The following is a 115,343-nucleotide window of genomic DNA, read 5'->3' on the forward strand; positions in this document are numbered from 1 at the left end:
CAAGACCTGTTCCGGTGGGGTACTGACTGTCGTTGCGACCGGATCAAACGTAAATTCATCAAATATCTTGTTCGTAAAAGCCATTGCAGCCTGTAGAACCGGGACATCATCAGAAAAAATTTCCCGCGCATAAGCAGCCAGCACATTCGAACGTTGAATGAGTGTTGAGTCGAGTACGTACTCTTTGACCATGCGCAGTTCTGGGATTTGCGGATCTGCTAACCACAGACGTAATTCCCCGCATGTCATGGAATACAGATTGTCGGGCTCGGCCCGATCTTTCACGTCGATTTCAAAATCACTTTCCACATCAATCGTCAGTTTTTCGTGTGGTTCTTGAATCGAGAAATAAAACGTCAGATTACCGAAATAATCGACGCCTTCATTTTGATAAACAGGCGTAGGCATGACATGAATTCGACGGCTAAGACAACGCTGATGTTGCGTATCTCGGGGCAACAAGTGCGTCATGTTGTAACACAGGCTGACCGGTTTATTGTATTTATATTCCGTGAGATGACGTACTCGGTATTTCATAAATCCGTCTTCCATTTGGTATTGATTAACGGTTGCGGGCCTGCGGTATGGTCGAAGTATTTATCACTCAGCAGCGCCGTAAATTGTTCAAGCTGATTGATGATTTGCGTCATTAACGTTTCCAGATTTTTACGTTGCTGGGTCTCATCATCCACCAGTGATAACTGCTCCAGATCTGACAGCAAAATATCATTCAGGGATTTAATCAGCAGACGACTTTCCGGTACAACGCCTAAAGTCAGCTGATCTCGCTGAGGCAGTTCGCCGAGATATTTCTGCAGCAGTTCAATCTGATAAATCAGTGAACGCGGATTAGTGCTGTCGAACATTAGCAAGTCGAGACCAAATGCAATATCCATGCGCCCACGGTAGCGACGGCGGAATGAAATCAGTGCTTCAACGCTGAGCAGTACCGATTCCAGGATCTGTTGCTGTTGCATGCTGGCCAATGGTTGTGTGAGCGTATATTTCAGCAATGTAGCGGTCAGACGCGCTCGTTCCGCCCGACGGCCGATTTCCTGAAACATCCAGTCCATGCCGCGTAACATACTTTCATGGTTCAGCCCGGATAATGCCAATAATGAAGTGACCAGACTGTCGAGCGACTCTTCAGGTACAGCAGGTAGGCCCTCTTTATAGGCTTGTTCGACAGCCAGCAGATGATCCCGCAATTCATTGAGAATGATGCGGGTATCGGCAGACAGCATTTCTTTTACCTGTTCGCCACACGACAGCATGCTGTGTAGGTTAAATTTGATCGAGCCAATCCGCTGACTATCATTTACCAGCGCCGCGAGTTCCTGATTCGGGTTTTCTCGTAATTTCTCATTGTCACTGAAACCGGGCAGAGCTCCTGTGAGATAAGACATCGCACTCAGCAGAACTTCACGACTTTCTGGTGGAAAATACTCAACACCGTTGAGTTGTTTAAACAGCGTTCGCATCAGACGCAGGCTCATTTCCGCCCGTTCTGCATAGCGACCAAACCAGAACAGATTTTCAATAACCCGGCTGGGTAAATTGGTACCGAGGGCTTCGTCTCTGGGAATCGCATCGCTGCGTGAGACGTGAGTGGTATCAGGCTGATGATTTAAGACCCATGTGTCTTTGCTGCGAGCCCCTGATAAGTCAGTAACGATCGCTTCTTCTGTCGATTCGGCAACACGGGAAAGACCGCCGGGCATGACGCAATAACCATCCTGACTGGCAACCGTAAACGCTCTAAAAATACAGGGGCGACGCGCCAGATGATCACGCTCCCAGATCGGGACTAATGAACCCGGTATATATTGTTGTGCAACATAAGCGTGCGGATTGGCTGCAATGAGGCGGATTGTTTTTTCCCGCGCAACGCTGTCCAGATTATGACCATAGATGCTTTTGCTGTTAAAACTACGATACGCGGGCTTGATGATAAGATTTTCAATATTATCAAAAACATATTGACGATCAGCCTTGTACCCACACCACCAGGTTTTTACTGTCGGCAAACTCAGTGATTCGCCCATCAGAAATTGACTGATCTCAGGAAGAAACGAGAGCAGTGCAGGAGCTTCCAATACTGCCGAACCTAAGGGATTGGCCAAAACTACATTGCCGTTACGGGCGACTTCGAGCAAGCCGGGAATGCCAAGGCGGGAGTCTGAACGCAACTCAGTCTGATCACAGTAGGCATCATCCATGCGTCGCAGGATCACATCGACCTCGGACAAACCATTCAACGATTTCATCCAGACTCGGCCATTTCGGACGGTTAAATCGCCACCCTGAACCAAAGGGAAACCGAGATAATTGGCAAGATACGCATGTTCAAAATAGGTGCTGCTGTATGCCCCGGGAGTCAGTACCACGATTCTGGGCGTGTCAGTCTTGTGGCTGGCCAGATTGGCCAGCGTATTGCGCAAGGTATGGAAAAATCCAGACAGTCGCCGTACATTGCTTTTGTGGAACAGGGAGGGCAAGACGCGGGAAACAGCAGTCCGGTTTTCCAGCGCATAGCCTGTACCACTGGGGGCCTGCGTCCGATCGCCAATCACAATGAATTGGCCATTCGCCTCCCGAACCATATCGGAGGCATGAAAAATCAGTTGGCGGATACCAGGCAGCTTCATGCCATGACATTGGCGGAGAAAACCGGGGTGCGCGAAAATGATTTCAGAAGGAATGATCCCTTCTTTTAGCAAGCGTTGCGCACCGTAGAGATCTTTGTAAATCAGATCAAACAGCGCGGAACGCTGTGCCAAACCCTGTTCAATAGAAGTCCATTCTGAACCGTCGATCAGACAGGGCACAATATCCAGTGACCAGACGTTTGGGGAGAGTGGATCACTGTTCAAGTTATAGGTTGCACCATCATCTCGCAGTATACGCTGCGCCTGATGATGGCGTTTTTGCATGCCTTCTGTTCCTAAGCCGGCCAGATTGTCGATGACTGGTTGCCAATGCGGACGCGGTGAGTGCGTTAAGTCAAACGCCTCATCATAAGTGTTTTCTGATGGCGAAGAGGCCGTCAGTGGCATCGCCTCAAGCGACGATGCCATCATGTTAGAAACATTAGTCGTCATGTTTTACCAATAACTCAGGTTAAAACTACAGCCTAGTATACTTTCTTCTGAGATCTAAAGTATGCGGGTATTCGGCGCTTGGCTCTTCCACAGGCGGTGCCATGGGGCGTGGCACATTGCCATGTTCATAGAACGTACGCAGTGCACTGAACGCCGGCGGCGGTATCAATATACCCTGTGTAAAACCATGCCCCCAGAACCGGTTAACACGACGGGCTTCCGCTTCATTACTATTTACGGGCAGTGTGGCGTAGTTTCTGCCGCCGGGATGACTGACATGATAGGTACAGCCGCCAATGGAGAGACCATTCCAGGTATCGATCAGATCAAATACCAATGGAGTATCCACGCCGATGGTCGGGTGTAATGCTGATGGTGGAGCCCATGCCCGGTAGCGAACCGAACCAACCATTTCGCCATGACGTCCTGTCGGGGTTAAGGGTACCCGGCGGCCATTGCAAGAGAGAACATGACGTCCGTCGGTCATGCCGGACAGACGGATCTGCAAACGCTCCACGGAAGAGTCAACATACCGGGCCGTACCAGAATGGGTGATTTCCTCACCCAGAACATGCCAGGGTTCGATCGCCCAGCGCAGTTCCAGTTCAATGCCATCAATTTGCTGGCGCCCATAATGTGGAAAGCGGAACTCTTCAAACGGCAGTAACCATTCCAGTTTGAATGGATAGCCATGGCTTTGCAGATCATCAACCACTTCTTTGATGTCTTGCCAGACATAATGCGGCATCATGAATTTATCGTGCAGCAGTGTTCCCCAGCGGATCAGTGGTTTTTTGTAAGGTTCAGCCCAAAAACGAGCCACCAGACAGCGTAGTAACAGCATTTGTACCAGTGACATGCGGGCATGAGGCGGCATTTCAAACCCACGAAACTCCAGCAATCCCTGACGGCCACTACTAGAACCGGCGGCATAGAGCTTATCAATACAGAATTCGGAACGGTGTGTATTCCCAGTGATATCGACCAGCAGATTTCGCATCAACCGATCGACCAGCCAGGGTTGTTCGACAAACCCATCAGGCATGTTGTTGAATGCAATTTCCATTTCATACAACATTTCGTCACGGCCTTCATCGGGGCGCGGTGCCTGACTGGTCGGGCCGACAAACATGCCGGAAAACAGATAGGAAAGCCCCGGATGGTGCTGCCAGTACGTGACCAGACTTCGTAACAAATCAGGACGCCGGAGCAGGGGGCTGTCAGACGGCGTGATACCACCCAGCGTGACATGATTGCCACCACCAGTACCGGTATGTCGGCCATCCAGCATGAATTTTTCTGCACTTAGCCGTGATAAATAGGCCTGCTCATAAAGGGTTTCCGTGTTGAAAACCAGTTCATCCCAGTTTTTTGACGGATGAATATTTACTTCAATGACCCCCGGATCGGGCGTGATGAGAAATTTTTGCAGACGATAGTCTTTCGGCGGCTCATACCCTTCGATCACGACCGGAAGGTTCAGGCTTGCAGCCACACGTTCAATGGCATGAATTAATGCGACATAATTTTCCAGATAGGAAACAGGCGGTAAGAATAAATGCAGTTTGCCATCACGAGGTTCGAGACACAGCGCGGTACGTACTACATTTTTAACGATTTTCAGTGTTGGTTGTTTTTGTGACTGACGAGCTTGCTGCGTGGCCATAGTTGGCGCTTCGGTTGCTATTGAAAACAATGGCAGTGGGTCGCGAGGTTCAAAAGGATCACGATCTACCTCGATTTCTTCCTGTGTGACCGCAGGGAGTGAATTCAGGGGTAAACGATATCCCATCGGGCTATCCCCTGGAACCAAGGTGATCACATCGGCGCGCATTTGCCACAGACTGCTTTGCCATTCCACGCCATTAAATTCAATCGGTAGAATGTAACCAGTGGGCTTATCCAACCCTCTGGTGAGCAATTTCGCCAGTCGTCGACGCTCCAGATCATCTTTCAGATTGGCTTTACGTGGATCAACGTTTTCCGGTAAGGCACGTTCCTGCCACAAATAATACAGCGTATCTTCATAGGCAGGCTGGAGATAATGCTCTGCTAAGCCAAACTGCTGACATAATGCGAGGCCAAATGCTTGGGCCTGCGAAGTTGTCATGCCGTAATCTTTATCCACCCGTGCCAGCAAAGCCGGGTTATGCCAGAGGGGTTCGCCATCGGTCCGCCAGAAACAGCCAAGTGCCCAGCGGGGAACTTCTTCTCCCGGATACCATTTCCCCTGACCATAATGCAGCAGGCCATTACCACCAAATTTCTCTTTCATTCGCAGTAACAGATCTTTGGCCAATCTGAGTTTATCGGCACCCAGTGCTTCCGTATTCCATTGGGCAGAATCCATATCATCGATGGAAACAAATGTTGGCTCGCCGCCCATGGTTAACCGGACATCGCCTTTTTGTAATTCGGCATCGACAGCCCGGCCCAGTGCCTTGATGTTTTGCCATTCATCATCACTGTAAGGCTTGGTGACACGCGGGTCTTCATGAATGCGGGTGACCACATTTGAATAACTGAACTTGCATTCACATTTGTCGGTAAATCCGCTAATTGGTGCAGCAGATATGGGCTCCGCAGTACAAGCCAGAGGGATATGTCCTTCACCAGCAAACAGGCCACTGGTTGGATCAAGCCCAACCCAGCCAGCCCCCGGTAAATAGACTTCACACCAGGCATGTAGATCGGTGAAATCCTGTTCTGGCCCGGACGGGCCATCCAGCGCTTTGACATCTGAACTGAGTTGCACCAGATAACCCGATGCAAACCTTGCCGCCAGCCCCAGATGACGGAAAATCTGCACCATTAACCAGGCGGTATCACGACAGGAACCCTTTTTCAGATTCAGTGTTTCCTGACACGTCTGTATGCCGGGTTCTAGTCGAATGCCGTAACCAATTTCATTGGCCAGACGGCTGTTTAATTGCACCAGAAAGCTGACGATTGGCATTGTGCTGCGATCAATGTCAGACAGCCACTGTGTCAGTTCCGGACAATCTTCCGATATTTTCAAATACGGCGTCAGCTCTTCTTTTAAGGTGCTGTCATAGTCAAATGGAAAAGTTTCGGCATATTTTTCAATGAAGAAATCGAAGGGATTGATGACAGTCATGTCTGCAATGACTTCCACCGCAAATTCGAGCTTCTTCATTTTTTCCGGAAAAACCAGTCGGGCCTGATAGTTACCGTAAGGATCTTGTTGCCAGTTAATAAAATGGTTTTCAGGTGTTACGTTCAGTGAATAAGCATGAATATGCGTACGTGAATGCGGTGCCGGACGCAGACGTAAAATATGCGGTGACACATTGATAAAACGGTCAAATTCATAGGTTGTCTTATGCTGTATTGCAACACGGATCGTCATGCGGCATCTCCCTGCATATACTGAAACCAGTTATCCGTAATTTGATGATGTAACGCGATAATGCTTAATTGAATGTCATTCAGATAACGACTGAATTCCTGATTCAAATCTTCAGAACGCTCGACGCCATGGGTGTTCTGCAACAACATATTGACCTGATGCGCAATCACTTCCGAACGCGGCAACGCACTGGCGGCCAGCTTGATCTGTTCCAGACAAAAAAGTTGTGAGCGAGGGAAGTGCGGATCGGTCAGCAAAAAGGTGGCGGCCATTGCTCCCTTAATGGAACTACGCATGGTGCGACGAAAGCTCAGATAAGCACTTTGTGATTTCAGCACTTTAGACCAGATCACCTGACCTAGTTTCACGCTCTCTTCTTCTCGAGATTGCATCAGCACTGAATTGGCGGCATCCAGAATGCGTGTATTCATATCTGCCCGTTCAAGATAACGTCCGATATTCAGAAAACACCAGCCGGCGCCTCTGTCCATCGAGCCGCTCAGCAGACCTATAATTTTCTGGCAGCCGCCAATGATCGTATTGAGATAAGTGTGTCGTTCGGAGCGATTGATCCCTTGTTTGATATGCTGTTTGGCATACAGATCCAGCTCGTTGATTAGCTCCCACATCTCTCCGGGAACGACATCACGGGTCGTACGTAGATTTTCACGAACCATCTTGAGCGACGATAAAAGAGAACCGGGATTGGTATCATCGGCCAGTAAAAATTTCAGCACATTGCGTTCGTCTTTGACCTTATAGCGTTGTTCAAACAACTCGACACCGCTGTTGATTTCAATCAGGTTGTACCAGGAGATAGCAATTTCACGCGGTAAATCGTAAAGCAAGTCATCATACACGCTGACTAAACGTGCGGTATTTTCAACGCGTTCAAGATAACGGGCACACCAGTAAAGGCGTTCTGCAACTCGTGATAGCATGGCTAAACTCCTTTTGTCTCAACGATCCATGTGTCTTTACTACCGCCACCTTGTGACGAATTGACGACCAGAGATCCTTTTTTCATGGCTACGCGAGTTAATCCGCCTGTCGTAACATAGGTATCTTTACTCTGCAAAATGAAAGGCCGTAAATCCAGATGGCGTGGCTCAAGTGTACCTTTGCCAACCAGTGTCGGGGCCGTGGAGAGTTTTAAAGTTGGTTGTGCGATATAATTCCGAGGGTTGGCCTGAATCAGCTCTGCAAATAACTGCTGATCTTTTTTACTGGAATGCGGGCCAACCAACATGCCATAGCCACCAGATTCATTGGCGGGTTTCACCACCAGTTTATCGAGATTTTGCAGCACATATTCGCGATGGTCATCGCGCTCACACAGATATGTGGTCACATTCGGGAGGATAGGTTCTTCGTCTAAATAGTAGCGAATTAAATCGGGCACATACGCATACACCACTTTATCATCAGCAACTCCGGCGCCGGGTGCATTGGCCAATGCGACATTTCCTGCTTTCCAAGCGCGCATTAAGCCCGGTACACCTAATACTGAATCCGGCTCAAACACTTCCGGATCAAGGTATAAATCGTCAATTCGACGATAAATCACATCAACCCGTTCCGGCCCGTAAATGGTCTTGGTATAGACACAATCATCATTACCGATAAACAGATCGCTGCCTTCCACCAGTTCCACACCCATCTGTTGCGCCAGAAAAGCATGTTCAAAATAAGCCGAATTGTAGATGCCGGGCGTCAGCACCACGATCTCCGGGCGTTCAATTTTTCGCGGAGACAATGCCGCCAGCGTTTCAAATAATTGAGAAGGGTAATCGGCGATGGGTTTGATATCGTCGTTTTCAAACAGTTCTGGTAATACGCGTTTGGTAATGGCCCGGTTTTCCAGCATATACGACACACCGGAAGGAACACGCAGGTTATCTTCTAACACATAAAATTGACCGGTTTCATCACGCACCAAGTCGGTGCCACAAATATGCGCCCACACACCATACGCAGGGGAGACGCCCACACATTCAGGACGGAAATTCTTGGATTTGGTAATGATATATTCAGGGATAATGCCGTCTTTGATGCAATTCTGGTCGTGGTAGAGATCATCGATAAAACGGTTTAATGCTGTGAGGCGTTGTTTCAATCCAGCCTCTGTTACAGCCCACTCTTTGGCTTCAATCGTACGAGGAATAATGTCAAACGGCCAGGTTCTGTCGATATTTCCTTCTTCCGTATAGACGGTAAAACTGATGCCCATTTCCTGTACGGTCGCTTCTGCCGTCAGTCGGCGTTTTTCTAATTCGTCAGCAGAGAGTGAATTGAGATATTTGAGTAGTCGTTGCGCTGGTGGGCGAGGGTTTCCGGATTGATCTATCAACTCATCGTAATACGCATCGGGATCGTAATTTTTTGTTAGTTTATTCATAGGTGTAGCATCCTTTTCAACAACCTAAGTGCCATGCCTTGTTTTTTCTCATGATGCAGTTTTTGGCAATGCAGCACTCTGTTTAGATAAACAAGCAAATCTTATACCTCAAATGGAAAACACTGGAATCGTAAAAAAAATGTCATTTTGAACCGAGAATATGTCGTTTTTAAGTCTGGCAGAGAGCCTCAACTTATTAATACTAGATTGAAAAATCAGATTTTTATAAATACATGCTACATATAAGTGACTCAAAATGGTGCAAAAAGAACAAAGAGACTCGAACTATATTCGCCAGCATAAGTATTATGTTAAAAGGTGTATGTTTATATAATCCCCCGAATATTCACTTTCGGAGAGTATTTCCAAACAGCTCAGCAATGCATACTCATTGGCTGATATAATCCGCTCCCATATTTTCTTTATATTAATGATCAATCAATGAACGATGCTGCCGGTTATAAAAACAACCCGTTACACGGGCTAAGTTTAAAGAATTTACTCACCGAGATAGTGGAGTATTATGGATTTGAAATCCTTTTTGCTTACTTGAATATCAATTGTTTCAAGAATAATCCCAGCGTGGATTCCAGTGTCAAATTCCTCAAAAAAACAGACTGGGCTCGTGAAAAGGTAGAAGCGTTTTACCTATACCAGTTCAAAAGTCTACCCAAGGCTTCTGAAGCGCAATTTCAATTGCCACCCCGAGAACGCATCATCCCTGCCGGAGATGTTCCTGGCTTACCGGCTGAACTCAGTCTGGAAGACGCGATCCGTTTACGTGAAAAACGGGCCCAAAAAGCTGCGTTGCGCAATCAGAATCGCGGAGGCTTTAAACGCGACAATCGCTCATATTCTTACTCAAACAGCTCTGCAGGTGATGATGCAGACCCTTGGGCTAAGTGGCGTAAATAGACGCGATTAAAAAGAGTTTTTGCTACATTGGCGCTTATATTACACGTGCACTATGCTGTATTCATAATACCGCTTTAGCCGGTAGTTCATAGCCTTTAAAGGGTAAAGGTGAATATGATGAAACATTTGCATGTAATAATGTTATTCCTGGCAGGAATGCTGGGATCTGCTGCGCTTAATGCAGAAACGACTCCAACCAATGATGCCAACACTCAAACTGCCGTCATCGTAAATGGTGTCCAACAGGTAAATATGTTGGCTGGTAGTTTTTACTATAAACCGAATCAAGTGACGGTTAAAGTCAACGTCCCCGTTGAGCTCATGATTAAGAAAGAAAGCGGGATGATCCCTCATAATTTCGTCATCGAATCACCAGATGCTGGCGTTGTGGTGAAAGAAGAGCTATCCAGTGATGTCAAAACCATCCGCTTTACACCAACTGCGATTGGCAAAATTCCATTTTATTGCACCCATGGCACACATCGCGACCGGGGAATGGAAGGGGTCATTGATGTCGTGAAATAAAAATGTTGTTAGCACTTTCTTTTGCGGCCGCCATTAGTGGCGTTGCCGCAGATGAATTGTCTTGGGCAATGAATAATTACCGCAAAGTTCAATCTTATGTTGTAACAATTCATTCTTCGGGCAGGAGTGATCGTCAAGACATTCGCTACTCCTTCAAAAAACCCGGCTTCGTACGGATGGATTTTATATATCCCCATAATGGGACGGTGCTTATTTATAACCCCGTTACTGGTCGTGTCAGCGTATGGCCTTTTGGCATACATCATTTTCCTAAATTAAATTTAAGTCCTAATAATTCACTGATCCAGGGATCTGGTGGCCAGCGTATAGATCATTCAGATATTGGTGCTTTATTTGACAATATTCATACTATGGCGCTAAACGGAACAATCGAAAACAGGGCCATTGATTTGGGAAATCTGCATCTCGTTATCACGGGGGCTGATAAAGTGGCTATTGGAACCATTCATCGTTATGAATTGTGGCTTGATCCTGAAAGTGGATTTCCCAGAAAAGTAATTAGCTTTGATCTCCAAAATAGAATTATTGAAACAGTAATGATGGATGTTCCGACTGTGAACATTCTATTACCTGAGGTGTTATTTACCCCATAGTCAGGTACACGATGAAATACCATATTGTGACTATTTGGCTCCTTGAAGCGCCTATTGAAGTTGTCTATGAGACCATTTCTCAATCTATGAATTGGCCACAGTGGTGGGGTAACGTTAAACAAGTTGAGAACCTTGAATCTGGCGATGCCAATGGCATAGGAAACATTCGGCGATATACATGGCAAGGCTTCTTACCTTATCAACTGCGTTTTGATATATGCGTTACTCGTCTTGAACCACTGATCTTTATTGAAGGAATAGCAAGCGGAGACCTGGAAGGCATCGGTTGCTGGTCTTTCAGCTATGATAAAAACATAACTGTTGTCAATTATACCTGGCATGTACATACAACATCTTTCTGGATGAATTTGTTAGAGCTGTTTGCTTATCCTCTTATTAAATGGAATCACAATCTTGTTATGCGCAAAGGTGGAGAAGCACTTGCCCAGAAACTTAATGCACGCCTAGTCTGTGTTACTCATCGCACATAAAAGGAAAGGGATAAATATGAAAATTGATTTAGCTGATTTCCGAGTTAAAGAAGGTGAAAAGGTCAAACTCGACAAGTGGCCTACGTTCGTTAAACCCATTTATCATTCAAAAGAACAATATCACGAGCTGCTCGGTGAACAAGTTACTGAGCTGAGTGCTCAACAACAACTGCTCTACGCCTCTAATCGTCATGCCATCCTGCTTATTTTTCAAGCCATGGATGCTGCCGGAAAAGACGGTGTCATCCGCCATGTGATGTCTGGTATCAATCCGCAGGGGTGTCAGGTATTCAGCTTTAAACATCCCAGTGCGACCGAATTGGAGCATGATTTTCTGTGGCGCACGACGCAGTGTTTACCTGAGCGCGGCCGGATCGGGATCTTTAACCGATCCTATTATGAAGAGGTCTTGATCGTTCGCGTTCACCCCGAGATCCTGCAAAGTCAGGGGGTGCCTGACGGACTCCTAGATGATGAATCCATTTGGCAGCACCGCTACCATTCCATCGTAGAGCAGGAAAAACATCTGTATCGCAACGGGACAAGGGTGATCAAATTTTTCCTGCATCTGTCAAAAGAAGAGCAGCGCAAGCGCTTTCTTGAGCGTATTGATGAACCTGAAAAAAATTGGAAATTCAGTATTTCCGACATTGAAGAAAGACAATTTTGGGATCAATACATGGATGCTTATGAGAAATGTCTGAGTGCAACGAGTACGGAAACGGCCCCCTGGTATGTGGTACCCGCAGATGATAAAGAAAATGCGCGTCTGATCATTTCCCGCGTCATTCTCGAAACATTGAAGAAGCTCGACATGCACTATCCGGAAACTGACGCTGAACGTCATCAGGAATTGCAGGCTATCCGGCAACGCCTGATCAATGAAGATCCTCTCGCCGATTGAGCATTCAAATCCGGTTTCACCTCAATAGTAAAGCGACTGCGCTAATATTGTGTGAAACCGGGAGCTTATTTGAAGCCAGTGAATCGAATTTGTGGCAGCGTTTTGCTAGAGTAAGAAAAAGTTTCTTATATTCCGGGGTGTTATGTTTAACCGTTTGGATTACCTGAAGATATTTTGCGTTGCAGCCCAACACCGCACATTTAAAGAGGCTGCAATCAAATTAAATGTATCCCCCCAACTGGTAACGCGTTGTGTGAAGGAACTGGAAACCGAACTCGGGGAGATTCTGTTCGTCCGCAGCACCCGTAATATCAAAATCACCACATTTGGTGAACAATTTCTTCAAAAAGCACAACAAGCATTGGCCGTCATGGACAATATTTTTGGGAAAAGCGTTGCGGAAAATCTGCCGGTCAAAATCACAGCGCCGCCATCTTTTGCAAAACCACTGCTTATTCCAGTTCTGGCCCGGGTTTCTAAAGAACATCCGGAAATTCAATTTGATTTAAAGTTGTCAAACCAGTTTGCCGATGTGGTAGAAGACAAAATTGACATCGGGATCCGAGCCGGAAATCCGATTACCGATCACCGGTTTATTGCAAGAGCGGTGAATAAACTCAATCATGTTGTGGTTGCTACGCCAGAGTTAATATCCCGTGTTGGTACACCCCAGACGATTGATGATTTGTATCATCTGCCAGTCACAACCATGTTTGATAACAATCGCAATCAACCGTGGGAGTGGTTTTTCAAAGACAAGCTCATTTTCAAACCGGAAACTCCTGTTCTAGTTTCGGATGATGCAGATGCGGAATTTGAAGCCATCCTGAATGGGATCGGCTTCGGTCAAGTCTCTATTTTTATGGCCGCACCTCATATCATGAGCGGTCGGCTGGTACCTGTACTTCAGGACTATGAAGCACGTGATCAATGGGATGTATTTATTTATCGCCCGCAGCGAGGGCCTGTTCCACCGCGTGTTCGTATTGTCTATGACGCGCTGGTCGAGCAGATGCAAGATCCTCACTTTTTCCCAAACGCCGTTCCGGATGTGGTGCATCAGTAGTCGGAATATTGCAGGGTAATTCTTCGAACGGCCTTTTCAGGGCCGTTCCCAGCTGATTTTTTTACCAAAACCCAGACTGTTATTGGTAAATTTCATTTCCTGAATTTCAATCTTCCAGAGTGGTAGAGATTTAATTTTGGCAACTGGAAATCGTTGCGTATAAGTCTGATAGGCTAACTGTCTTTCTACACCATCAGCGAGAAGTGCCATAACACCTTTGTATTGCAATCCTTTTATGGAGAGTATGTTGCTCGGTTGCTCATTGATTGTGCCGGCAACCACAGGGTTTGCTATGGCCAATCGCCCGTGGCGAGTATCGGGATCAGACATCAAATAAAAGCAGACGTCGTCTTTATTAAAGATATAAAAGCTATTGGCAGCCCAGATATCATCTTCTGCAAAACAACAAAACGAAATGACATGATTTTCACTGATGTATTCAGAGATCATATCAAGGTCTGTTTTTTTCATATCTTTAACTGACTCAAATTCTGCTGCAGCCACTGCTGAAACTGGCTTTTTGGCAAGGCGCCAGATAATCGGGTTATTTCCCTCCCTTGATAAAAGATGGCAAGAGTGGGAATGGAACGGATCTGGTAACGCGCCGCCGTTTGCTGATGTTCCTGCGTATCTAATTTGATGAAATAGGCTTGTGTGCCCATTTCTGCAGCCACTTGGTTATAAACCGGTGCAAATTGCTGGCAAGGGCCACACCACGGTGCCCAAAAATCAACCACTACCGGTAATTCATTTTTCTCGATAAATCGCTGGAAATTATTGTCATGGGCAATAATGGGTTTGCCAGCAATGACCGGGCTCCGACATTTTCCACAGAGTGGATGTTCCGCCAGTTTTTGCATCGGAACCCGATTGATAACACCACAGTGGGGGCAGACAAGCTGCAATGAAGTTAACGTCGTCATCTGTCATTCTCTCTATATGAGTCATGATGAATATATGGACATAATTATGATGTTTTTCAAGAATGCTATAATCAATGCATCTTAAATTTTGTATCTCATTAATCTTGGCTACTGCTTCACGCTAGATCAAATGAACATGCATAAGCTACCACGTTACATCTTCCAACTATCTGATAGTAAAGAGTTACTGTAGTTCATAATGCAACATTGGAGAACAAAATGGATAAGAATAAAGATGCATCCACCGGAAAATGTCCATTTGCGCATGGTGGTGCCACATCAGCCAGCATGTCTAATACAGATTGGTGGCCCAAATCACTCAACCTCGATATTTTGCATCAACACGACACTAAGACCAACCCGATGGGCAACGCCTTCAACTATCGGGAAGAAGTCAAAAAACTGGATGTGGCCGCGCTCAAGGCAGATCTCAAAGCATTAATGACCGACAGTCAGACCTGGTGGCCTGCAGATTGGGGGCACTATGGCGGTCTGATGATCCGGATGGCCTGGCACTCTGCAGGAACCTATCGTATTGCAGATGGACGAGGCGGGGCCGGAACAGGAAATCAACGATTTGCCCCTCTGAATTCGTGGCCGGATAACGCCAATCTGGATAAGGCTCGCCGTCTGTTGTGGCCAATTAAGAAAAAATACGGCAATAAACTGAGCTGGGCTGATCTCATCATTTTGGCTGGTAACATGGCTTATGAATCAATGGGGTTGAAGACGTTTGGTTTTGCCTTTGGCCGCGAAGATATTTGGCATCCTGAAAAAGATATTTACTGGGGATCAGAAAAAGAGTGGCTGGCACCCAGTGGCGGCGCCGGAAGCCGCTATTCCGGCGAGCGGGATCTGGAAAACCCGTTGGCTGCCGTGATGATGGGGCTGATTTATGTCAATCCAGAAGGGGTAGATGGTAAACCTGACCCACTCAAAACAGCGAAAGACATGCGGGTCACATTCTCCCGCATGGCCATGAATGACGAGGAAACCGTGGCACTCACAGCCGGAGGGCATACCGTCGGTAAAGCTCACGGCAATGGTAATGCCGCCAATCTGGGACCGGCACCGGAAGGCGCCGGATTGGAAGAACAAGGGCTGGGTTGGAATAACCATGTGACCCGGGGAGTAGGGCGCGATACGGTAACAAGTGGTATCGAAGGGGCTTGGACAACACACCCGACACAATGGGACAACGGTTATTTTGAAATGCTGTTCGGCAATGACTGGTGGTTGCAGAAATCGCCGGCAGGTGCCTGGCAATGGGAGCCGGTCAATATCAAAGAAGAGAATATGCCGGCCGATGTTGAAGACACATCCTTTCATCATAAACCCATCATGACCGATGCCGACATGGCATTGCGACTCGACCCGGAATTTAGAAAATACGCAGAGCGTTTCCGCAACGATCCCGCCTATTTCTCTGAAACCTTCGCGCGGGCCTGGTTCAAACTGACTCATCGCGACATGGGCCCGAAATCTCGCTACATCGGCCCTGACGTGCCGAAAGAAGATCTGATCTGGCAAGATCCGATTCCAGTCTGCTGTAAAGACTACGATATTGCCGCTGTTAAGGAAAAAATCGCCGCCAGCGGGCTCAGTATCAGCGACATGGTCACGACCGCTTGGGATAGCGCCCGCACATTCCGAGGCTCAGATAAACGTGGCGGCGCCAATGGTGCTCGAATCCGCATGATGCCGCAAAAGGCTTGGGAAGGTAACGAACCAACGCGATTATCCCGCGTGCTGACGGTGCTGGAAAATATCGCCATAGACTGCGATGCCAGTGTGGCCGATGTGATTGTGTTAGCCGGTAATGTGGGGGTTGAACAAGCGGCCAAGGCTGCAGGTTTTGATATCACGGTGCCGTTCATGCCGGGTCGTGGTGATGCCACACAGGAACAAACCGACATCGCATCATTCGATGTACTTGAACCATTGGCTGACGGTTTCCGCAACTGGCAAAAGAAAGATTATGTTGTCAGTGCGGAAGAGATGTTGCTGGATCGCGCGCAGTTGATGCGTTTGACTGCCAATGAGATGACGGTGCTGATTGGCGGTATGCGTGTCATGGGTACCAACTATGGTAATACACTGCATGGTGTATTCACCAATAGAGTGGGCGCGCTGACGAATGATTTCTTCGTCAATTTGACTGACATGGCTTACGTCTGGAAACCCGCCGGTAAAAACCTGTATGAGATCTGCGATCGTCAATCTGGCGTAGTGAAATGGACCGCCACCCGTGTCGATCTCGTCTTTGGCTCCAACTCCATTCTGCGTGCCTATGCCGAAGTTTACGCACAGGATGATAATGTCGAGAAATTTGTGCAGGATTTTGTGGCTGCCTGGACAAAAGTGATGAATGCCGATCGGTTTGATTTGGTTTAAATTAATAATAAGTGCCGGTCCGAACAGTCTGTCAGGCTGTTCGGATTTTTTATGCCGTTTTGCGAGGAGAACAGATTGGAACGACTGGAATGTGACCGGATGTTTGTTGCTGTCATGGAAGCAGGAAGTTTCGCGGGAGCGGCCCAGCGACTCACAACAAGCAACGGTCAGGCGTCAAAACTGATTTCCCGTCTGGAACAGGAATTGGGCGTACAGTTATTTAAGCGCAGCACCCGGGCACTGGTCGCCACAGAAATCGGCCGAGCTTATTACGAGCGGGTCAAAAAACTGCTCGATGGCTATGACTCCCTGAATGATGATATCCGCAATACGTCGGATTCCCCATCCGGTAAAGTCCGGATTTCAGCGCCGGTCACTTTTGGTTCGATGCAACTGGCAACCCATTTGATCGCTTTTGCGCAACGCTACCCTCAGATTGAGCTGGATGTCAGCTTTTCTGATCGACTGGTGAATGTGGTCGATGACGGATTTGATCTCGCACTTCGCATTGGTAATCTGACCGACAGTAGCCTGCTTGCCCGAAAATTATGCGATATTCAGGTCATTCATGTTGCCTCCCCAGGCTATTTACAGACCCATGGCGCTCCGATGCATTGGCATGAATTGTCGCAACACGAATGTATTCTCGATACCAACTTTCGTGATCCGTATTGCTGGCCATTTCTTGATCAGAATAACGACATTGATGAGTATCCCGTCAATGGCCGTCTGAAATTTTCCAATGCGGAAGTCTGTCTTAAAGCTGCTTGTGCTGGATTGGGGATCGCACGATTACCGACATTTGTCGCTGCCGATGCGATAAGAACAAAAGACGTCGTTCCTGTATTGGCGACATTTGCTCTGCCCACATTAGGGCTCTACGCCCTGTATCCGCCAGCCAAGCATCTCGCCAGAAAATCACGTGTGGTGATCGATTTTCTTGTGGACGCATTATCAGGCAAACCAACATGGGATCAGGGCTGGTGATTATTTCCAAAATGGAAATAAATATCCGCATTTTGAGGGGATAATTCTTCTTACAGAGTTGAGCTACATTTACTCTCGTCAACACTTACTTGTTTGCGAGGGAAACATCATGAATGAAGACCGTAACACTGCTTATGCAGCACTGCTTCTGCGTCTTGTACTGGGCGGCCTGTTTTTAGCCCATTTTAGTCTGAAATTTTTTGTATTTACGCCTGCCGGCACTGCCCATTTTTTCACATCACTCGGCTTACCCGGCTGGATGGCCTATCTGACCATGACTGCTGAGTTCTTTGGCGGCATCGCACTGATCCTGGGGGTTTATGCCCGCTTAGTTGCCGTTGCTTTGACCCCAATTTTGCTGGGTGCCATTGTGACCGTGCATGCTCACGCCGGTTTCTTTTTCACCAATCCGAATGGTGGCTGGGAATTTCCTGCACTCTGGATCGTAGGGTTGCTGGTTCTGGCACTGATTGGTGATGGTAAATTTGCGCTGAAACCAACATTACAGAACAAATAGGCAGGCCTGCTATGTTAGTGAATGGAACATGGACTGCAGATTGGCATCCGGTGCAGGCATCGGATGCCAAAGGGGGATTTGTCCGTCAAATTTCAGGATTCCGTCACTGGATAACACCGGACGGTTCCGCAGGTGTAACCGGTGAGGGTGGCTTTAAAGCTGAAGCCGATCGTTATCATCTGTACGTTGCGTTGATTTGTCCGTGGGCATCGCGAACATTGATCGCCAGAAAATTAAAAGGGCTGGAATCGGTGATCAGCGTCTCTGTTGTTGAGCCGTGGTTGTTAGAGCAAGGCTGGCATTTTGGCGATTATCCCGGTGCAGATCATGATGACATCAATGAGGTTGAATGGCTGCATCAACTCTATACGCTCGCTGACACACACTATACTGGGCGGGCAACAGTGCCAGTATTGTGGGATAAAAAGCTGAAAACCATCGTGAATAATGAATCAGCAGATATCATCCGCATGTTAAACAGTGGTTTCGGTTCTTTAGCTTCAGCGGCAATGGATCTTTATCCGCCAGAGTTCAGCAAAGAAATCGATCAGCTCAATGAAGAAATATATCCAACACTCAACAACGGTGTTTATCGGGCGGGCTTTGCCACAACACAAATCAGCTATGAAGAAGCCTATCACGATGTATTCACCATGTTGCAGGCTTTGGAAACCCGTCTCAGTGATGGTCGTCCGTTTCTGGTTGGTGCTCAATTTACCGAAGTCGATATCCGGTTGTTTGTCACGCTGATTCGGTTTGATACCGCTTACCATGGTTTGTTTAAGTGTAATTTTCGTCAGTTAAGAGACTATTCGCAGCTGAATCGTTATGTAAAACGCATTCTGGATATTCCCGGAATACGGGATACCGTAAATCTTGATCATATCAAGCAGGGTTACTATTCAATTAAAGCATTGAATCCGAATGGGATTGCGCCTGTTGGCCCAGATATGAGCGATTATGGATTTTAGGAGAGCCGCCATGCCCAAAAAAGCAGTCATCTTATTACACGGTGTGGGAAGCAACGACGCTGATTTGCAGCCCTTGGCCCAATTCTGGCGCCAAAATAATCCGGATATCACCTTTATTACCACCAATGCTCCGTTCCCGTTTGATCAAGGGATCGGCTATCAATGGTTTAGCATTGCCGGTGTAACAGAACAATCTCGTCCGGCCCGCATTGTTGCCGCCAGAGTGCAATTTGACCGTACAATCAACGATCTGTTGAATCAACAAGGTATGAGTTTGCAATCTGACAGCATCATGCTGGCAGGATTTTCACAGGGCGCGATCATGGCTCTGGATGCATTGGTAACACAACGATTTCCCTTAGCGGGAGTTATTTCGTTCTCTGGCCGATTGGCGTCACCGGAACCTTTTGTTCAGGGGCATGGCTTGAAAGCTTTGTTGATCCATGGAAAAAGTGATCCCGTGATTCCCTATACTGAAAGTGAAAATGCCGCTACTAAACTCCGTTCTGCTGGTTTCAATATCCAAAGCCTTTATGAAACGGGGAGTGGCCATACGATCACAACCGCAGGTGCAATCGCCGCTGCAGAATTCATTACTGCGTGTATGAATTAGTTGAAGCATGATTTAGTTATCAGCGAACCATGAGCCCGAATCGTTATCTTGCCGATTTTTCAGGTAAAATAGCCGAATACTGACATCAATGATGTTAAGACCGGGAGCTGTGAGTGAGCGAACCAACTAATCGTAAACGTTCTTATGCCACTATTCGGGATGTTGCTGCCAGAGCAAAAGCGGGAAAAACCAGTATTTCACGTTATCTGAACGGTGAGTTTCATCTTTTATCTGATGATTTGCGTCAGCGTATTGAAAGTGCCATACAAGAGCTGGAATACCGCCCCAACCAAATGGCCCGCAGCCTGAAATATGGCCGCACGCGACTGATTGGTTTAATCATCGCCGATATCAGTAACCCGTTTTCCGTTGAAGTATTAAAAGGCGTCGAAGCCGAGTCGATCAAACAAGGCTTCATGACGGTGGTCTGTAACGCGCGCAACAGCATTGAGTTGGAATGCGAGTTTCTGAATTTACTGAATGGCTACCGCGTCGACGGGCTCATCATCAATTCAGCCGGCATCAACGAACATTTTCTGCAGTCGCTGAAAGCCACCACACTACCGTTTGTGTTGCTCGATCGAAAAATCGACGACTTCCCCTGCGACATGGTTGGGTTGGACAATTCTCAAGCAGCCACACTGGCAACACATCATCTGATCGAACAAGGCTTTGAAGCTTTGCTGTTTCTGACTGAACCGGTGCGCTATATCAGTGCTCGACAAGAGCGTTTACAGACGTTCCGGCAGGTGTTGACGCAGCATCCACATATCAAGGGTGAAAATCATGAAATTGTGTTACCCGCACCGGATGAGATTGATCGCCTGATTACAGCATTCTGCGCAAATCATCGGGGAATGCGCAAGGCAGTGATTGCAGCCAACGGCGTGCTGACATTACAGATAGCACAGGCGTTGAATCGCCTGGGGTTGAACTGGGGTTCTGACATCGGCTTTTTAAGCTTTGACAATCTGGAATGGGCCGCTCTGGCAGGTAAGGGGATCACGTCGGTTTCGCAACCCACCGCCGATATGGGGCGCAAAGCCGTTACATGCTTGCTGGATAAACTGGATAAGCCGGATCACCCGCCGGCGCAATATCTGTTTAACGGTGACCTGATTATTCGCGGTTCAACCACGTTGTAACGTGGTTGATGATCTCCGACAAATTTAAAGGATTGCCGGAGATCAATCTGACATATACCGGAGTATTTAACCTCGTAGCGATTTCACCAGCGCAACCGCCTCCTGCGATAATTTTGTCACGCGCTGCCAGTCACCGGCTTTCAAGGCATCCCCCGGTAACATCCATGACCCGCCAACCGTAGCAACACAAGGTAATGCCAGATAGTCATGCACATTTTTCGGACTGATGCCACCTGTTGGACAAAACTGGATCTGCGGCAACGGTGCCGAAATAGCTTTCAGTGCCGGAGCACCACCATTGGCTTCTGCCGGGAAAAATTTCAGATGATCATAGCCCAGACTGTAAGCGGTCATGATTTCACTGGGGGTAGCGACACCCGGAATAAGCGGAACAGCTCTCTGGCAAGCATGTGTTAATAATTCAGTGGTAAACCCCGGTGAAATAACAAACTGCGCACCGGCTTCAACCGCAGCATCATATTGCTGCGGATTCAATACTGTACCTGCACCAACCAAAGCATCTGGCAAGGCTTCGCGGATCGCCGCAATGGCCTGTAATGCCGCCGGTGTGCGCAGCGTCACCTCATAAACGGTAATCCCGCCAGCAGCCAGAGCTTGGGTCATCGGCACAGCCTGCTCTAAATCCTCAATGACCATAACCGGCACTAATGGCGAGGCAGCAAATATCGCCGCCGGAGATAATGTCCAATTCATTTTATTTCCTCTTAATTAATCGGTGGCATCAGTGAACAAGACACAGGCACCCTGTTCGGCACTGGAAACGTTCTGACGGAAAAGCGAAAAATATTCGCGGCCCATACCGCAGTGCTGGCTTTGTAAATCAGGCTTTGCTGTGGCGCGCGAACTGATATCGGTTAAGACGTTTAGCAGACCTTCAACAGCATCCAGCCGAATGCGATCACCTGTTTTCAGATGCGCCAGCGGTCCGCCTTTGGCGGCTTCCGGGGTGACGTGAATGGCGGCTGGAATTTTCCCGGAAGCGCCGGATAAACGACCATCGGTGACAAGCGCAACCTGATAGCCAGCTTTCTGAATATTGCCAAGGATCGGCATTAACTTGTGCAATTCCGGCATCCCATTCGCGGCGGGGCCACTGAAACGCACGACAATGATGGCATCACGATTCAGTTGACCCGCTTTATAGGCGATTTCAACATCATGTTGAGAATCAAAAATCAGCGCATCGGCTTCCACCACCTGATGTTCTGGGGCGACCGCACTAACTTTAATGACCGCGCGCCCCAAATTGCCGGAGAGCAGTTTCAGTCCACCGGAAACATGAAATACCTGAGGGGAAGCGGCGATGACATCCGGTAATTTTGATTCGCCCACTTCCTGCCAGTAGAGCTTGCCGTTGTCCAAAAACGGCTGATGGAAATGAGCACTGAAATCACCGCTGAATGTTTGTGCATCGGTATTCAGCAATCCGCGCGCCGCCAGTTTCTTCAGCAGTAACGGCACGCCGCCAGCTTGATGGAAGGCGTTGATATCTGCCGGGCCATTCGGATAAACCCGCGCCAGCAGCGGCACCACGTCAGAAAGATCACTGAAGTCATCCCATGTCAGCAACAAACCGGCCGCACGGGCTACCGCAACCATATGCAGAGTGTGATTGGTGCTGCCCCCGGAGGCCAGTAGTGCGACCAAACCGTTCACCAGCGATTTTTCATCCACGAGTTGCCACAATGGACGGTATTGCGTACTGCCAGTGGTTTGCGAGGTAATCAGCGTTGCCGCTTTTCCTGTCAATGCCTGCCGCAGCGGATCATCCGGATGCACAAATGCCGAACCAGGCAACATCAGCCCCATGGCTTCAAACACCAACTGATTCGTATTGGCTGTACCGTAAAACGTGCAAGTACCGTGACTGTGATAAGCCTGATTTTCCATCTGCAGCAAGGCATCACGTCCCAGTTGTCCGGCCGCGTATTGCTGTCGGATCAGCACTTTTTCATCGTTGTTGATACCGGTGCTCATCGGGCCAGCCGGAATAAATGCCGTCGGCAGATGACCAAAGGCGAGGGCGCCCATCAGTTGCCCGGGGGCAATTTTATCGCAGATCCCCAGTAACAATGTGGCATCGAACGCATTGTGACTGAGTGACACGGCAGTCGCCTGAGCGATGACGTCGCGGGAAAACAGAGACAGATCCATCCCGGCTTGCCCTTGTGTGACACCATCGCACATGGCCGGAACACCGCCGGCAACCTGAGCGGAATGCCCCAGCGCGCTGACCACCGTTTTGATCTGTGCCGGATAATCAGCATAAGGCTGGTGCGCACTCAGCATGTCGTTATAGGCGGTCACAATTGCGACATTACACCGCGTCATATCCAGCAGGGATAATTTTTGTGCCTGCGGACAAGCCGCCACCACATGAGCCAGATTACCGCAGGCCAGTTGTGCCCGCGGTCTGCCCTGAGCGGCTTGTTGCTGCATGAGTTCAAGATATTGCTGACGGGTTACTTCACTGCGCTGACGAATACGTTCAGTGACTTGCCGAACTACAGAATGCATATTGCTGATCCTTCTTCTCATCAACGACGTCGAGCCATCGGATTCACACAATTCACCGAAACATCGTTACTGAGTGCGGCGATCAAATTATCGACCGCACAGCGCACCATCGCATAACGGGTTTCGTGCGTGGCAGAACCGATATGCGGCAAAGCCACGACATTCGGTAGTGACAACAGTGGTGAATCTGCCGGTAACGGTTCATTCTCAAACACATCAAGACCGGCACCACGGATCACACCTTGCTGTAAAACTTCGATCAGTGCGATCTCGTCGACAATCTTGCCGCGGGAACCATTGATTAAAAAAGCGCTGGGTTTCATTTTTTGCAGTTGAGCTTTACCGATAAATTTTTCCGTTTCCGGCAGTAACGGCAGCACAACACAGACAAAATCAGCCTGAGTCAGTACTTCATCCAGCTCACAACGGCGGGCTTTGAAATCCTGTTCGGCCATTGGATTGGCCACATCGTTGTAATACAGCACGGACATACCAAAACCGGCATACGCGCGTTTGGCTACGGCATAACCAATGCGGCCCATGCCAAGAATACCGATGGTTTTACCGTTAACGTCAGAACCATAACAGTCGACACCAATACTGCGGGTCCAGCGGCCTTGTTTCACCATCTCGGCCATTTCAACCACCCGGCGGGCACTATTCAGGATCAATGTAAAAATCGTGTCGGCGGTCGTTTCAGTCAGAACACTTGGTGTGTGCATCAGGTGAATACCTCTAGCGGTGAGTTCCGGCACATTGAATTGATCCACCCCGACAGAAATGGTCGATACTGCACGCAGTATCGGAGCAGCTTCAAGATAATCAGCTGTGATGGGGCAACTTGCCCCAATCAAGCCTTCTGCATTTTGCAACGCACCGAAAAAATCAGCGCGGTTGGCATCCGTAATGCCGTCGAAGAAAGCCACATTGAAGTGGCTTTGCAAACGTTCCAATTGATCAGCAGGAATGTTTTTATACAGAACTACATTTGGTTTCATAACTATTCCCTGTTAGGCCGCTTGCGGCAGAGATTGAGCGCTTTCTTTATCGGCATTGGGTTTAACAACGATGGTTAACACGACGGAAACAACCAGAGCACTACCCATGAAGATGTAAGATGCACCTGGGCCACCGGTTGTGCCATTCAGATAACCGACAACCCAGGAGCCGATGAACGAACCCAATGCGCCCATGCTGTTAATCAGCGCCATAGCGCCACCGGAAACATTTTTTGGCAACATTTCAGGAATGATGGCAAAGAATGGACCATAAGGGGCATACATGGCGGCAGCAGCAATGACCAGCAACGTGTAAGACAACCAGAAATTACTTGTACCCAGCAGGAAAGAGCCGAGGAAGCAAATTGCACCGAGTAATAACATTGGCCAGACGAACAGTTTGCGGTTCTGTAGACGATCTGACAGCCAGGAGACGGTGATCATGGCAATCGTGGCTGCCAGATAAGGCACAGAAGACAACCAGCCGGTCTGAACCATACCCATATTGGATGCACCACGGATGATGGATGGCAACCACAATACGAAACCATAGACCCCAATGCTCCAGCAGAAGTATTGTGCACACAGCAGGATCACATTCTTGGATTTGAACGCTTCAGCATAATTACGAACGGGTTTGATGTGCTTCTGTTCATTAGCCAGAATTTCGTTCAGGTCATCTTTTTCCTGCTGAGTCAACCAGTTAACCTGTTGTGGTTTGTCACGCGCAATTTTCCACCAGTAGAAGGCCCACACTACGGCAGGAATCCCTTCCAGAATGAACATTTCGCGCCAGCCCAATGCCTGGATCAGGTAACCGGAAAGCACCGACATCCACAAGACCGTAACGGGATTCCCCAGAATCAGAAACGTATTGGCGCGAGAGCGTTCCGATTTGGTAAACCAGTTACTGATATAAATCAGCATGGCAGGCATGACCGCGGCCTCCACCATACCGAGCGTAAACCGGATGATGATCAGCATCGGGATGTTACTGACCAAGCCAGTTAACGCTGCACAGGCACCCCATAACAACACACACAGAAAAATCAGTTTACGGACACTGCGTTTTTCAGCGTAAATTGCACCAGGGATCTGGAAGAAAAAATAACCCAGGAAAAACAACGAGCCCAGCAGGGATGACATCCCCTTTGTGATGCCCAAATCCTGATTGATCCCGGCCGCTGCTGCAAAGCTGTAATTAGCCCGGTCGAGATAAGCCAGACTGTAGGTAATAAATACAATCGGCATGATATGCCACCATCTGGATGGGGCAGGGAGTTTGGTATTCATATTGGATCCTCATATCGTTGTTATACAGAAACCTTGCAGGTTTCATTTGTCATCGCCATCTCTGCATCAAGAGCAGCTCTTGTCGGAAGACCTTCACTATCACCAATTACCTGAATGGCCCGGGCACCGATAAAGTTACCGCGAGCAACCGCATTTTTTATTGTTTTTCCTTCCAGTAGTGCACTGATAACCCCAACTGCAAAGCCATCACCCGCACCTACGGTATCTACTACGTTTTTCACTAACACAGCCGGAATGACTCCTTTTTCACCCGCTGCGGTTTTTAAAAAGGCACCTTCTTCACCGGTCTTAATGACGACTGTTTTTACTCCACCAGCCAGATAAAAATCGGCGACTGCTTCGGGAGTCGTAAATCCAGTCAGAATGCGACCCTCTTTGATTCCGGGCAGCACCCAGTCAGCCGCAAAGGCCAGTTTGTTCAACTGAGAGATCATTTCCTGTTCTGAACGCCATAAGACCGGACGCAAATTCGGATCAAATGAAACCGTTTTGCCGTGCGCCCGCATCCACTGCGCTGCATAGGCAGAGAGTTCATAAGATGTCGGGGACAATGCAGCCGCAACACCGCTCAGATGCACATGACGTGCACTCCCAAAATAGGCTTCGTTAAAATCAGCCAGAGAGAGGTGACTGGCCGCAGAACCTTTGCGAAAATACTCTACGATGGGATCGGTCCCATTTTCAGCTTTAGATTTGAGCTGAAAACCGGTAGGGTAGGCACGATCAATAGTAACGGCCTGTCGGTCAACATTTTCTTTATCCAGCGTGTCCAGAATAAAACGCCCAAAAGAGTCATTACCCAGTCGGCTGACCCAGCCACATTTCAGACCAAGACGGGCCAGGCCAATGGCGACATTCAGTTCTGCCCCGGCGGCACGACGGACAAACTGTTCCACACGATGCAAATTCCCCGTTTGTGTAGCAACGAACATCATCATGGCCTCACCAAAGGTGACGACGTCCAGTTCTGCACAATTAGTCTGTACTTGAGTTGTCATTGTTCATTACACCTCTTTCAATTTAGCCACGTAATAACGGGTCACCGCTGTCAGATCGTCACCTTGCAGTGGGAACTCAATACCGCGGGGAACATCGGTTGGCAGCATTGCCAACAAGTCTTTCCAGCTACCATCGCTGTTATCCAATGCGACCGCGTTTATTTTGCCTTGCACAACATGGCTGGCTTTGACATGTATATAAGCCACTTGAGATGCAAGTGCTCTGGCTGCAATGAATGCGTCTTCGCCTTGCCAGTTCCAGTTCGCCATATCAAATGTCATGGATACAGGGACATGCTGTGAAAGCACCATGCCGAAAAAAGTGACCATAGGGCTGATTCGACCACCTTCCTGAGTCTGGTCATTTTCAATAACCAATCTGACTTGAGATGACTGCAGTTTTGGAATGACGCTGGTCAGATCGGTTGCATTGGTAATAGAGCCTAAGGGTAATTTCAGGGTGCGAGCCTTCATTCGTTCGGCATTTTTCATGTGAACAGCCAGGCGGTCTAATTCCGGTTGCCCATCATCGTTCAGTAGGGGCTCAGGTACCGAGTACACACAAAACAGCCCGCGTTTCGTTATGTCACTGGCTAATTCGTCAGCATCATCCTCGGCAGATATCAGCTCATGGCGGATCTCAACACCATCGGCGCCACTGGCTTCAATAAGTGGTAGCAACGCACGCTGACCACCCAGTCGTCTGACCATGTCCGCCCCATAGGCTGATGTGACAACAACAATTTTCTTGCTCATATAAATCCTTATTAATCAGATATATGAATCAAATATTTTCTGTAGCTACCGCTATCAGGCGATATTTGAATGAATAAATTCGATTTGGTGAATTTATTATGGGACCGGTCCCATTAAGGATTCCATGATGAGAAGACAAAAACATGAGGCAGGTCACTATTCCCTGGAAAAATGCCGTATTTTTGTGATGCAGATATTAGTTACGGGTAACAAATTTTCTGGTTATTTACCCAAATTTGCTACCAGAAAATCGACCAGCAACCTGACCTTAGGGGATATAGGAATCAAAAATATGTTCAGAACATTTCTATTACTTAGTACTTTCATTTGCAGTTTTCGGTCAGCGCAAAAGAATGGCTGATTGACGTCAGAACGCCTGCTGAATTCGCTATTGAGCATGCCGAAAGAACAACGAACATCGAGTATTAACAAATTGTCGAAGGAGCTCAGCGGAATGGTTATCAGAGAGTAGAAAATCTGGGTTCATTACAAGATGCAAAAAAGTGGACTAAAACCGCTCGATAAGGTTTATGACATGGAGGAGTGGCGTTGTCGCTCCAAATTCATAACACATAGAAAGAAAACCCAGATGAGTTACAAGTCCTAACATATTGCAAAAATCAACACAATATTATCCTAATATCTATTAGATATGTAGTACATAACAATTGTCACCCCTCTAAATGCCTGCTGTACATAGGGTTAACTACAAATTTTTATCAATTTATGTAAGTAACACTTCATGTACCACATCGATTTTCCACAATTTGCACTTTATTAACACCTATCATTACATGTACTTTGAATTGCCTCTGATTTGTTAGACACCTTGCCAGCAGAGGTGATGATAGAAAGTAATTTTCTTAAGAATGCGGTAAATTACATGGGATTTTTCTAATGCAAAAGGTGCGAAAAAAAACTCTTATAGTTTTAGCAAAGTTCTATGCTACCAATTTGGTAGGGTCAAACTTCATGTTGTCTAACAGCAACATGCAAGGAGACTTAAATGATGTCGCTAACGATTTTAGGGTATTGTCCAAACAGAATCATATCTAAAGCAAAACATCTTATTCGATCATTTCAAGATGGGCACACGAGGTACAAAAAACTTTCCGGGTTACGGCAATATTCATCAATCAAGTTAAACAACAATTATCGATTGCTTTTAGCGCCTTCTGGGTCTGTCTTCATCGGTTCTCATGAGGAATACGAGCGTAAAATAAAGCAATTGAAGAAGACAGGTGGCCAATAGTGGAAGCTGTTTATAATTGGCATGTTACGGAGCGATGTCAGTACTCATGCAAATATTGTTTTGCAAAATGGGGGAACACCAAGGAGATTTGGCAAAATGTGAAGCTGACTTCTGCGCTATTAGACCAGATCCGCATTCATGGTCGCGAACCCTTTGGTGAGGGATACAAAACAGCCCCAATCAGATTAAATTTTGCAGGTGGTGAACCGCTATTGCTCAAGCAGCGTCTCATTGATATTGCCAAGGAGTCAAAATCTCTGGGTTTGAAGACATCATTAATCACTAATGGAGAAAGGCTTGGTCAATCACTTGAACTAGTTTCGAAGCTAGACATGATTGGTCTTTCTATTGATTCTTTTGATGAAGCAACTAATCGTGCAATCGGGCGGATAAGATCCTCTGGCAAAGCTTTGTCATTCCAGGATGTTTACGATTTAGTGACAAAAATTCGTACTATCAACCCAGAAATATTGCTCAAGTTCAATGTGGTTGTAAATAAATACAACTATCGTGAGAATCTCATACCAAAGCTTTTGAGTTTGTCCCCACAAAAAATAAAAGTACTTCAAGAATTGTCAGCTGGCGGGAACGTATCTTCAACAAATGATGAGATGTTTAGTCATTTTATATCAAACAATCAATGTGATTGCTCAAATGTTTATATTGAAGACAGAAATTCAATGATCCAATCATATCTGATGATCAATCCTTCGGGTCGATTCTATCAAAACGGGAACCAAAACGATTATTTTTATAGTGCCCCAATTCATGAAGTCGGTTTATTACGCGCAATGAAATCTATCTCATTTAATCAACAACAATTTTCAAATAGATACAACGGAGCTAAAAAATGAAAAATAAGTCAGTAGCTCTAACTGATATGGTGATAAGTCTGGGATATAAAAATAGTAGCCAAATATCAAATAGAATCAGGGATATTTTAAAAGAAAAGGAAGATTTCAAAAAAAGATATGTTGTTGATGAAAAAAAAGGTTCTTATGGTCGTAGTGAAAAATTTTTGGTATCGGAAGATGCTAAAACTCTCGTAGACAATATTGCCATCATTCAACAATATGAATCGTTATTTTCAAGGGCCTCGACTGGTGAAACAAACATGTTGCGTTACTATCGAGAACTAAGAGCTGGTATTGATAAAGAAACTTTCAAGGAAAATGTTTTCACACAAACTACCAAATTTAATCAATATATTAGCCGATCAAAAGAAAGTTTAGAAAACTTGCCAATATTCGCCAAAGTGATACTCGAAACATCCAAACTGGATATCTGTGATACAAGTATTAGAACGCTCATGGAGAATGCTGATTCCCGCAATTTGATTAATTTTGGGAAAACGTATGAATTAGCAGCATGGAATGAATTGATTGAACTACAAAATAAGGTCTCTTTAGGTGAGAATACATCCTTAAACCATCAGTTAATTGGTGATCTCTTCTTATCTATCGGCGATGTAGAGCAGGCTCTGATAGCATTTGAAGAATCCGTAGAATTAGATCCTAAAAATGGGGTTGCCTGGGCGTTAATGGCATTAGCTAATTATAAGAGGCTAACAAAGCAACATAAGGAAGTACATACAGCGCTTGCGCGAACAGATTTTAATGGTTTTATTGAAAATCCAATCGATGCTGAGGAATATTGGATTAATGAGCAGATTGATGAGACGTTAAATGATGTGACTAACTCGGAGAAACGTTTCGTTGATGCAGCTATTCAGGGGCTTCAACATTGGCCTGAATGGGATAATGAGCCAAGAACTCTCAGTGATGGGAGAAAAAAGCCGAATTATTATTATCATTTGAACCAATCTAGAAATACATCCATTGAATTAACAAGAAAAAAACTATTTCTGTTACTGCTTTGCCATATTAAACATGAAAATTTCATTCAACACCGTGATGTATGCGTGGAGATATTACGCTCTTTCCAGCATTGGGATCCCCAAAATAATCCACTTACTAGTATCATGTTGATGCCATTAGATGCGTGTGGCTCGCTACTCCAGCTAATTAGCTGGATTGATAAAGATGAATTCATAATAGCTCTTAGAGAGCTTGCAAAAAATATTGCAAACAATCACTATTCTCCAAGCAAGTCTATTCAATTCCTTAAATCCCCCCAAATTAGTGAAATGTTTTGGAAATACATGGGGCGAGAGAGCTACTTAAATCTATTTGTCTCTTTAGAGAAGAAAGAGCAAAAGAAATTGACAAACTCTCGAATTGAGCTATTAGCTGAGCTACAAATAAAAGATGTGCTTTTATGTTTCACAGATTTATTGATACAACTACAAGAAGAATGGCTTCATAATTGGTTGCCAATGCCTGATGAACCAAAAAATGTAAATAAGCCTGTGTGGAGCCAAAATGCTATGATTCAACTTGAGAATTCATGTCGTTGCAGCTTAGATGTTTTAGATGGTTGGGAAAGCCTTATTAGTGTCGTTACTTCTGATTCAAAGGATTCACCTTCATCAGCGCAAGTACTTATATTTTTATCAGCCTTTGTAGAGATATCCAATCGTCTTCATATCGATTCGAATACAGAAATTTTGATCTTTTTTGCCAGCAACGAATCGAGTTTTTCGACAATCAGACGTCATATAAATAGACATCTGCGATCACTTTTTTTTGAGTCAATATTGCACTCAAAAAATTATGAAGGTACGAGGCTACGGGAGATTGTTCTAAAGCTAGTTGAGTTAGACTATGCTTTAGAATCGGATGAAGATGATTTCTTCGACTGTAATTTATTATAAGAAGTCTTTGTGTTTGTACGTTTTGAAAAACTCAAAATAGGTCAATAATATGCCTTGCACTAAACTTCACATTAGAACACTTAATGAGAATGAGCTAAGTAACTTATCAGAACATCAAATGCATGAACATGGTCGTCATAAATGTTGCCTGTGCGCATACAACCAAGGATATGAACAAGGTTTTCAGCTAAGTGAAAATCCTCGTTTAGTTATAGATGATTTGGGTGATAGCCAGGCTCATCTCGATGGGCGTCATAAAAGTGTCCATCAAGCATTTGCATTGGGTTACAGTCACGGTATTCGTGATTTTATAAATCAATAAATTCATATTTTCATCTGAATTTGGAGAGCTATTTTGAGATTCAAAGATAAATCCCGTTACAGCCTCATGTGATCTCTCGAAGGAGGGATCTTCTATTACTATTCGGGAGAATCATTGTGATCAAATCATCTGCACGAGCTATTCGCCGTCATCATCGATATCGTCTTATGAAAAAACGATCGGATTATTGAGGTAACACCGCGAAATCAGCAGATATAAAGCAAGGGATCTGTATTCATACGCCTTGTTTATGTTTATGTTTTTAGGTAACTACCTTCATCCGGTGAAGGGATTTGCTCTCATCACCCTGATAGAGCAGTCTTGAATAGACTTAAAGCAATGACCTTCAACAGGAGATTGAGCTACCCAGTCATTTCCTAAACACAGGTTGTTATGGAGGCAATAGGTTGTTTACCATTACTAACAACGTTCGCCTTTTACCAAGGAGTTAGGTAAACGCTCTCTTTTTGTACGCTATTAAAGGTTCGGACCGACTCTGAGCATCGAACTTTGCTAAACAAATGGATATTTTCCTATCTACTTTCCTAAGATGTCTCGTAGTTTAGCTTTAACCTGATCCATGACTGTAGGTTGAGAACACTCCAGAGAGTCAAATCCGCATTCGGGGCAAGACTCGAACCAATTATGGTTACGCACCAACACATCATTTTTCGGCATAACAGTCTTGTGCCAATTACATTGAGGACAGCGATAGGATTTTGGATATGGAGGAATAGGCATGTAGTTCCACAGCGAAGAGCGATTCTATTTACCTATTATGATAGACAATCCGCACTCGGTTGGCCTTCATTTTCCAGATGTAAATCATTTTTTTAAATCAGAGGCTTCTCCGTGTCTTCTATGGTGGCTCTCGCCCCCTTATTTTTCAGGAGAGATGATACAAGTCAACTTTGAGGTCGATGATATCAATTAGCAAGTAAGCCATCGGGTCTTTGCTGGGGAGGTGATACTTGATGCTGATGATCATTGTGCAGATAGTTCCCCAATTTGATCAACAAGGCTGATTGGAGGCAAAATAGCATGCGTTCTTGCATAAATGCTAAGGCTGTCAATAGATTAGTCTTGAACAAGGTTATTGCTATGGCTAGCATCTAATGTAGATAGTGTAATTTTTCTCGGTAGCAAGACAAGGATGGAGACAAATGCCTATTAGCAACGAAGATGAGCTGGTTGAAAAGCTAAAAGCCAAAGAAAATTATATCGAAATTGAAGGAGACCTAGCTGCGAAGGTCATTAAGATAAAGGTTGTTGGGCCCGTGGCCTGGGGGGTTGTTTTGGGTTCCGTCGCTGTTGGAGCGGGGGCTGTGTATATGGCTCTTACGCCATCTCCAGATCCTGTAACAAAAGGATTTATGCCAGTGGCAGGCGCTGGGGCTACAGGTACCGTAGCGACTATATTGGGGATAGGTGGGGCTGCAAGTGTGGCTAAAATGGTGAAGTCAGCAGGCAGCATTTCGATTTTAAATGACTTGCGTTCTTATAAAGTAGTTAGCAAAAGTGAAGGAAAGGTTGTGCTCAGTCGTGAGTAATACTACTTTGTGGTCAGTACGAACTTTAGTCGTACCGATAGTACGGAATGGGGCAGTTCTAAGCTAACGCGCCGATGGACAATTTCGTGTTACGAACGACTCTGTCTGTATTCAGATAAGATGAGAAAATCTTATAGTGAATACTCATTTTAACAAGCCAATATTTATGCCGCTCAACAAATAGGGGCGGCACATAAATTGTTTTGCTCAATTTTACTAGAGATAGATCCCAACTATCTAAATATCTTTAACTAAGCATCCCTGCACTTAGTTTATTAGTAGCATTAATTGCTGAGTAAACTTGACCTTTTAGCAAAAAATCCCAAATATCTAGGCATTGGTTTATCACCTCATCTGGCATAGTTGCCGGAAAATCGCTTCATTGGCCACGCTCTCAGCGAAGTTGAAACCATTCACATCACGATAGGCCGGAAACTTAGCGGCTTTTAAGTGATTGGCTACCGAACGAACTTCCCGCTCTGCCAATTCCGCTTTCAGTAAATGGTCTAATACAGTGATGCTGGCCAGAAATGCCGGTGAGTCTTGTTCCGCAAGATCCGCCAGTGCGTGAGCCATGCGATATAACTTCAGTGATTTAAGTACAGGGAGCATGGCATATTAGTGAGGGCGGATTCAATTACGAAGTGCGACAACTTTAAACATAAAAACAGCGAGATGTGATACTCAGGATTTTTACTCCCGCCAAGAAGTGAAAAGCCAATGAAATACACACATCTCACTGAGAATGAAAGATATATGTTGTCAGCCTTGAGAAAGCAAGGACTGACTGTCGCATCCATCGCCAAAGCCTTAGGTCGTCACCGAAGTACGGTCTACCGGGAAGTGGAACGAAACTCCCGATGGTGCAATTATGACCAGCTTTATAGTTACCAACCAGCGCGAGCCCAGCAAAAAGTCAGGGTAAGAACAAAGAAAGCCCGAAGGAACAAACGGTATGATCACATGGACTTTCTGCTGGTTGATGCCTTACTGAAATTGCATTGGAGTCCAGAACAGATCGTTGGCTATTTTCGTTACAAAGGCTATCCGGTGATGAGCCATGAAACGATTTACCAGCATGTCTGGGCTGATAAAAATGAAGGCGGCAATCTTTGGCAATACCTGAGACAGTCGCCGAAAATTAGACGTAAACGCTATCGAAGCAAAGACAGCCGAGGGCGAGTAGCAGCCAAACGGCATATCAGCGAACGCCCTACACTAGTGAACGAACGAGAAGAGTTCGGACACTGGGAAATCGATACAGTCATTGGACACGGCAGTAAACATTGCCTAGTCACGATGGTAGAAAGACAAAGCCGCTATACCCTCATAGGCCAACTGGATGATCGGACAACAGAAAGCCTGAACAGACGAGTCGGTTGGCTGATCAAAGAAACGGGCCTACCATTTAAAACCATCACAGCCGACAACGGCACTGAATTTAACCAATATCAGCAGTTAGAACGTAGCCACGGTTGTGACTTTTACTTTGCGACGCCGTATCATTCGTGGGAGCGAGGAACCAACGAAAACACCAATGGTCTGATCAGACAATACATCCCCAAAAAGCAAAGCATGGCGTTGTTAGGTCAACGGCATTGCAGCGACATAGCCAGAAGATTAAACACGAGACCAAGGAAAGTGCTTGGATTTAAAACCCCGGAGGAATTTATCCGTGAGTATCGTTAAGCTATGTCGCACTTCAAACTTGAAGCTACGGAGCATGGTGATCTCCACGCGATGCGGGTCACGTTAGCCAACGGCTCGATCCTCGAAGCAATTCATTATCATGTATGATGACCGTTTACCGCTGTAATCACTAAACAGCCACTTACACAGAAAATTTTACAAACTCGGTTCTGGACATTCTCTGTTTACAGTAGATGCTCAATAATTTGATCTACACGCTCTTGGTTAAACTCTTCAAAATCAACCATTTCACCCATAGCGACAAGTTGTTCTCTTGTCGGGTAACGTAATGTTCTAAGATCAGTGGCATTGACTTGAGTATGACCATTCATTTGGCGGAAATACTTATCTACTAAGGTGCTGTTCAAGAACACCCATAGACCTTTGGCAAGGCTATCATCTAACGGTTCACCCATTGCGTGAAAGTAGTTCGTTTTGTTCTCAAAACCCACTACTTCTACATCAGCAATATCAGACGTGTAAATTGAAGCAACAATTCTACGCTTTTCTTCTTTGGCGGTAAGTCTGCGAGTTAAGACGTAAGTTCCGTTTTGAACCATAAGATTAGCGGTGCTTTCATTGTTCAATAGTGCGTTTGGTTTTTTCGCATTTTCAACTGGCCATTTAATAGCACATTTTTGTAAATGTTGAGGAAAAATCAAAGGCACTGAACCTTCAACATAGTTTGTGCTTAAATTTTCCCTAGTGCGAAAATCAACGACTTTACCTGTGCTTGCCTGAATACCAAGATCTTCGAGTGAACACGGTAAACCACCGGCTCTAGTCGCTACATTCTGTTCTTCTTCATCGGTGATGATATGAATAAATCGATCTGGATTGCTCTCACTCACGACCCTGTCAAAAGGCACTTCATAGACAAATGGGTTTGGATCTTCTGCACAAGAGCTAGAAGTTACAATAACCGTATCTCTTTGCGGTTCACCTTTCGTTAAGTGGTATACAACGTTTTCTTGCAGCACTTTGTCAGTCTTAAACGCTGAATTACGGCTATTAAAAACGTGAATTTTGTTTATAGAACAAGAATCTAACAGTAGTCTACGAAAATCGTTGAAGTATGGACCGTTACAAAATGAACGTGGAGTGATTGCGACAAGTTCACCACCCTCTTCTAAAAGCTTTATAGCCAAACCTACAAACGCTGAGTAAAGATTACCCGTTTCAAAACTAACCTTTCTAAGAGTATCCCTTTCTGTGCCTTTAGCCGCGATTTTTAAGTAAGGAGGATTAAGGATGGCTTTGTTATATGTAGGTCTGTATGTATCACTTAGAAGTAATTCTACTGAGTGTTGAATAAAATCTTCTTCAATTACGGTTTGTTCCCACTGCACACCACTAACATCACATGTATTTGAACAATGCTTTAATGTGTCAGATAGGTAATATCTCATTACGCTCGATAATTCAAAGCAAGTTGAATCAATGCTTTTTGCATCGTTTTTAACTCGCTCAACAAAAGCAGCCGTTAAAGATCCTACGCCTGCTCCTGCATCTAGTAGGCGCTGTTCACCCTCGACATTTTCAAACATATCAGCAAGAAGCTTAGATACAGCAGAAGATGACATAAACTGGCCTAACTTCCCTCTAAGCTTTTCATCGAGTTTTCCATTTGCCTCTACTCGGTTCACATCTGCAATGTAATTTAAGTTAATGGGTAAATTTTGAGCCAACTCAGCCATATATGTTTATTTACACAGTAATCAATTGAGAGGAAAGTATCACAAAAAACCTGCACAAAGGGAAGAAAAAAACCTGCACATAGATTATATTATTGGACTTGATACTTTAATGACTGAAAATTAAAGAAAATGAGAGAAAAAAAACTAGAGCAAGCAAAGAAAATTCTCAAAGCTTTGGGATTACCTAAGCAACAATACAACGATAGATCGGCATGGGTATTTTTAGCACTTGCTAATATTAAACCAAATGATGATTGGATTGTTGCAACTGCGCCACTACTACCAACCGTTGATATTATGGATTTTATCCGCTCTGAGTATGGTAAGGACTACAAACCAAACTCTCGTGAAACGATTAGAAGACAAACTTTGCACCAATTTGATCAAGCCCAAATCGTTGATAGAAACCGTGATAACCCTTCTAGAGCTACAAATAGCAAGGACAATAACTACTCTTTGAATCAACCAATTATCGAGATTCTACACGCTTACCCTAATGGCAATTGGGAAACATTGGTTGAGAAATTTCTTAATGATGTACCTACTCTTCAAGCAATGTATCAACGAGCTATCAATAAAGAAAAGATTCCTGTTCTCTTACCTGATGGGAATGAAATAAAACTTTCCCCAGGTGCTCACAACCAACTTCACGCTGATATTGTTCACGAATTCTGCCCTCGTTTCGTTGGTGCGGGTGGTAAAGTTCTTTATATCGGTGATACGGCAAGTAGCCGTGATGAAGGTGGTAAACATATGGTTCTAGAAACTGAGTACCTAAAATCGCTGAATGTTCCACCCATGTCGCACGACAAACTACCTGACGTTGTTGTTTATGATGAAAAACGCCAATGGCTGTTTTTGATTGAAGCTGTAACAAGCCACGGACCAGTTAGCCCTAAGCGATGGCTGGAACTTGAAGAAGCTTTGAAAAGTTGTTCTGTTGGTCGTGTTTACGTAACCGCTTTTCCTCATAGAGCTGAATTTAGAAAAAATGCTGCTGATATTGCTTGGGAAACTGAAGTTTGGATTGCTGACAATCCAGACCATATGATTCACTTCAACGGAGATCGATTCCTTGGTCCACATGACAATACAAAGAGTTAAATAATGTCGAGTGAAATAAATCCGCTAGGGTGGATTATTCTTGATGTTCCTGTATCAGCTGAAAATAAAGCTATCAGGCTCAGAAAGAGTCGAGATGAGCAATATGGAAACATCTACACAGAAGAAAAAACTGATAAGCGGTGGGTCGGAGACCTTGGAGAGTTTGTATTCAAATCATTTCTGACTAGCAGAGGAATAAGTAAAAAAGACTATGAGTGGGTTTTATACGATGCTGCTGGTAAAGCCGACTTTATAATGATGGATAGTTCAAAGCTTGATGTAAAAACAGTAAAACGGAAATGGCCTGTCCAACCTAATTACACGGCACAAATTACAGCTCAACATATTAATGAAGATGTACAACATTACTTTTTTATGTCATACCAAATTAATGCGAGAAAAATGACTCTATTAGGTGGTATATCTAAAAGTGAATTTAAAAAGCATGCGGTCTACTATAGGGAAGGAGATGAAGTTCATAGTGACTACATAATTAGAAAAGGGCATGAAATATATAATATTGATGTAACCAAATTAACTCCACCGGATCAATGGTTAGCGCAGTTTATAAACTATCTTACATGAGACCTATTGGACACAAAGTGTACCAGTCAACTAATACCGGATAATAAATTAAGCTGATTTTCTGCTTTCGCTGACGTAACACCTTGAATTTACAGAATCGAAACCTTTACTGGGGCGGGGAGTTATCTCGGCTCATAAAGTTAGAGTGAGGCACGAGGATTTTCGAATTAGAAACAGATAGTAATTGATCCGCAAATTATAATACCAAACAGAGTTGTGATTTCATCTAATTAAGGGTGTGAAACACATGAAAAAAGTTACTGATGCTAGTTTTATTGAAATAACTCACATAGCAGCAATTGCTGGACGAGATGCTGTGGCAAAATCAAAAGCCAGCAAACGAAATAAAACTATCGGCTATTACAATGAAAATGCAGAGACCTTTTATAATTCGACGGTAAACGTTGATATGGCATCTTTATATCAAGAATTTCTACCTTTAGTGAAACCGGCAGGACATATTCTGGATGCAGGCTGCGGCTCTGGACGCGATTCAAAGGCATTCATTGCATATGGTTTTAAAGTCACTGCGATTGATGCAAGTGCTGAGCTCGCAGATTATGCAACACAATTAATCAAGCAGCCTGTTATTGTTACTGACTTCCAATCATTCAAATCTGACGATATGTTCGATGGGATATGGGCATGTGCCTCATTGTTGCATGTACCGATTTTTGACTTAAAAAATACTTTTTTCCATCTTGGAACAAGCTTAAAAACACAGGGGGTTTTTTACTGCTCTTTCAAGTATGGTTCTGATTCGATCGTAAGAAATGGACGTTTTTTCACTGATTTAAACGAAACATATTTAGACGAGTTGTTACTCGATACTGAACTTCAAATTGAGAAGTATTGGATCACATCAGATTTACGGCCTGGTCGTTCCGATGAAAAATGGCTGAATGCAATTCTAAGGAAAATTTAATATGTCGCAGCAATTTACCAATGAAGATTACCTAAAAGGAATCATACTGTTTGGTCTGAATGCTGCGACTTACAAAATGGGACTAGCTAAGGTATTACTTGCCGCAGCAAAAGAACAAAAAAACCAACTTTTTTGGGATGAATTATCTTCAGAATTTTTTTTGCTATACAAAGATCGCATAGCTACGAATCAGATGCCTCAGCAAGGTATTGCACATCGACAGACAGCAATGGAACGAATTGTTCAACAACATAGTTCCGGTAAGTTATCTGCGTCTGATGCAATCGAACAAGTTGGCGTAAAAGGCTTCATTGATGTGATACCACGTTTTCAAACCATCGGCACCAATAAAGAAATTGTTAAAGAATACTTTTACGAATTTGATTATGGAAAGAAGCTAACACTGAAGGATTCGCTGCTGAACTTCACGAAAGGACAATTGGCCGAATTAGAGGCCGAAATTGATGCTAGATGGGGGTTGTTAGAGGGTGCTTTTGCTATCAATCAAAAACAGTTTCAATTAGCAAATGATATCCGAGAGATTTATCTGTATTCAGGTTATGAAAGAAAGCCTCTGACCAACAACATCCCATTCCTTAGCGGTTATCAGGGGAATGTTTGTTTCTATTGTGGCGAGCCACTTGAGGAGGATATTCATGTTGACCATGTGTTGCCGAGACAAGTGCTACATCATGATGAGATCTGGAATCTGGTTCTCAGTCATTCAGACTGCAATTTATTAAAGTCTGACCGTCTTGTTGGTAAACATTTCATAGAAAAACTGATCGCACGCAATGAAAACATTATGGGCAGCAATCATCCCTGGAAAGCAAAAATTGCCGCTGCACTTGGTTCGACACTAAAGCAAAGATCTACCAGCCTATTGAAGCATTATCAGAATGTCTCGACTGTTATAGGAACGAATTATTGGGGTGGAAGTGCTTCTTATAACCCAGCGACAGATCCGTTTTATAAGAAACTCATTACAGCATTAAATAATTGAAGCGGGGAAGGTGATCATAACCCTGCAATCATCTTGTTAATAGCCCTAATTTTACCATTCAATTTATGCATCCGGAGCGTGGCCAATTCTTGTAAATCCTTAATTTGGATTAATTTATGAGGGAATACTTTTCTCATCTCATCGTATGCGTCAAATTCGTAACGAGTAATAGATAACTCTTCTTCAAGCAAAGATTTTTCAGCGTCAAGGTATTCATTTGAATTAACAAAATGCTCACCTTGTATCTGTTTGAGTAGCTTAAGAGAAAAGATATAGTTGCGAGCTTTACTCCCACCCTCGGCATAAACCAAATCATGCTTTTTCAATAAAAAGATACCTCGATTAATCAGTCCAGCTGCTTGCTCAATCGACAAAGAAAATTCAATTTTTGCCATTTTAATCAGATCGTTACGGCCAATATTTGGCTGTTCAATTTTTGATAAAATCCGAATGAATTTATTATTTAATTTCATATTTAATGTTTGATTCATCTGTTTAAGTAACATGAAACTTAGGATTGCTAAGTATACAAAAGTAGAGGAAACTTAGACAATCTAAGCATATGAGAATTTTATGATGAATGACCGTTGCGAAACAATCCGATCCCAGAGCGGCTTAAACAGGCACGACAAAAAGCAGGAATATCCCAAAAGGATCTTGGTGTGAAAGCTGGTATGGATGAAAGTTCAGCTAGCGGTCGAATGAATCACTATGAAAAAGGCCGTCATATTCCCGACATCGATATGCTGCATAAATTGGCAGCTGTACTTGATGTCCCAATCAGTTACTTTTTCTGCGAAGATGAATTGAGTGCAGAACTTGTTTGTCTCTTCGAAAAACTAAATGAGGAAGAGAAAAAGAAACTGATTTATTTAATCAAAACCCAGTATGAAAGCCCATAATATCGATAGACTATTCAATATAGGTAAGATGTTTTTTACTAAATACCACTATCAATGCGAATTATTGATATATTTTCATTTTAGTTTTGCTCTTTATCTTCGCGTTGTCTGAGCTCTCTGATTAGAAAAGGGCTTAAGAATCGTTCAATATTCCTATGAAGCCCTTCACTCTTGATTGCTTGAATAACATCAATGAGCACTGCTGTGTTTTGGTTAACCATATTTTTAGCTTCTTCTACTTGAACCCTCAGTGCTGCATTGGTTTTAATTAATTCAGCTCGGCTTTTAGTCGCTCCAGAACGAGCACTTTCCCCGAATGTTCCTCCAACTTCATCAAGTTGCATTTTTTTATAATGTTCAATAATGTTCTTTCGACTTGTTAGTGTGCTGATAGACCCTGAAACAATCCCTTTTTCTTTTAGCCTGATGTGCAGGTTTTTATTGGTAATAGGCGAGACGTTATAGCCCTCTCGTACCATCGCGCGTAATTCAGCCTCTATAGCTTCGTCAAGCTCTTCACCTGATAGTTTGATCTGCATTACATAATCTCCAATTTCTTATGCTCAATGGCAAAAATCGTAGCTAGTGTTTTGGGTTTCTTTTGTACATCAAATCCAATCAAACTGACTTTTTTCTTCGCAGATTCAATCATGCCGGACTGTTGCTTAAACCACTGTAAATTTTCTTTTCGATAATGAAAATCAACTATAATTTCATCGTATTCATTTTGTGTTAATTCACCTATATGCAAGAGCCGTTTAATTTCTTGTATGTTTTGCTGGAGCATCGATATTCTTTGCTCTAATTTTTGAGTATCGTCTGCTCTTCCAATTATGGTGAAATATGGGCATAACGTACCATCCTGGCATTTCATCGAGTAAGGGCATGACCACGCTTGTAATTTCCTCATGCAACTCCCAAAATCCAGCGGGTGTAGATCTGCATGTCTTTCCAATAATGCATTCCTTTCTGATTCAGACCCTTCCAGAGCACATGCTTCACTGAGACCCGCCATTAAATCAAATGAGCAGCTTCCAAATGCGTCCTCAATAAAGGATATTTTATCTTCCTTAGTCGTAAAAGAATGCGTATTTTGTGTTATTGAATTGCGAAGATTGAGATTGGGATTAATGTATATTTCGGCAGTTTCCTTGATGATATTGAGTGCATTCGATGCAGCAATACCTTTGGGTGCTGGTGCTCGTTCATCAGTAAATAAATCCAACTGATTGCAAGCTGATACAACTTCACTAGCTAATGCTCTTTGTTCTATCGCAAGATGTTGATATGCATCATTTTGAGTAATGTCTACACGCCCCATCATAACAGCCTGCAGGTGATCGGTTATTCCTGCGATGGCAAGAAATGTATTAATAGTATGACGCGGCATATGTGTGGTTAATACTGGAAATTCGCCATTCTCATCAACTAAGTTGTATTTTTTGAATAACGAAACACCATGTCCGCTCTTTGATCCAACGAAAGTCAGCATATTTACCATTGATACTGGTACTGGTAATGGTTTTATCACGGATGCGTGAGCTAAAGAAAATGAACCTTCTGGGGCAATGAAAAGCAAGTCTTCAATTCTGTATGTAATTTGATTTCCTGTACGAGAATCTACAAATCTATATATAAAATCCTGGTTAAGTCCCTTGGTTACAAATATTTTTTCTTTCAAAAATTTTTCAATGCTATCTCTGGAATAATAAAAGTTTTTTTGCCGTCCATTGACTCGCTCTACGCGTGAGGGTTCAACACCAAGTTGTGAAAGTGATTTTTTGGCATAATCTCTTTGTGAAGCAGTCCCTCTCGCTTTAGCAGTTTTTGCGAATGACTCAGAAATATAAAGTACAATTTCGTTTAAAGAGATTTCAGGTTTACCAAGAAGTTCAAGCGGTAACAGCGAAATGAAATTATTCTCTCGACATCGTGCAATATGAGCTCTTACTGACTTAGTGATCTTTATAGTGTCTTCAAATATAGATTCGACTAGATCTATTGCGAGTGGCTCAACCCAATGTGTACGATGACCTGCTTTTTTCTCACCTATGTATACAATGCCAAGATAATAATGTTTCAATCCCTTTTTTTTAAGGATAGCCAACGCGTCAACATCTTCAACTTCTAACTTTTTCAGACAATCTATTTTTAGACGCTCTAATTCTCCGAATCGGAATCCAGTTACCATTAGCAGTAACAACATGTTTAAAAGTAATTTTTCTCCATCAGTTTTCACCATGCTGCGCACAGCCACAATATTTAAAAATGTTTGTATAGTAATAATTTTTTTACTTTCATCTTCATCGGTTTGTTCTGCAAACTCAGAACCATGATATGCTTTTATTTTGGCTTGTTTTGCTGCGCTGGTAGATTTTGAGGAAGGGCATCTTTGGGTTATTTTAAATACGATTGGATTGAATGTAATTCCTATCCTAGTTATATATTCACAGATTCGCTTTACAGCTGTTTGACTATCAGCAATATTGTTGATATTTGACATTACTGAACAATGAGCTCGCATGGCCTGCGATATGATTTCATCGCTAATTGTATAAACATTTGGAGATCGATCTCCATTAATTAGCATGCGGATATAAATCCGCTTTAATAATAAATTGTCACGATGCAAGGCGGATATTGAGATCTTGTGATTATTTAATTTAATTAGAAAGATAATGAAAGACTTCATGAAATTTCGATATTCAATATTAATTTCATGACTTGTATCTATTGGCGTGTCACCATTAAGATAAATCCCTTTTTTTAACTGACTTATTTTCTTGAATTCCAAATGACCTGAAACACGACCAGAAAACACTCCCTTGTGAGAGGTTGCGACCCCCCAGCTATCATCTTCCCAGTTAAAATCTACATCTGATGCAATTTTGGCTTTAAAATAAGCTTTATGCTCTGCAACGAAGAGTTTTAAATTTTCGATCCTATCTCTCATTATTTAAAACCTCCTTCGATGCGATTAATAACCATCTGCACTTCACCTTTTAGATTGGCAAGTATTTCTATAGCTGGATTTCTAACATTGCCTGACATCTCACTTACTTCTAAAGTATCAATCAGCTCCTTATTTACAGCACGAAGAACGGAGTAGTGTTTATTTAGATCAGTAAAGGGCCTAAAGTAGAAGCAACCATAACAGGAACGCACCTTAGCTAGATGACATTGTTCATCAGGTCTTTCACACCCACCGATTTTAATGTGAAGTTCTCCACCTAATGAGCCTGAAACTGTTCTTTTCGACCAAGCAGTATTTTCAACTGAATAACCAGTGAGTAATAAATTTACCATATTTTTCCAAACTGGATTATCTCCAAGAGCTTTGCTTTTGAGCATTGCCAATTCTGGAGTGGCAGAAATATAGTAGGTAGCAGCGATTAATGAACTATGCCCAAGCATATAAGCAATTTCATCGGCGCTAGCGCCAGCAAGCGCTAATGAATGACCAACATTATGGCGAAAATCATAAGTGGTTAGTTTTGGTAAAATTATCTCATCTTTAGCAACTTTCTCTTGCACTTCTTTCGGCTGAATTATAAGTAGCACTCTTTGTAATATATTATTTAAAAAATTAACAAGGTTTTCATCTACCGGTATAAATCTATCTTCCGGTTTTAATTTCCCCCGTTTAATATATTCGTCAACAAGCAATCCAAGTTCAGCTGGCAATGCAACTTTAACTTTATTGTTGGTGATCTTGGTTTGTTTTGCGTATGGCATATTTAGACAGTAACGATAAAGCCCTGACTTATCGTTACTTGTATCTTGTTTAAAATCTCCAGCTGTTATCTTGGCGAACTGAATTGATCGCATTCCTGTGTAGTATGACAAACCAAATAGCGTAAAGTCTGTAATTTCATTACTGGACAATATCATTCTATTTTTGCTGGCAGAAACAATAGAACGAGCAATTAAACATTTAAGAGAGGAGGGCAATGCATTTTCTAAATCTTGATACTTAATGAACGGATTATCTGAATTCGGAGTTGGAATGAGCAAAAAATCATCCAGATTTTCTACAGAAAACCTAGGGAAATTAAGCCTACATAATACCCTTAGCACGCCTTTAACAGCAAAGTACATTTCAGGCTTTCCTAACAACTCGGTCGAACAGAGTGCATCCTTGAACCCTTTATAGGAAAAATCATTAAAACTGAATGCATGTTTTATCAGATTAAAGTTTGTCCCTCTGAGAGCTCGGCCACTATTAATGAGTGAAACGATGCAAAACTTGATTAGTTTTTTCATCGAAAGATCAAAAATATCAGTGAAGTTAAAAACTTCTTTTTCTGCGCCAATAATAAATCGCCACTTATCTTCAGCTGTGTCAGAGATCACTGAATCGAATCTTGAATCAGTTTGGATTATAACATGCTTAGGAAGTTTTAATTCCTCAATAAATACGACTTGTTCATGAGATAATATAGACTCATTAATAACTGATGAATAACTCTCTGTAGACATCATGTGCTCTTAAATATCAGGGAATTCGTTACTATAGAGTATTTCAAATGTGCCGTGTTTAAACATACTCATGTTGACTTCATTAGCATGCTCGGCGATAAATCGCTTGGCATAATTGTTTGGCATCAAGGAGCCATCAGCCCATCCACCTAATTGGCGTAAACTATCCTTTGCTGACTCCATGATGCCTTTCGCATTTGCAGCTCCTGCCTTAACAAATTGTTCTTCAAAGTGGTGATACAAATTTCTTAGTTGTATATAAGCCCATGTGTGTCGAAGCATATGGGGATGAACATTATCCAAATATTCTGCCTTGACGGGGGAAAAGTGCTCTGGAAATTTTTCTTTCATCGCATCACTAGCATCACTAATGATTTTGTAAGCTGCCTTGTAGGATAGGGGATCACAATCACCAATTGATGAAGTGATTAAAAAATTGTGCGACGATCGCAGTTCCACTTGTGACATAAACATTTTTATAATTTTGTAGTCCTGCGATGTGATCTTTAGCTCCCTAATACTTTGTTGAGTTTTTATTTGAGGTTTTTGCTTTCGTGGATCTACGCCATCATTTAGATTAGCAACATACATATAGAATGCATTACCAGACATATTGGATTTGAACGATGTTCCCCGGAGCAGAAGAGCCTCACCGATCCTTAGACCATACTGTGTCAGAAGTTTAATAAGAATGAGGTTTCTGAAACTGACATAGACAGATAGCGCTAGCTTACCATCGTCATCTTTTTCAATCTGCTTTGGCAATGAAAACAGCGATACAAAATCTCTGAGTTGCTCATGAGTCAGACTTTTATAAAAGTTTGTGTTGTGTGATTTATTAGAGCTGTACTTAGAGTATTTTTTTGCTTCGACGTTCAAAAAGGAATGTAACGCTCTTTTATAAGCATCAATATCCTTAATACTCTCAGTTATAAAATGTGGCGTAATATATGAATCGATGAGCCAAGAGATGAAACGGCAGACTGCTTGATATCTTGATGTTTTTGTTTGTATCTTTTGTATTGAATCTTTTTGGGGGTTGAAGGGAAGAGCAGTAACATTATCCACATAGTTCCTTGAATGACCTAAATACAGCCAGAAACAATCCAATTCTGAGATCATTTTTGATATCAGCGAGCCAGAAAACTCGCTTTTATACATTGAATAGTCCAGCGTAAAACCGAATTTGGCTAGCCAATACTCATGGAAATACATAATGTTGGTCAACGTGCTGATCTGGTAGTTAACTGACTTCAGGTGAAGTTGCTCAATGCAAAGCTTCAATGACAAGAATGTTGGTTGCATGGCTTCGCTGTCAAAAAGGCAAGCTCTCTCATCATCAATTTTAATCACCTTATACATGTACGTATTCCATGGTAGATATTATCGGTGATGTACAAATTAAAGTGTAGACATTATGAGAGTCAACCAAAACAAAGCAAATGATGACTACTCGATCAAACTATCTGATCTTATAGGATTTATTGATGATATGACCAACAGACATGTAGTAGATCATATATAGATTGGATTTAACATAATATACATTATGCGAAATACTAGATTATGGTGATTTGTGTCGTCTGGCATGAAATCGTCGGATACTGATGTGTCATCGCTGAGCACGCTGCAACGCCCGCAAAATCTGGAGCTGTAGAACCTGGTCGCAACCCGCGGATATATCCAGTAACGAAATTGGTGTTTTGCCACCGAGCGCCAGAATCGAGCATTTCAGGTGTGGTGGCCGAATTCAGCGTATCAGGTGGTAACCGACTGTTTTTACTCATGAAATCCCATTATGCCGATAAATTGCGTTATCGGCATAAGCGTAAAATACGATTATTTCAGTGACTACAGTGTTACGCATCTATAATTAACTGCAGATATTCCAAATGAATATGTAGGTATATATGCAATTCCGGATACCACTCTATGTGCATATAGCTACGCTATTTTTCTTACTTTTTTTGGTATTGGGGTTTGCGCTGGTTTCGCAGGCATACCGACAAACCCTTTCCGGCAACATAACGCACGAACAACAAAGTTTTAAACAGCAAGGATTTGCTGTTGAACAGTCATTGCAACTAACAATTACCCCTGTCAAAGCATCATTAACATTACTCTCCTATTCGCCAATTACTTCAGCTACGACACTTCCCCAGCGGTTATCCGCGCTACCACAACTGACATCGGTTTTAACATCTCAAAACTCGATTTCTGCAATTTATATAGGCTATGCGAATGGTGATTTTTTTCTGGTGCGTAAATTCACAAATGAGGTTCAAGCAGCGCTTCATAAAAAAGCCCCTGAAAACACCGAATTTCTGGTGCAGAGCATTACCAGCACTGGAAATAAACGAGAAGGAAACTATCTATTTTTTGATGCCAATTTAAAACAGTTAGAGTCTCTATTCATGCCTGATTATCAATATGATCCCCGAACCAGGATCTGGTATCAGGAAGCACAAAGCAGCACTAATGTTGTTATATCTCGTTCCTATATCTTTTTTACGACTCAAGAGCCAGGTTCAACACTTGCTATTAAAACTCCTGCAGGAAACGCTGTTATTGGTGCTGATTTTAGCATGAAGAATCTGTCACAATTCTTGGAAAAAATGCAAAGACCACAAGGAAGTGAGGTCGTTTTATTTGATGATCAAGGGCAATTAATCGCCTCAGCCCGAGAAATGTACACCACTCAAAATACTATGCATACCCTACCCTTATTGAATTCGTTAAAAATACCCGTGTTGGATATATTGCAAGAAGATATAACCAAACAAGCGATTACTGTGGGTAAACACAAGGAGTTAAATTTAAAAACTGCGAATAATGAATCCTGGGTTGCCTATGTCATCTCCATGTCATCCGGCAGTAAATATCCGCTTTATCTCAGCTTACTATTACCTTTAGATACGCTGTATTTACCTGCCCGCAATAATGCATTAACGGGGGCAATAGTTACGGTTTTTTTCTTGCTGCTCATGCTTCCCTTTGTGTGGTATGTCGCCAAACAGACAGCAAAACCATTATTAACTTTAAAGAAAGATATTGAATCCATCCGTAATTTTGATTTTGAAAAAAAATTCCCCACTCATTCCCATATTTCAGAAATAAAAGAATTAACCGAAGCCATGAACAGCATGCGCTTTACGATTCACAATTTTATTTCTATTGATAACGCACTCACGGCAGAACATAAATTTGACTCTTTGTTGACGCTTATTTTGAACGAAACATTAAAAGCTGTAGCGGCAAATGGCGGCATTATCTATTTACGGCAAGATTCAACCCTTAAAATGGAACCTGTCCGGGCCTTTTGGCAACAACAGGAAGTTAAGGGGCTGACAGGCATTCCTCTCCGAGATAAAAAAGAACATGCTCTTCGATTGGCCATTCATGGGCTGAAAGTGGTTGAAACGCTAGATCCCACGGTCTGGCAACGCGATTTTCAACAATTAGCGCCATTTGATAAAGCCCATTTATTAGTGGCCGAACCTTTAATCAGCCACCGTAAAGAAGTGATTGGCCTGCTCGTCGTCGTGTTGCCGCAGGATCATCATGCCTCTCACGATATCAAAGCCAGGGTCAGTCTGATTGACGCCTTATCCGGCACAGCGGCAGTAGCGATAGAAACACAACGTCTGATTGATGAACAAAAACATCTGCTAGAGTCTTTTATTGAGCTGGTCGCAGGTGCTATTGATGCGAAAAGTGCATATACCGGCGGCCATTGTCAGAGAGTTCCCGTCTTAACGCAGATGCTTACTCAAGCTGCATGCGATCAGAAACAAGGGGTTTTTGCTGATTTCAAATTGGATGATGATCAATGGGAAGCGGTTCATATTGCCAGTTGGTTACACGATTGCGGCAAAGTAACGACGCCGGAATATATTGTCGATAAAGCCACTAAACTGGAGGGGTTATATGATCGTATCCACGAGATACGCATGCGATTTGAGGTCATCAAGCGAGATGTGCACATTGCAACACTGAAATCTTATCTCGATAACGAACAACAAAAAGAAATTGAGAATTCCGTATCGGCATTATGGAAGGTGCTGGATGACGAATTTGCCTTTGTGGCCGAATGCAATCTTGGCTGCGAAAACATGGCAGCCGTACACCAAGAACGACTACAGGAAATAGCAAAACGAACATGGCAAAGAACATTAGATGACAGATTGGGAATATCTCACGATGAGCTTGAGCGTAAATCGCAAAACCCTAAACAAACATTGCCGGTATGGGAACATTTACTGGCCGATAAACCCGAACATTTAATTCCTCGTCCCGATTCAGAACAAATTAAAAATGATAACCCTTGGGGCTTTAAAGTAACTGTACCGGAATATCTTTATAATCGGGGGGAAATGTATAGCCTAACCGTGCCATACGGCACGCTGACAAATGAAGAGCGTTTCAAAATTAATCAACATATTATCCAAACCATTATCATGTTGAATAAATTACCTTTCCCACAGCATTTACAAAATGTGCCAGAAATAGCCGGAGGTCATCATGAAAAAATGGATGGTAGCGGTTATCCAAAAGGTCTTCATCAAAAAGATTTAAGTATCCCAGCTCGAATTATGGCTATTGCTGATATTTTTGAGGCCCTCACCGCCCGAGATCGTCCTTATAAGTCGGGGAAAACCATCACGGAAGCCCTCCAGCTCATGAAAGAAATGACTAAGAAAAACCATATTGATCGAGACTTATATATTCTTTTTGTTACCAGTGAAATATGGCGTGAATATGCAAAGCAATATTTACTCCCCGAGCAACTGACTGAGGTTGATAAAGCTGCTTTGCTGGATGGGCTTGAACGATTAAATTTCCCTCAGTAAAGCCGCATCAATTTATCCCTTTCAGCCGATTAATTTGTTTGGCAGCAGCGGTTTCATGTCGTTCAATTTTCGTGGTATGTAAATACTGTGATGTGGTATCAATACTGTCATGTCCCGCATCAGCCTGCACATGCGATAACGGTCTTCCATTTAAATTAATATCGTGTGTAATCCCCGTATGGCGGATGCTATGAGGAGTCATTTGCCGCATCTCCTGTGCGTCCTGTTCAAACCCATCTTCCTGTGCCAAATCGGCGGCAGTTTGGATCAAGAAGTTGATATCATCGCGTAATTGCCGAACCCCCAGGTTTGCATTGCGTAAACCAGCATCTCGCCCTCTCCCTGCGGCTTTATGTCGCAAAAATAGCGGCGTACTTTCATTCGGTGTCGGTAAAGCTGATAACCCTAGATATTCTCTATAACGTTTCAATGCGACAAGCAACTGATTGGATACTGCGACTGTTCTGCGTTTTCCGCCTTTACTGACCGGAATAAAAAATCCCCAGACACCGCTGTGACTGTCTCGTCGAAATTGCCCCATTACAGGTGAAAAACCAGGCCGGGCAGCCACTTCAGAAATGCGTAAATAACAGCTATACATCAAACTCACCAAAAATAGCGTTCTTTCGTGCAAATCTGGCTGTTTACTGGCCAATGCTTCTGCTGCAGAGATGACATAAGACCACTGTAACTCACTGAATGATTTTATGTTTTCCTCATCATCGAGCATATTACCCCGTAATGGTGATACAGAAAATCGGCTTTGTTTCATCCACATCATGGCCGGATTTCTTTCTGTGTATTCCTCATTAATCAAGTAACCATAATATGCTGATAAAATAGCCATTTTTGTTTTTAATGCTTTATCACTCAGACGGTAGGCTAATGGCTGGTTATTGTCTTTTTTCCCTAGAAATGGCCGCCATAAAGGATTAGGTACCCGCTCCCCCCACTCTTTCACAGTGACAAACTGCGCCACATTTCGATAAGCAATCAGTTCCTTGGGTGGATCCATGCAATAGTTAACATACGCGTTCATCATGCGGCGATTCACTTCCGCCGGAGAGATCCCTTCCACGTCAAAACACCAATGCAAATAAGTCGTGAGCTCACTTCGATATGTTTTGTAGTTATTTTCATTGAAACGATGCTCACTCAACCAATCAACGGCATGTTCATAGACCAGCGCAGCATCATATACATGATGGATCGTGATATCCGCGACATGCTGATTGACGGTCGGATTACCTTCATCCAAATATTGTGGTGAATCAAAAAGCGGAATAACAGGAGGGTTATCTTGCATTGCTTGCTCTTGGCTATTTCACATAATTCCATTATATATCAATAAGCTAATATCACATCGCCGATTTTTATCGACTCGCAATAGTGCTAATCAGATATCTGCAGAGATCCACAAGACAGATGCGGCTGAAAATACAAATATGGTGTTATGATATCAACAACCAGTCATGTATCACTTAGCGGAGCTTTCCCTGCATGTTTCAACACGTAGACATCTACCCAGGAGACCCAATCCTTTCACTGGTAGATACTTTCAAAAAAGACACCCGTTCCCACAAAGTTAATTTAGGTATCGGTATTTATTACGATGAAGCCGGTAATATTCCTGTTTTAGGATCTGTTCAAAAAGCAGAAGCCGCAATCGCGCAAACCATTACTCCACGCTCATATTTACCCATGGAAGGCGCACCTGATTACCGTAAGGCGGTCCAGGAGTTATTGTGGGGCAATGATAATCCAGCGTTAAAATCAGGTCGAATTGCCACGATCCAGACACTGGGTGGCTCTGGCGCTTTAAAAGTAGGTGCGGATTTTTTACATCGTTATTTTCCGCAAAGTGAAGTCTGGGTCAGTGATCCAACCTGGGATAATCACCATGCCATTTTTCAAGGTGCAGGCATCAGCACACATACCTACCCGTATTATGACGAAACAACCGGTGGTGTTCGTTTCACTGAAATGCTGGAAACACTCCGTGCACTGCCACTGAAAAGCATCGTACTTTTGCACCCATGCTGTCACAACCCAACCGGGGTAGATCTTTCCCCAACACAATGGGAAACACTGCTGCCGGTTATTAAAGAACGCGAATTGATCCCCTTCCTGGATATTGCTTATCAAGGATTCGGCGACAGCATTATTGAAGATACCTTTGCCGTCAGGATGCTGACCGATGCCAATATCAGTTTCTTTGTCAGCAATTCATTCTCTAAAAATCTGTCTCTTTACAGCGAACGCTGTGGTGGCCTTTCTGTCATTTGTCCGAATGCAGAAGAAGCTGATCGGGTGTTAGGACAATTAAAACTGACGGTTCGTAAAATTTATTCCAGCCCGCCAAGCCATGGTGCACAGGTCGTTGCTTCTGTACTGACTCAATCTGAGTTGCGAGCCGCATGGGAACAGGAAGTGGCAGAAATGCGTGACCGTATCAAAGCCATGCGCCAAAAACTCTACGACACCTTAACGGCCAAAGTGCCCGGAAAAGATTTCAGCTACATGATCACGCAACGGGGCATGTTCAGCTATACCGGCTTAACGCCCGAACAGGTTGATCGTCTGCGTGAAGAATTTGCGGTGTATCTGGTGAGAACCGGACGTATGTGTGTCGCAGGTTTGAATACACGCAATGTTGAATATGTGGCTAATTCGATTGCAGCAGTATTACAACATTAATATGCAACTCAGAAGGCTGCTGGTGATATAGCAGCCTTTTTCCCGCAAGTTATCACAATCTTATTCCAATGTTATGCACAAAAACTGTGGATAAACTACGGATGCAATGATGTCTGAAATACACTCCCTAATATCCTTCCGCGACAACCTTTCTAAAAAATAGAAAGATAGCACCTATTTTTTGCCATTTTTTCCTTAAAAATAGAATGTATTGTATCTATCAAGGCGATATGCCAACACTGAGGAATAAATAATGAGCAATGTTTTAGTCATTCAATCAAGTATTCTTGGCCCTTATTCTCAATCAACCAAATTGCTGGACAATTTTGCTGTTGAGTGGAAACAAAAACACCCAACCGACAATATTGTTGTTCGTGACCTAGCTGGCGAACCATTGCCTGTGCTGGATGGTGAAATTATTGCCGCCTTAGGTGGAAATGGTGAACTGAATGATCGTCAAAAAGCGGCTGCTGAGCTTTCTATGACGTTGATTGAAGAAGTCAAAACAGCCGACTACGTTGCAATTGCAGTCCCCATGTATAACTTTGGTATCCCGGTACAACTGAAAACCTGGATTGACCTGATTTGCCGTGCCGGTATCACCTTTTCTTACACTGAAACAGGCCCACAAGGCTTACTGACCGGCAAGAAAGTATTGATCGTCACGACCACTGGTGGTGCACATCGTAATACCGCGACTGATCTGGCGCTGGCTCATGCTCAAACAGTATTGAGTTTTGTCGGTCTGAAAGACATCTCTGTTGCGTATGCGGAAGCACTGGCTATGGGCCCAGAATCTCAAGAACGTGGTTTGGCTGAAGCGACTAAAGCAATACAAGCATTTATTGCACAGCATTAATTAATGTTATGCTGAGGGAAGTTATTCTTTCTTCAGCATTTTTATGGACACAAGACCTGTTCCCGCTTTCCGTTCGGAAATCGAAGCCTATATTCAGCAGCACGCACTTCCTGTCGATAAATTCAGTCACCAGCCTCGGCTTTATGCATTAGCTCGTTCTCTGGCTGAATCTGAAAAGATGGTATTTGATGATGACATACTTCATGCAGCAATATGGTTACACGATATTGGTGTCTTTGAAGGTCATCGCCCTTCCAACCCTGAACTGCTGGCAAAATGGGACAATGTCGCCTATGCCTGCAACGCGTTACCTGCTTTATTAGACTGCTGGCAATTTCCGGCAGAGAAAATTCCAGTCGTCATTGATGCCATAAGACAACATGCCGCACCCAACACGCCATCTTCACATGAAGCTATTTTATTGCACGATGCCGATCTGCTTGAGTTGCTTGGTGCCGTTGGCATCATGAGAGCACTCAGTAAAGTAGGACGTGATACCCGTTATCCGACGCATGGTAAAGCCGTAGCTGTACTGGAAACCCTGTTAACACTTCCCCAATTTCTACTGCTTCCCACAGCAAAAAAACTGGCCGAACCGCGAGTCATACTCATGCAACAATTTTTGTCTTCAATTGCGGATGAAACACTCGGCGTTTCATATTGAAGCTTTTATAAGCATCTGCAAAGCCGATCACAAGAGAGGGGGAATTTATTTGACCAATCTCTACCTTTGTAAAATCAATAAATGATTAGATATGTGCGTGTCGATGTAGTTACAAAACTCCAGATACAAGCAGTGGATGTCAGCATAATCAATTACATAAATATACTGTCATTCGTATCATCAACACATTTAGTGGCGAGAAACGTTTTATGCACCCAAGACACTCGGTTATTTTAGAACTGGTAAATAGTGCAGGACGGGTCAGTGTGGTTGATTTATCCACACAACTTGGCGTTTCAGAAGTGACAATCCGTCAAGATTTGACACAACTGGAAAACCAAGGTTTCCTGAAACGAGTACATGGTGCTGCAACCGTGCTCGACAGCGAAGATCCGGAGCATCGCTTATGGGCAAATAGCAAAGTCAAACAAGACATTGCTAACTATGCCTATTCCCTCATTAATCGTGATGATTGCATCTTGATCGAAGGCGGTAGCGTCAACGTTATGTTGGCTAAATTGCTTGCTGAACGAGCTGATATCACCATTATTACTTCCAGTTCTTATATTGCTCACCAGCTTCGTGCGAGCAAGGCAGAAATTATTCTGCTGGGTGGACAATATCAAACCAGTAGTGAAAGTCTTGTCGGACCGTTAACTCGCTTGTGCATCGACCATGTGCATTTCAGTAAAGCATTCATCGGCGTAGACGGTTTTGATGTTCAGACCGGATTTACTAACCGGAATATGATGCGAGCTGATATTGCTAATGCCATTTTGAACAAGCATCAGGAGGTCTTTGTACTGACTGATTCGAGCAAGTTCGGACGAATTCATCCTGCAGCTATCGGGCCTACTTCGCTGATCAAGCATGTAGTAACCGATAAGAATGCGCCGAACAGTTCATTGCAATGGCTGAGTCACCAAGGTGTACAAGTTCATATCATCTGACGTCTAAATGAAAAAAGCCCCTTACGGGGCTTTTGTCTAATCCTGATCTATCCTGCTGGCAACCGCACCCTGCTGACTCTTGTATTTCGCATTGGTACGTTTGTTATATGGCCGCACGGCTGAGCCTGACATCGTTTCGAAGTTCAGTGCGCCAATCACCATACCGGGACGCAATGCCAGTGGCAAACGTCCACCATTATAGAATTCAAGTACGATACGGCCAGACCAACCCGGATCAATACGATGCGCGGTAACGTGCACCATTAACCCTAAACGCGCCAGTGATGAACGACCATCCAGCCAGCCGACGATGTTATCTGGTAACGTAACTGATTCATGAGTCACCGCCAGCGCCAGCTCTCCCGGATGCAGTACAAATACATCTTCATTCTTGATGTAAATTTCGTCGCTCATGACGCGGTCGATAGCTGCCGAAACCTCTTCCTTTGGGCCGCTCAGATCAATGTAAGGTGCAGTATGTGCCTGAAACACACGAAATTCATTACCAAGCAACACATCCACACTGACGCCGCTGATGCGCGAGCTATCAGGACGCGGCTCAATCACGATTTTACCTTCTTCAAGGTGCTGCTCTATGTCGCGATCACAAAGACGCATGTTTTCTCCAGAATAAGTAATCAGCTTAGTAATAAATGACGAATTCGCGATTTCAACATCTCAATCGCGATGCGGTTACGACCGCCACGAGGAATAATAATATCGGCGTATTGCTTGGATGGCTCGATAAATTGCAAAAACATCGGACGCACTGTTTTCTGATATTGTTCCAGCACCGAATCCATGGTTCTGCCACGTTCCTGAACATCTCGAGCTAAACGGCGGACCAGACAGATATCCAGCGGGGTATCCATGAATATGCTGACGTTCAGCAATTTTCGCAATGTAGAATCATTCAGTAACAGAATGCCTTCCAGAATGATAATCCGCTTGGGCGTGAAATGAATGGTCCGTTCCGTCCGGGTATGTTCTGCATAAGAATAAGTAGGGATATCGACTGCCTGCCCTTCTATCAGCTGTTTCAGATGCGTGGCCAGCAGGGCATGATCGAATGCAGCAGGATGATCGTAATTCGTTTTAACTCGTTCCGTCATCGGTAAATGACTTTGATCTTTGTAATAGCAATCTTCCGTGATCACACCGATCTGATCTTCACCTAATTCGGCGGTTAATTCATTGAATATTGTTCTTGCAATCAGACTTTTACCTGACGCTGAGGCTCCTGCAATACCTATAATGACGCAGTCAGGATGTTTATCAGACATGAAGAGATCTCTTTTCGCTATTTCAAGCGGCGCATTATATATAAATCGTCGCCTGAAATAACGTGTCATTCCTTAGCTATTCACAGTAAATATCGTGCTTGGCTCGGTTTTTCCTGAAAAATAGAGTGATGAGGCAATTTTTCGGGCAATTCGTTTGTAAATTGCCGCTAATTTGCCATTAGGATCAGCCACCACTATCGGCGTGCCGTCATCTGATTGTTCACGAATATGAATATGAAGCGGAATTTGCCCTAACAATTCGGTTCCGTATTGCTCAGCAACCTTCACGCCACCGCCCTCCCCAAAGATTTTCTCCTTATGACCACACTTACTGCAAATGTGATAGCTCATGTTTTCAATGACACCTAATACCGGAATATTCACTTTCTCAAACATGGCGATGCCTTTACGTGCATCAATCAACGCCAAGTCTTGCGGTGTGGTGATCACGACAGCCGCCGTCGTCGGCACTTGCTGGGCAATCGTTAACTGAATATCCCCTGTACCTGGCGGCAAATCGACAACCAGATAGTCCAGATCTCCCCAACGGGTATCGTATAAAATTTGTGAAAGTGCCTTACTGGCCATCGGGCCACGCCAGATGGCGGCTTCATGTTCAGGGACTAGAAAACCGATGCTATTACAGACAATAGAATGCGCTTTGACAGGACGCATATGCTTTTCATCAATAATTTCAGGATGAGCATCGGCTTTACCCAGCAATACAGGAATGGAGGGGCCGTATATATCCGCATCCAACAAGCCGACCTTGGCGCCTTCCTGATGTAATGCCAATGCCAGATTAACTGCCGTTGTCGATTTCCCAACCCCGCCTTTACCCGAGCTGACGGCAATGATATTCCGAACACCCGGAATGGACGGCACCGCATTCTTGCGTGCGATTGTTTCTACCTGAATATCAAAATGCCACCAGACACGGCTAATATCGGCGACCTGACGAATTCGTTCATCCAGAACTTCCTGGATCTCGTTTTCCCAAGACAATCCAGCAAACGGCAGTTGAATATAGATATGTAACTTCCGGTCAATCAATTCTGTCTTTTTCAGAAAACCTGCTGCGACCAAATCCTTATCCCACGATGCAGGTTTAAATTCACTTAACAACTGATGTACTGTTTCAATCACAAAGACCCCCTCGAACAGCGCAAATCATCGATTAATACATGAGATAAAAGGCATTGAGCCTAGGCAGTTGGAGCTTAATTCAGGTAACATTGCCATTATTTCCATTCAAAACAAAGTCCGAACACTATGTCTAGCGCATCAAGAAATATTCTGGTTACCTGTGCATTACCTTACGCCAACGGTTCTATTCATCTCGGTCATATGCTGGAACACATCCAGGCAGATATCTGGGTTCGTTTTCAACGCATGCGCGGGCATAACATTCATTTCATCTGCGCTGATGATGCTCACGGCACGCCAATCATGCTTAAAGCGCAACAACTGGGTATCACGCCGGAAGAGATGATCGCTGCAGTATCGCAGGAACATCAAACCGATTTTGCCGGTTTCAAAATCAGTTTCGACAACTATCACTCCACCCATAGCGATGAAAATCGCCAGTTTGCTGAATCTATTTATACGAAGCTAAAAGAAAACGGGTTCATTAAGAGCAAAACTATTTCCCAGCTCTATGATCCTGAAAAAAATATGTTCCTGCCAGACCGCTTCGTGAAAGGGACCTGTCCTAAGTGTAAAGCTCCGGATCAATATGGTGATAACTGTGAAGTCTGTGGCGCAACTTACAGCCCAACAGAACTGATCAACCCTAAATCAGCCGTGTCTGGCGCTACGCCGGTAATGAAAGAAACTGAACATTATTTCTTCGATCTGCCTCAGTTTGCTGACATGCTGAAAGCATGGACAACATCCGGCGCACTGCAAGATGAAATCGCCAACAAACTGAACGAATGGTTTACTTCCGGCTTGCAACAATGGGATATCACCCGTGATGCACCTTATTTCGGTTTTGAAATCCCTGGTGCGCCTGGCAAATATTTCTATGTGTGGCTGGATGCACCTATCGGTTACATGGGGTCATTCAAAAACCTGTGTAACAAACGGGGTGATATCGATTTTGATGCTTTCTGGGGCGAGAACAGTGAAGCTGAACTGTATCACTTCATCGGCAAAGACATCGTTTATTTCCATAGTCTGTTCTGGCCTGCGATGTTGCACGGTTCTGGCTACCGTAAACCAAGCAACGTATTCGTACATGGTTATGTCACAGTAAATGGCGCGAAGATGTCGAAATCCCGCGGTACCTTTATCAAGGCATCAACCTATTTACAGCATCTGGATCCAGAATGTTTGCGTTATTACTACGCAGCTAAACTAAACAACCGCATCGACGATCTGGATCTGAATCTGGACGATTTCGTCGCACGAGTGAACAGTGATGTCGTCAACAAACTGGTTAATCTGGCATCCCGTACCGCCAGCTTTATCTGCAAACGCTTTGACGGCAAACTCGCCGATACACTGTCTGAACCCGTATTGTATAAAACCTTCACCGATGCCAGTGAACGCATTGCCGATGCCTTTGAAAAACGTGAATACAGCCGTGCTATCCGCGACATCATGGCGTTAGCTGATGAAGCCAACCGCTATGTGGATGAGAAAGCTCCATGGGTTATTGCAAAACAAGAAGGTCAGGAGGCTGAACTGTCTGCTGTTTGTTCAACGACAATTAACCTGTTCCGCGTTCTGATGACATACTTAAAGCCAGTGATGCCTGAACTTGCGACCCGTGCTGAAGCCTTCCTGAATGTGACGCTCAACTGGAGTGATATTGAACAGCCATTGCTGGCTCACACTGTTGCACCATTCAAGGCTTTGTTTACCCGTGTTGACCCGGCGAAAGTGAATGCCATGATTGAAGCATCGAAAGAAGAACAGCAAACTGCAGCGCCAAAAGTGACAGGCCCATTGGCTGATGAACCTATTGCTCCAGAAATCACTTATGATGATTTTGCTAAATTAGACTTACGTGTTGCGTTGATAAAAAAAGCTGAAACAGTGCCCGAAGCCGACAAACTGCTTCGTTTACAACTCGATCTCGGTGGCGAAGTACGTCAGGTATTTGCAGGTATCAAGTCTGCCTATTCCCCAGAACAGCTGGAAGGAAAACTGACTGTCATGGTTGCTAATCTGGCACCACGCAAAATGCGTTTTGGTATGTCAGAAGGAATGGTTTTAGCTGCTGGTCCCGGTGGCAAAGATCTGTTTGTTCTCGAACCACATGACGGCGCACAGCCCGGCATGCGAGTGAAATAAAGGACATCACACATGAAATTAAAAACACTGGCTACTGCTCTATTGTGCGGCATGCTCTCTTTTAGCACAGTTGCCGCTGAAATGACCAAAGCCGAAGTTGAAAAAATTGTACGTGAATATTTGGTTTCAAACCCAGAAATTCTGATTGAAATGTCAAATGCGCTACGCGCTAAACAGGAGATGCAGCAGTCTGAAACAGACAAGGCATTACTGAAAAAACATGCCAATCAGCTTTTTCAGCAAGCGGATGACCCGGTAACCGGCAACCCTAAAGGCAGCCTCACGATCGTAGAATTTGTCGACTATAACTGTGGCTATTGCAAACGCTCTGCACCGCTGGTGCAGGAATTACTGAAGAAAGATCAGGATATTCGTTATATTTATAAAGAATTTCCAATCTTGACAGAAACTTCAGTCATTGCTTCAAAAGCAGCCTTGGCCGTGAATGCATTGTTCCCTGCAAAATATGCCGCATTTCACGATGCATTGATGGCGCATGAAGGTGCACTGAAATCAACCGACGATATTGCCTCCATTGCTCAAGGATTAGGGCTGGACTGGAATAAAATCTCAGAAAAAGCCAAAGATCCGGCCATTGAACGAAAAATTGCAATTAATCACGCAATGGCTCAAACGCTGAATATTACGGGCACCCCCGCATTTATTATTGGCGATCAGCTGTTACGTGGTGCACCACAGACATTGGACATGCTGGAGCAAAGCGTCCATCAGGCCCGTGGCAAATAATTGATCTCATCTATGGGCGAGACTCTCTGTCTCGCTCTTCTTTACCCTTAATGCAAGGTGTTCTGTGAATCAGCTTAATATCGATCTAGCCGCATTTATGCGGGAATTTTGGCAAAAGAAACCAACCGTTCTACGCGGTGCATATGCACCTTTTAGTGATCCCATCACACCCGACGAACTGGCCGGATTAGCGACCGAAGAACAGGTCGAAAGTCGTCTGGTCACATTCGTTGATGGCAAATGGAAAGCTGAACATGGGCCGTTTGATGACTATAGTCAATTGGGCGAAAGTCACTGGGCATTATTAGTTCAAGCCACTGACCACTGGATAAAATCTGTCGCGGATTTGATTACCCCATTCCGCGGTTTACCGAATTGGCGCATTGACGATGTCATGATTTCATATTCCGCACCGGGTGGTGGTGTTGGTCCGCATATCGACCAATATGATGTGTTTATCATTCAAGGCGCAGGCCGCCGCCGCTGGCGTGTAGGTGCTAACACCCCCGCAGAGCAATTTGTGGCAACACCTGGGCTATTACATGTTAACCCGTTTGAACCCATCATTGATGCCGAACTTGAGGCCGGGGATATTCTCTATATTCCGCCAGGATTCCCGCATGATGGTTATGCAATCACCGAAGCCATGAGTTATTCCATTGGCTATCGTGCACCCAATCAACAAGATCTATTTTCATCGTTCGCTGATTTCTTATTGCAGGAAGATGCCGGTCAATTGCGTTATGCCGATCCGGATCGTGAACTGACAACTGAACCCGGTTTAGTGCCAGCCAAAGATGTGAATGATATTCGCACGTTGATGCAATCGCTGTTGCAAGATGAGCAACTTTTTTCAGCATGGCTGGGAACACAATTAAGCCAAGCCAAACACGAACTTAATATTCTGACATCCGATGAATGGGATTTGATTCCTGATGAGCTGATCCCTGCGCTCGAAGCGGAAGATGAGCTTTATCGTTTGGGTGGACTGCGTTGTCTCTATTTCCGTGCACTGCCTGATGTTTGTTTCGTCAATGGCGAAAAAATGCAGATCCCAGAGGGCGGGCAAGAATTAGCGCATTTGATGTGTAACAGCACCGTATTGACCTTGGAGAACCTGCAGCCTTATCTGGACAACTCTGTCTTGGTTGAATGGATTTGCCACTGGTTCAATCAAGGCTACTGGTATCTGGCCTCAGACGCTGAAGAGTAAGTATTGTCTCACTCCAGCGTCTAAAGCCTGCAGCACTCAAGATTAATTCAGCAAATAACGAACAGCGGTGCGCATATTTGATGCGCGCCCTTTAATACTACCTAAGCAATCACTCGCCAGAAACTCACCACCGTTAGACTCAATTTTCACTTCGCCCACACGACATGGCCAGCCTTTCGCGTCCTGAATGCGGATCATCCATTGTTGCCCTACACGCTCTTCTGCAAACACGCCTGGGTACACTTCATGTCCTACATAAAAACCATTCACAAAAACACTCATAATGCGCTCCTGCTGACCGATGTCTGTTGATAAAGTTGATGCTTAAATAAGCATTCCTGACGACAGAGATAATTTACTGTATTTATATACAGTATTGCAAGATTATTTTTTGATCTCTTATTCCTGAGTAATGACTGTTTTTTAGCAAATGATAAAACACCGTGTAGTCGCACAGATACTATGCACGGGTCGATTACAACGTTCAGGAATTGAGAACTAGCAACAAGATGCCACACAGCTATATGTGTGGCCCTTTGATTGGGAATAGACTAACTATTTCGCCATTGGCGTGGGCTGATATTAAACCAGCGGCGGAATGCACGAGAAAATGCACTCACTTCGGAATACCCCAGCAATAATGCCATATCGGATATTGATAGCTGATTTTGTTGCATATAACGCGTAGCCATTTCACATCGGAGTTTATCCACCAATGTTGAAAAGCTGATGCCTTCTCTTTTCAAATTGCGCTGTAGAGACCACGGTGATAACCCCATTTTGGCCGCAACCTCATCTAAATTGGGCTCACCGTGCATCATCTGTAAACGTACTTGAGTGCGAGTTTGATCAATGAGATCTTGATTGTCCGACATCCGATTTAACTGTCGAATGGTCTGTCGTAACACCATCAACAATGCAGTATCACTTTCCGGCATTGAGCAGCGCACCAAATCAGCTTTAGGAATAATTAATGAGTTGTAAGGCTGTTCAAACCAAACCGGCGCATCAAAGACTTTACTATGTTCATGCCATTGTTCAGGGCGTGGGTGTTCAAAATGCACAGCACGCGGTGCCCAATTTTTTCCTAAGGCATAACGAATGACGTTTAAGAACATGCCTAGGGTTAATTCTGCATCCTGTCGACGACACAAGATCGCGCCATGACGAACTTGATAATCGAGACGCCAGCAATCACCAATATCGACCATTTGAGTCAATGTATGGTGCTGATGCCATTGGAAGTCGGTAGCCATATTGTGCAGGGCATCAGTTAATGTCGGCGAGCTGAGACCAATATAACCAATCAAACCAAGGGATTGTGGTTTAAATTGTTTACCGTAATAAAGACCAAAGTTATCTACGCCAGAGTAACGAGCCGCCTCCTCCATTACTCGACAGTAATTGACCAAGTCAAGACTCAATGTTGGATTGGCGAGCAATTCTGGGTCAATACCGCTGACACCGAAAATACGATCGACATCACCACCATTGGAGCTGATAAAATCACTTAAACCAGTTGCGGCAGCAGCCAATACACCTCGGTTACTGTCAAATGCGTCTGAGATCATGCCAGTCAGCGCAGATTGACGTGCAGAAATGATCATAATTGCCTCTCTCAACGCATGAACGAAATAATTAGTTAGAGATAAGCAATAAATGATCCAATTATTTAATCAATAAATATCAATTAGTTATAAAAACCATGGTGCCTTCGCGATACAATTTGGTGCGTAATGCCCATATTTGTTTCAACGCATGGATATTGCGTTTATCGCCCATACCCGACCACTTCTGTTTGCCTCTGAAATACATCTAGTTGACTTTAGAGAACAAAAATCACCGTTCTCAAGTCAAGTTTTCTGATTTTGCTGGGCGCAATATCACACTACGCAAAGGGGTATACCTTTTGCTTTAGTGATTACGACTCCCAGCTCTGTCGAAGAAAGACAGATGGATCAATTAAACAGAGGTACACATCTATGCAGAAGGACATTGCTGCTCCGAGCTTAAAACGGACACTGGGCAAATTTCATCTTTGGGGAATTGCCGTTGGTTTGGTTATCTCAGGGGAATACTTTGGTTGGAGCTATGGCTGGGCACAAGCTGGCACATTAGGCTTCATGGTAACGGCGCTGCTAATTGCCGCTATGTATACCGCGTTCATCTTCAGCTTTACTGAATTAACCACGTCGATTCCACATGCCGGCGGTCCATTTGCTTATGCATATCGCGCATTCGGCCCTGTGGGTGGTTATGTTGCCGGCTTTGCCACTTTAGTTGAATTTGTCTTTGCACCGCCAGCCATTGCGATGGCTATTGGTGCCTATCTGAATGTTCAGTTCCCATCTATTGACCCCAAAATGATCGCTGTAGGCTCTTATCTGGTCTTTATGGCGCTCAACGTTGTTGGTGTCAGTATCGCCGCCACATTTGAACTGTGTGTCACCATTCTCGCTATCATTGAATTGTTGGTATTCATGGGTGTGGTATCGCCAGGTTTCTCGGTCGCCAACTTTGTTGCCAATGGTTGGGCGGGTAGTAGCCATTTCTCTGGCTCAGCCATATCCGGTATTTTCGCAGCCATTCCTTTTGCCATCTGGTTCTTTCTGGCTATTGAAGGCGCTGCAATGGCTGCTGAAGAAGCGAAAGATCCGAAGAAAACCATTCCTGTCGCGTTTATCGCTGGCATTCTGACACTGGTAGTCTTGGCTATTGGTGTGATGGTCTTTGCCGGTGGTGCCGGTGACTGGAGCAAACTGGCTAATATCAACGATCCACTGCCTCAGGCTATGAAAATGATCGTGGGTAATTCCAGTGGCTGGTTGCACATGCTGGTATGGTTGGGTTTGTTCGGTCTGATCGCGTCTTTCCATGGCATTATCATGGGTTATTCCCGTCAGATTTTTGCACTGGCTCGTGCAGGCTTTCTACCAAAACCGCTGGCTGCCATTAACAGTCGCTATCAGACACCACACTGGGCAATTCTGGCGGGCGGAATTATCGGGATCGCTGCAATTTTCTCTGACAACCTGATTGTCATTGGTGGTCAGCCTTTAACGGCCAATATCGTGACCATGTCTGTGTTTGGGGCTATCGTGATGTACATCATTTCTATGGCCGCGCTCTTCAAACTGCGTCGTACTGAACCAGGTCTGGAACGTCCATTCTCAGCCCCTATGTATCCCTTTGCACCGGCTTTGGCATTAGGTTTGTCCGTAGTTAGCCTAATTGCGATGGTGTATTACAACTTCTTGTTGGCCGTCATTTTTGCCGGATTGTTCGTCGTCGGTTTCATTTACTTCAAAGCCACGCATAGCACCGACAAAATGCAGGAAGGTAACGAGCTGCTGCAGGCACAAGGTTAACTGAATTTCTTCACTCCACGGATTTTGCCACCGTTCGCGCGGTGGCTTTTTTAAAAACATAAGAAAGGAATCAGTATGTATCGGACGACCATAGGCCAACGCAATTATCAATTCCCGGATCTGAAAAGCCTGATGGCAAAAGCCAGCCCGGCCCGATCTGGGGATTATCTGGCTGGCGTGGCGGCAGCTACAGCTGAAGAGCGCATGGCAGCAAAGATCTGTCTGGCAGATCTCCCTTTAAAAGTCTTTCTGAATCACGCCCTGATCCCCTATGAAAGCGATGAAATAACCCGACTCATTTTTGACGAGCATGATCTGCAGGCATTCGGAATAATCAGCCACCTGACCGTGGGTGATTTCCGAGACTGGCTGCTCAGTGAACAGGCAGATAGCATTACTCTCTCTCGATTAGCGCGTGGCCTGACACCAGAAATGGTCGCGGCCGTGAGTAAATTGATGCGAAATCAGGATCTGATCCTGGTCGCTAAAAAATGTCAGGTTATCACCAAGTTCCGTAATACGATCGGATTACCCGGACACTTAAGTGTTCGCTTACAGCCAAACCACCCGACCGATGCCCTCTCCGGGATCGCGGCGGTGATGTTAGATGGGTTGTTATACGGTAGCGGAGATGCAGTGGTTGGCATTAATCCGGCGACAGACAGTTTACCAGGATTAGCAAAACTGAATCACATGCTGGATGACGTGATTCAACGCTTTGAAATTCCAACCCAATCGTGTGTGCTCACCCACGTCACGAACACCATTGAATTGATCAATCGCGGTGTGCCGGTTGATCTGGTCTTTCAATCTATTGCCGGCACAGAAAAAGCCAACGCGGGATTCGGTGTCACCCTCTCGATTCTGGCGGAAGCCGAAGCGGCTGCACAAAGTCTGAACAGAGGCACCATTGGCAAGAACGTGATGTATTTTGAAACGGGTCAGGGAAGTTGTTTGTCAGCCAATGCGCATTTTGGTGTCGATCAGCAAACCTGTGAAGCCCGAGCTTATGCCGTGGCCAGAAAATTCAAACCGCTGCTGACCAACACCGTAGTCGGATTCATTGGACCGGAATATCTCTACGACGGTAAACAGATTATTCGGGCAGGATTGGAAGATCATTTCTGCGGAAAATTACTCGGTGTACCGCTGGGTTGTGATGTCTGCTACACCAATCATGCTGAAGCAGATCAGGATGATATGGATACCCTGCTGACCTTGTTGGCCACAGCAGGGCTGACGTTCCTGATTGGGGTTCCCGGTGCCGATGACATCATGCTGAACTACCAAAGTACCTCATTTCATGACGCACTTTATATCCGTGATTTACTGGGGCTGAAACGTGCGCCGGAGTTCGACCACTGGCTGGAAAAAATGCGCCTGATCGATACACAAGGTCATCTTCTGGATCCGTCCCGACAACATCCGTTGTTGACCCAACTACCCTCTCTGGGGAGTGCTGCATGAACAAACAATTAATCCATCAGAATCCCTGGGATGAACTGAAACAATTTACGGCCGCCAGAATTGCGTTAGGACGGACAGGCAGTAGCTTGCCAACCGAAGAATTGCTGAAATTTGGTCTGGCACATGCACAAGCCCGGGATGCCGTACACCAGCCCTTTGGTATAGACGCATTGGCAGAAGAATTGCATCAACAAGGATTTTCCACACTACAGGCCTATAGTGCGGCCGCTGATCGTGAAACCTATTTGCGTCGTCCCGATTTAGGTCGCGAATTGGCGAATGAATCACGTGAGTGGCTGAAACAACAGGCTGTTGAGCCGATAGAACTGGTGATCGTAGTGGGTGATGGCCTATCTTCTACTGCCATCCATCGCAATACCGTACCTTTTTTATTGGAGTTACGCCCGCGCCTTGAAGCACTCGGCATTGCAATCGGCCCCATTGTTCTAACCCGACAAGCTCGCGTCGCGATTGGCGATGACATTGCTGAGAGCCTGAAAGCAAAGGCAGTAGCGGTACTGATCGGTGAACGCCCGGGTTTATCCTCGCCTGACAGCATGGGAATTTATCTCACCTGGTCACCCCAGGTCGGTTTATTAGATTCCGAACGCAATTGCATATCAAACGTGCGTCCAGAAGGTCTCAACTACCCTGAGGCCGCACATAAACTTAGCTGGCTGCTGGGAGAAGCATTTCGCCGCCAGATTAGCGGTATTAACCTCAAAGATGAAAGTGATAATTTTCCAGATATTTTGTTGCAATATAAAACATCAGCTACACTCATATAAGTCCATCGTCATCCATCATCTGTTGTTTTATATACTCCCCCGTTGTTCGATGTTATTTAAGGAGCCTCTGGCTCCTTTCTTTTTGGGCATTTTAGAACTGAACAACAGATTTGTACGTATATCTTGATATGCATCATAATTTATTGACGATACCGCAAATAATGATGTAATTTTACTACATCTTTTAGGTGGAGACGTACCTATGAAAATCGCATTATTTAGTGCCAAAGCATACGACCGCGACTATTTTGAACAAGCCAATCAGCCATTTGGTTATGAACTGGACTATTTCGATGTTCGCTTAGAACAAAAGACGCTACGTCTGGCTCATGGCTACCCAGTGGTCTGTGCTTTCGTCAATGACGACTTATCACGTCCTGTATTAACTGATTTGGCCAACAATGGAACTCGGTTATTGGCCATGCGTTGCGCCGGATACAACAATGTTGATTTGATTGCAGCCAAAGAACTTGGTATCACCGTGGTACGTGTTCCAGCCTACTCACCAGAAGCGGTTGCAGAGCATAGTGTCGGGCTGATGATGACATTAAATCGCCGTATTCATAAAGCCTACCAGCGGACACGCGATGCCAACTTTGCTCTGGATGGTTTGGTTGGGTTCAATATGTTTGGCAAAACAGCGGGCATCATCGGAACCGGTAAAATTGGTATTGCAACACTCAGAATTTTAAAAGGTTTTGGGATGCGTCTATTGGTGAATGATCCCTATCCGAGTCAGGCTGCGCTCGAACTGGGTGCTGAGTATGTCGATCTGGATACGTTATTCCGAGAATCGGATGTGATCAGCCTGCACTGCCCTCTGTTTAAAGAAAACTACCATCTTCTCAATGCTGAATCATTCGCCAAAATGAAAAAAGGGGTGATGATCATCAATACCAGTCGAGGCGCTTTGTTAAGTGCTCAAGATGCAATCGAAGCATTGAAACAAGGCAAGATTGGCGCTCTTGGTTTAGATGTTTATGAAGAAGAGAGTGAACTGTTCTTTGAAGATAAATCGAATGAAGTGATCACCGATGACACCTTCCGTCGGTTATCCGCCTGTCATAATGTTTTGTTTACCGGACATCAGGCATTTCTGACTCGGGAAGCATTGCTATCGATTGCCAGCACTACATTGAACAATACTAAAATCTTCATTGAAAACGGAAAAAGCGGCAACGAAGTGGAGTAAATTTACAACACATTAATACTTTTATCAGGGGAAGCATTGCTTCCCCTTTGTATATATAGAATTTGTTTATTTACTACATAAAAACTTCTTTGATCTAACTCTCAAATTCACTTGCACACGGCTGATCTGATCTCTAGAATCGCGCGGATTTTTACATAAATCTAACGTTCATCAGGATGATGAACCCTTTGTGTGAGTTATTAACCGGAGAATTTCTTGTGAGCGAAAAATTGGCTAATCCCGCACCATTAGGTCTGATGGGTTTTGGTATGACCACTGTGTTGCTGAACATCCATAATGCAGGCTTCTTCCCTCTCAGTGCGATGATTCTGGCAATGGGTCTGGCATATGGCGGTATGGCTCAAGTGATCGCAGGTATCCTTGAATTTAAAAAGGGCAATACCTTCGGCGTCACAGCATTTACCTCTTACGGTTTCTTTTGGATCAGCCTGGTATTCCTGATCCTGATGCCTAAATGGGGTTGGGCTGATGCAGCAAATGAAACATCGATGGGCTGCTATCTGCTGATGTGGGGTATTTTCACTCTGTTCATGTTCTTCGGTACCCTGAAGGGCCCTAAAGCACTGCAAGTGGTATTTGGTTCTCTGGTCGTATTGTTCTTCTTGCTGGCCGCCAAAGATTTCACTGGTAACGCAGCATTAGGTACATTCGCCGGTTTTGAAGGTATCTTCTGTGGTGCATCTGCCATTTATCTGGCAATGGCGGAAGTGCTGAACGAAAAATTCGGTCGTTCCGTACTGCCTGTTGGCGAAGCGTAATCCGCTAACAATTTAATAATAAAAAAACGCCGCATATTGCGGCGTTTTTTTATTGCTATCAACATGAAATCAATGCAGTTTCAGGCGTGGACGCAGAATTCGGTTTAACTGACCAACCAACATGATCAAACCCGTTTTCACATAACCATAAAGCGCAACCTGGTGCATACGATACAGAGAAATATACATCACTCGAGCGATACGACCTTCGATCATCATCGAACCCCGCATCAGGTTCCCCATCAGGCTACCTACCGTAGAGAAGTTACTCAGGGAAACCAGAGAACCATAATCCACATATTGGTAAGGTTTCAGTTCACCACCGTTGATCTGGGCAAGAATATTTTTCATGCACTGTGTGGCCATCTGGTGAGCAGATTGCGCGCGTGGCGGAACCAATTTCCCGTCTTCCATCGCGCAGGCAGCACAATCACCTATCGCATAGATATGGTCATCCAGTGTTGTTTGCAATGTGCCCTTAACAACCAGTTGGTTACCACGGTTGGTTTCCAAACCACCAATTTCTTTCATGAAATCAGGCGCTTTAACGCCAGCCGCCCAGACCATCAAGTCAGCTTCAATCAGTTCACCATCTTTAGTCATCAACCCTTTATCAGTTGCTTCACTGACGAAGGTAGCAGTACGGATATCGACACCCAACTCGACTAATTCATGATGAGCCGCAGAAGAAATACGCTCTGGCAATGCCGGCAAAATACGTGGCCCAGCTTCAACGACAGTAACCTTGAGGCTACGGCGTGACAGATTTTTATAGCCATAGGCCGTCAATTCTTCTACTGCATTATACAATTCAGCAGACAGTTCAATACCGGTTGCACCGGCACCAACAATCGCGATCTTGATATTGCCATCCTGAGGAATATCTGTGTTGCTGGTGGTGCGGGAACCCGCAAAGCGCAGGAACTTGTCCATCAGAATATTATGGAAACGGAACGCCTGATCCGGGCTATCCAGGAAGATACAATTATCGCGAACACCTGGCGTGTTGAAATCATTAGAAACAGAGCCTAACGCAACGACCAGATAGTCATACTCGATCTCACGTTCGCCTAACACCTCTTCGCCTTTTTCACCGAAGATAGGTGCTAATACAATACGTTTTTCTTCGCGTTTGATGTTGGTCAACGTGCCTAACTGGAATTCAAAAGCATTGTGGCGAGCCTGAGATTGATAGCTCAGCGCATCAACCCCTGCATCCAGTGAACCAGCAGCAACTTCATGCAACAACGGTTTCCATAAATGGGTGCGATTACGATCGACCAGCGTGATCTGCGCTTTACCTTTTTTACCCAATTTACGTCCCAGACGTGTGGCTAATTCCAAGCCACCTGCTCCACCACCAACAATGACAATTTTGGTCATACCAGAAACACCTTTTTCATAACTTATGTTAAGGATGCGTTACACACCCTCAATGACCACTTACATCAACTCGCATTTTTAAATGCTTTAATTCGTTGCAAGTGAGACGACAGATCTTTGAATTTATGGGTTTGTTGCTCATCCCATACAATGTCGTAATAATCTTTCAATGCATCCACTGTTTGGCTATTATCCATGACTTCATCGTTAACAGAAAGGATACAAATACACTTTCCTGCATTTTTTTTACGAAATTCAGTTACACATTTTGATGCGATGTCGGTGTATTCTTCCGGCCGTTCAATTTTTCCCTGCATATTCTCTTCAGGAAAAAGATTAGGATTTATAATTACCTGTCGAATTCCGCATAAAAAGCCAATCCGTTCGCTCCAATATCCACCTAAACCCACACCACAAATCAGCGGATTGGGATCTTCTGTCGCGGTAATTTCACGATGGACTTCTTTTAACAAGTGACTCATATCCTGCCGGGGATGAACAGTGCTGTAGCTAATCATGCGCACATCAGGATCGATAAATCGGAGTTGCATGACCTTTTCATAGTTACCAGGGCTGGTAGCATCAAAACCGTGCAGATAAATAATCATGGTGGATTCCTCAATCAACAACCTTGTCAGAAACCACCATAGCAGGTCTTATACCTTGAGGTCATGGTCAAGCCATGAAAGGCTGCTTAAGATCAAAATATACAGTTAATTAACAAACTCTTCGCTAAATCGACGCACTTTGTCTTGCGTGTTTTTCCAGCGGCTTGTTTCCGTTAAACGCCGCCAATCACCAGCATGATGGCTCAGTAAGGTGTTGGCCCGGCTTTCAGGTGGATTTTTTAAGCCATCCAGAATAGCAATAGCGCCTGCCCTATTGTTACAAGCAAGCAACATATCACAACCTGCCGCCAATGCCGCTTGTGCTCTCTCGGGATACCCGCCGGCAACAGCAGCGCCTTCCATGGTTAAATCATCACTGAAGATCACCCCTTGGAAACCATATTTTTGACGCAATATTTCTTGTAACCAAAACTGGGAAAATCCGGCTGGCTTGTCATCTAATTCGGTATAGATCACATGGGCTGGCATCAGTGCATCTAATTTTCCGGTTGGAATGAGCTTTCGGAATGGCAACAAATCATAGGCTTCTATTTCTTCCCAACTGCGATTATCACGAGGGCTTTCCAGATGAGAATCCGCGCGGACACTGCCATGGCCGGGAAAATGTTTACCTGTCGCCTTCATTCCCGCTTCATGCATACCGTCAATGAATGCTTCTGCCAGTTGAATCACCTGCTCCGGATCACTACTGAAACTTCGGTTGCCGATCACATTGCTGCCTCGATCCAGATCCAAGACAGGTGCAAAACTGAGGTCAATATCCAAAGCCAGCAATTCTGCAGCCATGAGCCATCCACAGTCTTGAGCCAGGTTGGCCACTTGATTACCAGCATGATGCAAAAGGCCCATGGGCGGAATACGGGAAAAGCCATCCCGAAAACGTTGTACCCGCCCACCTTCATGATCAACCGCAATCAACAGTGGTTTAGAGGCGGCCTGTCGGATTGCACTGACTAATGCAGATAATTGTGATCGGTCATGGTAATTGCGCGAGAATAAAATGACACCGCCAACCGTGGGATGAGCCAGGATTTCCCGCTCTTCCGAATCCAGTTCACAGGCTTGAACATCTAACATCAAAGGACCCATACATCCCCGCAAAAAATTAAGAAATGAATTATTGTGACTATTCTATATATAGGCAGACAGGAAGTGTTACCATTTGCTGCATCAGAATGATTTACATCTGGTCATGTTTTCTTTAGTTTTCATATGCGTAATGATTATCGAATTTAATACAAGGAGAGTAAGCCATGGTTACACTGGATGAGATCCGCCAGTCCATTAATGAGATTGACACCCAGTTGCTCACTCTTTTTGCCAAACGCCGTGCAATTAGCATTGAAGTAGCGAAAAACAAACTAAGCAGCCAGCGACCTATCCGTGATCAGCACAGAGAACAGGAATTATTGGCATATCTGACTCAGATCGGACGCCCAATGGGGTTATCCGCCCATTTTATTCAACGCGTATTCCAACTGATAATTGAAGACTCTGTTTTAATTCAACAGGATTTTATTCAACAACAGAAAAACCCTAATATCGCGCAAACTGATAGCAGTGTAGCTTATTTGGGACCGCTGGGTTCCTATTCCAGTCTGGCCGCCCGTAAATTCCTAGGGCGGGAAGTTTCAGAAATTAAGGAAGTGAGCTGTAATAGTTTTAATCAGGTTTTTCAGGAAGTAGAAAGCGGTGCCTGTCATTATGGCGTATTGCCAATTGAAAATATGACATCAGGTTCAATCAATGAAGTCTATGACCTGATGCAACAAACCAGTTTATCCATCGTTGCAGAACTGACTTACCCGATTGACCATTGCCTATTAACGGCAGTTGAAACCGATATTGCCGATATTGAAGTCATTTATGGCCATCCTCAGCCGATTACGCAATCTTCTTACTATCTCGATAAGCACCCGCATATCAAAAAAATATTCTGTGATTCGTCGTCAGCGGCCATGCTGAAAGTGAAAGAGCTGGCATCGCCGAATGCGGCAGCTATTGGCAGTGCGGATGGTGGCGATATTTACGGGTTGATCAAACTGGCAAACGGGTTGGCTAACCAGCCAGATAACTGTACTCGTTTCTGGGTTGTCGCTCGTGAACCCGTGCGCGTGTCTCCGTTAGTACCGGCCAAAACGACATTCATTATGTCGACGACACAAAAAACCGGTTCATTGGTGGAAGCTTTGCTTGTTTTACGGAATCACAACATCAACATGACCAAACTGGAATCACGTCCTATTCCCGGCAACCCATGGGAAGAAATGTTTTATGTGGATGTGGCCGCTAATCTTGAAAGCGATGAAATGCAGACTGCCATTAATGAACTGCAATCTTCCATACGCTATATCAAGATCCTTGGTTGCTATCCCAGTGAAGATGTACATCCTGTGAATAGCCCAACCGCGGAATAGAAAATAAAAAAGCCAGATAGCAAACACTATCTGGCTTTTTTCAGAGACTTATTAAGCTTAAGCGCGACGCGCTTTAACGGCAGCAGCCAATTCTCGTAACAAGTTCGCAGTATCGTCCCAGCCAATACAAGCATCGGTAATACTCTGACCGCAAACCAGTTCCTGACCTTCGACCAAGTCCTGACGACCTTCAACCAGATGGCTTTCGACCATAACACCCATGATGTGGCGATTACCAGAAGCGATCTGACCACAGACATCAGTACAGACTTCCATCTGCTTCTTGAACTGTTTGGAACTGTTAGCATGGCTGAAATCGATCATCATCTTGGTTGGCAAACCAGCCTTTTCCAGATCTTTTACGACAGCAGCAACGTGCTTGGCACTATAGTTCGGCTCTTTACCACCACGCAGAATAATGTGGCAGTCTTTATTGCCTTCAGTAGAAACAATTGCAGAATGACCAAATTTGGTGACAGATAAGAAATTATGCGGCGCACCGGCTGCACTGATCGCATCAATCGCTACTTTTGTGGTTCCGTCAGTACCATTTTTAAAGCCAACCGGGCAAGACAAGCCAGAGGCCAGCTCACGATGCACCTGAGACTCGGTAGTCCGGGCACCGATAGCACCCCAGCTCATCAAATCAGCCATATATTGCGGCGTGATCATATCGAGGAATTCGGTAGCGGTTGGCATACCCATATCGTTCAGATCCAGCAGCAACTTGCGGCCAATACGCAAACCATCATTGATTTTATAGCTGTTATCCAAAAACGGATCGTTGATCAGACCTTTCCAGCCAACCGTCGTACGTGGTTTTTCAAAATACACCCGCATGACAATTTCCAGTTGGTCTTTCAGCTCTTCACGCATAGCCAGCAAGCGCTTGCCATATTCAATCGCAGTTTCTGGGTCATGAATAGAACATGGGCCAATGACGACCAACAAACGCTCATCCTGATCGTTGAGGATCTTATGAATGGCCTGACGACTTTCAAATGCCGTTTGCGTGGCAGTTTCAGTGGCAGGATACCGCTCCAAAAGAGCAATCGGCGGTAATAATTCTTTGATCTCTTTGATCCTTACATCGTCTGTCTGATACATCATGACCTCTACACTATATCTGCTTACAGGCAATTCCTATTTACCTGTTTGTGGCGAATCAATCTAGTTAGATTGCACCGCCCCGTCAATCATATTGTGACTTTGTTCGCCCGGAACCGTTGTACAGGGTATAATACGCCAAGAGCTTGATGCCATAGATAACCAGGAGAGATACATTGCGCTTTGAAGAACTGACCATGCACAAACGATTAAAAGAAGCCATGGCGCACCTTAACTACACCAAAATGACTGAAGTACAGGCACAAACCATTCCTTATGCCTTGCTGGGTCGAGATCTGGCTGTAGCGTCAAAGACCGGATCAGGTAAAACACTGGCCTATCTGCTTCCGTTGATGCATCGGTTATTAACTTCTCGAGCGCTTTCCACTCGTGGTCCGCGGGCATTGATTCTGGCCCCTACCCGCGAATTGGCAAAACAGGTTTATGCCCAGCTTCGCTTTCTGGTTGCAGGCACACAAATACATTGCAGTCTGGTATTAGGCGGTGAAAATTTTAATGACCAGATTAAAGCCCTGCGGAAAACCCCACAGGTATTAGTTGCCACGCCAGGACGTCTGGTAAACCATCTGCAGGCTCGTAGCTTTCTGTTTGACGGTGTCGAAATATTAGTGCTGGATGAAGCAGATCGAATGTTGGATCTCGGTTTTGCTGATGCCTTAAAAGCTATCCATTCCGCAGCGTCTCATCGATTACGTCAGACATGGCTGTTTTCAGCAACATTGCATCATCAGTCGGTTGAAATGCTGTCGGGCTATATTCTGAAAGCACCGCAGACCATTGCTATCGGTGAGATGCATGCAATTCATAGCGATATCAACGAAATCTTTCACCTCTGTGATCATTTGGATCACAAGCAATCTTTGCTACAGCATTTGTTGATGCAACCTGATTATCAACAAGCCATCGTTTTTCTGGCAACACGTGAAGATACAGATCGACTGGCTAATTATTACAACAGCTTAAATATTCCTGCTTTGGCGCTCTCCGGGGATATGAAACAAGCTCAGCGTAATCAGGTGATAGATCAATTTTCCCGAGGTCATGCCAAAGTGCTGTTCACAACAGACGTTGCTGCACGCGGGCTCGATTTACTGCACGTATCGCTTGTCGTAAATTTTGATATGCCGAAACAACCAGAAGAATATATCCATCGTATTGGACGTACTGGCCGCGCGGGTAATCAAGGCACTGCCGTATCCTTAATTAGCCCCAAAGACTGGTCGTCATTCCAGAATCTGCTGGCATTACAACGTCGTGAAGTCACTTTTACTGTTATTGCTGGTCTCGAAGGCAAGTTTAAGGGCGTATTGGCCCCGAAGAATCGGAAATTTTCAGGTAAAGAAATGCACCCGCTGGCAGAAGCAAAAGCAGCTCAGGGTAAGAAAAATCTGAAAAAGAACAGTTCTCGACCAACGGCCAAGAAAACATCGGGACGTGATGGCGGGATTTGGATCCGTGACACGGACGGTTATGCGCCATTGCGGAAAAAAGCACCGACAGAACAACCCTATTCCGAAACGGATACAGGCAACGAAACTGAATGAAAATGAGCCGGCTAAACAGAATCAAGCCGGCTATGCAATGCTTGCCATGATGCCTCAGCGACATTGGTGGTAGCCTGCAACAATACAGCAATGTGTGGTTTTGACTCCCGACATGCAATTTCAAGTTGGCCACACATATCTTGTAAAGCAACAGCGCCCAGAGCACCCGCACTACTTTTCACCGCATGCGCATGTTTTGCTGCACCAGCAAGATCGTCTTTAGCTGTTAATTCAGCTAAGGCATCAAAATGCTCTTTGCTTTCCTGTAGGAAAATAGCGATCAGATGTTTGAATAAATCCGGGCTTGTATCATTGACCAAGGTTTGAATAACACGCTCATCCAGTATCGGTTTTGTTGTTCCAATCATGGCAACTGGTGACTCCACAACTTCTGACACGGTTCCTGTATTATCAGTTAATGTCCATTTTTTCAGCAATGAATATAATTGGTCTCGCTGTAATGGCTTGCTGAGATAATCATTCATCCCTGCTTCCAGACAGGCATCTCGATCATGAGCAAAGGCATGTGCAGTCATAGCAAGAATAGGTAAAGAGGCATAGCGCCTTCCCATGGCACGGATCTGCCGTGTTGCTTCCAATCCATCCATTCCTGGCATAGAAACATCCATGAGAACGATGTCAAACTCACGCTGTTGAACCATCGTAATAGCTTCATAACCATTATTTGCAATAGCTAGCTGGCATCCGGTTTTTTCCAGCATGGCTGTAGCAACCATTTGGTTTGTAACGCTGTCTTCAACTAATAAGATGCTGATTGGCAACGTCACGTGCTCTTCATTCTGGATTTGTTCCGGTACGTTGCCGCTTGTTTTGACAGGTAAGGTAAACCAAAAGGTACTGCCAATACCGGGGACTGAATGGCAACCTATTTTACCACCCATGAGCATGACCAACCGCGCAGCAATGGCCAGCCCCAACCCCGAACCACCAAAGCGTCGATCCAGATTTGTATCTACTTGTGAAAATTCCTGAAATAACCGCTGCTGATCCTGTTCTGAAATACCAATCCCAGTATCGCTGATGTGAAATATCATCATGGGAACAGATTCTGCCTTTTGCTGAGTAGCCGGCAACATTCTCACCGAAATACTGACGCTGCCCTTCTCTGTGAATTTGATAGCGTTCGCCAGTAGGTTTTGCAAAATTTGTCTTAATCGAGAAGAGTCTGCAGTCACTAAATCCGGAACGTCATGATGAATACTTAATCCAAAATGGAGCTTCTTCATTATGGCTTCTTTTTCAAATAAAGATGCCAGTCCATCAAGTAAATCATGCAGTTTGAACGACGTTGCTACCAGCTCCAAACGACCAGCTTCGATTCTTGAAAAATCCAATACATCGTTCACCAACTGTAATAAAGAACGTCCTCCTTCGCAGACCCCCTGAGTCAGCTTACGTTGTCGCTCATCAAGCTGCGTCTCTAGAAGCAATTCTGAAAGATTAATAACAGCATTCAGTGGTGTGCGGATCTCGTGACTCATCGTTGCCAGAAAATGGCTTTTTGCTTTATTGGCGGCCAGCGCTTCATCTCTAGCCTGGATCATGCTTTGCTGTGCAAGTTTAAGACGCTGGTATTGACGGCAACTGATCAATGCCAGCGCCAGTTTATTCACTAGCGGTAAAATTTCCTGCAGCAAGCCATCGCGAAATGGCGCACTGCGGCCAAGAAGTAATGCCCCAAAGTCCTGTATCGGCCAAGCATAGTAATAAAGACCTGCAGACTCAAAATAACAGAGAGGAACTGGCAACGCTTCATGGTGTGTCAGACATTCCAGTGAATGGTTAATAGCTTGATGTAAATACTGATTGCGGACTGCGGCTCTCGGCAAAATGTAGGATGGCGTATAGAAATCGTCTTGTTCGTCACGAAGTAAAACAACAGCCGTAGCGCATCCCAACCCTCTTAAAAATACAGGGATGCATTCAGAGAGCATTTTTTCCAATTCAATGCCCTCGCCAATCGACATAGCGATTTCATGTAATACTTCCTGCTCAATTAATCCTTGGCGTATCACTGGCAAGTAATCCTACAACCGATGTTTTATTATAAAGTTCAAGGTAGTCATAGCCGCTATTCGCTATTTCACCCAAAGTCAGTGCCCCGATTAATGGAATATCAGGCATAGCCACATGCGTTATTTCTCTGGCGAATAATTCCCCCAGAAATAACACTCTTGAAATACAATCCATGAACAACATAACTCGGGGTTTACGACCTTTCAGATTTTCCGCCGCTTTTTGTCGTGCACGACCAGCAGCGGCTGAGACATAATCAGGTTTTCCATGCATTACATGAACATACGAGCCACGTCTTACATCACCCACACAAACAATCCGTTCCCCATTGAGTGCGATGGGATCTCTGATCACTAGTTCATCCGCCAGTTTAGCAATGCCGAATGGATATGCTCTGGCGATTTCAGTAAAAGGTATTTCCGAAAAACAGATACCAGAATGGTCTTCAACAATACTCCGGTATACCTCTATCGCTGGTCGCCAATCAATAGAAATAATTTCATTCCCTTCTACCTCAGTGACCTTGAATGCCCGGGAAATCGATTGCCATCCATGTGCAACGCCAATACCACTCAAAATATCAGCCATCACTAAAACGGCAGCATCGGCTAATATACCCAGCGGAGTGATGACGCACGGCTGATCCAGTTTTTGCAACGAACCACATCCCCCGCCGATATAGTTTATTTCCAGACCATACTGATTAAATAAACCATCAATGAGCCGTTGAACCCCTGAACTCATACCATGTACGAAGGTGAACAACGTGCCTCTTTCTGTATTTTGCCAAGGGAGTTGCTGTTGCAATTCAATTTCGAGCTGAGTGTTCTTACTTATATTCGGAATAACGGCCATATTGAATGGGCAAGAAAGACCAATCAGTACAATCCCAGATGTCAGCAACAATTTATCGTGGATGACATAAGGGAAGATCCCGCCAATCACAGGCTTTGCATTAGCAACCAGCAACTGATTAATATCATCATGCGCTATTTCGGTTTGAGAGGCACATAACATGATGATAAATCGGATATTTGGATCTGCATTCAGGATTGCCAATTCATCCTGAAGTTGAAGCACACCCGCTGATACCAGTACACATTTCATACCGCGTTCCCAATATTGCAGACCATCAGGCCGACTGCCAAGCCAATCGCTTGCGATAAATAGTAGAAGGGCTAAGTTCCAGTAAAGCTGCCGCTTGTGGAATATTTCCGTCACAAGCAGCAATGGCATTCTCAATGGTCTCTTTTTCAACCACCCACATAGGCCGGATTTCTGCAGCACTATTTATTGCAGCTGCGGGTGTTAAAACGGTCTGAATGATAGGGATCGCCATTGATACGGTGTTTAACGGCGGAGGAAACATGGCAGGTAACACTTTTTCACCATCATGCAAAACCACGATATTACGTACTACATTTTGCAGTTGTCTGACATTTCCCGGCCATTCATAGTTCAGCAACATCTGTGCAGATTCAGGGCTGAAATCAATGAATCTCTTATTTTCTTCACTCGCAAATTGACGGAGGAATCGACGGGCAATAGCTAATACATCCTCTCCTCGCTCCCGCAATGGCGGTAATGCCACCGGAATAACGTGCAGACGATAATATAAATCTTCACGAAAACGCCCCGCCTGCACCTCCGCAATCGGATCCCGGTTGGTTGCACAAACGAACCGAACATCCACCGTTTCTAATTTGCTGCCACCTACGCGTTGAAAAGTCCCAGTTTGAATAAATCTCAACAGTTTGGCTTGTAAATCCAATTCCATTTCACAGATTTCATCAAGGAACAACGTACCGCCATCAGCGCGGGCTGCCGCCCCTTCCCGATCAGACTGGGCCCCTGTAAATGCGCCTTTAACATGTCCAAAAATTTCACTTTCGATCAAATCTCGAGGGATAGCAGCACAATTCAATACCACTAATGGTTTTTCTTTGCGAGGGCTGATCTTGTGCAATGTTTCGGCGCACACTTCCTTCCCTGTACCACTTTCGCCGGTAATAAAAACAGTGGCCTTACTGGGGGCTGCACTTTCAAGTATCCGGTACACAGCCTGCATTTGTAATGAGCTGCCGATGAATCCACCGAATCCAGATAAATCATAATTTGCACGATAGGTATCAACCAATGTACTTAATTGTTGATGCTTCGCGGCATTGCGCACCGTCGTGCATAACCGTTTTCCATCAAAAGGTTTGGTCAGAAAATCAAATGCACTGTGCCGCATGGCTTCGACAGCGATATCAACAGAGCCATGTGCCGTAATAACGACCACGCTGGTTGGCAGCCCCTGTTCGCTGACAAAACGCAGTAGCTCCATTCCATCCATGTCGGGTAATTCGAGATCCAGCAACAACACTTGTGGTGGTTGTGCTTTCAATGCCTCTAAGCCATCCTGACCCAGACGAAATGCTTTGATCTCATAGGATTCTGCACGTAAATAATCCTGATAGAGCATGGACAGCATTTCACTGTCTTCTACCAAATAAACCAGTGGACTCATCATTGTGATTCTCTTTGTTTTAATGTGCTCTTATTAACATTAACAGCTTAGCACTCATTCACAACATCTAGTTGTTGTCACTCAGATTTCTGAATCGATAACAACAACCTATATAAATTTAGAATTATTCGTTCCCAACTTCCTAATATGATACGCTTTGCGTACCACCCCTGCTATGCAACATCGTGTTTTCTACCTCATGCCGTCAACATTTCGCCTAAAGACGTTTCCTCTTCAATCGACAGCACAACAAATGTTCGCTGCGATTTCACATTTCCCCTGGGCTGTACTGCTTGAATCGGCAAGCCCAGATCATGTTGACAGCAGATTTGACATATTCTCAGCCGCACCCATTGCAACACTGGAAACCGTTGGGCCAATAACAACCATTACCGAGAAACAGCACACACACCAATCTTCGGCTGCACCACTCGCACTGCTTAAAGATGTTTTGCAACGCCAACTGGGCTCATTACCCACTTATCAGGGGGAATTGCCGTTCATTGGCGGTGCATTGGGGTTGTTAGGATATGATCTTGGCCGGCAAATAGAAAAACTCCCAGCGCACGCAATCAGGGATATCGACTTACCAGATCTCGCTGTAGGTATCTACGATTGGGCCTGGGTTCTTGATCACCAGACACAGGAAGCCCATCTTGTCGTCTGTGGTTCAGACAGTGAATTAGAGAACCGCTGGCAATGGTGGTTGCAACAAGCTCCTCAAGAAGCAAAATCTTTCAGCCTGACGTCCCATTGGCAAGCCAATGTATCGAAAGAGGAATACACCCTTCGCTTTGAGGCGATCCAGCGCTACTTACGTGCCGGAGATTGTTATCAAATCAATCTTACACAACGTTTTAATGCCAGCTATACAGGCGATGAATGGCAAGCATACTGTCAGCTATCGCAAGTAAATCAGGCACCTTTTTCTGCATTTATGCGACTACCCAACGCGGCGATACTCAGCTTGTCTCCTGAACGATTTCTGGCCTTAAATGATCAACAGGTTGAAACAAAGCCGATCAAAGGTACCCGCCCCCGTTATGCTGATCCGCAAGCCGATCAAGCCAGTATGGCTGAATTAAAAAACGCGTCGAAAGATCGGGCAGAAAATCTGATGATCGTTGATCTGTTACGCAATGATATTGGCCGGGTCTGTAAACTGGGGTCGGTACGGGTTCCTAAATTATTCGACATCGAATCATTTAATGCGGTACACCATATGGTTTCAACGGTGACAGGAACGCTGGATACTGAATATACCGCGGCAGAATTATTGCATGCCTGTTTTCCCGGTGGGTCCATTACCGGAGCACCTAAAATCAGAGCCATGCAAATTATCGAGGAACTCGAACCCCATCGACGCTCTGCTTATTGTGGCAGTATGTTTTATATCAGCCGTCATGGCCGCATGGATTCCAGCATTACAATCCGAACATTGATTGCTTGGCACGACAACTTATATGTCTGGGCCGGCGGCGGTATTGTTGCCGACTCAGAAGTGAATGCGGAATATCAGGAAACGTTTGATAAATTGGCAAAAATTTTACCCGTATTGGAAAAAGCGCATGAACCGGGCTGAACATTTTCTGAACCGTTTTATTTTGCAAACAACATCACCGATACCAAAAGAAATTTCCGTCCCCGTCCGTGACGCAGCAGTCATCATTCCATTAATACTACGTGCTGAAGGTTGGGTGGTACTGTTTACTCAGCGTAGCTGGCAGTTACGTCACCATCCGGGGCAGATTTGTTTCCCTGGCGGCAGAAAAGACGCAGAAGATATTTCACTGCAAATGACCGGGTTGAGAGAACTGGAAGAGGAACTGGGAATTTCTCCTCAATACGTCAATATCATTGGAGAAGTCTCTGGTGGTCAAACATTAAGCGGGTATCAGATCCATCCCTATTTAGCCATATTACACCCTACTTTTCATCTGCATCCTGCTAAGGCCGAAGTAGAAGCGGTATTCGAACTCCCTCTTGAGACGCTACTTAATAAAAACAATTACCACTTGCTACAGATCAATCGAAACGGCAAAACACATAAAATAGTGGCGATTACTGTGAACGGTTGGTTTATCTGGGGAGCTACGGCAAGAATGCTGCACCAATTAGCAAAGCATTATGGCTGACAAAAAATTTGGAGGCGCGTCCCGGAGTCGAACCGGGCTAGACGGATTTGCAATCCGCTACATAACCGCTTTGTTAACGCGCCGTTTGGAGCGGGAAACGAGACTCGAACTCGCGACCCTAACCTTGGCAAGGTTATGCTCTACCAACTGAGCTATTCCCGCTTAAAGACGATGTTGCCTGAACAACGGCGCGCATTATACGCAGCAGCGGAGTGAAGGCAAAATACTTTTTTAAAACAACAGGCTGACTGCCTAGTATTTCCGCACTTCACTCACACTAAACGATTATTTACTTTTCCCAGCAGAAATCTGCCAATGACCATTGGTAAAGTAAGCTGCCCAGCCTGTTGCCTTCCCTTCTACTTCAGAAGCAACATACTGTTCCTTGGTTTTACGACTAAAACGAACAACCGTAGGATTGCCCTGTGGATCTGCAACTGGCGCATCAGCAAGATACCGATGTTTCGGAGCTAAACGATCTTTAAACCGAGCCAGTTCAGCAACCAACGGTGCCCGTGTCTCGCGGGATTTAGGGAAAGTGCTGGCCGCAAGAAATAAGCCAGCCGCACCATCGCGTAACACAAAATGCGCATCTGATTTACTGCATTTCAACTCAGGCAATGCTACCGGATCTTCTTTTGGCGGCGCTACATCACCATTTCTCAATATCTTGCGTGTATTTTTACACTCAGCATTAGTACACGCCATAAACTTACCAAAACGCCCAGTTTTTAACTGCATGTCTGAACCGCAGCGGTCACACTCAACAACAGGGCCTTCATAGCCTTTCAGACGAAAATTACCAACTTCGATCTCATAACCATCGCAATCCGGATTGTTACCGCAGATATGAATTTTCCGAGTAGCGTCCAGAACATATGAATCCATCGCTGTGCCGCATTTTTTACAGCGGTGCATTGCGCGCAAGGCATCAACTTCACCATCTTCCGAATCAGCAGCAATGAATTCATCGCCCGGCACCAGATTGATAGTTTGCTTACAACGTTCTTTCGGTGGCAACGCGTAACCAGAGCATCCCAAGAAAACCCCTGTCGATGCAGTGCGTATGCCCATTTTCCGACCACAGGTTGGGCAATCGATATCCGTCAACACCATCTGGTTATTGCGCATACCGCCGGCTTCACCTTCTGCTTTTTGCAGATCCGCTTTGAATTCGGCATAAAACTCATCCAGTTGCTTATGCCAATCCAATCTGCCTTGTGCAATGTTATCCAGTGAATTTTCCATTTGCGCGGTAAAATCATAACTCATCAGATCAGTGAAACTCTCCACTAAGCGATCAGTCACGATCTCACCCATTTTTTCTGCATAAAAACGGCGATTTTCGACTTTTACATAACCACGATCCTGAATAGTCGAAATAATGGACGCATACGTTGATGGCCGACCAATTCCACGTTTTTCTAATTCTTTTACCAGTGCGGCCTCAGTAAAACGAGCAGGTGGTTTTGTAAAGTGTTGCTTAGGGTCAAGTTTAACCAGTCGCAACACATCGCCAGCATGAACCGCAGGCAACTCAATATCATCCCCTTTGCGTCCCATTGGAGGCAATACTTTAGTCCAACCCGCAAAGCGGAGGATACGACCTTTCGCTTTCAGTTCAAAATCAGCCGCAGTGACCGTCAGGGTGCTGGTGTCATATTGTGCAGCAGTCATCTGACATGCAACAAATTGGCGCCAAATCAGGTCATATAAACGGACAGCATCCGATTCCATATCTTTTAATGTGTCAGCTTTCACCTCGACATTAGAAGGACGGATAGCTTCATGTGCTTCCTGAGCATTCGCCTTAGCCCCATAAGCAATAGGTTCTTTAGGCAGGTATTTGTTACCAAATTGCTGGTCAATATACTCACGTACCGCTGCAACCGCTTCCTGACTCAGGTTGGTCGAATCTGTACGCATGTATGTAATGTGCCCCGCTTCATACAAGCGTTGCGCCATCATCATGGTTTTTTTCACACCAAAACCAAGGCGGGTACTGGCAGCTTGCTGTAATGTCGAGGTAATAAAAGGTGCAGATGGTTTACTACTGGTCGGTTTATCTTCGCGATCCCGGACTTGATAAGCAGCATTCGTCAATGCCTGCACGGCAGCCATTGCTTGTTGCTCATTTTTCGGATCAAAAGCCTTCCCCTGCTGACTAGTCACTTGCAAGCGCAAGGCTTCTTTCGATGCAGTCAAAGTATCAGCATGAATATCCCAATATTCTTCAGGAATGAACGCTTTGATTTCACGTTCTTTTTCCACAATCAGCCGGACGGCAACAGATTGCACTCGGCCTGCGGATAAGCCCCGGGCTATTTTTTTCCACAACAATGGGGAAACCATGTAGCCCACGACACGATCAAGAAAACGACGCGCTTGTTGCGCATTAACTCGTTCAATATTCAATAAGCCCGGATGAGAGAAGGCTTCCTGAATGGCGGTTTTGGTAATTTCGTTAAAAACAACGCGCTTGAAGCGGGACTCGTCACCGCCAATCAGTTCACGCAAATGCCAAGCAATGGCTTCCCCTTCTCTATCCAAGTCGGTTGCGAGATAAACAATATCTGCCTGAGCTGCCAGAGTTCGAAGTTCCGCAACCACCTTTTCTTTTCCTGGAAGAACTTCATAGCGCGCCTTCCAGCCGTGTTCCGGGTCTATCCCCATACGGGCAACAAGTGAGGAATACTCTTTTTTAGCTTTGTCTGCAGCAGTCGCTTTGGTGCCTTTTTTCACACCTTCTTTATCTGCAGATGAAGAGGTACTGCCACTTGTTGGCAGGTCTCTGACATGACCAACACTGGATTTGACAATAAAGTCTTTACCCAGATATTTGTTGATTGTTTTGGCTTTAGCCGGGGACTCTACAATGACCAGTGCTTTGCCCATATGACCGACGATTTCCTTATTAGCGCGCAAAATTAAGCATATTTAATAGCTTCGCCTGAATGCAGGCGAAGTCTCTTCTTTTTATAAAATGGTTGGAGCTGCAGTGATAATCAACTTTTATTTACATTAAAGCGGCAAAATTCTCATTTTTAATCATTAAAACGGTATCTTACAGGTCTCAATGACACGATATATTGCTCTTTCAACAGCCAATGACGCAGCATGAGAGAAACGATCGGCCAATCCTTTTTTGCTGTTATATGTCACTTTGATCACTTGTTTATTGTCAAATTGGGACAACAGGTAATCGTCACTGGTGCGTAATTCATCCACTAAACCTAATTTTTTCGCTTCTGCCGCTAACCAGTGTTCGCCTGTAGCAATTTGATCTATATCCATGCGAGGACGATGTTCGCTGACAAATTGCTTGAATTGTTGATGTACCGTTTCCAGCTCAGCTTTAAATTTTTCACGTGCTTTATCGTCATTCTCACCGAATATGGTCAGCGTCCGCTTAAACTGACCGGCAGTATGTAATTCGACATCGACATCGTGCTTTTTCAGTAAGCGATTGAAATTAGGCAGTTGTGCTACCACGCCAATTGAACCAACAATTGCGAATGGTGCCGCAATAATTTTTTGCGCCACACAGGCCATCATATAGCCGCCACTGGCCGCCACTTTATCGATGGAAACGGTGAGGAATAAACCACGATCACGAATGCGCTGTAATTGTGAGGCACCTAAGCCATAACCGTGCACAACCCCACCACCAGACTCAACTCTAACCAGAACCTCATCTTCACTTTTGGCCATCGTTAAAACAGCCGTAATTTCTTCCCGGAGTGCAGACACCTCTTTGGCATCCATACCACCCTTAAAGTCAATGAAGAACAGTCGGGATTTGGATGATTCAACTGTATTTTTTTTCTTCGCTTTAGCTTCTTTTTTCTGCTCTTTTACAAGGGATTTCCGTTGTTCTTTATTTAATAGCGACTCAGTCAGATGTTGTTTATTCCGAAGATATTCAGCCGAAAGATCCGTAATCTCCAGCTCGCCTTTGCGTATTTTATGGCGCGCAATTGCTGATATGATAGCGATCACACCCGCAGCAAACACGACAACAAGTGTGATACTCTTTGCTGCAAATAAACCATAATCATAAATAAATGCCATCATGCTCTCCTGAAAATGCAAAACTGTCGCATTCTACGCGGTTAATGCAGCAGACAAAATCACTAATGCACGATTGGCTCAAACAAGACAAAGATAATAATTGGAGACGGTAGGATGTTTCGTCCAAAAAGCACTCTGGAACAATGGCGTATTTTTCAGGCTGTCGTAGAACATGGTGGTTACGCGCAAGCAGCTGAAAAACTTAACAAGAGTCAATCGTCTCTCAATCACGCTATTGCCAAACTGCAGCAAACTTTGGGCGTTGCATTGCTTGAGGTCCGCGGACGCAAAGCTTATCTCACCGATGCGGGCGACATGTTTTTGCGCCGGGCAAAATCACTTAACCAGCAGATGCAAGAGCTGGAACTGCTGGCTCATAACATTCATCAAGGATGGGAAGCCGAAATTCGTTTTGCCATTGAATTAGCTCATCCTCGACGTCCTTTAAACCGTGCGTTACAAAACTACTACCCTGTTTCCCGCGGAACTCATTTGCAACTATTTGACTCTGTATTATGGGGCACTACTGAAATCATTCTTGAACAAAAAGCCGATATTGTTATTTCAGGCCAAGTACCAAAAGGTTTTCTGGGAGAGCCGCTTGCCGAGGTAACACTGTGGCCCGTATGCCATCCACAGCATCCGCTGGCATTGGAGCAAGGTATTTTAAGCCCTGACGAATTGAGCCAGCAGTTGCAAATTGTTATTCGTGATACCGCAAAAAATCCGAAAGAATTGACCGGTTGGTTAAAAGCAGAACAACGGTGGACGGTAACCAACTTCCATGAAGCAATAGAGATACTACTCACCGGAATGGGGTTTGCGTGGTTGCCTCAGCATTTGGTAGAAGGGTTTATCCAACGGCAGCAATTACACCGAATTTCATTACGCGAAGGCAATGAACGTAAATTCTTTACCCAATTGATTGTGCCTGCGCCTGAACGTTTGGGCCCCAGTGCCAACTGTCTTTTGGAGTGTTTACGTTTGTCTCACCCATTGACTGCCAGCTATTGGCTGAATAATAAGAAAACGACAACCGTTGAATTAAGCCCGCCAACTACAATGAGCTGATCCGCCATAAAGCACATAATGCACATAGAGATAAAACGGCGGATGTCATAAAAACCCCTTGAAATTGAAACCATTCGGCAATTGCCCCAGCCAACATACCGGCAACAATACCACCACAACGGATACTATTACTGAACAGAGTTGACGCCTGACCAGCATAACCCGGCAATAGATCCTGAAAACACGTCATCCCAATACCCGCCAAGATACCGATAAACAGCGCATTTAAAATTTGCGCCAAAAATAAAACTTGCTGCTGATGAAAAAATAACAGAATGGAATAAAAGCCAACCGCAGCGGTAGCCGAAATCAACATCAATTTGCGGTTTCCAACACGAGCACTGTAACGCCCAGCCAGCAGCATCACCGGTATCTCAAGTGCAGCAGCCAATCCCATTAACCACCCTGCTAATCCTTGCGGCCAATGCAAGCTTTTACTGATATATAAAGGCATGGAGATCAAATACATGCTGTTGCAAGTCCACAATAAAAATGAACTGATGAACAGTAATAAGAGACGTTGATTTTGCCATATAGAATCAGATTCTTTAGTGATCGGCGCTTTCTGCCGAGGAATAACCGGTAAGTAACGGATAATGAGCCAGACACATCCCAGATATAACACCGCAACGCCTGAAAACAGGTGCATAAAATCAAAGTGCGCAGCAATAAAAAACGCCAGCGGCGGACCAACCACCCAAGCCAAGGAAAATTGCGCACGCATTACCGTTGTGAAAGTGACCGCCGGTTTGTTTTGTGAATCGGTATACTCGCGAGCGAGTGCATACATTTGTGGTGTCATAGTTCCACACAAACTCATCAATAAAATACCGAGGCTGACTAACACACTAAAATGGCGGTCATAGGCATACAATAAACTACCCGCAATACCAGCTATTCCACAAATTATGATAAGCGGTTTACGATTACTGATATTGTCGGAATATTTAGCGAGGAGTTGCCCAACAACAATCCCCATTACCGCATTTACAGTAAAAAAACTCCCGACCAATAATGGCCTGACTTTGAGTTCTTCGCTTAAAAACAGACTTAACACCGGAACAAGAAAAGCAACTGCAAGACCAGTAAGAAACGCCACTCCCATGAAACTCATTTCTATTTTATTTCGCATAAAAGTTGGCAATAAACGCTTCATTTGTCTCGGTTTCCCCTTGCACCACCCAACATTTCACCCTAGAGTGACCTTTCTTTAAGGTCGCTCACTAAAATTACAGGGATGCAGCATGTTTGATTTCGATAAGCAGATTGATCGCCGCGGTACAAACAGCCTGAAATGGAATAAATATAAAGATCAAGACATTATTCCATTATGGGTAGCTGATACCGATTTTATGGCTCCTCAAGGCGTCATTGAAGCCTTACAGCAACGTGTTGCCCATGGTGTGTTTGGTTATAGTCGTCCATCACCACGTTTGATTGAACTGGTCATTGCGCGGATGCAACAGCGCTACGGATGGAAAATAGAACCCGAATGGCTGTTATTTATGCCTGGCGTGGTCCCCGGATTAAATTTTGGTATCAAAGCATGGTGCCGTCCTGAGCGGCATGTTATCACACCTAAACCGGTATATTATCCATTTTTACATGCACCTGAATACAATGATCGCCCCGTCAGTTATCTGCCGATGCAATTGGTAGATGATCGTTGGTTGCCTGATTTTGCCAAGCTGGAAGACCTGGCTAAAACGGCTGATGTTCTGCTGTTGTGTAATCCTCACAACCCCGGTGGTACTGTTTTTACTCGTGATGAATTAGAGAAGATTGCTGATATCGCTATTCGGCATGATCTGGTTGTGATTTCAGATGAAATTCACTGTGATTTGCTCTTGGAACCAGGCGCACAGCATATTCCTTTTGCATCCATTTCACCTGAAGCTGCAGCACGCACCGCTGTTCTCATGGCACCCAGCAAGACTTTTAACATCGCCGGTTTATGCAGTTCATTTGCTGTTATTCCAGACAACCGTTTACGGCTGAAATTACAGCAAGCCATGCGCGGTCTTATGGCTGATAACAATTTGATTGGCTTGGTTGCTGCCGAGGCGACATATGAACATGGCGAATCTTGGTTACAAGCCCAGATTGAATATCTGCGTGGTAATCGGGATCTGGTTGTACAAACATTAGGTAGCATCCCTGGTATTAAAATTGCCAAATTGGAAGCCACATATCTGGCATGGATCGATGTATCTGGCTTAGGCCTGGACGATCCTATCGCAGCTTTTGAAGCAGGCGGTGTTGGACTCTCTCCCGGCGCGCAATTTGGAGATAAAAACTTCGTGCGGCTCAATTTCGGCTGTAGTCGTACGCTATTGCAGCAAGCCTTGGAACGCATGGTAAAAGTGATTCAAACGACACGGCTAGCCGAACGGAAGTAAAACAGGGATAATCTTGCGCTTTCACATGTTCAACAACTTATAGGAAAGACTATGTCTTGCATGCGTTTTCGTGGCGTATATTTGACAAATGCACTGACATGGATATGTCTCACATTTGGAATCAGTACTGGTGTTTTAGCATCGCCACTGAGTAGTCTGACTATCTCAACTGGTAGTGTATCTGGTATTTACTATCCTGCCGGTGGTGCTATTTGCCGATTGGTAAATAAAAGCCTACGACAACGTATTCCACGTTGCTCCGTTATTACCAGCGAAGGTTCTGTTGCCAACATCGAAAAACTTCGCAACAAACAAGTCCCCCTGGCACTGGTTCAATCTGACGTTCAGCAACATGCCTTTGCTGGTACTCATGAATTTTCCACCAAAGGGAAGATGCCTCAGTTAAGAGCCTTATTTAGCCTTTATTCTGAGGCATTTACCTTGATAGCCCGTGAAGATAGCAAGATCAATCTCATGACTGATTTAATTGGGAAACGAATTGATCTTGGTAATGCTGGCTCGGGCGAACAGGCAACCATGCAGTTACTCATGAATCAGCTGAATTTGAAACCAGCCGATTTTGCTGCTATTTCCAGCCTGAATGCTGATGAACGGGCTCAAGAACTGTGTGATAACCAGACAGATGCATTTATATATGTGGTAGGCCACCCCAATGGTGCTATTCGCGAAGCCACAAATAACTGCGACACTAAGTTGATTTCCATACCACAAGAGCAAATTCAAAGCCTGTTATCTAATTATCCGGAATATCATGCAATGACAATTCCAGGTGGGTTGTATCAAGGTAATGATGCAGATGTTAATACCTTTGGTGTTTCAGCCACCTTATTAACAACCGATGAACTGGATGATGAAACAGCGTATCAGATCGTCAAAGCAACCATGGAAAATCTGACACAGTTAGAACGAAGCCATCCTGCACTGAAAGGATTGAAACCTGAAGATATGGCCAATGTGGGCTTAACCATTCCATTACACCCCGGTGCCATACGCTACTATCAGGAACACCATATTCCATTTAAGAAAATGTGATAGATGGATATGTGAACTAATAAAAAGACCAGCAATTGCTGGTCTTTTTATTTCATTAATCTTGAGCAGGATTAATCGTGATGACGGCGATCACTGGCTTGAGCAAGCAATTGCTTACTCTCTTTCAGGAATTGTTGTGCGTACTCACCAAAGAATGCTGACACTTCCTTAAAGTGAGAGATAAATGCCTGTTTATCGCCTTTTTCCAAACGCTGTATCGCCTCACCCATACGTTGATGGTAACGACGGATGAGCTGTAAATTTTGTTCAGAAGACAAAATGATATCAGCATACAGAGCAGAGTCTTGCGCAAAAAGACGACCCACCATAGCCAATTCAAGCCGGTAAATTGGCGAGCTGAGTGCCAACAAACGTTTCAAATCTGCTTTTTCTTCGAAAAGATGATAACCATAGACATATGTCGTGAAATGACGTAATGCCTGAATGAAGCTCATTGCATCATCGTGTTCTTTCGGAGTGACATACTGTAAGCGAGCCCCCCAAATCTGCATCTGCTCGAGCAACCATTGATACTGATCAGAACCCCGCCCACCACAGCAAACAATCACTTGCTTTGCCAAACTGGCAACATCAGGACCAAACATCGGATGTAATCCAAGTACAGGCCCGGCATGAGCGGCAAGCATATGTTCTACGGGAGCTTGTTTGATACTGGTGACATCCACTAACAGACAATCGGATGGCAGGTTCGTGAAACGATCCAGAATTTGACATGAGATGTCAATCGGAACCGCCACCAATACAACGCTAGCATCCGCTAATAGACTATCGGCATTATCCCAGTCATCTTTTTCCAAAATATCAACTTGATACCCTGAAAGACGAAACATTTGGACAAATAAACGTCCCAATTGCCCGGCACCGCCTACCACGACAATACGGCGAAGATCAGGCTTTACACATTTAAAACCGGAATCGTTTTCGCTGCTATATGATTCGCGCATAACTCGGCGCAGCACATCTTCGATCAAATCAGCAGGGATCCCAGATGCTTCCGCTTCCGCTCGACGACTAGCCAACATGGCGGCTTCACGCTCCGGCGCATAAACCGGAATACCATATCGACTTTTTACCTCTCCCACTCCAGCGACTAATTTCAGACGCTGCGTTAAAAGATCAATAAGTTGCTTATCCACGTGATCAATCTGATCTCGTAACGCATTCAACTCTTTATTCATCCGTCTGCTTCCATTAAACAAACTCCGGCCTAAAGCCGGAGTATATGATGCGGTATTCAGGTTTAGACTCGATTTCTCAACGGTTCTTTCAGTTCTTCGTAACAACCCGCCAACAATTTATCAGTTGCATGCCAATCAATACAGGCATCTGTAATAGAAACACCATATGCCATATCACATTTTGGCTGTTCGCTAGACTGGCTGCCCTCACCGATATTTGACTCCAGCATAATACCGATGATCGATTTATTACCATCCTGAATTTGATGAATTACGTTTTCAGCAACTAAAGGCTGTAAACGATGATTCTTATTTGAATTGCCATGACTGCAATCCACAACCAGGCTCGCTGGCAGTTTCGCTTTTGCTAATTCTTGCTCAGCCAAGGCAACATTAACAGAATCATAATTAGGTTGCTTGCCACCACGTAAAATCACATGGCCATCAGGATTCCCCTGCGTCTGTAATAATGCAACCTGACCCTGCTGGTTAATACCCATGAAAGAGTGTGAAGATGAAGCCGCTTTCAGTGCATTGATAGCCGTATCAAGATTGCCATCTGTACCATTTTTAAAACCTACAGGCATGGATAAGCCAGATGCCATTTCACGGTGTGTCTGCGATTCAGTTGTCCGGGCACCAATAGCAGACCAGCTGAACAAATCAGCCAAATATTGTGGACTGATCGGATCTAATGCTTCGGTAGCCAATGGCAGACGTAATTCGCCTAGCCAGGACAGAAGTTCACGTGCTTTTTGCAAACCCAGCTCAATATCAAACGTACCGTCCAAATTAGGGTCATTGATAAAACCTTTCCAGCCAACGGTTGTTCGCGGCTTTTCAAAATAGACTCGCATGACGATGTACAGAGTGTCAGTATATTTGTCATGCAGCGCTTTCAGACGAGTGGCGTAGTCTTTCGCTGCTTCCATATCATGAATTGAACACGGACCGCAAATTACCAACAAACGGTGATCGTTATGATGAACAATATCTGCAATCTGTCGACGCGCATCGGCAATGAAAGCAAGTGTTTCGTCGGAAACGGGGACTTTAGCTTTCAGCTCTTCCGGGGTTAATAAAACCTTTTCTGATTGGATGTGAACATTATTCAGTGAATCTTTCTGCATGATGGCACCACTCTGTAAACTTAACTTTACACCAACACTGCATCCTGAATTTTAATCTTATATTGACATAATTCTGAATTAGCATTAGCTCCGATGACAAAATACCAGTCTTGGTTATTTTTGCAAGATCTAAAACAGCATATAAAAGAAGAGCAACCCGAAGGTTGCTCTATCAGAATACAAATAAATAGCGCAAGGCTATTCCCTTTCTTTCACATAGGCGGTGCCCAATGCTTTGGGTGCAACCGCTTTCCCGATAAAACCGGCTAATAAGAACACAGTCAGTAAATACGGTAATGCTTCAATGAATTGAACAGGAATAGCATGACCAGCAATTTGAACACCTTGTAGACGAATAGCCAACGCATCCAAGAAACCGAAAAGCAGGCAAGCACTCATTGTTGTCCACGGACGCCATTTACCAAACACTAATGCAGCAAGCGCCATATAGCCTTTGCCAGCACTCATATTTGGAATAAATTGAGCGGTTTGCGCCATCGATAAGTATGTTCCACCCAGCCCTGCAAGCAGCCCACAGATGACGATAGCACTATATCGCAGCCTGATGACTGATATCCCCGCAGTATCAACTGCTGCTGGTGATTCGCCAACCGCCCGCAGGCGTAAACCAAACCGCGTCCGGTATAAAATCCACCAAGAAACCGGCACAGCCAATACTGCAATGTATTCCAGTATCGTATGACCACTCAGAAGTCCGGAGTATAACGGGCCAATAACAGGGATATTCTGTATTGAAGATTCCAATGGCAGATGCAATGGCGCAAAACGGGCATTGCCATCCAGAGCAGGCGTTTGCCCCCCCTGATCAAACCAATACCGCCCTAACGTGACAGTTAAACCAGCCGCTAGAATATTGACCGCCATACCACTGACGACCTGATCGCCACGGTGAGTAATAGTGGCAAAACCATGCAGCAGTGACATAGTAATTGAAACAAATACGCCAGCAATGACACCTTCAAAAGCCGAACCTGTGACTGATGCGGTTGCAGCACCTGCAAATGCCGAAGCCAGTAGATTACCTTCCAGCCCAATATTGACAACCCCGGAACGTTCACAGAAAAGACCGGCCAAGGCGGCGAATATTAACGGTGTAGCCACACGGACGGTGGAGTCCAGCATCAGGATCAGTGTTTCATACATTATGCAGTCTCCTGTCTGCTGGTTATCTTCAGATACAGCGCTTCTAATCTGGGTTTAAACATATGTTCTAATGCTCCAGAGAAAAGGATCACTAATCCCTGCAGTACCACAACAATATTGCGGTCAACACCATAATCAAAACTCAGCTCTGCGCCACCCTGGTAGAGAAAGCCGAATAACAAACTAGCCAGAATGACACCGACCGGGTGATTTCGCCCCATGAGTGCCACTGCTATACCTGTAAAACCGAAGCCTTCAACATAGTTCAGTTTTATTTGGTGTAATTCACCTTGAATGACATTCAGGGCAAAGAAGCCAGCCAACATGCCGGATATGGCCATCGCCATAATGGTAACTTTGGAATAGGAAATGCCTGCGTAACCCGCTGCATGGACGTTAGCTCCGACGGATCGGATTTGATATCCCCACCGGGTATGCCACAAAAAGACCCACACAAATACCGCACATAAAATGGCCCATATCAGACTGATATTCACCGGGCTCTCAGTCATGTTAATGCCGACTAACGCCAAGAGGTTATGAATTTTAGGCAACCAACTGGCTTCAGCAAATACTGCACTTTCCGGAGCCATCGTATTGGCTGGTTTTAGAACATCAACCAAGAGATAAGCCATCAGCGAAGAGGCTATGAAATTAAACATAATAGTTGTGATAACGATATGGCTACCACGTTTAGCTTGTAAATAGGCAGGAATAAAAGCCCAGGCTGCACCAAACAAACCGCCTGCAATTAATGCCAGCGGTAATAATAAATACAGCGGCAACTTATCGCCCAACCACAGACACACCAAACCAACACCTAATCCACCAACATACGCTTGCCCTTCTCCACCGATATTGAACAAGCCTGCATGATAGGCAACAGCAACGGCTAAACCAGTAAAGATAAAACCGGTTGCATAATACAGAGTAAAACCAACACCCTCCGCATTACCAAAAGCCCCTTCCCACATGACTTGAACAGCCTCGAGAGGATTAATATTTATGTAATAGAACAGTAAAGCAGAGACGGTAAAAGCCATTAATAAATTAATGAGTGGCACCAAACCGACATTAATCCAAAGCGGGATCCGCTGTTGACTCATATCTGATCCCCTTGTTTAACCTGTAAATGATCTGGAACGATATTTGCCATCATACAACCCAATGTTTTTTCATCAGCTTGTGCTGCTGACACTTCGCCGACAATTGCACCATCAAACATGACGAGAATACGATCTGACAGTGACATAATTTCATCCAGCTCTACCGACACCAATAGAACCGCTTTCCCCGCATCACGCATCGCCACAATCTGATGATGTATAAATTCGATCGCCCCGATATCCACACCGCGGGTCGGTTGCCCGATTAAGAGTACATCTGGATTTTTTTCGACTTCTCGAGCGATCACTAATTTCTGCTGGTTACCACCAGAAAAATTAGCCGTTTTTAATTGAGGGCTTGCAGGGCGAACATCCCACTTGTCCATTTTTTCCTGGCAGTCGCGTAAGATCGCTTCTTTGTTTTGCAAAAGACCTCGGTTATACATGGGGTCATTGTGATATCCCATGATAAAGGCTTCCTGCGCAGAGAATTTATTGATCAGACCCATTTTATGCCGATCTTCAGGCACATGGCCTAAACCATAAGTTCGCATTAATGCAGAATCAGCTGGTTGTTCAGCCGTTACATGATGTTGACCGACCGAGAATGTCCCGCTATCCGGTTTAATGATGCCACTGATCAATTCCAATAATTCGGATTGACCATTACCGGAGACACCAGCGATCCCGACGATTTCACCAGCACGGACATTAAATGACACCGATTTTACTCGCTCGACGCCATTTCCATCGACATAACGAAGTTTATCCACATCAAGCAGAATCTGACCAGCCTGAGCCTCTTTTTTGTCTACCTTCAGGCGAACTTTACGACCGACCATCAGCTCAGCCAAATCTTCACGTGACGTGTTTTGGGTAGCAACATGGGCCACCATTTCACCTCGCCGCATGACAGAAACCTGATCGGTAATTGCCATAATTTCACGCAACTTATGGGTGATCAAAATGACGGTGGTGCCCTGTTCCTTCAATTTTGCCAAAATGGCAAACAAATGTTCGGCTTCTTGTGGTGTCAGTACACCGGTGGGTTCATCCAGAATCAGTATTTCAGCACCGCGATAAAGTGCTTTAAGAATTTCTACGCGCTGCTGTAAACCTACAGGAAGATCTTCAATATAAGCATCGAGCGGAACATCTAAACCATATTGTTCCGCTAATTCTTTTAGTTTTTTTCTGGCCGCTGTAAGGCTTGGAGCCAGTGTCCACCCCTGCTCAACGCCAAGAATAATATTCTCTAATACTGTGAAGGTATTCACCAACATGAAATGCTGATGGACCATGCCGATACCAGCGGCAATCGCGTCCTGCGATCCCCCAGGCTTATAAGGAGTACCCTTTACTTTCATCTCGCCTTGATCAGCGTGATAAAAGCCATAAATGATACTCATTAATGTCGATTTCCCAGCACCGTTTTCCCCAACGATGCCATGGATCGAGCCTTTCCGAACTTGTAAATCAATAAGTTTATTGGCGTGCACTTCACCAAATCGCTTATCAATACCACGGAGTTCTAACGCATATGAGTCTAATTGCGCCACAGTATTAATTTCCAGGACACGGGTTAATAAATACATGACCCCGGCGTATTAAGCCGGGGTCATGACTTTTTTACAGAAAATTAGTATTTACAGGTGTTATCAGCCATGTAGTCATGAACTTTGATTTTGCCTGAAATAATATCTTTCTTGATGTCATCCATTTTTGTTTTCATTTCAGGGGTGATCAGTTTGGCATTGTTTTCATCCAGCGCCCAATCAACACCACCTTCAGCTAAACCCAATACTTTAACTCCAGGCTTCCATTTGCCTTGAGCAGCTTCGTCCCAGCTTTGGAAGGAAGCCAGACCGACGCTTTTCACCATAGAGGTCAGCATGGTACCCGGATGCAGATGATTCTGATTTGAGTCAACCCCAATGGCCAGTTTACCGGCATCTTTGGCTGCCTGATAAACACCCAGACCAGTACCACCCGCCGCAGCATAAATAACATCTGCGCCTTTAGAGAACTGAGTTTTGGCCAGTTCAGAACCTTTTGCAGGATCAGCAAACGCAGCCGGCGTTGAGCCGGTCATGTTCTGAAATACTTCAGCTTTAGGATTAACGTATTTAACCCCTTGTTCGTAACCGCATTCAAATTTACGAATAAGAGGAATATCCATACCGCCAACAAAACCGACTTTACCGGTTTTAGATGCCTGCGCGGCCAGAGCACCCACTAAAAAAGAGCCTTCGTTTTCTTTGAAAACAACAGATTGAACATTTGGTTTGTTAACAACTGAATCGATGATGGTAAATTGAACTTTTGGAAATTCAGTTGCAACTTTCTCGACAGAAGATGAGAAATTGAACCCAACTGCGACAATGGGGCTAAAACCACGACTAGCCAGACGACGAAGCCCCTGTTCACGTTGAGCTTCATTTTGTGGTTCAAATTCTTTAACTGTGATGTGTTTAACTTTTTTGTATTCTTCCACACCACCACGGAATACCGCTTCATTAAATGACTTGTCAAATTTGCCCGCAGTATCATAAATAACTGCCGGTTCTGCCGCTTTAGCATGAGCACTTAATGCAGTCAGAGTAAACGTCGCTATTGTTGCCATTTTTAGAATATTATTCATCTTCTTATCCTTCCAAGGGTAATCTGGCCTGAGCCCGGTAAAAGGGCACAAGATATAAGTCTATGAAGTGAAGAATTTTGGTCAAGTTTTTTACCTTAAAACTTGCTGTTATAGCGCTTTATTATAGAAAAATGAGCTTATTCGAAGTTAACTGCTAATGTCTTCCCCACAATGGGGCAAACTAAATGGAACCTATCGCCATGAGCTTTCAGCAGATCACGCTTATCGTCTCGCTTTTGCAACAGATGTGCGTCTATGTCGTCATTGTTTATTTGTTAAGCAAAACGCCGCTTTTTCAACCGCTCACGCAGGTTACCATCCGATTACCCAATAAAATTCTTTGTTATTTAATTTTCTCCGCGTTTTGTATTATGGGAACCTACTTTGGACTTCGCATCGACAACTCGATTGCTAATACCCGCGCAACAGGAGCCGTGTTAGGTGGGATCGTCGGAGGCCCGTTAGTGGGTTTTTTAGTCGGCCTGACAGGCGGGATCCACCGTTACAGTTTGGGTGGATTTACTTCTTTCGCCTGCATGATTTCAACCATAGCTGAAGGCGTCTTAGGCGGATTGGTTCATCGTTATTACTTAAAACGTCGCCGCCCGGAGCAGTTATTTAATCCCTGGATTGTTTTTTCGGTTGCTCTGGTCGCTGAGTTTTTGCAGATGGGGATCATTCTCTTATTAGCCCGCCCTTTTGAACAAGCCTGGCATTTAGTACAAAACATCGCCTTGCCCATGATGCTAGCGAACAGTTTTGGCGCTGCGATCCTGATGCAAATGCTCTTGGATCGAAGAGCCATGTATGAAAAATATTCTGTCGCCTTTTCTGCCCGTGCATTGAAAATTGCCGAACGTTCTATGGGTATTCTCAATAAAGGCTTCAATCAGGAAAACTGCATGCAACTTGCCCGCATTTTGCTTGAAGAAACCAATGTCGGTGCTGTCGCCCTGACCGATCGGGAAAAACTGCTGGCATTCATCGGTATCGGCGAAGATCACCATTTGCCCGGTTCACCTATTACCTCTTCACATACCTTACGCGCGATAGCCAACAATGAGGTCGTCTATGCCGATGGAAATCTGATCCGTTATCACTGTACGCTCGACCCACGCTGTAAACTAGGTTCTACACTGGTGATCCCGCTACGGGGGGAAAATGATCAGGTGATTGGTACCATCAAATTATATGAACCTAAGCGTAAACTTTTTTCCTCCTTAAACCGTACGCTCGGTGAAGGTATGGCCCGCTTACTCTCAACTCAGATCCTCTCTGGAAAATATTCAGCACAGAGTGAATTGTTATCACAGTCTGAAATCAAATTACTCCACGCACAGGTCAATCCACACTTTTTGTTTAATGCGCTTAACACGTTAGCATCTGTCATTCGTACCAATCCGGAACATGCTCGACAACTGGTTCAGCATTTATCACTGTTTTTCCGGAAAAATTTACGCCGTGAAGCCGAAGATGTAACACTGAAAGAGGAATTGGAACACGTAAACAGTTATTTACAGATTGAACTGGCCCGATTCCCTGATCGGCTAAAAGTGGTTTTCACTATTGATGACTCATTGTTGAATCAGAAATTGCCAGCCTTCTCACTGCAACCGATCGTAGAAAATGCGATAAAACACGGCATATCTCATTCAATGAGCGGCGGCACAGTGACAATTGCCAGCCGACGGGAACCGGACCACTGGTTGTTGTCTGTCGAAGACGATGCCGGATTATTCAATATGCCCGCACAGCCGGATAAACATGAAAATTGTAATGGCCTAGGTATGAATCTGGTTGATCGCCGTATAAAAGCCCATTATGGCGAACAGTTTGGCATTCAGGTTCAGTGTGAACCCGAGGTGATGACCCGGATCAGTATCAAATTACCGTTTACTAAGGTCGAATAATGTTACGCGTCATAATTGTTGATGATGAACAGCCAGCGAGAGAAGAGTTACGTAGTCTTCTTGCCGCATATGATGAGCTGGAAGTGATTGGTGAATGCAGTAATGCACTGGAAGCCATTCCTGCCATTCATAAACAAAAACCCGATGTGGTTTTTCTGGATATTCAAATGCCTCGGATCAGCGGTCTCGAAATGGTCAATATGCTTGATCCGGAACAGATGCCGGCGATTGTATTTGTCACTGCCTTCGATGAGTTTGCACTGAAAGCATTTGAAGAAAATGCGTTTGATTATCTGTTAAAGCCCATAGAAATATCTCGGCTGGAAAAAACGCTACATCGGCTGCACAAAGAACTCGCACCACAATCTTATCAACCAATAGCCGAGCTGGCGCCTCTTCGCTCAATCCCCTGTTGTGGTCATAACCGGATATTCTTAGTGCCATTATCTGATGTTGAATATATCCACAGTGATCTGGCTGGTATTCATGTCTGCAGCGCAAAACAATCGGGAATGACGCAACTGACCATGCGTACTCTAGAGGAAAAGACCCCGTTCCTGCGTTGTCACCGCCAGTACATGGTTAACCCAGATCAGGTAGCAGAAATACAATTGCTGGAAAATGGCAGTGCGGAAGTGATAACTCGCGCACAACAACGGATCCCGGTCAGTCGTCGTTATCTCAAACCGCTGAAACAAAGTCTGAATATTCCCTGATCGTCATAAACCGCTTCATCACGTTTCAGAACCGCTTAATACGCTATATCACCGCTTACTTGTTTATGAATGTTATTCCTGAAGCAGGTTTTCTAAAGTGAATCTGTACCGCCGGAATTGTTCTGGTGTCAGTTTTCACTTGTTCAGGAGTAACACAAATGACGCATGCAATAACATTTGTCATCAGTGCACTGTGTATTCTTGCTATTTGTTATCGGTTTTACGGTATCTTTTTCGTTCGAAAAGTACTGCAGGCCGATGACCGTCAGGTCACGCCTTCTCATGCGTTAGCTGACGGCAAGAACTATGTGCCAACCAATCGCTGGGTGAATTTTGGTCAACACTTTGCAGCCATCGCTGCGGCTGGTCCGTTAGTTGGCCCTGTATTAGCAGCACAATACGGCTATCTGCCCAGTTTCCTTTGGTTGCTGATCGGTTGTGTTATCGGTGGCGCGGTGCACGACACAGTCGTGCTTTTCGCTTCCATGAAGTATCAGGGCAAATCATTATCCGAAGTAGCTAAAGCTGAACTCGGCCCTGTTGCAGGATGGTGCACAGGGTTGGCAATGCTGTTCATCATTACGATCACCATGGCAGGTTTATCTATGGTGGTCGTACATGCCCTGGAACGCAATTCCTGGGGTACCTTTGCCGTCTTTATGACGATCCCGATCTCTATGGTGGTGGGTTTATATCATAAACACACCGGCGATTTGAAAAACTCGTCCATTGTTGGCTTCATTGCAGTTCTCGCTTGTGTATTCTTTGGACCCTATATTCAAGGTACGTTTCTCGGTGATTGGTTAACTTTGCATGAGACCACCATCAGTCTGGCGTTACCTATTTATGCATTCTTTGCAACCGCTTTGCCAGTTTGGTTATTGCTGACACCTCGCGGTTACATCTCTTCATTCATGAAGATTGGCGTATTCGGCGCACTGATTGTTGGAGTGGTATTTATTAATCCAGAAATTCAGTTCCCTGCCCTGACCCAGTTTATTCATGGTGGTGGCCCGGTTCTTGGTGGTCCAGTATGGCCATTCATTTCAATCACCATTGCCTGTGGCGCAATCTCCGGTTTCCATGCCTTCATCGGCTCTGGCACAACGCCTAAACTGGTTGATAAATGGAGTGACATCTTACCCGTCGCCTTTGGCGCGATGCTGGCAGAATGTGTGGTCGGTGTCATGGCGTTGATTGCGGCAACAGCACTGCATCCGGCTGATTATTTTGCTATCAACTCGGCGCCTGCTGCATTTGCAAACCTGGGAATGAATGTTATCGATCTGCCACAGTTATCCAAAGAAATAGGTTTGGATCTGTATGGCCGTACCGGTGGCGCTGTTACTTTGGCTGTTGGGATGTCTTACATCTTCACCAAAGTAAGCTGGTTCAGCTCTCTGGCATCTTATTTCTTCCAGTTTGTTGTTATGTTTGAAGCGGTATTCATTCTGACAGCAGTGGATTCAGGCACCCGTGTATCACGTTATTTAATTCAAGACTTCTTTGGTGAATTTTATGCACCACTGAAACGGATTGACTGGATGCCAGGTGCCATTGGTGCAAGCGTACTGGCTTGTATGATGTGGGGTTATCTGCTGATGTCTGGTGATATTGGCTCTGTCTGGGCATTGTTCGGGGTTTCTAATCAGTTGATGGCATCGGTTGGCTTGATTATTGGCACAACCATTATCCTGCGTCTGTCTCAGAAACGCCGCTATGCGCTGACTTGTCTGATCCCGCTGGCATATCTTTTTGTGACCGTACAATATGCGGGTTACTGGATGATCTCTCACGTCTACTTCAACCCGGCAGCAAAAGGCTACAACATCTTCAATGGTTGTATCTCCATCATCATGCTGGCACTGGGAATCATTATTCTGATTTCAGCATTACGTAAATGGAAAGAACTGCTGGTTAAGACACCCACTCAACGTCATCAGGCTGCGCTGGAATCAGCAACCGCACCGCAACAAGCAAGTTAAGATAAAACTTTTACAGATAGCAAAACGGCCCATGATGGGCCGTTTTTATTATATAAATAATCTGAAAATTATTTAGCAAACTCAGCAGCACCTTGTGCGATGACCAGCTCTTCGTTAGTCGGAATAACGAATGCTTTAGTGCTGCCAGGTTTAGTAATCAAACCTGAACTGCCAAAACGCGCGGCTGCATTACCAGCTTCATCTTCCACAAAACCGAAGCCTTCCAGCAGTTTCAGAACAGCGCTACGCATTGGCATAGAGTTTTCACCGATACCACCAGTGAAAATCAGTGCATCGACTTTACCGACCGCAACATAGTAAGAAGCGATGTATTTCGCCAGACGATAGCAGTAAATATCAAACGCCTGCTGACAGTTTTCGTCACCTTGCTCAACACCTTCAATAATGCCGCGGAAATCGCTGGTTTTGCCAGACAGACCCAACAGGCCAGATTTCTTGTTCAGCGTATTACGAACGTCTTCAACTGTGTAGCCCAGTGTGTCGATCAGGAAGAACACAACTGACGGGTCGATATCACCACAACGGGTACCCATTACGATACCTTCCAGCGGAGTCAGACCCATAGAGGTATCAACACATTTACCATTTTTGATAGCACTGACAGAACCACCATTACCCAAGTGAGCAGTAATGATATTGGTTTCAGACATGGGTTTTCCGAGCATTTTAGCGGCTTCAGTGGTTACATAGTAATGGCTGGTACCATGTGCACCATAGCGGCGAATAGCATGTTCAGTGTACAGCTCACGAGGAAGCGGATACATGAATGCTTTAGCAGGCATAGTCTGATGGAAAGCGGTATCGAAAATTGCAACGTGAGGTAAATCGGAGAAGAGACGACGGGCGGCGGCAATACCAAGTAAGTGTGCCGGGTTGTGCAGCGGAGCAAGTGGAATACATTGCTCAATGCCTTTCACCACTTCATCAGTGATCAGTGTAGGCTGAGAGAATAGTTCTCCGCCAGATACAACACGGTGACCCACCGCGATGAATGACTTCATCAATTCAGGCTTACCTTCAAGGATATGTTCCTCGAGATAAGTTAACGCCGCAGTGTGATCCGCACCGGCAACTAACGCGTCCTTCTGTTTTTCGTTATCACCAAACCGCCAACTGATATTAGCTTCGGGTAAACCTAAAGCTTCTGCCAGACCGGTCAGATATTGCTCACCTGAAACAGGATCAACGATAGCGAATTTCAGTGATGAACTGCCACAGTTAACAACCAGAACGGTTGGATTGATTGTTACTTCCATTCTTTCCTCGCATTGCTTCAAACACATGGGTGTTAAAGCGGTTCAAGGTCAGGGCGAACGAATTAATTTCGTTCGACGATGGCCTACTCAATAAGTAACGTCTAAAAACCGGCTCAACGACTTATGGTTCATAAGTTTCGGCTTTTAGATGCTGCCTTAGATATATCAGCCTGAACCCGTAGTTTCGACTCAGGCCCCTGAATGTCAATCCATCATAAATTATGCCAATCCGACCAGGTCACTGCGTTTGCTATTCGACACACAGAACGTCCACGGTTATCAAGCTAACAGCCCTTTCCCCCGCCACGGTCTCTTTGCTACAAACCTCACATTTCCTGTCGGATTACACACATTAATTGGTCTTACCAATTAATGTGGGATTCGACTATTTATTCTCCCTTATTCCTACCAATCCGTCACCTGTTTCAATAAGATTTAAATTGGCGTTTATACTGTTAAATGATTTAGATCAGTTTTCTGTGCAAATCCGTCTATTCCTGCCATGTGACGAATTGTTTCAACGCCATACTGGCTTGTGAAGCAGAACAAAAATGGATTGATCTGATACCTAATTGCTCAGCTGTTTGAACATTAGCCAGAGAATCATCAATAAAGACGCACTCAGAATTGGTAAGACCATTTTCATTAAGCAAATATCTATAGATTGCTGGATCAGGTTTAATTAATTTTACTTCTGCTGAAATCACCCGACCTTCAAATTCATCCCAGAAAGGTGCATGTTTTGCCAGATAAGCCGCATTATCATGCCCCATGTTGGATAATGCATAAATGCCATGCCCCGCTTGCTTCAACTGTTTCAGCAAGGTAATGCTTTCATCAATGGGAGTTAATGAGGCCGGAACCGCATGGTAAATAGCAGCAACAATGTCCTCATCAATATCTGTCCGTTCAACCGCCCGCTTAATTATTTCAGGGATCGTCAACGCCCCCCTGTCTATTTCATGCCAGTCTGGATGTGCAAACAAAAGTTCCGCAACTCTGACAGCGCCGGGCGCATTGATCACTGAGCGTACAATATTGACTGGATCCCATCTCACCAGCACGTTTCCGATATCGAAAATTATGTTCATGACCACCCCTTCTTAAATTCATACAAAGATATGCCTTGCGGTATCCACTGTCCAATCAGTAAATACGAACAGACCTTATTTAAGGCATATATTTTGCTAGTTCGATGAGCATCTAATGTATATAGATATATTGCATTAGCCATATAGAAAATTTGTATTACGTTAAGGCAATCTTCCTTGGCGCAGCCTCCCCTTTTTTGTTAATTTACTACGCAATCCAATGACGTTGCGTAAAAGGGAGCGCAGACATGACCAAATATTCTCTCGACAAGGACAAGATCAAAGTATTACTGCTGGAAGGTGTGCATCCAAATTCCGTAGATAACTTCAAATCTGCTGGTTACACCAATGTGGAATATGTAAAAGGCTCACTGGAAGAAGAAGCGCTGATCGAAAAAATCCGCGACGTACATTTCATTGGTATCCGTTCTCGTACTCATCTGACTGAACGCGTTCTTGAAGCCGCTCAGAAACTGGTGGCTATTGGTTGTTTCTGTATTGGAACCAACCAGGTTGATCTGGCTGCAGCCGAAAAGCGCGGTATTCCTGTATTTAACGCTCCATTCTCTAATACCCGTTCTGTTGCAGAATTGGTATTGGGCGAAATTCTGTTACTGCTGCGCGGTATCCCAGCTAAGAATGCGGGAGCTCATCGTGGTGATTGGGATAAGAGCGCCAACAATTCTGTTGAAGCCCGTGGTAAAAAATTAGGTATCGTAGGCTATGGCCACATTGGTAGCCAGCTGAGCGTTATCGCTGAAAGCATCGGCATGAAAGTTTATTACTACGATATTGAAAATAAACTTTCTATGGGTAATGCAATTCAAGTGGCAACGATGGATGAACTGTTAGCACAGTCTGATGTCATCACCCTGCATGTGCCTGAAACACCATCGACCAAAGACATGTTTGGTGCTGAACAGTTTGCCAAGATGAAAGCAAACTCCATCTTTATCAACGCAGCTCGCGGCACTGTAGTCAAAATTGATGACTTAGCGGCAGCGCTGGAAAGTGGTCATATCGCAGGTGCTGCAATTGACGTATTCCCTGTTGAGCCTAAAGCCAATGGTGAGAAATTCGTTTCTCCATTGCAGAAGTTTGACAATGTACTCCTGACTCCACACATTGGTGGTTCTACTCAGGAAGCACAGGAAAACATCGGTATCGAAGTTTCCAGCAAGCTGATCAAGTATTCAGACAACGGTTCAACTCTGTCTGCTGTTAACTTCCCTGAAGTCTCACTGCCAGAACTGAATCGTAAAACCAGCCGTCTGCTGCATATTCATCGCAACCAGCCTGGTGTTCTGAACAAGATCAACCAAGCATTTGCTGATGAAGGCATCAATATTGCCGGTCAGTTCCTGCAAACCAACGCTAACATCGGTTACGTTGTCATCGAAGTAGAAACTGAGCACAGTGATATTGCGCTGGCCCGCCTGAAAGAAATTGATGGTACGCTGAAAGCACGTATCCTGTTTTAATTAATACCGAGTATTAATTAAAAACAGCAAAAAGCCTGACTAGATGTCAGGCTTTTTTATAACCAAATTCAGCAGAATCAAACATAAAAAAGGCGGCCTTAAGCCGCCTTTTTCCATATGGCAGTTCAGCAATCAGTGTTGAGACACAGATGAAAATTTAGTGAAATAATCAGGGAACGTTTTAGAGGTGCATCCCGGATCATTAATCGTTACAGGCGTGTCACTCAATGCCACCAGCGAGAAACACATCGCTATACGATGATCATTGTAGGTATCGATCGCAGCATGTTTTAACTGTGCAGCAGGTGTAATTTCGATGAAATCATGACCCTCAACAACCTCAGCACCTACTTTCCGCAATTCAGTTGCCATCGCTGTCAGACGATCTGTTTCTTTTACGCGCCAGTTGTAGATATTACGAATAGCGGTTTTACCTTTCGCAAACAATGCAGCTGTCGCGATTGTCATGGCCGCATCTGGGATCTGGTTCAGATCCAAATCAACGGCACGCAATTCACCTACATTTTCTGCTTCGATAAAGTCATCACCCCAGGTAATTTTCGCACCCATTTTCTCCAGCACGTCCGCAAAGCGGATATCACCCTGAATACTGTCTTTGCCAATGCCAGTAACACGGACTTTGCCTTTGATTGCGCCAGCAGCGAGAAAATAAGACGCCGAAGAGGCATCCCCTTCCACTAAAAACTTGCCCGGAGAGACATAGGTTTGATTACCACGCACATAGAACACCTGATAGTTGTCGTGTTCTACCGTCACACCAAACTGTTTCATGATATGCAACGTGATATCAATATAGGGTTTGGAAACCAGCTCACCGCGAATACGGATGCGTACATCACCGGAAGCCAATGGTGCAGCCATCAGGAATGCCGTCAGAAATTGACTCGATACCGAACCATCAATCACAACTTCCCCACCCCACAGGCCTTTGCCTTCGATAGTGAGCGGTGGATAGCCCTCTTTTTTCAGGTAATGAATATGTGCACCGGCCTGACGTAAAGCATCTACCAGATGTGCAATTGGACGTTCTTCCATCCGAGGCTCACCGGTCAGAGTGAATTCGCCACTACTCAGACAAAGTGCCGCACATAAAGGACGCATGGCGGTACCTGCATTACCCAGAAATAAACTGACTGGCTCTGCTGAGGAAAATGCACGGCCTAATCCATGAACCGTACAAGTCGTTTTATCCGCAGAAAGTTCATATTTAACACCCAGTGTTTTCAGGGCGTTCAGCATATGACGGATATCGTCGCTATCGAGCAGATTAGTTAAGCGGGTTGTTCCTCGAGCCAGTGCCGCTAGTAGTAAAGCACGATTGGAAACGCTCTTGGATCCAGGCAAGTTAACTGTCCCTTCTACACGCGCAATAGGTTCCAGAGTCAGGGTTTTCATAGTGTTCCTGTTACAACGAAAAATTCTTATTGTTAGGGAAATGAGACACGCTCATAGATTCCACCATAAAAATAACGCCGGATAATCCGGCGTTATCCTCTACATTTAATATTACACTGCAGCGCAGAGGAACGCCGCTTTAAATCACATCAGCGGTGACTGAATTGACGATTAACTGTGCTTCTTAGCAAAATCATCCATAAAGCTGACTAATGTTTTGATCCCTTCCAGCGGCATCGCATTGTAGATGCTGGCCCGCATACCACCAACAATACGGTGGCCTTTCAGCGCCATCAAACCCGCATCTTTCGCTTCAGCCAGAAAAGCGGCATCCAGTTCAGGATTTGCCAGTTGGAATGGGACATTCATGCGTGAACGGCAATGTGGAGCAACGTTATTGCTATAGAAGCTGCTGTTATCAATGTAGTTATACAGATAATCGGCTTTTTCTTTATTCAGTTTTTCCATGGCTTCTAAACCGCCCAGGTTCTTCAGCCATTTAAACACCAGACCAGCCAGATACCATGAATAGGTCGGCGGGGTGTTAAACATAGAATCGTTTTCAGCCGTCAGTTTATAATCAAAAATAGCAGGAACATCAGCACGGGCCTGATTCAACAAATCATCACGGACAATAGCAATGCACAATCCTGATGGGCCAATGTTTTTCTGTGCGCCGGCATAGATGATTCCAAACTTAGAAACATCAATCGGGCGAGACAGAATAGTAGAAGACAGATCAGCAACCAGAGGAATATCGCCCGTGTCTGGCAGATCGAACATTTCGATCCCTTCGATGGTTTCGTTCGGGCAATAATGAATATAAGCAGCATCAGAACGGAACTGAGGTTTTTCGACCAAGGTAAAATGGCCGTCTGCATCTTTGGTTACACCCTCAACCGCGACCGCATCAGCATATTTGTGCGCTTCAGTCAGTGCAGCCTTAGACCATACGCCAGAGATCAGATAATCCGCTTTCTTGTTTTCGCCACCCAGCAGGTTCATTGGCACTGCCGCAAATTGACCACGACCACCGCCATGCATAAACAATACTTTATAGTTATCCGGTACATTCAGCAGATCACGCAGATCCTGCTCTGCTTCTGCAGCCAATGCCATGTATTCTTTACCACGGTGGGACAGTTCCATCACAGACACGCCTAAACCCGCGAAATCAATAAATTCACGTTGAGCCTGTTGCATCACTTCCACCGGCAACATAGCCGGGCCAGCACAGAAATTGTACACTTTTTTCATATGTCCTTATACCTCAGCGTTTTATAGCTAAATAATAAAGTGGAACCGTCAGCTTTTTGCAATGTGTAGCGGCATACCGGGAAACGAAGGAAAAAGCTAAGCAGATTTGATCTGGATCTCATCATACAACATTGCAGTCGCAGGTACGGAATGGTTTTTTGATTTTCGTTATCAATAAAAAATCCGGAGCGCGAAAAGAGCAAACTCCGGATATGATAAACCCAACTGATACGTCAACTACTAGTTTTTCCCTCTACCGTAACCGTTTCCATTCATCATTCCCCCTTTCCCTGCTCTACCACTACCAATGCCCTGATTATTCATCATTGGTGTATCGGGTAAGGTGACACCTTGCGCTTTGGCACGTTCAAGCATGAGGGTTCTATGTTGAAGACGGATTTTCTGGCGTTCTTCCGCCGTGGTGGCATTTTGCATTTGTGTTCTGAATGTTGTCCGTTCCGCCGGAGTCATCAGTTGATATCCGAAAATAGGCTCTTTATCTGCAACGTATGCTGCCTGAGGGGCTGGTTTTACTGGCGCGGTCTTATCTGCTGCAAAGCCCATGATGGGTACAATGAGTAAACCAATCATTATCGACTTGGTTATTGTAGATGCTGACATCTTTCGTCTCCTCTTTATATCCTGACAAAGGAATCCTCACTATGTAGCTCTACAAGTTTAGTTTACATAGTTTAACTTTTCCTAATTTACATAAACATAAAACCATGCATTTTTTATGGAGTAAGACTATCTATACTTAGATCTGAGCCCTCATGAATGCAGGAGCCACCTGTGTTGACCCGACGGAAAGGATTCTTTGTGTTAATGGTGCTGGTCATGAGCACTGTGAGCATTATTTACTTTCTCGTTCCGCCATCGCTGCGTGTTGCTCATCCGTCCAGAGGACAAGTTATTGAAGCCGTCTATGCGACAGGTGAAATCGAACCCGACCCGTTAATTCGTGTTGCCACTGAACGAGCCGCTCGATTAACCCAATTGTTTGCCGATGAGCGAATGTCTGTAAAAGCCGGACAAGCTCTGGCTCAGTTAGACGATGCCGAACTGAAAACCTCCGTGCAGGAAATGCAGATCCGCCAAAAAAATGCAGAGAATAATCTCTATCGCATCACACACTTGTTTCAGCGAAAAATGGTGAGTGCAGAACAGCTCGAACAAGCCAAGACCGACGCAGATGCGGCTAATGAAGTGACCCAACGAGCCTTGGCACAGCTCAAATCACTTACTTTAGTCAGCCCGGTGGATGGTGAGGTGATCCAACGCGATGGCGAGACCGGTGATTATTTACCGGTAAATCAAATTGTTTTCTATCTCCGCAAGGCCGGAACCTCTTTGCGTTTATCGGCCAGTGTGGATGAGGAAGACATTCCTCGTGTGAAAACAGGCCAGCGCGTACTCATTACGGCCGATGCATTTCCCGGCGAAACCTTTGAAGGCATCATTCGCGAAATAACCCCCAAGGGGGATCCCATCACCCGCAGCTACCGTGTACGGATCGCCTTACCTGAAAACGCTCCCTTCTTCATTGGTATGACGGCGGAATGCAATATTCTTATTGCCCAACGGGATCACGCCTTACTGATCCCCAACACCAGTATTGTTAATCATGGCGTATGGCTGATTAAACACGACGAAACATTCTATCAACCCGTCACTACGGGAGAAAAAAACGCAGACAAAACCGAGATATTGTCCGGAATATCCGATCAGGATGTTGTCATTCTTAACCCACCCGAAAAATTGCAGGCCGGTCAGAAAGTGCGGGCTTATTGGCCAGATAAAACGGACACCCGCTCATGAATCTATCTGCCTCTATCGCACTCAGTCATCTGATGTCACGTCGTCGACAAACGATAGTGTCTGTACTCGGTGTTTCACTGGGTGTGGCTTTTTTTCTGGCAATCTCCGGTCTGATGCGTGGCTCTGAACAAGACTTTATGCAACGTTTGGTTGATAACTCCCCTCATATCACTGTCTATGACGAATACCGATATCCGAAGAAGCAGCCGATTGAACTGGTATATCCGAAAGCGGTTTATACCCTACACGGCGTGAAACCCAAGACAGAAATCAAAGGTATTCGGCAATATAAAGAAAAATTGCTCCAGCTTGGAAAAATAAAAGATTTAGAAATAGCCCCCGTATTGCAAGGACAAGTCATTGTTTCCTATTCCGGTATCACGCGCGGGGTCACATTATCCGGTGTGGTGCCCGATTTAATGAAAAACGTCAGTGCTATTGCGCACTACTTCATTCAGGGCTCACTGGAAAGTTTATCCATCAACCCCAATGGCATCATCATTGGTGCAGGTCTTGCTGAAAAACTGCAGATAACCATCGGCGATCAACTCACCATTACATCACCAACCGGCAGTGTTCGTCTCATGAAAGTGGTCGCACTTTTTCGCACCGGCACCGCCAACAATGATGACCGCCAAATTTATGCCTTATTAAATCGGGTTCAAAATTTTCTGGAAAAGCCAAATGTCGCCAATTTGCTGATTATTAAGATCAAAGATCCTAATCAGGCCACTACGGTAGCACATCAGATTGAACAGGATATCGGCTATAAGACGCAATCCTGGCAGGAAGCCAGTGAAGATCTAATGAATATGGTCTTGATCAGAAATCTCATCATGTACAGTGTCGTCAGTGCCATTCTGGTGGTGGCGTCGTTTGGTATTTACAACGTCATTTCGACGGTCGTCTTGGAGAAAACCAAAGACATTGCCATTTTAAAATCGATCGGCTTTGGCGCAAATGACATCGAAGGCATCTTTTTAATTGAAGGAAGCATACTGGGGTTGTTAGGCAGTGTATTGGGAACGGCACTTGGCCTGTCGTTGATGTATGGGCTGAGCCGAATTTCCTTTAAAAGCCCGTTTTATACGGCTCAGGCGTTCATCCCTATTTATTGGGGCATGGATCAACTGTTGTTTGCCATCGCGTTTGCCATGTTATCGTCATTATGCGCCGCTTGGTTACCAGCAAGAAAAGGCGGTCGGGTTAAACCGGTCGACATTCTGCGAGGTGCCGAATGAGCGGTATTTTGCGAACAGAGAGACTGACTCGGATCTTGCCGGGTGAAGTGCCCGTTACCTTAGTTCAGAACATTGACCTGCAGATAGAACAGAATGAATTTGTTGCCATCATGGGGCCTTCAGGTTCAGGCAAATCATCCTTGTTATATTTACTTGGTCTGCTCGATTCTCCGACTTCAGGAAAACTCTGGCTGGAGGATGCAGAAACCAGTTTATTTACTGACAACCAATTAGCTCAAATACGGTTACAACGTATTGGCTTTGTTTTTCAATTTCATTTTCTGCTTGCTGAATTTTCATCTTTAGAAAATGTCATGCTACCCATGCGGAAACTCGGTGAACTTACCGAGATCCAGGCACGCGAAAAAGCCAATGCCTTATTAGACTCTCTGGATATGCGCGACCATAAACATAAACTGCCCCACCAACTTTCCGGAGGACAACGTCAGCGTGTTGCTGTCGCCCGGGCATTAGCCAATGATCCAGTGTTAATTCTTGCCGATGAACCGACCGGCGCTTTGGATACCAAATCCAGTGCCAATGTCCGGGATATTTTGCATAACCTGACACGTCAGCATAAATGTGCCATTGTCGCAGTCACGCATGATGCGGAATTTGCCAAAGCTGCAGATCGGCAAATTCATTTGGTCGATGGCTGTCTGGTTCAGGCATGAAACCAAGAATGAGAATCTCAGTTCATCAATTTCTGCATAGACTGATGCAATTCCGAAGAAAGAGTATGCAATTGAAGACTGGTGTCCTTCGTGATTTTTGCATTTTCTTCATTTTGTGATGCCGTATTTTTGATATCGATCAGATTGCTGGAAATATCTTCAATCACTGACGTTTGTTCTTCTGCGGCAGTGGCGATCTGATGAGTCATATTCTGAATGTCACCAATTGATTTCGTTATTTGTTCTAACATTATTCCCACTTCTGTTACTTTACTTACACTGTCTCCACTTATTTGATGACTGCTGGCAATAGCTTGAACGGCATCGCTAGTTCCACTTTGAACCGTAGCGATAATCGTATTAATCTCAGCCGTAGAATCTGCAGTACGTTTAGCTAATGTTCTAACTTCATCGGCAACTACTGCAAATCCTCGACCATATTCCCCTGCCCGGGCCGCTTCAATCGCGGCATTTAATGCCAGTAAATTTGTTTGATCTGCAATACTACGAATCACCTCCAACACCGTTGTAATTCGACGGCTATCTATATCTAACTGTTGAATCACATGCGCGGTATTTTCTATTTCATTACTCATCTCAGTGATCATAGAAATGGTAGATTGCATGACTCGTTCACTGTTATTCGCAGCCTGATTAGCCTGATCAGCAGCACTGGCAGCAATCGAGGTACTATTTGCGACATCCTTTGCTGTTGCCGCCATTTCATGAACTGCGGTTGCAACTAAATCAGCTCGGGCTAATTGATCTCGAGTGCCTGATGCCATAACGGTGGATGTGGCTTTTAACTGTGAGCTGGAAAGGTCAAGGTGATCAATACTGCTTTTCAATTGAGTAAAGGTATGGAAGAGAGAATCACGTAAT

Annotated in this window: 96 protein-coding genes, 2 tRNA genes and 2 pseudogenes (2 of these 100 cut by a window edge); 50 read left to right on the top strand and 50 right to left on the bottom strand. The window is 44.7% G+C overall.

Annotated elements, in window-relative coordinates:
* The 5 genes in view from H027_RS0100270 to H027_RS0100290 are tightly spaced (at most 25 nt apart) and all read right to left on the bottom strand, a layout consistent with a single transcriptional unit that may run on beyond the window.
* Nucleotides 1–537: the 5' portion of a transglutaminase family protein gene (locus H027_RS0100270; RefSeq protein ID WP_024870537.1), read on the bottom strand. 345 nt of this gene lie to the left of the window's left edge; the window shows 537 of its 882 coding nt (coding positions 1–537); its start codon is at nucleotides 535–537; its stop codon lies off the left edge, out of view.
* Complete coding sequence (locus H027_RS0100275; protein ID WP_024870538.1) at nucleotides 534–3,101, bottom strand: circularly permuted type 2 ATP-grasp protein; 2,568 nt, start codon at nucleotides 3,099–3,101, stop codon at nucleotides 534–536. The genes H027_RS0100270 and H027_RS0100275 overlap by 4 nt, the downstream gene beginning before the upstream one ends.
* A 25-nt stretch (nucleotides 3,102–3,126) precedes the next feature.
* A complete protein-coding gene (locus H027_RS0100280) occupies nucleotides 3,127–6,471 on the bottom strand; it encodes a transglutaminase family protein (RefSeq protein WP_024870539.1) in 3,345 nt (1,114 codons plus the stop codon).
* Entirely contained in the window at nucleotides 6,468–7,412 is a 945-nt protein-coding gene (locus tag H027_RS0100285) for an alpha-E domain-containing protein (protein WP_024870540.1), read from the bottom strand. Before H027_RS0100285 ends, H027_RS0100280 begins: the two co-directional genes overlap by 4 nt.
* Nucleotides 7,413–7,414: 2 nt before the next feature.
* Nucleotides 7,415–8,869 carry a circularly permuted type 2 ATP-grasp protein gene (locus H027_RS0100290; RefSeq protein ID WP_024870541.1) on the bottom strand — a complete coding sequence of 485 codons (1,455 nt, stop codon included), beginning with the start codon at nucleotides 8,867–8,869 and terminating at the stop codon, nucleotides 7,415–7,417.
* A gap of 441 nt (nucleotides 8,870–9,310) precedes the next feature.
* Here H027_RS0100290 and H027_RS19085 point away from each other — a divergent pair.
* From H027_RS19085 to H027_RS0100320, 6 genes and pseudogenes are all read left to right on the top strand, one after another.
* Nucleotides 9,311–9,553: pseudogene (locus tag H027_RS19085) on the top strand (VF530 family protein); the annotation flags it as partial.
* A 348-nt stretch (nucleotides 9,554–9,901) separates the two neighbouring features.
* On the top strand, nucleotides 9,902–10,309 hold the full coding sequence (locus tag H027_RS0100300; protein WP_024870543.1) for a cupredoxin domain-containing protein: 408 nt from the start codon (nucleotides 9,902–9,904) through the stop codon (nucleotides 10,307–10,309).
* A gap of 2 nt (nucleotides 10,310–10,311) precedes the next feature.
* Nucleotides 10,312–10,923 (top strand): LolA family protein, encoded by a 612-nt coding sequence (locus H027_RS0100305; RefSeq protein ID WP_024870544.1) that lies wholly within the window; start codon nucleotides 10,312–10,314, stop codon nucleotides 10,921–10,923.
* Nucleotides 10,924–10,934: 11 nt separating this feature from the next.
* Complete coding sequence (locus H027_RS0100310; protein WP_024870545.1) at nucleotides 10,935–11,414, top strand: SRPBCC family protein; 480 nt, start codon at nucleotides 10,935–10,937, stop codon at nucleotides 11,412–11,414.
* A 16-nt stretch (nucleotides 11,415–11,430) separates the two neighbouring features.
* Entirely contained in the window at nucleotides 11,431–12,318 is an 888-nt protein-coding gene (locus tag H027_RS0100315; RefSeq protein WP_024870546.1) for an ADP-polyphosphate phosphotransferase, read from the top strand.
* A gap of 142 nt (nucleotides 12,319–12,460) precedes the next feature.
* Nucleotides 12,461–13,384 carry a LysR family transcriptional regulator gene (locus H027_RS0100320; protein ID WP_024870547.1) on the top strand — a complete coding sequence of 308 codons (924 nt, stop codon included), beginning with the start codon at nucleotides 12,461–12,463 and terminating at the stop codon, nucleotides 13,382–13,384.
* A gap of 36 nt (nucleotides 13,385–13,420) precedes the next feature.
* On the opposite strand, the gene H027_RS0100325 is transcribed toward H027_RS0100320, so the two are convergent.
* Together H027_RS0100325 and trxC are read right to left on the bottom strand one after the other, a co-directional pair.
* Nucleotides 13,421–13,888: a YhbP family protein gene (locus H027_RS0100325; protein WP_202593427.1), complete on the bottom strand. Its 468-nt coding sequence runs from the start codon at nucleotides 13,886–13,888 to the stop codon at nucleotides 13,421–13,423.
* Entirely contained in the window at nucleotides 13,852–14,307 is a 456-nt protein-coding gene (gene trxC / locus H027_RS0100330) for a thioredoxin TrxC (RefSeq protein WP_024870549.1), read from the bottom strand. The genes H027_RS0100325 and trxC overlap by 37 nt, the downstream gene beginning before the upstream one ends.
* Before the next feature lie 219 nt (nucleotides 14,308–14,526).
* Between trxC and katG the strand changes: the two genes are divergently transcribed.
* From katG to H027_RS0100360, 6 genes are all read left to right on the top strand, one after another.
* Complete coding sequence (gene katG / locus H027_RS0100335; protein ID WP_024870550.1) at nucleotides 14,527–16,701, top strand: catalase/peroxidase HPI; 2,175 nt, start codon at nucleotides 14,527–14,529, stop codon at nucleotides 16,699–16,701.
* Between the two features lie 75 nt (nucleotides 16,702–16,776).
* On the top strand, nucleotides 16,777–17,688 hold the full coding sequence (locus tag H027_RS0100340) for a LysR family transcriptional regulator (protein WP_024870551.1): 912 nt from the start codon (nucleotides 16,777–16,779) through the stop codon (nucleotides 17,686–17,688).
* 109 nt (nucleotides 17,689–17,797) lie between these two features.
* On the top strand, nucleotides 17,798–18,205 hold the full coding sequence (locus tag H027_RS0100345; RefSeq protein WP_024870552.1) for a DoxX family protein: 408 nt from the start codon (nucleotides 17,798–17,800) through the stop codon (nucleotides 18,203–18,205).
* An 11-nt stretch (nucleotides 18,206–18,216) separates the two neighbouring features.
* Nucleotides 18,217–19,176 carry a glutathione S-transferase family protein gene (locus tag H027_RS0100350; RefSeq protein ID WP_024870553.1) on the top strand — a complete coding sequence of 320 codons (960 nt, stop codon included), beginning with the start codon at nucleotides 18,217–18,219 and terminating at the stop codon, nucleotides 19,174–19,176.
* Nucleotides 19,177–19,186: 10 nt separating this feature from the next.
* Nucleotides 19,187–19,789, top strand: a complete 603-nt coding sequence (locus tag H027_RS0100355) for an alpha/beta hydrolase (protein WP_024870554.1) — start codon at nucleotides 19,187–19,189, stop codon at nucleotides 19,787–19,789.
* Nucleotides 19,790–19,902: 113 nt separating this feature from the next.
* Nucleotides 19,903–20,934, top strand: a complete 1,032-nt coding sequence (locus tag H027_RS0100360; protein ID WP_024870555.1) for a LacI family DNA-binding transcriptional regulator — start codon at nucleotides 19,903–19,905, stop codon at nucleotides 20,932–20,934.
* 66 nt (nucleotides 20,935–21,000) lie between these two features.
* Here H027_RS0100360 and H027_RS0100365 read toward each other — a convergent pair whose 3' ends face one another.
* The 6 genes from H027_RS0100365 to H027_RS0100390 are packed head-to-tail and all read right to left on the bottom strand — an operon-like array spanning nucleotide 21,001 to nucleotide 27,538.
* Entirely contained in the window at nucleotides 21,001–21,648 is a 648-nt protein-coding gene (locus H027_RS0100365) for a bifunctional 4-hydroxy-2-oxoglutarate aldolase/2-dehydro-3-deoxy-phosphogluconate aldolase (RefSeq protein WP_024870556.1), read from the bottom strand.
* 15 nt (nucleotides 21,649–21,663) lie between these two features.
* Nucleotides 21,664–23,472, bottom strand: coding sequence for a phosphogluconate dehydratase (gene edd / locus H027_RS0100370; RefSeq protein ID WP_024870557.1), 1,809 nt, complete (start codon nucleotides 23,470–23,472; stop codon nucleotides 21,664–21,666).
* A gap of 20 nt (nucleotides 23,473–23,492) precedes the next feature.
* The gene (locus H027_RS0100375) at nucleotides 23,493–24,470 is read right to left on the bottom strand and encodes an NAD(P)-dependent oxidoreductase (protein ID WP_024870558.1); all 978 of its coding nucleotides are present in this window, start codon (nucleotides 24,468–24,470) and stop codon (nucleotides 23,493–23,495) included.
* Nucleotides 24,471–24,482: 12 nt separating this feature from the next.
* Nucleotides 24,483–25,763: an MFS transporter gene (locus H027_RS0100380; protein ID WP_024870559.1), complete on the bottom strand. Its 1,281-nt coding sequence runs from the start codon at nucleotides 25,761–25,763 to the stop codon at nucleotides 24,483–24,485.
* Nucleotides 25,764–25,783: 20 nt separating this feature from the next.
* The gene (locus H027_RS0100385) at nucleotides 25,784–26,782 is read right to left on the bottom strand and encodes a sugar kinase (protein WP_024870560.1); all 999 of its coding nucleotides are present in this window, start codon (nucleotides 26,780–26,782) and stop codon (nucleotides 25,784–25,786) included.
* Nucleotides 26,783–26,788: 6 nt separating this feature from the next.
* Nucleotides 26,789–27,538 (bottom strand): sugar phosphate isomerase/epimerase family protein, encoded by a 750-nt coding sequence (locus H027_RS0100390; protein ID WP_024870561.1) that lies wholly within the window; start codon nucleotides 27,536–27,538, stop codon nucleotides 26,789–26,791.
* Between the two features lie 1,009 nt (nucleotides 27,539–28,547).
* On the opposite strand from H027_RS0100390, the gene H027_RS19335 reads away from it, so the two are divergent.
* The 5 genes from H027_RS19335 (at nucleotide 28,548) to H027_RS0100420 (ending at nucleotide 33,435) form a co-directional block, all read left to right on the top strand.
* A complete protein-coding gene (locus H027_RS19335) occupies nucleotides 28,548–28,790 on the top strand; it encodes a ParE family toxin-like protein (RefSeq protein WP_420804650.1) in 243 nt (80 codons plus the stop codon).
* The gene (locus H027_RS0100405) at nucleotides 28,790–29,644 is read left to right on the top strand and encodes a viperin family antiviral radical SAM protein (protein ID WP_024870564.1); all 855 of its coding nucleotides are present in this window, start codon (nucleotides 28,790–28,792) and stop codon (nucleotides 29,642–29,644) included. The genes H027_RS19335 and H027_RS0100405 overlap by 1 nt, the downstream gene beginning before the upstream one ends.
* Complete coding sequence (locus tag H027_RS0100410; protein WP_024870565.1) at nucleotides 29,641–31,563, top strand: tetratricopeptide repeat protein; 1,923 nt, start codon at nucleotides 29,641–29,643, stop codon at nucleotides 31,561–31,563. Before H027_RS0100405 ends, H027_RS0100410 begins: the two co-directional genes overlap by 4 nt.
* 118 nt (nucleotides 31,564–31,681) lie before the next feature.
* Complete coding sequence (locus tag H027_RS0100415; protein WP_024870566.1) at nucleotides 31,682–31,885, top strand: hypothetical protein; 204 nt, start codon at nucleotides 31,682–31,684, stop codon at nucleotides 31,883–31,885.
* A 1,163-nt stretch (nucleotides 31,886–33,048) separates the two neighbouring features.
* Nucleotides 33,049–33,435 (top strand): hypothetical protein, encoded by a 387-nt coding sequence (locus tag H027_RS0100420; RefSeq protein WP_024870567.1) that lies wholly within the window; start codon nucleotides 33,049–33,051, stop codon nucleotides 33,433–33,435.
* Nucleotides 33,436–33,795: 360 nt separating this feature from the next.
* Here H027_RS0100420 and H027_RS0100425 read toward each other — a convergent pair.
* Nucleotides 33,796–34,047, bottom strand: a pseudogene (locus H027_RS0100425) (ATP-binding protein); the annotation flags it as partial.
* Between the two features lie 108 nt (nucleotides 34,048–34,155).
* On the opposite strand from H027_RS0100425, the gene H027_RS0100430 reads away from it, so the two are divergent.
* On the top strand, nucleotides 34,156–35,124 hold the full coding sequence (locus H027_RS0100430; RefSeq protein WP_024870569.1) for an IS30 family transposase: 969 nt from the start codon (nucleotides 34,156–34,158) through the stop codon (nucleotides 35,122–35,124).
* Between the two features lie 185 nt (nucleotides 35,125–35,309).
* On the opposite strand, the gene H027_RS0100435 is transcribed toward H027_RS0100430, so the two are convergent.
* Complete coding sequence (locus tag H027_RS0100435; protein WP_024870570.1) at nucleotides 35,310–36,821, bottom strand: Eco57I restriction-modification methylase domain-containing protein; 1,512 nt, start codon at nucleotides 36,819–36,821, stop codon at nucleotides 35,310–35,312.
* 129 nt (nucleotides 36,822–36,950) lie between these two features.
* Here H027_RS0100435 and H027_RS0100440 point away from each other — a divergent pair, with 129 nt between their 5' ends.
* The 4 genes from H027_RS0100440 (at nucleotide 36,951) to H027_RS0100455 (ending at nucleotide 40,438) form a co-directional block, all read left to right on the top strand.
* Nucleotides 36,951–37,925, top strand: a complete 975-nt coding sequence (locus H027_RS0100440; protein WP_024870571.1) for a BsuBI/PstI family type II restriction endonuclease — start codon at nucleotides 36,951–36,953, stop codon at nucleotides 37,923–37,925.
* A gap of 3 nt (nucleotides 37,926–37,928) precedes the next feature.
* Nucleotides 37,929–38,510: a hypothetical protein gene (locus H027_RS0100445; RefSeq protein WP_202593428.1), complete on the top strand. Its 582-nt coding sequence runs from the start codon at nucleotides 37,929–37,931 to the stop codon at nucleotides 38,508–38,510.
* A gap of 247 nt (nucleotides 38,511–38,757) precedes the next feature.
* Nucleotides 38,758–39,435, top strand: a complete 678-nt coding sequence (locus tag H027_RS0100450) for a class I SAM-dependent methyltransferase (protein ID WP_024870573.1) — start codon at nucleotides 38,758–38,760, stop codon at nucleotides 39,433–39,435.
* Between the two features lies 1 nt (nucleotide 39,436).
* Nucleotides 39,437–40,438 carry an HNH endonuclease gene (locus H027_RS0100455; RefSeq protein ID WP_024870574.1) on the top strand — a complete coding sequence of 334 codons (1,002 nt, stop codon included), beginning with the start codon at nucleotides 39,437–39,439 and terminating at the stop codon, nucleotides 40,436–40,438.
* A gap of 14 nt (nucleotides 40,439–40,452) precedes the next feature.
* Here the strand turns inward: H027_RS0100455 and H027_RS0100460 are convergent, their stop codons facing one another.
* Nucleotides 40,453–40,929, bottom strand: coding sequence for a hypothetical protein (locus tag H027_RS0100460; RefSeq protein ID WP_152536679.1), 477 nt, complete (start codon nucleotides 40,927–40,929; stop codon nucleotides 40,453–40,455).
* Between the two features lie 96 nt (nucleotides 40,930–41,025).
* Here H027_RS0100460 and H027_RS0100465 point away from each other — a divergent pair, with 96 nt between their 5' ends.
* Nucleotides 41,026–41,340 carry a helix-turn-helix domain-containing protein gene (locus tag H027_RS0100465; RefSeq protein WP_024870576.1) on the top strand — a complete coding sequence of 105 codons (315 nt, stop codon included), beginning with the start codon at nucleotides 41,026–41,028 and terminating at the stop codon, nucleotides 41,338–41,340.
* Between the two features lie 80 nt (nucleotides 41,341–41,420).
* On the opposite strand, the gene H027_RS0100470 is transcribed toward H027_RS0100465, so the two are convergent.
* Genes H027_RS0100470 through H027_RS0100485 form a run of 4 tightly spaced genes read right to left on the bottom strand, consistent with a single transcriptional unit; the run spans nucleotide 41,421 to nucleotide 47,181 of the window.
* Complete coding sequence (locus tag H027_RS0100470; protein WP_024870577.1) at nucleotides 41,421–41,879, bottom strand: hypothetical protein; 459 nt, start codon at nucleotides 41,877–41,879, stop codon at nucleotides 41,421–41,423.
* Complete coding sequence (locus H027_RS0100475) at nucleotides 41,879–44,293, bottom strand: hypothetical protein (protein ID WP_024870578.1); 2,415 nt, start codon at nucleotides 44,291–44,293, stop codon at nucleotides 41,879–41,881. Before H027_RS0100475 ends, H027_RS0100470 begins: the two co-directional genes overlap by 1 nt.
* Complete coding sequence (locus H027_RS17315) at nucleotides 44,293–45,819, bottom strand: site-specific integrase (protein WP_024870579.1); 1,527 nt, start codon at nucleotides 45,817–45,819, stop codon at nucleotides 44,293–44,295. The genes H027_RS0100475 and H027_RS17315 overlap by 1 nt, the downstream gene beginning before the upstream one ends.
* Nucleotides 45,820–45,828: 9 nt before the next feature.
* The gene (locus H027_RS0100485) at nucleotides 45,829–47,181 is read right to left on the bottom strand and encodes a tyrosine-type recombinase/integrase (protein WP_024870580.1); all 1,353 of its coding nucleotides are present in this window, start codon (nucleotides 47,179–47,181) and stop codon (nucleotides 45,829–45,831) included.
* A gap of 572 nt (nucleotides 47,182–47,753) precedes the next feature.
* Here H027_RS0100485 and H027_RS0100495 point away from each other — a divergent pair.
* Complete coding sequence (locus H027_RS0100495) at nucleotides 47,754–50,669, top strand: HD domain-containing phosphohydrolase (protein ID WP_338064774.1); 2,916 nt, start codon at nucleotides 47,754–47,756, stop codon at nucleotides 50,667–50,669.
* Between the two features lie 7 nt (nucleotides 50,670–50,676).
* On the opposite strand, the gene H027_RS0100500 is transcribed toward H027_RS0100495, so the two are convergent.
* Complete coding sequence (locus H027_RS0100500) at nucleotides 50,677–51,975, bottom strand: tyrosine-type recombinase/integrase (protein ID WP_024870583.1); 1,299 nt, start codon at nucleotides 51,973–51,975, stop codon at nucleotides 50,677–50,679.
* 194 nt (nucleotides 51,976–52,169) lie between these two features.
* On the opposite strand from H027_RS0100500, the gene H027_RS0100505 reads away from it, so the two are divergent.
* The 4 genes from H027_RS0100505 to H027_RS0100520 all read left to right on the top strand — a co-directional run bounded on the left by H027_RS0100505 (nucleotide 52,170) and on the right by H027_RS0100520 (nucleotide 55,839).
* On the top strand, nucleotides 52,170–53,366 hold the full coding sequence (locus H027_RS0100505) for an amino acid aminotransferase (RefSeq protein ID WP_024870584.1): 1,197 nt from the start codon (nucleotides 52,170–52,172) through the stop codon (nucleotides 53,364–53,366).
* 253 nt (nucleotides 53,367–53,619) lie between these two features.
* Nucleotides 53,620–54,225, top strand: a complete 606-nt coding sequence (locus tag H027_RS0100510) for an FMN-dependent NADH-azoreductase (protein ID WP_024870585.1) — start codon at nucleotides 53,620–53,622, stop codon at nucleotides 54,223–54,225.
* Between the two features lie 43 nt (nucleotides 54,226–54,268).
* A complete protein-coding gene (locus H027_RS0100515) occupies nucleotides 54,269–54,889 on the top strand; it encodes an HD domain-containing protein (protein WP_024870586.1) in 621 nt (206 codons plus the stop codon).
* Nucleotides 54,890–55,098: 209 nt separating this feature from the next.
* The gene (locus H027_RS0100520; RefSeq protein WP_024870587.1) at nucleotides 55,099–55,839 is read left to right on the top strand and encodes a DeoR/GlpR family DNA-binding transcription regulator; all 741 of its coding nucleotides are present in this window, start codon (nucleotides 55,099–55,101) and stop codon (nucleotides 55,837–55,839) included.
* A 36-nt stretch (nucleotides 55,840–55,875) separates the two neighbouring features.
* On the opposite strand, the gene dcd is transcribed toward H027_RS0100520, so the two are convergent.
* From dcd to apbC, 3 genes are all read right to left on the bottom strand, one after another.
* A complete protein-coding gene (gene dcd / locus H027_RS0100525; protein ID WP_024870588.1) occupies nucleotides 55,876–56,457 on the bottom strand; it encodes a dCTP deaminase in 582 nt (193 codons plus the stop codon).
* Between the two features lie 20 nt (nucleotides 56,458–56,477).
* Entirely contained in the window at nucleotides 56,478–57,122 is a 645-nt protein-coding gene (gene udk / locus H027_RS0100530) for a uridine kinase (protein ID WP_024870589.1), read from the bottom strand.
* A 72-nt stretch (nucleotides 57,123–57,194) separates the two neighbouring features.
* The gene (apbC, locus tag H027_RS0100535) at nucleotides 57,195–58,268 is read right to left on the bottom strand and encodes an iron-sulfur cluster carrier protein ApbC (protein ID WP_024870590.1); all 1,074 of its coding nucleotides are present in this window, start codon (nucleotides 58,266–58,268) and stop codon (nucleotides 57,195–57,197) included.
* Nucleotides 58,269–58,394: 126 nt separating this feature from the next.
* On the opposite strand from apbC, the gene metG reads away from it, so the two are divergent.
* The 3 genes from metG to H027_RS0100550 all read left to right on the top strand — a co-directional run bounded on the left by metG (nucleotide 58,395) and on the right by H027_RS0100550 (nucleotide 62,382).
* Complete coding sequence (gene metG, locus H027_RS0100540) at nucleotides 58,395–60,422, top strand: methionine--tRNA ligase (protein ID WP_024870591.1); 2,028 nt, start codon at nucleotides 58,395–58,397, stop codon at nucleotides 60,420–60,422.
* A gap of 12 nt (nucleotides 60,423–60,434) precedes the next feature.
* Nucleotides 60,435–61,169: a DsbA family protein gene (locus H027_RS0100545; RefSeq protein WP_024870592.1), complete on the top strand. Its 735-nt coding sequence runs from the start codon at nucleotides 60,435–60,437 to the stop codon at nucleotides 61,167–61,169.
* A 64-nt stretch (nucleotides 61,170–61,233) separates the two neighbouring features.
* Nucleotides 61,234–62,382: a ribosomal protein uL16 3-hydroxylase gene (locus H027_RS0100550; protein WP_024870593.1), complete on the top strand. Its 1,149-nt coding sequence runs from the start codon at nucleotides 61,234–61,236 to the stop codon at nucleotides 62,380–62,382.
* Nucleotides 62,383–62,424: 42 nt separating this feature from the next.
* Here H027_RS0100550 and H027_RS0100555 read toward each other — a convergent pair whose 3' ends face one another.
* Together H027_RS0100555 and qhpR are read right to left on the bottom strand one after the other, a co-directional pair.
* Nucleotides 62,425–62,664 carry a hypothetical protein gene (locus H027_RS0100555; RefSeq protein WP_024870594.1) on the bottom strand — a complete coding sequence of 80 codons (240 nt, stop codon included), beginning with the start codon at nucleotides 62,662–62,664 and terminating at the stop codon, nucleotides 62,425–62,427.
* A 269-nt stretch (nucleotides 62,665–62,933) separates the two neighbouring features.
* Complete coding sequence (gene qhpR / locus H027_RS17320; protein ID WP_038149114.1) at nucleotides 62,934–63,989, bottom strand: AraC-like transcriptional regulator QhpR; 1,056 nt, start codon at nucleotides 63,987–63,989, stop codon at nucleotides 62,934–62,936.
* A 375-nt stretch (nucleotides 63,990–64,364) separates the two neighbouring features.
* Between qhpR and eat the strand changes: the two genes are divergently transcribed.
* The 5 genes from eat (at nucleotide 64,365) to H027_RS0100585 (ending at nucleotide 69,976) form a co-directional block, all read left to right on the top strand.
* Complete coding sequence (eat, locus tag H027_RS0100565; protein ID WP_024870595.1) at nucleotides 64,365–65,750, top strand: ethanolamine permease; 1,386 nt, start codon at nucleotides 64,365–64,367, stop codon at nucleotides 65,748–65,750.
* A 75-nt stretch (nucleotides 65,751–65,825) separates the two neighbouring features.
* On the top strand, nucleotides 65,826–67,217 hold the full coding sequence (locus H027_RS0100570) for an ethanolamine ammonia-lyase subunit EutB (protein WP_024870596.1): 1,392 nt from the start codon (nucleotides 65,826–65,828) through the stop codon (nucleotides 67,215–67,217).
* Nucleotides 67,214–68,005: an ethanolamine ammonia-lyase subunit EutC gene (eutC, locus tag H027_RS0100575; RefSeq protein ID WP_024870597.1), complete on the top strand. Its 792-nt coding sequence runs from the start codon at nucleotides 67,214–67,216 to the stop codon at nucleotides 68,003–68,005. Before H027_RS0100570 ends, eutC begins: the two co-directional genes overlap by 4 nt.
* Before the next feature lie 202 nt (nucleotides 68,006–68,207).
* Entirely contained in the window at nucleotides 68,208–69,197 is a 990-nt protein-coding gene (locus tag H027_RS0100580) for a 2-hydroxyacid dehydrogenase (RefSeq protein ID WP_024870598.1), read from the top strand.
* 218 nt (nucleotides 69,198–69,415) lie between these two features.
* On the top strand, nucleotides 69,416–69,976 hold the full coding sequence (locus H027_RS0100585; RefSeq protein WP_024870599.1) for an acetate uptake transporter: 561 nt from the start codon (nucleotides 69,416–69,418) through the stop codon (nucleotides 69,974–69,976).
* A gap of 69 nt (nucleotides 69,977–70,045) precedes the next feature.
* Here the strand turns inward: H027_RS0100585 and H027_RS0100590 are convergent, their stop codons facing one another.
* From H027_RS0100590 to nagZ, 3 genes are all read right to left on the bottom strand, one after another.
* Complete coding sequence (locus H027_RS0100590) at nucleotides 70,046–71,359, bottom strand: NAD(P)/FAD-dependent oxidoreductase (RefSeq protein ID WP_024870600.1); 1,314 nt, start codon at nucleotides 71,357–71,359, stop codon at nucleotides 70,046–70,048.
* A gap of 65 nt (nucleotides 71,360–71,424) precedes the next feature.
* Nucleotides 71,425–71,967: an alpha/beta hydrolase YcfP gene (gene ycfP, locus H027_RS0100595; RefSeq protein WP_024870601.1), complete on the bottom strand. Its 543-nt coding sequence runs from the start codon at nucleotides 71,965–71,967 to the stop codon at nucleotides 71,425–71,427.
* Nucleotides 71,968–72,072: 105 nt separating this feature from the next.
* Nucleotides 72,073–73,065 carry a beta-N-acetylhexosaminidase gene (gene nagZ / locus H027_RS0100600; protein WP_237657911.1) on the bottom strand — a complete coding sequence of 331 codons (993 nt, stop codon included), beginning with the start codon at nucleotides 73,063–73,065 and terminating at the stop codon, nucleotides 72,073–72,075.
* Between the two features lie 176 nt (nucleotides 73,066–73,241).
* Between nagZ and H027_RS0100605 the strand changes: the two genes are divergently transcribed.
* Nucleotides 73,242–74,405, top strand: coding sequence for a chorismate mutase (locus tag H027_RS0100605; protein WP_024870603.1), 1,164 nt, complete (start codon nucleotides 73,242–73,244; stop codon nucleotides 74,403–74,405).
* A 57-nt stretch (nucleotides 74,406–74,462) separates the two neighbouring features.
* On the opposite strand, the gene aroG is transcribed toward H027_RS0100605, so the two are convergent.
* A complete protein-coding gene (aroG, locus tag H027_RS0100610) occupies nucleotides 74,463–75,515 on the bottom strand; it encodes a 3-deoxy-7-phosphoheptulonate synthase AroG (protein WP_024870604.1) in 1,053 nt (350 codons plus the stop codon).
* A gap of 173 nt (nucleotides 75,516–75,688) precedes the next feature.
* Between aroG and H027_RS0100615 the strand changes: the two genes are divergently transcribed.
* Nucleotides 75,689–77,077, top strand: coding sequence for a DEAD/DEAH box helicase (locus H027_RS0100615; RefSeq protein ID WP_024870605.1), 1,389 nt, complete (start codon nucleotides 75,689–75,691; stop codon nucleotides 77,075–77,077).
* Nucleotides 77,078–77,088: 11 nt separating this feature from the next.
* Here the strand turns inward: H027_RS0100615 and H027_RS18200 are convergent, their stop codons facing one another.
* From H027_RS18200 to H027_RS0100630, 3 genes are read right to left on the bottom strand one after another with little or no spacing between them, the layout of a single operon-like run.
* Nucleotides 77,089–79,113 carry a response regulator gene (locus H027_RS18200; RefSeq protein ID WP_237657964.1) on the bottom strand — a complete coding sequence of 675 codons (2,025 nt, stop codon included), beginning with the start codon at nucleotides 79,111–79,113 and terminating at the stop codon, nucleotides 77,089–77,091.
* The gene (locus H027_RS0100625; protein ID WP_024870607.1) at nucleotides 79,091–80,221 is read right to left on the bottom strand and encodes an FIST signal transduction protein; all 1,131 of its coding nucleotides are present in this window, start codon (nucleotides 80,219–80,221) and stop codon (nucleotides 79,091–79,093) included. Before H027_RS0100625 ends, H027_RS18200 begins: the two co-directional genes overlap by 23 nt.
* 25 nt (nucleotides 80,222–80,246) lie before the next feature.
* Nucleotides 80,247–81,635 carry a sigma-54-dependent transcriptional regulator gene (locus H027_RS0100630; protein ID WP_024870608.1) on the bottom strand — a complete coding sequence of 463 codons (1,389 nt, stop codon included), beginning with the start codon at nucleotides 81,633–81,635 and terminating at the stop codon, nucleotides 80,247–80,249.
* Nucleotides 81,636–81,825: 190 nt separating this feature from the next.
* Between H027_RS0100630 and pabB the strand changes: the two genes are divergently transcribed.
* Entirely contained in the window at nucleotides 81,826–83,208 is a 1,383-nt protein-coding gene (gene pabB, locus H027_RS0100635) for an aminodeoxychorismate synthase component I (protein WP_024870609.1), read from the top strand.
* Entirely contained in the window at nucleotides 83,195–83,761 is a 567-nt protein-coding gene (locus H027_RS0100640) for a CoA pyrophosphatase (RefSeq protein ID WP_024870610.1), read from the top strand. Before pabB ends, H027_RS0100640 begins: the two co-directional genes overlap by 14 nt.
* A 9-nt stretch (nucleotides 83,762–83,770) precedes the next feature.
* Here H027_RS0100640 and H027_RS0100645 read toward each other — a convergent pair.
* The 4 genes from H027_RS0100645 to sohB form a co-directional block, all read right to left on the bottom strand.
* A tRNA-Cys gene (locus H027_RS0100645) sits at nucleotides 83,771–83,844 on the bottom strand.
* A 3-nt stretch (nucleotides 83,845–83,847) separates the two neighbouring features.
* Nucleotides 83,848–83,923: transfer RNA gene (locus H027_RS0100650), tRNA-Gly, on the bottom strand.
* A gap of 123 nt (nucleotides 83,924–84,046) precedes the next feature.
* Nucleotides 84,047–86,656 (bottom strand): type I DNA topoisomerase, encoded by a 2,610-nt coding sequence (gene topA / locus H027_RS0100655; protein ID WP_024870611.1) that lies wholly within the window; start codon nucleotides 86,654–86,656, stop codon nucleotides 84,047–84,049.
* Between the two features lie 156 nt (nucleotides 86,657–86,812).
* Nucleotides 86,813–87,832 (bottom strand): protease SohB, encoded by a 1,020-nt coding sequence (gene sohB / locus H027_RS0100660; protein ID WP_024870612.1) that lies wholly within the window; start codon nucleotides 87,830–87,832, stop codon nucleotides 86,813–86,815.
* A 114-nt stretch (nucleotides 87,833–87,946) separates the two neighbouring features.
* Between sohB and H027_RS0100665 the strand changes: the two genes are divergently transcribed.
* Nucleotides 87,947–88,903 (top strand): LysR family transcriptional regulator, encoded by a 957-nt coding sequence (locus tag H027_RS0100665; RefSeq protein WP_024870613.1) that lies wholly within the window; start codon nucleotides 87,947–87,949, stop codon nucleotides 88,901–88,903.
* On the opposite strand, the gene H027_RS0100670 is transcribed toward H027_RS0100665, so the two are convergent.
* The gene (locus tag H027_RS0100670; protein WP_024870614.1) at nucleotides 88,890–90,059 is read right to left on the bottom strand and encodes a sugar efflux transporter; all 1,170 of its coding nucleotides are present in this window, start codon (nucleotides 90,057–90,059) and stop codon (nucleotides 88,890–88,892) included. The genes H027_RS0100665 and H027_RS0100670 overlap by 14 nt on opposite strands.
* A gap of 88 nt (nucleotides 90,060–90,147) precedes the next feature.
* Between H027_RS0100670 and H027_RS0100675 the strand changes: the two genes are divergently transcribed.
* Nucleotides 90,148–91,302 carry a MalY/PatB family protein gene (locus H027_RS0100675; RefSeq protein WP_024870615.1) on the top strand — a complete coding sequence of 385 codons (1,155 nt, stop codon included), beginning with the start codon at nucleotides 90,148–90,150 and terminating at the stop codon, nucleotides 91,300–91,302.
* Between the two features lie 51 nt (nucleotides 91,303–91,353).
* Entirely contained in the window at nucleotides 91,354–92,355 is a 1,002-nt protein-coding gene (locus tag H027_RS0100680) for a TAXI family TRAP transporter solute-binding subunit (protein ID WP_051448937.1), read from the top strand.
* Between the two features lie 71 nt (nucleotides 92,356–92,426).
* Here the strand turns inward: H027_RS0100680 and tyrA are convergent, their stop codons facing one another.
* The 6 genes from tyrA to H027_RS0100710 all read right to left on the bottom strand — a co-directional run bounded on the left by tyrA (nucleotide 92,427) and on the right by H027_RS0100710 (nucleotide 99,595).
* Nucleotides 92,427–93,554, bottom strand: coding sequence for a bifunctional chorismate mutase/prephenate dehydrogenase (gene tyrA, locus H027_RS0100685; protein WP_024870617.1), 1,128 nt, complete (start codon nucleotides 93,552–93,554; stop codon nucleotides 92,427–92,429).
* 62 nt (nucleotides 93,555–93,616) lie between these two features.
* Nucleotides 93,617–94,684 (bottom strand): 3-deoxy-7-phosphoheptulonate synthase, encoded by a 1,068-nt coding sequence (locus tag H027_RS0100690; RefSeq protein ID WP_024870618.1) that lies wholly within the window; start codon nucleotides 94,682–94,684, stop codon nucleotides 93,617–93,619.
* A gap of 198 nt (nucleotides 94,685–94,882) precedes the next feature.
* Nucleotides 94,883–95,848: an ABC transporter permease gene (locus H027_RS0100695; protein WP_024870619.1), complete on the bottom strand. Its 966-nt coding sequence runs from the start codon at nucleotides 95,846–95,848 to the stop codon at nucleotides 94,883–94,885.
* The gene (locus H027_RS0100700) at nucleotides 95,848–96,954 is read right to left on the bottom strand and encodes an ABC transporter permease (RefSeq protein WP_024870620.1); all 1,107 of its coding nucleotides are present in this window, start codon (nucleotides 96,952–96,954) and stop codon (nucleotides 95,848–95,850) included. The genes H027_RS0100695 and H027_RS0100700 overlap by 1 nt, the downstream gene beginning before the upstream one ends.
* Nucleotides 96,951–98,513, bottom strand: coding sequence for an ABC transporter ATP-binding protein (locus H027_RS0100705; RefSeq protein ID WP_024870621.1), 1,563 nt, complete (start codon nucleotides 98,511–98,513; stop codon nucleotides 96,951–96,953). Before H027_RS0100705 ends, H027_RS0100700 begins: the two co-directional genes overlap by 4 nt.
* 80 nt (nucleotides 98,514–98,593) lie before the next feature.
* A complete protein-coding gene (locus tag H027_RS0100710; protein ID WP_024870622.1) occupies nucleotides 98,594–99,595 on the bottom strand; it encodes a BMP family lipoprotein in 1,002 nt (333 codons plus the stop codon).
* A 215-nt stretch (nucleotides 99,596–99,810) separates the two neighbouring features.
* Here H027_RS0100710 and H027_RS0100715 point away from each other — a divergent pair, with 215 nt between their 5' ends.
* The 3 genes from H027_RS0100715 to H027_RS0100725 all read left to right on the top strand — a co-directional run bounded on the left by H027_RS0100715 (nucleotide 99,811) and on the right by H027_RS0100725 (nucleotide 104,206).
* The gene (locus H027_RS0100715; protein ID WP_338064795.1) at nucleotides 99,811–101,505 is read left to right on the top strand and encodes a LytS/YhcK type 5TM receptor domain-containing protein; all 1,695 of its coding nucleotides are present in this window, start codon (nucleotides 99,811–99,813) and stop codon (nucleotides 101,503–101,505) included.
* Nucleotides 101,505–102,221: a two-component system response regulator BtsR gene (gene btsR, locus H027_RS0100720; protein WP_024870624.1), complete on the top strand. Its 717-nt coding sequence runs from the start codon at nucleotides 101,505–101,507 to the stop codon at nucleotides 102,219–102,221. Before H027_RS0100715 ends, btsR begins: the two co-directional genes overlap by 1 nt.
* Before the next feature lie 158 nt (nucleotides 102,222–102,379).
* Entirely contained in the window at nucleotides 102,380–104,206 is a 1,827-nt protein-coding gene (locus H027_RS0100725) for a carbon starvation CstA family protein (protein ID WP_024870625.1), read from the top strand.
* 68 nt (nucleotides 104,207–104,274) lie between these two features.
* Here H027_RS0100725 and H027_RS0100730 read toward each other — a convergent pair whose 3' ends face one another.
* Together H027_RS0100730 and H027_RS0100735 are read right to left on the bottom strand one after the other, a co-directional pair.
* Entirely contained in the window at nucleotides 104,275–105,471 is a 1,197-nt protein-coding gene (locus H027_RS0100730; protein ID WP_024870626.1) for an acetate kinase, read from the bottom strand.
* Nucleotides 105,472–105,974: 503 nt separating this feature from the next.
* Nucleotides 105,975–106,574, bottom strand: coding sequence for an HAD family hydrolase (locus tag H027_RS0100735; protein ID WP_024870627.1), 600 nt, complete (start codon nucleotides 106,572–106,574; stop codon nucleotides 105,975–105,977).
* A gap of 248 nt (nucleotides 106,575–106,822) precedes the next feature.
* On the opposite strand from H027_RS0100735, the gene serA reads away from it, so the two are divergent.
* On the top strand, nucleotides 106,823–108,055 hold the full coding sequence (serA, locus tag H027_RS0100740) for a phosphoglycerate dehydrogenase (protein ID WP_024870628.1): 1,233 nt from the start codon (nucleotides 106,823–106,825) through the stop codon (nucleotides 108,053–108,055).
* Between the two features lie 132 nt (nucleotides 108,056–108,187).
* Here the strand turns inward: serA and aroA are convergent, their stop codons facing one another.
* The 3 genes from aroA to H027_RS0100755 all read right to left on the bottom strand — a co-directional run bounded on the left by aroA (nucleotide 108,188) and on the right by H027_RS0100755 (nucleotide 111,349).
* The gene (gene aroA / locus H027_RS0100745) at nucleotides 108,188–109,471 is read right to left on the bottom strand and encodes a 3-phosphoshikimate 1-carboxyvinyltransferase (protein ID WP_024870629.1); all 1,284 of its coding nucleotides are present in this window, start codon (nucleotides 109,469–109,471) and stop codon (nucleotides 108,188–108,190) included.
* Between the two features lie 171 nt (nucleotides 109,472–109,642).
* The gene (gene serC, locus H027_RS0100750) at nucleotides 109,643–110,728 is read right to left on the bottom strand and encodes a 3-phosphoserine/phosphohydroxythreonine transaminase (RefSeq protein ID WP_024870630.1); all 1,086 of its coding nucleotides are present in this window, start codon (nucleotides 110,726–110,728) and stop codon (nucleotides 109,643–109,645) included.
* Between the two features lie 240 nt (nucleotides 110,729–110,968).
* The gene (locus H027_RS0100755) at nucleotides 110,969–111,349 is read right to left on the bottom strand and encodes a hypothetical protein (RefSeq protein WP_024870631.1); all 381 of its coding nucleotides are present in this window, start codon (nucleotides 111,347–111,349) and stop codon (nucleotides 110,969–110,971) included.
* A gap of 171 nt (nucleotides 111,350–111,520) precedes the next feature.
* Here H027_RS0100755 and H027_RS0100760 point away from each other — a divergent pair, with 171 nt between their 5' ends.
* The 3 genes from H027_RS0100760 to H027_RS0100770 are packed head-to-tail and all read left to right on the top strand — an operon-like array spanning nucleotide 111,521 to nucleotide 114,461.
* Nucleotides 111,521–112,546 (top strand): efflux RND transporter periplasmic adaptor subunit, encoded by a 1,026-nt coding sequence (locus tag H027_RS0100760; RefSeq protein ID WP_024870632.1) that lies wholly within the window; start codon nucleotides 111,521–111,523, stop codon nucleotides 112,544–112,546.
* Nucleotides 112,543–113,787 (top strand): ABC transporter permease, encoded by a 1,245-nt coding sequence (locus H027_RS0100765; protein ID WP_024870633.1) that lies wholly within the window; start codon nucleotides 112,543–112,545, stop codon nucleotides 113,785–113,787. Before H027_RS0100760 ends, H027_RS0100765 begins: the two co-directional genes overlap by 4 nt.
* Nucleotides 113,784–114,461: an ABC transporter ATP-binding protein gene (locus H027_RS0100770; protein ID WP_024870634.1), complete on the top strand. Its 678-nt coding sequence runs from the start codon at nucleotides 113,784–113,786 to the stop codon at nucleotides 114,459–114,461. Before H027_RS0100765 ends, H027_RS0100770 begins: the two co-directional genes overlap by 4 nt.
* Nucleotides 114,462–114,478: 17 nt before the next feature.
* On the opposite strand, the gene H027_RS0100775 is transcribed toward H027_RS0100770, so the two are convergent.
* Nucleotides 114,479–115,343: the 3' portion of a methyl-accepting chemotaxis protein gene (locus tag H027_RS0100775; protein ID WP_024870635.1), read on the bottom strand. Its footprint extends 767 nt past the window's final position; the window shows 865 of its 1,632 coding nt (coding positions 768–1,632); the start codon falls outside the window, past its right edge — the gene reads right to left on this strand; its stop codon occupies nucleotides 114,479–114,481.

It is taken from the genome of Tolumonas lignilytica (genome assembly GCF_000527035.1).
In the GTDB taxonomy this organism is placed as follows: Bacteria; Pseudomonadota; Gammaproteobacteria; order Enterobacterales; family Aeromonadaceae; genus Tolumonas; species Tolumonas lignilytica.

Excerpts from the sequence above, each read along its gene's own strand:
- H027_RS0100275 (WP_024870538.1), bottom strand. The coding sequence starts at position 3,101 with ATGACGACTAATGTTTCTAACATGATGGCATCGTCGCTTGAGGCGATG.
- H027_RS0100280 (WP_024870539.1), bottom strand. The coding sequence starts at position 6,471 with ATGACGATCCGTGTTGCAATACAGCATAAGACAACCTATGAATTTGAC.
- H027_RS0100285 (WP_024870540.1), bottom strand. The coding sequence starts at position 7,412 with ATGCTATCACGAGTTGCAGAACGCCTTTACTGGTGTGCCCGTTATCTT.
- H027_RS0100290 (WP_024870541.1), bottom strand. The coding sequence starts at position 8,869 with ATGAATAAACTAACAAAAAATTACGATCCCGATGCGTATTACGATGAG.
- H027_RS0100300 (WP_024870543.1), top strand. The coding sequence starts at position 9,902 with ATGAAACATTTGCATGTAATAATGTTATTCCTGGCAGGAATGCTGGGA.
- H027_RS0100305 (WP_024870544.1), top strand. The coding sequence starts at position 10,312 with ATGTTGTTAGCACTTTCTTTTGCGGCCGCCATTAGTGGCGTTGCCGCA.
- H027_RS0100310 (WP_024870545.1), top strand. The coding sequence starts at position 10,935 with ATGAAATACCATATTGTGACTATTTGGCTCCTTGAAGCGCCTATTGAA.
- H027_RS0100315 (WP_024870546.1), top strand. The coding sequence starts at position 11,431 with ATGAAAATTGATTTAGCTGATTTCCGAGTTAAAGAAGGTGAAAAGGTC.
- H027_RS0100320 (WP_024870547.1), top strand. The coding sequence starts at position 12,461 with ATGTTTAACCGTTTGGATTACCTGAAGATATTTTGCGTTGCAGCCCAA.
- trxC (WP_024870549.1), bottom strand. The coding sequence starts at position 14,307 with ATGACGACGTTAACTTCATTGCAGCTTGTCTGCCCCCACTGTGGTGTT.
- katG (WP_024870550.1), top strand. The coding sequence starts at position 14,527 with ATGGATAAGAATAAAGATGCATCCACCGGAAAATGTCCATTTGCGCAT.
- H027_RS0100345 (WP_024870552.1), top strand. The coding sequence starts at position 17,798 with ATGAATGAAGACCGTAACACTGCTTATGCAGCACTGCTTCTGCGTCTT.
- H027_RS0100350 (WP_024870553.1), top strand. The coding sequence starts at position 18,217 with ATGTTAGTGAATGGAACATGGACTGCAGATTGGCATCCGGTGCAGGCA.
- H027_RS0100355 (WP_024870554.1), top strand. The coding sequence starts at position 19,187 with ATGCCCAAAAAAGCAGTCATCTTATTACACGGTGTGGGAAGCAACGAC.
- H027_RS0100365 (WP_024870556.1), bottom strand. The coding sequence starts at position 21,648 with ATGAATTGGACATTATCTCCGGCGGCGATATTTGCTGCCTCGCCATTA.
- edd (WP_024870557.1), bottom strand. The coding sequence starts at position 23,472 with ATGCATTCTGTAGTTCGGCAAGTCACTGAACGTATTCGTCAGCGCAGT.
- H027_RS0100375 (WP_024870558.1), bottom strand. The coding sequence starts at position 24,470 with ATGAAACCAAATGTAGTTCTGTATAAAAACATTCCTGCTGATCAATTG.
- H027_RS0100380 (WP_024870559.1), bottom strand. The coding sequence starts at position 25,763 with ATGAATACCAAACTCCCTGCCCCATCCAGATGGTGGCATATCATGCCG.
- H027_RS0100385 (WP_024870560.1), bottom strand. The coding sequence starts at position 26,782 with ATGACAACTCAAGTACAGACTAATTGTGCAGAACTGGACGTCGTCACC.
- H027_RS0100390 (WP_024870561.1), bottom strand. The coding sequence starts at position 27,538 with ATGAGCAAGAAAATTGTTGTTGTCACATCAGCCTATGGGGCGGACATG.
- H027_RS19335 (WP_420804650.1), top strand. The coding sequence starts at position 28,548 with ATGTCGCTAACGATTTTAGGGTATTGTCCAAACAGAATCATATCTAAA.
- H027_RS0100410 (WP_024870565.1), top strand. The coding sequence starts at position 29,641 with ATGAAAAATAAGTCAGTAGCTCTAACTGATATGGTGATAAGTCTGGGA.
- H027_RS0100415 (WP_024870566.1), top strand. The coding sequence starts at position 31,682 with ATGCATGAACATGGTCGTCATAAATGTTGCCTGTGCGCATACAACCAA.
- H027_RS0100420 (WP_024870567.1), top strand. The coding sequence starts at position 33,049 with ATGCCTATTAGCAACGAAGATGAGCTGGTTGAAAAGCTAAAAGCCAAA.
- H027_RS0100430 (WP_024870569.1), top strand. The coding sequence starts at position 34,156 with ATGAAATACACACATCTCACTGAGAATGAAAGATATATGTTGTCAGCC.
- H027_RS0100435 (WP_024870570.1), bottom strand. The coding sequence starts at position 36,821 with ATGGCTGAGTTGGCTCAAAATTTACCCATTAACTTAAATTACATTGCA.
- H027_RS0100440 (WP_024870571.1), top strand. The coding sequence starts at position 36,951 with ATGAGAGAAAAAAAACTAGAGCAAGCAAAGAAAATTCTCAAAGCTTTG.
- H027_RS0100445 (WP_202593428.1), top strand. The coding sequence starts at position 37,929 with ATGTCGAGTGAAATAAATCCGCTAGGGTGGATTATTCTTGATGTTCCT.
- H027_RS0100450 (WP_024870573.1), top strand. The coding sequence starts at position 38,758 with ATGAAAAAAGTTACTGATGCTAGTTTTATTGAAATAACTCACATAGCA.
- H027_RS0100455 (WP_024870574.1), top strand. The coding sequence starts at position 39,437 with ATGTCGCAGCAATTTACCAATGAAGATTACCTAAAAGGAATCATACTG.
- H027_RS0100460 (WP_152536679.1), bottom strand. The coding sequence starts at position 40,929 with ATGAATCAAACATTAAATATGAAATTAAATAATAAATTCATTCGGATT.
- H027_RS0100470 (WP_024870577.1), bottom strand. The coding sequence starts at position 41,879 with ATGCAGATCAAACTATCAGGTGAAGAGCTTGACGAAGCTATAGAGGCT.
- H027_RS0100475 (WP_024870578.1), bottom strand. The coding sequence starts at position 44,293 with ATGAGAGATAGGATCGAAAATTTAAAACTCTTCGTTGCAGAGCATAAA.
- H027_RS17315 (WP_024870579.1), bottom strand. The coding sequence starts at position 45,819 with ATGTCTACAGAGAGTTATTCATCAGTTATTAATGAGTCTATATTATCT.
- H027_RS0100485 (WP_024870580.1), bottom strand. The coding sequence starts at position 47,181 with ATGTATAAGGTGATTAAAATTGATGATGAGAGAGCTTGCCTTTTTGAC.
- H027_RS0100500 (WP_024870583.1), bottom strand. The coding sequence starts at position 51,975 with ATGCAAGATAACCCTCCTGTTATTCCGCTTTTTGATTCACCACAATAT.
- H027_RS0100505 (WP_024870584.1), top strand. The coding sequence starts at position 52,170 with ATGTTTCAACACGTAGACATCTACCCAGGAGACCCAATCCTTTCACTG.
- H027_RS0100510 (WP_024870585.1), top strand. The coding sequence starts at position 53,620 with ATGAGCAATGTTTTAGTCATTCAATCAAGTATTCTTGGCCCTTATTCT.
- H027_RS0100515 (WP_024870586.1), top strand. The coding sequence starts at position 54,269 with ATGGACACAAGACCTGTTCCCGCTTTCCGTTCGGAAATCGAAGCCTAT.
- H027_RS0100520 (WP_024870587.1), top strand. The coding sequence starts at position 55,099 with ATGCACCCAAGACACTCGGTTATTTTAGAACTGGTAAATAGTGCAGGA.
- dcd (WP_024870588.1), bottom strand. The coding sequence starts at position 56,457 with ATGCGTCTTTGTGATCGCGACATAGAGCAGCACCTTGAAGAAGGTAAA.
- udk (WP_024870589.1), bottom strand. The coding sequence starts at position 57,122 with ATGTCTGATAAACATCCTGACTGCGTCATTATAGGTATTGCAGGAGCC.
- metG (WP_024870591.1), top strand. The coding sequence starts at position 58,395 with ATGTCTAGCGCATCAAGAAATATTCTGGTTACCTGTGCATTACCTTAC.
- H027_RS0100545 (WP_024870592.1), top strand. The coding sequence starts at position 60,435 with ATGAAATTAAAAACACTGGCTACTGCTCTATTGTGCGGCATGCTCTCT.
- H027_RS0100555 (WP_024870594.1), bottom strand. The coding sequence starts at position 62,664 with ATGAGTGTTTTTGTGAATGGTTTTTATGTAGGACATGAAGTGTACCCA.
- qhpR (WP_038149114.1), bottom strand. The coding sequence starts at position 63,989 with ATGATCATTTCTGCACGTCAATCTGCGCTGACTGGCATGATCTCAGAC.
- eat (WP_024870595.1), top strand. The coding sequence starts at position 64,365 with ATGCAGAAGGACATTGCTGCTCCGAGCTTAAAACGGACACTGGGCAAA.
- H027_RS0100570 (WP_024870596.1), top strand. The coding sequence starts at position 65,826 with ATGTATCGGACGACCATAGGCCAACGCAATTATCAATTCCCGGATCTG.
- eutC (WP_024870597.1), top strand. The coding sequence starts at position 67,214 with ATGAACAAACAATTAATCCATCAGAATCCCTGGGATGAACTGAAACAA.
- H027_RS0100580 (WP_024870598.1), top strand. The coding sequence starts at position 68,208 with ATGAAAATCGCATTATTTAGTGCCAAAGCATACGACCGCGACTATTTT.
- H027_RS0100590 (WP_024870600.1), bottom strand. The coding sequence starts at position 71,359 with ATGACCAAAATTGTCATTGTTGGTGGTGGAGCAGGTGGCTTGGAATTA.
- ycfP (WP_024870601.1), bottom strand. The coding sequence starts at position 71,967 with ATGATTATTTATCTGCACGGTTTTGATGCTACCAGCCCTGGTAACTAT.
- nagZ (WP_237657911.1), bottom strand. The coding sequence starts at position 73,065 with ATGTTAGATGTTCAAGCCTGTGAACTGGATTCGGAAGAGCGGGAAATC.
- H027_RS0100605 (WP_024870603.1), top strand. The coding sequence starts at position 73,242 with ATGGTTACACTGGATGAGATCCGCCAGTCCATTAATGAGATTGACACC.
- aroG (WP_024870604.1), bottom strand. The coding sequence starts at position 75,515 with ATGATGTATCAGACAGACGATGTAAGGATCAAAGAGATCAAAGAATTA.
- H027_RS0100625 (WP_024870607.1), bottom strand. The coding sequence starts at position 80,221 with ATGAAATGTGTACTGGTATCAGCGGGTGTGCTTCAACTTCAGGATGAA.
- pabB (WP_024870609.1), top strand. The coding sequence starts at position 81,826 with ATGCCGTCAACATTTCGCCTAAAGACGTTTCCTCTTCAATCGACAGCA.
- H027_RS0100640 (WP_024870610.1), top strand. The coding sequence starts at position 83,195 with ATGAACCGGGCTGAACATTTTCTGAACCGTTTTATTTTGCAAACAACA.
- topA (WP_024870611.1), bottom strand. The coding sequence starts at position 86,656 with ATGGGCAAAGCACTGGTCATTGTAGAGTCCCCGGCTAAAGCCAAAACA.
- sohB (WP_024870612.1), bottom strand. The coding sequence starts at position 87,832 with ATGGCATTTATTTATGATTATGGTTTATTTGCAGCAAAGAGTATCACA.
- H027_RS0100665 (WP_024870613.1), top strand. The coding sequence starts at position 87,947 with ATGTTTCGTCCAAAAAGCACTCTGGAACAATGGCGTATTTTTCAGGCT.
- H027_RS0100670 (WP_024870614.1), bottom strand. The coding sequence starts at position 90,059 with ATGAAGCGTTTATTGCCAACTTTTATGCGAAATAAAATAGAAATGAGT.
- H027_RS0100675 (WP_024870615.1), top strand. The coding sequence starts at position 90,148 with ATGTTTGATTTCGATAAGCAGATTGATCGCCGCGGTACAAACAGCCTG.
- H027_RS0100680 (WP_051448937.1), top strand. The coding sequence starts at position 91,354 with ATGTCTTGCATGCGTTTTCGTGGCGTATATTTGACAAATGCACTGACA.
- tyrA (WP_024870617.1), bottom strand. The coding sequence starts at position 93,554 with ATGAATAAAGAGTTGAATGCGTTACGAGATCAGATTGATCACGTGGAT.
- H027_RS0100690 (WP_024870618.1), bottom strand. The coding sequence starts at position 94,684 with ATGCAGAAAGATTCACTGAATAATGTTCACATCCAATCAGAAAAGGTT.
- H027_RS0100695 (WP_024870619.1), bottom strand. The coding sequence starts at position 95,848 with ATGTATGAAACACTGATCCTGATGCTGGACTCCACCGTCCGTGTGGCT.
- H027_RS0100700 (WP_024870620.1), bottom strand. The coding sequence starts at position 96,954 with ATGAGTCAACAGCGGATCCCGCTTTGGATTAATGTCGGTTTGGTGCCA.
- H027_RS0100710 (WP_024870622.1), bottom strand. The coding sequence starts at position 99,595 with ATGAATAATATTCTAAAAATGGCAACAATAGCGACGTTTACTCTGACT.
- btsR (WP_024870624.1), top strand. The coding sequence starts at position 101,505 with ATGTTACGCGTCATAATTGTTGATGATGAACAGCCAGCGAGAGAAGAG.
- H027_RS0100725 (WP_024870625.1), top strand. The coding sequence starts at position 102,380 with ATGACGCATGCAATAACATTTGTCATCAGTGCACTGTGTATTCTTGCT.
- H027_RS0100735 (WP_024870627.1), bottom strand. The coding sequence starts at position 106,574 with ATGAACATAATTTTCGATATCGGAAACGTGCTGGTGAGATGGGATCCA.
- serA (WP_024870628.1), top strand. The coding sequence starts at position 106,823 with ATGACCAAATATTCTCTCGACAAGGACAAGATCAAAGTATTACTGCTG.
- aroA (WP_024870629.1), bottom strand. The coding sequence starts at position 109,471 with ATGAAAACCCTGACTCTGGAACCTATTGCGCGTGTAGAAGGGACAGTT.
- serC (WP_024870630.1), bottom strand. The coding sequence starts at position 110,728 with ATGAAAAAAGTGTACAATTTCTGTGCTGGCCCGGCTATGTTGCCGGTG.
- H027_RS0100755 (WP_024870631.1), bottom strand. The coding sequence starts at position 111,349 with ATGTCAGCATCTACAATAACCAAGTCGATAATGATTGGTTTACTCATT.
- H027_RS0100765 (WP_024870633.1), top strand. The coding sequence starts at position 112,543 with ATGAATCTATCTGCCTCTATCGCACTCAGTCATCTGATGTCACGTCGT.
- H027_RS0100770 (WP_024870634.1), top strand. The coding sequence starts at position 113,784 with ATGAGCGGTATTTTGCGAACAGAGAGACTGACTCGGATCTTGCCGGGT.